Below are 115343 nucleotides of genomic sequence, written 5' to 3' on the forward strand. Positions count from 1 at the left end.
CTACACTTATTAAATGCAGAACCAGCAGAATTTGAAATGAGTCAATTTCCACTTCGGCAAAACTTCCTTTCACAGCTTTTCATCGAAACTCACTTTTCTCAAAGCTCTTACTGATAAGTTTTGCGCCTCTATCACTTTTTAATTATGTGATAAATGATTTAATTTTTTAAAATTATAACATAGCAAATTTTTTTTGACTATACTAACTTTCCAATCCCTCTTTCAAATTCTCCGCAATGTTTCGAGGAATCCCGATTTCTATAAATTCTTCTATTGTAGCTTCTTTCATTTTTTTGATTGAACCAAAATGTTTTAATAACTGTTTTTTCCTTTTTTCGCCAATACCCTGTATGTTATCAAGAGATGATTGAAAGGCTGATTTTCCCCTTAGTTGGCGATGAAATGTTATAGCAAACCGATGAACCTCATCCTGTATTCTTTGTAGGAGGTAAAATTCTTGGCTATTTCTTGCTAGTGGCACTACTTCCAAAGGGTTTCCGAATAATAACAGAGAGGTTTTATGCTTATCGTCCTTCGCAAGTCCTGCTACAGGAACCTCAAGGCCAAGTTCATTTTCCAGAACATCCTTGGCTGCATCAATTTGCCCTTTTCCACCATCAATAATAATTAAATCAGCTAGGGGTAGACCTTCCTTTAAAACCCTGCTATATCTCCTTCTTATTACTTCCCTCATGGATTCATAATCATCAGGACCCTTCACCGTTTTGATCTTATATTTTCGGTACTCCTTTTTTTCCGGTTTTCCGTCTATGAAAACAATCATAGCAGATACAGGATCCGTTCCTTGTATATTGGAATTATCGAATGCTTCTATCCGATGAGGTGTATATATTCCCATTTTTTCGCCAAGCGTATCGACCGCTTTAATCGTTCTCTCCTCATCCTTTTCAATTAAGGAAAATTTTTCTTTCAAGGCAATGCTGGCATTTTTTTCAGCAAGCTTGACTAAATCTTTTTTAGCACCGATTTTTGGCTGAACAATTTTCACTTCCAATAATTGCTCCGCCATTTCCTTGTCTACATCGAGTGGAATCAAGATTTCCTTTGGCTTAAAATGATTTGGCAGCAAATAAAACTGACCTAAATAGGTTAAAAATTCATCAATTGGCTCGTCATATATAGGGAACAGTGAAACATCTCTCTCCATGAGCTTTCCTTGGCGAATGAAGAAAACCTGCACACACATCCAGCCTTTATCTACGGAGTAACCAAATACATCACGATCGGTAAAATCGGTCATCGTTATTTTTTGCTTTTCCATCGTTGCTTCAATATGAGTTATTTGATCACGAAACTCCTTCGCTCTTTCAAATTCTAGATTCTCAGCAGCTTGCTCCATTTTTTTCGTCAAGTCCATCTTTATTTCCTTGTATCCGCCACCAAGAAATCTGCTAATATCATCCACCATCTTTTGGTAGGTCTCCTCCTGCACCTCGTTTACACATGGTGCCAGGCACTGTCCTAAGTGATAATATAAACAGACGCGGTCTGGAAGAGTGGAGCATTTTCGCAATGGGTAGATACGATCCAACAGCTTTTTCGTTTCATTTGCAGCTTGAACATTCGGATATGGACCAAAGTATTTGGCTTTGTCCTTTTTAACCTTTCTTGTTGTGATTAATCTTGGGTGCCGTTCATTTGTTAGTTTAATGTATGGATAGCTTTTATCATCTTTTAACATGACATTATATTTAGGATCATGTTTTTTAATTAAGTTCATTTCAAGAATTAGGGCTTCAATATTGGAGGAGGTTACAATATACTCAAAATCTTCAATCTCGCTTACAAGTCGCTGTGTTTTTCCATCATGTGTCCCCGTAAAATACGATCTAACCCGATTCTTTAAAATCTTTGCTTTTCCTACATATATGATAGTTCCTTGTCTGTCTTTCATTAAATAACAGCCTGGCTGATCCGGGAGGAGGGCAAGTTTATTTTTTATCATCTCATTCATGACTTTCACCTTTCAAAAAATCCGAGTCACATGACTCGGATTTCATTTTCCCATTATTCATTAAGCATGTTTATTAATAAATTCTACTAAAGCTTCTTTTGGCTGGTAGCCGATAACTTTATCAATTTCTTTTCCGTCTTTCATTAAAATAAGAGTCGGAATGCTCATTACGCCAAATTTGCTAGCAGTTTCTTGGTTTTCATCTACATCTAATTTAGTGATTTTTACTTTATCACTAAGCTCAGAATCAACTTCCTCCAAAACTGGTGCAATCATTTTACAAGGTCCGCACCATGTTGCCCAAAAATCTACTAATACTAAACCTTCGCCAGTTTCGGCAGAAAAGTTATCATCTGTAACATGAGTAATTGCCATAATTTACTTGCCTCCTAATAATAAGTTTAATGAAAGTATATCATCCTAAAGGAAATGATGCTAATGAAAAGTTTCAATATTAAAATTCCCCTGCAAATATGCCTTATTCACTTTACAGAAAAGTTATTATGTCTAAATCTTTTTTAAACGAAGAGAATTTAGCACAACGGAGATCGAGCTAAATGCCATTGCTGCACCCGCAAACCAAGGAGGCAATACTCCCATAGCCGCTAAAGGAATACAGACCAAGTTGTATATGAAAGCCCAAGATATATTTTGCTTAATATTGACCATAGTTTTTTTACTTATGACAATAGCATCAACCAGTCGATTTAAATCCCCATTCATAATCGTGACGTCACCAGATTCAACCGCTATATCTGTGCCAGTTCCGAGAGCCACCCCCACATCTGCAATCGATAATGCGGGGGCATCATTAATTCCATCCCCAACCATCATAATCCGTTTTCCTTGTTTCTGTGACGCCTTAATCCATTCTGCCTTATTTTGAGGTGACATTTCAGCCACATATAAATCAACCCCTACCTTGCTAGCGATGTTCTTTGTTGCGGATTGATTATCTCCGGATAGCATGGCGACCTCTAGTCCCATGCTTTTTAGGCGCAATACTGCTTTTTCCGATGACCTTTTTATTGCATCCCTTACGGCGATTATTCCATGTATCTGTTCATTAATTGCAACAATCATTACCGTTTTTCCTTGTTGCTCCAGCACTTTAGCTTCCTTTAGAACTGGAGTTAGATTAGTCAATATCGCTAATCTTTCAAAATATCTTACATTAGCAATAATGATTTTCTTGTCTTTTACTTCTCCTTCGACACCATAACCGGGGATTATTTTGATCATTTGTGCCAATGGAATAAGAGAGACTTTTTTTTCAATTGCCTCGTTAATGCAATTGCCAATCGGATGATTTGCTCCTCTTTCTACTGCACCAACCATTTGTAAAAATAAAGTTTCATCGATATTCCGTACTAACATATCCGTAACTTGTGGTTTTCCTTTTGTAATAGTCCCCGTCTTATCTAGTACAACAACATCATTTTTACTTAATAGCTCTATCATTTTCCCTTCTTTAAACAAAATACCTAGCCTTGCAGCTTGTCCACTTCCAACCATTATAGACATGGGGGTAGCTAACCCCAGGGCACACGGACAGGAAATTATCAGTACAGCAATCATTTTTTCTAATGCAGAGGATAAATCACTTGGAGCAATAAAATAGTACCATATAATAAATGTCAAAAACCCTAGTAATAAAACGATAGGAACAAAAATCGAAGTAAATCGATCGGCAATATTTTGAATAGGAGGCTTAGAAAGCTGCGCCTCCTCTACAATACCGATAATTTTTGATAGAACTGTTTCCTGATGATTAGTTGTTGCTTTTATCTGAATAACGCTATTTACATTCACGGTTCCTGCATACACCATTTCTCCGGCATTCTTCTCTATTGGGATACTTTCACCAGTTAGCATGGCTTCATTCATCATAGTGTTACCGTAAATAATTAACCCATCGATGGGGATTCTTTCCCCGGGTCTTGATAAAACAATATCTCCCGGTGATATATCTTTTATGGACTTATTGAATTGGAAGCCATTTTCTATAATAGTTACAGTATTTACTTTTAATTTATTTAAAGAATATATGGCATCTAATGTTTTTCTTTTTGTTTTTGCCTCCATCAACTTGCCAATCAACACAAATGTAATAATTAATACACTTGTTTCAAAATGTAAGTGAATGGGGGTCTTTTCGAGATCCATATGTAAAGATCGTACCGTTAAAAAATGACTGTAAAAATATGCAGAGGTTGTACTTATGACGACTAATACATCCATGGTTGCTCCGCGATTTTTTATAGAATTCCATGCGCCTTCATAAAAAGGAAAAGCAATGATAAATTGTATGGGAGTAGCTAATAGAAGCTGAAACCAAGGGCTGAAAAACAAACTTGGTAAATCGATATTCATCCAACCAGATTGTACAGCCATTGTCAGCACTAATGGAATGGCAAATAAAATAGAAAATATCACTTTCCAAGTTAATGAATAAATTTCTTCATCTTTCTTCTCTTCTGCTATTAGTGCTTTTGGATTAATAATACTTGGTGAATAGCCTAATTTTTTTATTCTTTCCAGAATTAATAACTTATTTGTATGAATAGAATCATAGACAATCCTGCCTTTTTCCGTAGCCATATTTATGTTCACATCAAATATTCCATCCATTTTTAAAACAGATTTTTCTATTCTTCCGGAGCAGGCACTACAATACATTCCTTTAATGTCAAGGTGTATAGTTTCAATCATATTTACTTCACCAGCTTTTTTGTCCATAATAAATGGCTCTTTTTTTAAATTAGTTGTTTTATTAGATGAAATCCTTAGTAATTACCCATTTTTTGTAAAGTATGAGTAATCTTTGTAAGAAAAGATGCCCCGAGCTGGGACTATATTAGAATTTAAATCTATTTAGGAAAAACACCTATCGATATGAAAACAGCTTGTTAATAATTAGTGTATTAATAGATTTTTCAGCTAGAACTGGTGAGTAAAAAATCAGAATTAATTCTGTTATAATCCGTGCGATTTTGCTGCGATTTTTGAAGTGACGGAAACACTTGCTTTATGCATGAGAAACATAAGAAAACCAGCAAACTGTTGATCAAAGCTTGTATTGAAGGGAAATGGAAGTAATTGTTCCATATAAGAGGGAGAAATACAAAGAGCTGACATTTGTGTGAAAAGTGGATTCATTTCCGGATTTAAAGGGAGTACGATTAATAATAAGCAAGCTGGAGTAATAATGATTGCTTGCAAACTGGTATATTTCATCTTCGTATATAGAAAATAATTGTTTCGTTTGTTCTGGAAGGAAAGCGGATACCACATAAAGATAGCTGAAATAAACATTATCCACAAGTAGACTTCATGAAGGATGGTATGACTCATTATATAAATGGCCGTTGTCGGTAAGTGATACAGAAAAAGTCCTAATCCAAATAGGGATAGGGAAAGTATACCGATATAGCGGTAATATAATTTGTTTATAATTGATTTTGGGATTCCAAGTAGGATTAATGGAGGTATATAAAAATAGATTATACTCATTTGCAGCATATGTGTGGTGTAAGAAAAATGGCTTAAGATTGTTAGTGGACTTCCTTTAAGCAAATAAAGCAGGGATAACCCGCTAAAAAAAAGAAAAGGCTGCGCTTTATGATCCATGCGATTTTTCTTCACCTTTATAAAATACCAATATACAAGGCTGCAAATAATCATAAAAGCAAAAAGCATTAGGCTCCACGTAAATCGATCTTTAAAAATGGAAAAAAGCATCGGAACACCACCATTTTTATAAAGTATCTACATTAGAAAAGCTCTTGCGTACAGATCAGTGAAAATTGAAGTGCATTTTCACCGAGTAAAATTGGCACTGCTAATTTCAACTGATGCTCTTATGAACAGTAGAAATCCGCTAGCTTATGGCTGCTTAAGCTAGACATGATTTTAACTTGTAAATTATTTGAATGATAATAAACTTATACTATCTTGAACTTTAATTAATGCGTTCTTTTAAAATAATATTCCGTTAAAAAATAAAGTGCGAAAGAAATTTGATTTCTTCCGCACTTGACCAAAAATTTTTTCAATTGTAATTATGATTGAGCTACTTTAAGCTTCTTGAATTCTTCTGTTAGCATCGGAACAACCTCGAATAAGTCGCCAACAATACCGTAATCTGCAACTTTAAAGATATTTGCTTCAGGATCCTTATTAATAGCTACAATTACCTTTGAATTGCTCATTCCGGCTAAGTGCTGAATAGCTCCTGAAATTCCACATGCAATATAAAGATCCGGTGTAACAACTTTACCAGTTTGCCCTATTTGCAATGAGTAGTCGCAATAGTCTGCATCACAAGCACCACGTGATGCACCTACAGCACCACCCAGTATTTCTGCCAATTCCTTAAGCGGTTCAAAACCTTCTGCGCTCTTTACTCCGCGTCCACCGGCGATAACTACCTTTGCCTCTGAAAGGTCTACACCTTCACTAGCCTTCCGTACTACCTCTTTAATAATGGTACGTAAATCTTTAATTTCCACTGTTACAGAGCTTACTTCTCCTGTTTTTGCTTCATCCTTTTGTAATGGGCTTATATTATTTGGTCTTACTGTTGCAAAAATAACCCCATCCGTTACAATTTTCTTTTCAAATGCTTTACCAGAATAGATTGGTCGAGTAAACACTAGATTTCCTCCAGCAACTTCCACACTAGTTGCATCTGAAATAAGACCTGTATTTAACTTGCTGGCAATTTTTGGTGATAGGTCTTTTCCTAAAGCAGTATGACCAAAAACAATGCCTTCTGGATTTTCGTTTTCAACAACCGCCATGAAAGCTTGAGAATATCCATCAGAGGAGTATTGGTTTAACTTTTCGTTCTCTACCACTACTACTCTATCTGCTCCATAGTGGATTAACTCATTTGCCAATCCTGATACAGAATCCCCTAATAACACACCAACAACTTCTCCACCTTCAGCAACTGTTTTTCCTGCTGCAATAGCTTCAAAGGAAACATTACGAAGTGAACCGTCACGTACCTCACCTAATACTAAAACTTTTCTTGCCATTCGAAATTACCTCCCTGTATGTTAAGAAATAAATCGTCCATTACAATTCGAATTCTTTCTATCTATCAAACTACCTTTGCTTCCTTATGAAGAAGATCAACTAATTCCTTCACTTGAGCTTCTAATTCACCTTCTAAGATTTTACCTGCTTCTTTCTTAGGCGGTAAATAAACTTCAATTGTTTTTGTTTTAGCTTCTACATCCTCTTCCTCTAGATCTAAATCATCCAGTTCAAGCTCATCAAGAGGCTTTTTCTTTGCTTTCATAATTCCTGGCAAGGAAGGATAACGCGGTTCATTTAAGCCTTGTTGTGCTGTAACTAGCAATGGAAGTGAGGTTTCAATTACTTCAGAATCACCTTCTACATCACGAACAACCGTTACCTTGTCACCTTCAATCGTTAATTTGGTAATAGTTGTGACATAAGGAATATTTAATAGATCCGCAACCCTTGGTCCAACTTGTCCAGTACCGCTATCGATAGCAACATTTCCTCCAATAATTAGGTCGGCATCCTTATCCTTTAAAAACTCTGCCAAAATTTTTGCAGTTGTAAATTGATCTCCATAATCCAAATCATCTTCTGTATTTATTAAAACAGCCTTATCAGCACCCATTGCAAGAGCAGTACGCAATTGTTTTTCTGTTTCTTCATTTCCTACCGAAACAACTGTTACTTCGCCGCCATGCTCATCGCGAACCTGAATTGCTTCTTCTACCGCATATTCATCATATGGATTAATAATAAATTCAGCGCCATCTTCATTGATTTGTCCATTGGAAAGAGTTATTTTTTCCTCTGTATCAAATGTTCTTTTTAAGAGTACAAAAATATTCATCGAAAGCCCTCCTAGATTTAATAAACATTTTGTCAGTTTTTAAGATTAAGATAATTTTATATAGTAAATGGCAACGGTTATTGATTGCCACTTATTATTCATTCTCCAGTAAAATGAGGCTCGCGCTTCTCCATGAATGCGGCGATTCCCTCTTGCCCATCTTTGGAGCGAAAAACCTTACCAAATAACTCGGATTCTCTTGTAACACCTTTATAAAAGCTTTCTGATTTTCCATATTTTAATAGCTCGATAGCAGCACTAATGGATACAGGGCTTTTCTTTGCAATTTTCAATGCAAGTTCCTTCGCCTTTGGCATTAATTCTTCCTCAGAATAGGCATGATTAGCCAGTCCCCATTGAACAGCTTCGACACCTGTTATTGGTTCACTTGTAAACAGCATTTCTGCTGCTTTTGCCATACCAACATATCGCGGTAATCGTTGGGATCCGGCAAATCCAGGTACTAAACCCAATTGTAATTCCGGCAATCCAAGCTTTGCTGTTTCGGTTACAAGTCTAATATGGCAAGACATTGCCAATTCAAGTCCTCCACCTAGCGCTGCACCGTGAATAGCGGCAATTACAGGTTTCGGAAAACTTTCGATTCTTTCAAAAAGATCTTGTCCTTTTTTGGCCAGCTTACCGAAATCCTCTTCTGTTTCGATTGTTGTAAATTCTTTTATATCTGCTCCGGCTGAGAAAAAGCGCCCTTCTCCATGAAGTAAAATAACACGTACATCATTACTTGTTTCTACCTCATCCAATAATTTTGAAAGCTCTTCCAAAAGTCCAGATGCAAGTGCGTTTGCGGGTGGTCTATGGATGGTTACATATGCTACATGGTTTTCTTTTGTTAATGTTAAAAATTCCATTCGCGCTTTCCTCCCTAAAAACTTTGATGACCATTTCAGCAGGGGAGTCCCCTACTAAAATTAAGCCACAATCCTGCCATATTAGCAATAACTTATACAGAAAATTGCTTTTATTATGGCTTTTTTCTTAAATCTATTACATGTAGAAGTCAAAAAACTCATACATTTTTCAATCAATAATAGATTAAGAAAAGATGCCCTAAACTAAACCATCTTCATAATGTAGAAAAGCAGTAATTTATTTTGAAATTGCCTTTCTCAATAATCGATGAACCTTTGGTGCCAATGCAACTAAATCATACTTTTCTTCGTTCATAACCCAGGTCGTAACGATTTCATCAATCGTTCCAAAGATCATTTGCCTGGACACACGAAAATCTAATTCAGGATCGAACTCACCTGTTTCCATTCCAAATTGAAGAATCTCATCCACCAACTGCAAATATCCTTTAAGGACATCATTAATTTTCATTCGCAGGTCCTTATTCGATTGCCGTAATTCCAACTGTGTAACAACAGCCATCTGGTGGTCTTCCGATAAAATTTGAAAATGACTTTCTACCATCACTAGTAGCTTTTCAGCAGCCGTTTCTTTTCCAGCGATCCCTTTTCTAATTTTTTCAATAAAAGAGCCCATCTTTTCCTGGAATAACGAAATTAATATATCTTCCTTATTTTTGAAATAAAGATAGATAGTGCCATCAGCAACCCCTGCTTGCTTTGCTATTTTGGATACCTGAGCCTGATGATAGCCATTCTCCGCTATAACAACAACAGCGGCATCTATAATTTGCATGTATTTTGGTTTATTACTTTTCAAAAGTATATGTTCCTCCATTCTTGAAGTGAGAGGTTCTTTGGCTGCATACAATAATATTTGCAATGTAAAAGTACCCTTTTAACCAACTAATTCTTCATAGTATCGTGCCACTTCATAAAAATGAATGATTATTCATTCATATTTCTATCTTAATTAGAAATCATTTTAATGTCAAGAATATTCCACGCAAAAATGAAGAGCCTTATTTGGGCTCTGAAATTACTTCCTACACTATTTCATCTTGGCCCTGCTGCTTATTTCTTTCTTCCTCCACTAATGTTCTTCTTAATATTTTTCCAACAGCGGTCTTCGGCAGCTCTTTTCTAAATTCATAAATTCTCGGAATTTTATACGCAGCTAAATACTTTCTTGTAAAGGTATTTAACTCATCTTCTGTCACGGTCGCATTTTCTTTTAAGACAACATATGCCTTAACTGTTTCTCCACGATATGGATCCGGTACACCGGCTACGACTGCCTCTTGTACATCCGGATGCTCATATAAGATCTCTTCAACTTCACGAGGGTAAATATTATATCCACCTGCAATAATCATATCCTTCTTACGATCCACCACATAGAAATATCCTTCCTCATCCATGTAGCCTAGATCACCGGTCAATAACCAGCCATCCTTCAATACTTGCTCCGTTTCCTCCGGACGATTCCAATATCCCTTCATTACCTGTGGTCCTTTTACCGCAATTTCTCCTATTTCACCAGGGGACAGTATATCACCAGTTTCCAATGATAAAATGGCAGAGTCTGTATCCGGCCACGGAACACCTATACTCCCCTTTACCCTTTTATCCCATACAAAATTTGCATGTGTTACTGGAGAGGATTCCGTTAATCCATATCCTTCGACGAGCTTCCCGCCTGTTACCTTCTCAAATCTTTGTTGAACATCAACCGGTAATGGAGCGGAACCGCTTATGCATGAATCAATGGATGATAAATCATATTTTTGGATATCAGGATGATTTAGCAACCCGATATAAATGGTTGGTGCACCAGGAAATAAGGTTGGGCGTTGTTTTTGAATAGTCTTCAACGTCGTTACTGTATCAAATTTGGGCAGCAGAACCATCTTATATCCTTGCATTACCGATAATATGAGAACCGCAGTCATCCCATAAACATGGAAAAATGGCAGCAATCCCAATACCACTTCGTCACCTTTCTTCGCTTTGTAAAGCCAAGCATCGCACATTGTCGCATTAGCAACTAAATTTTTATGCGTCAGCATAACGCCTTTTGGAAAACCTGTAGTACCACCAGTATATTGTAGTAAGGCAAGGTCATTCTCAAAATCGAATGCAGAATCCTTTTGTGCTGGTTCCAGTTCAGTCTCTGCTAATATTTTTTTCAATAAATGATGATTTCCATTATGTTCTACCTTCACTACTATACCAGTTTGTTTCTTTTGAATAAATGGATATACCATATTTTTCGGAAATGGTAAATAATCTTTGACAGCGGTTACAATTATATCGTTCAAGCTTGTTTTAGCAGCTACTTTCGTTACTCTTGGAAAAAGGATATCTAACGTAATGATGGCTTTTGCTCCAGAATCCTCCATTTGATATTCTAGCTCTCTTTCGGTGTAGAGCGGATTCGTTTGAACAACAATTGCTCCGGCATATAGAATTCCATAGTAACTGATAACGGATTGCGGTCCGTTAGGAAGCATAATAGCTACCCTATCACCTTTCGTTATGCCAATTTTCCGCAAATAGCTTGCTAATTTTAAAGATGATTCATACACCTCTTTATATGTTAATTCCTTCCCCATAAAATGTATTGCGGTTTTTTCTGCATAATTTCTTGCTGCTTCTGTTAAATAGGCATGTACTGGTTTTTCCTCTAGCTGCAATGTTTTTGGAATTTCAGGTGGATATTGAGACAACCATGGTTTCTTTTCCATTTAACCCCTCCTATAATGCAAACTAGGCGTCAAAATATTTAAACTTCTCTTACTATTATAGTCGATTGAAGAATGAGTTACAATTTGTAAAAATAAAAAATGAATGAATCTTCACTCTTTTTTCGACAAAAAATGAAAAGGATCGCACTCCGGCAATCCTTACTTCATAAATAAATATATAATTCCAAGCAAAATGAAGCATCCACATAATACGAATAAAACCTTCGCTAATTTTTCCATTACACTATCTCCTCTTACGAAATGCTGGCACCGATAACAAATGATAACCCGATTGAAATCATCATTGATATTAAACCAACCGCTCGATTATCATTCTCAATTTCGACATCTATTTTAAATTTAGGCGTTAAAAATTCAAAAATAAAATATCCAATTAACAATAAAATAAACCCATATACTCCCCACTTGACCATAACAAATAAAGAATCATGGTCAAGAATGGAGTATCGAAAAATATTAGCAATACCAAAGATTTTGCCTCCTGTTGCCATTGCAACAGCGATATTTCCCTTTTTTATTTCTTCCCAGTTTTTATATTTTGTGACGATTTCAAAGATAGTCAAAAAAACAATCATACATAAAATAACGACACTATAATAACCAGCCGTTTGTACAAAATGATTTTCCCAAAAATGATTCATGCAAAAATACTCCTTCATATTCAGATAAGGTGGGGTCTGAATAGGGGGAATGCAGGTTTGCTTTTCAAACTTGCATTCTATTATTGTATAGTTTCAAGCGCAATTGACAATTCAAATTTGACCAAGTGAAATTGACACTTCAAATTTATACAAGTGAAATTGGCACTTCAAATTTCAACAAGTGAAATTGACACTTCAAATTTATACAAGTGAAATTGGCACTTCAAATTTCAACAGTGGCCTATCCTCTAGTGAATTCTATGTCTTCCCCTTCAATAAGAGGGCAGCAGCTCGCTCCTCGCCGTGTTTCCAATATCAAGCGTCCAAGACTCCTAAGGTGAATTTTGAAGTACTCAATGAGCTAGGCACTTGTACTTTTCTTATTTAAACTCTACAACGGTAATTCCACTTCCGCCTTCTCCAGCCTCACCTAATCTTATACGTTTGACAGAGCGATGTTGTTTCAAATATTCTTGTACGCCAGTTCTTAATGCACCGGTTCCTTTCCCATGTATAATAGAAACTCTTGGATAACCGGCAAGTAGAGCATCATCTATATATTTTTCAACCTTCAGCAATGCATCTTCATATCTTTCACCACGCAGATCAAGCTCAAGTCCTACATGATAATCCTTTCCTTTAACAGTTGCTAGCGGCTTTGCCGCGACTTTCTTCTCGGATTGAATAAATTCCATATCCGATTCTTTTACTTTCATTTTCATAATTCCCATTTGAACCTGCCACTCATTCTCACCGATTTTTTCAAGTAGCTGTCCTTTCTGATTAAAGCTAAGAACCTTCACTTCATCTCCTGGAACTAGCGTGCGTTGATTTTTTTTCTGTTTAGAGAGAGCGGATTTTTCGATTGCTGGTACTGCTTGTTCCAATTTTTTGCGGGCTTCTATCAATTCGTGTTCTTTTATCTCTGTATGATAATTCAAACGCATTTTGCGTAAATCACGAATAACATCCTCAGCTTCTTCTTTTGCTTTTTCTACAATCTTAGCTGCCTTTATTTCCGCCTTTTCGTATAGTACATCCCGTTTATCATAGAAATCAATCATTTGTTTTTGCAAATCCTTATGAAGCATTTCTGATTGCTTTAAGAAATCTTGTGCCTCTTTTAACTCACGTTCTGCTTCGCGCTTGCTTTTTTCCAAAGCAGCTATCATATTTTCCACTTCTTTGCTATCTGTACCGATATGGGCACGAGCAGATTGGATGATATGATTGGTTAATCCAAGACGTTTGGAAATTTCAAATGCATTGCTTCGTCCTGGAACCCCAATTAATAATTTATAGGTTGGACTTAATGTTTCCACATCAAATTCTACACTTGCATTTATAACACCATCACGATTATATCCATATGCTTTTAATTCAGGATAATGAGTAGTAGCTACCACTTTCGCCCCTCTTTGATACACTTCATCTAAAATGGAGATGGCTAAAGCAGCACCTTCTTGCGGGTCTGTTCCCGCTCCAAGCTCATCAAATAATACAAGAGATTCATGATCGACATATTTTAATATATCAACAATATTCACCATATGAGATGAAAAGGTACTTAAACTTTGTTCAATGGATTGTTCATCCCCAATATCGGCAAACACCTCTCGGAAAACAGCAATTTCCGATCCATCTAGTGCGGGAATTTGCAATCCTGCCTGTGCCATAAGGGTGCAAATCCCAATCGTTTTTAATGTGATTGTTTTTCCTCCCGTGTTAGGACCTGTAATTACCATAGTGGAATATTCTTTTCCTAAGGTAATGTCATTAGCAACTGCTTCTTCAATCGGCAGTAGGGGATGTCTGGCTTTGAATAAATGAATAACCCCGTTATTATTTATTTTCGGTTTTGTCGCTTTAATAGTTTTCCCGAAACGAGCCTTTGCAAAAATAAAATCAAGATCGCCTAATACTTCTACAATAATGTTCAGCTCATTTGCTGCTTCAGCTACTTCCGCCGACAGTTCCATTAAAATCCGCTCAATTTCCTGCTGTTCCTTCATATGAATTTCTCTTAATTGATTGTTTAATTCTACAACAGATTGTGGTTCAATAAATAGGGTTTGTCCTGAAGATGATTGGTCATGAACAATTCCTCCATAATTTGCCCGGTATTCCTGCTTTACGGGAATAACATAACGATCATTACGTATCGTAATAATTGCATCAGACAACATTTTCGCTGCATTTCTCGAGCGAATCAACCCTTCTAGCTTTTCACGTATACGGCTTTCATTGGAACGAAGCTGCTGACGAATGTGTCTTAATGTTTCACTTGCAGAATCTAGTATATCGCCATTTTCATCAATGGCATGTTTGATTCTATGCTCAAGAGGTGTCAGAATCTCTATTTGTGCAGCTTTTTCTTCTAATATTGGGATTTCAACTTCATTCTCCATTAAGCCTTCAATAAATCTTTTCATATTTCTGGAAGCGAAAATAGTGCTTGCGGTTTGAACTAATTCAATTGGATTTAATACACCACCAATAACTGCTCTTTTTACATGGGCACGTATATCATAGATACCACTTAACGGTGCATGCCCACGTAAGCGCAGTGCATTCGCGGCCTCATCTGTTTCCGCTTGAATACGTGATACCTCCTCATAGGAAGAAGAAGGTTTTAATGCTTGTATCTTTTCTGCACCTAAAGAAGAGGTTGCATGGTCTCCAAGTAAATCTTTTATCTTATTAAATTCTAATGTCTTTAATATTTTATCTTGCATTCCTTCAGCCTCCTGCCTTAGCTGTCGTCACTATTTAGAAACGTTATCAGCTCTTCAGGCTCCAATGTATTCAGTACTGTGTTTTTTTGAATCCAGCCCTTTCTTGCTGTTCCAACACCTAAATCCATATATTTTAGGTTTTCCATATAGTGGGCATCCGTATTGATGACAATTTTCACACCTTGTTCTTGTGCTTTTTTTATATAAGCCGGCATTAGGTCCAACCTGTTTGGGTTGGCATTAAGCTCCAGAACAGTATTAGTTTCCTTAGCAAGTTCAATTAATAAATCGATATCCACATCATAGCCTAATCGTCTCCCGATTTTTCGTCCAGTCGGGTGGGCAATAATATCTACATGAGGATTCATTAATGCTGTTTTCAAGCGCTCCATAATTTTCGTTTTAGATTGTGTAAAGCTTGAATGAATAGATGCAATCACAATATCCATTTCTGCTAAAATTTCATCATCAAAATCAAGGGTCCCATCCGGTAAAATATCCATCTCGATTCCTGATAAAACTAAAATATCATCATATTTTTCATTTAAGCGTCTAATTTCTTCTTTTTGTTCTCGCAATCTTTCGACTGTTAGTCCATTCGCTACTTTTAAATATTGAGAATGATCCGTAATCGCCATATATTTATACCCTTTTTGGCGGCATGCCTCAATCATTTCCTCAATGGTAGCAGTACCATCGGACCATGTTGTATGCATATGGAGGTCACCTTTAATATCATTTAATGTAACAAGCTCGATATTGGAACGAAACTCTTTAACTTCCTTGCCGTCTTCGCGAATTTCAGGAGGAATGAATGGAAGTCCAAAATGATGGAAAAACTCCTCCTCCGTGTTAAAGGTTAACATCGCCCCTGTTTCCTGATTCTCCACACCGTATTCACTGATTTTCTCTCCCCGTTCTTTTGCAAGCTGACGCATTTTAACATTATGATTTTTCGAGCCAGTAAAATGATGAAGCGCTGTGGCGAATTGTTCGGGCTGTACAAGTCGAAAATCGATATTAATATCATAAGTATCTGAAATCGTTATGGATACTTTTGTATCACCGCTGGCGATTGCTTCTGATGCTTCATTTAATCGCAGCAATTGTTCCTTTACAAGCTTTGGTTGTGTTGTTGCGATCACATAATCTAAATCCTTCAAAGTTTCCTGCAATCTTCTTAAGCTTCCCGCTCTTGAATATTTGTCAATCCCCTTCATATGATTAAGAGCTGCTTCTATCATGTCAATGTATTTCAACATAAATGCAAGTGGAAAACGATCCGGCTTCGCCCCAATTGAATTGATTGCTTCTAAGATTTTTTCCTCCGTTTTTTTTCCAAAGCCTTTTAATGCCTGAACTTGACCGGATTCGCAAGCATCTCTCAAAGACTCTACATCTGTAACACCTAACTCCTGATAAAGTCTGGCAATCTTCTTTCCGCCTAGCCCTTGTAATTGCAGTAAAGGTATGAGACCTTTTGGAACTTCCTCTTGAAGCTCCTTCAGCATGTTGGAGCTCCCTGTTGAAATAAATTCTTCTATAACAGTGGCTGTTCCTTTCCCAATTCCATTTAAAGCTGTAAAATCATCAATTTCTGTTAGTATTCTTGGATCGGCTGTCAAAGAAGCCGCTGCTTTTCGGAAAGCAGATATTTTAAAGGAATTTTCTCCTTTTAATTCTAAATAAGTAGCGATCTGCTCTAATAATCGAATAACATCCTTTTTATCTACATTCATGTATAACACCGTCCCATCTTCATTACCGGTTATATAACTATACTATATACTAGCAAATCGAGGGTAAAAAGAAAAAACTCCTCCTTAAAGAGAAGTTTTACCCCACATACTCCAACCACCATTGCTTTAGCTGGTTAGATAAAATCGGAGTGTTCTTAATGATTCCCTCCGCTAAAAACGACTTGTCAATCCAATGCTGGATCGATTCAATTGGAATTAAGGCCCCGATATATAATACAATAAATACAAATAGGTAGACTTCAATAAAGCCTAAAATTCCTCCCGCCCAAACATTTAATTGCTTAATGACTGGGACTTTCGCAACAAAATCGAGCGTTGACCCAATAATATGCAAAATTATTTTCACAGCGAAAAAGATGATTGCAAAGGCAATTGCTCGGTAATAGGCTGCCTCCACATTCATACCATCAAAAATCATTTTAAAGGAAGCATTTTCGTGTAGGGAAGGGTATGGAATCCATAGTTTTAATTTATCCGCAAAATCGGGATAATACATATAAGCAACAATAAACGCAATAATAAAGCTTGCCATATGTATTAATTGAAGAATAAATCCTCTTCTTAACCCATTAAAAAAACCGATCACAAAGATTAATAGTATAATAATATCAACCATATCAGTTTCATTCCTTTTTGTGTTTTCAAACCATTTGCCATAATGACAAAACGCTATCTAATATGATACACGAATCGCAACTTTTTGGGAAGAATTGTCCGCATACTGTAAGAAGGAACATTTGCTAAATAAATAAGCTAAATATCTGGAGGCAAAAATGTCTAATATCATTATTCAAGCACCCCCTTCATTATTAGAAAATATGAAAGCACATTATAAAGGAGTACTAATCGATAAAATTCCTCAGGGCGGTGTATTTGTCGCAAAGATGAATAACTGTACCATTACCGCTTATAAATCCGGAAAGGTAATGTTTCAAGGGAAAAATAATGAAATAGAAGCTGGAAAGTGGGGAAATCCAGAAGCGAAAAAGCCGTCCACCGCCGCTAAAGCCAAAACATCTGGCCCTCCCCTTCCTAAGAGTATTGGGACAATGTCCTTAATTGGTTCTGATGAGGTTGGTACTGGAGATTACTTCGGCCCAATAACAGTCGTAAGTACATATGTGAAGACCGAACAAATCCCATTATTAAAAGAGCTCGGTGTAAAAGATTCAAAGGATTTATCGGATCCACAAATCTTGAAGATTGCTAAAGACTTATTACATGTAATTCCTTATAGTTCCCTCAAGCTTCCAAACGAAAAATACAATCAATTACAATCAACCGGAATGACGCAGGGGAAGATGAAGGCAATCTTACATAACCAGGCATTAATCCACTTATTAAATAAAATTTCTCCAGAGGAGCCTGAGGGTATTCTAATCGACCAGTTCGTGGAGGCAAATACTTATTTTCGTCATTTGAAGGATCAAAAGCAGATTTGCCGAAAGAATGTTTATTTTAGTACGAAGGGTGAGAGCGTTCATATTGCAGTCGCTGCCGCATCCATACTAGCCAGATATGCCTTCGTTAAGGCAATGGATGAATTAAGTGTAGAAGCAGGCTTCACATTGCCAAAAGGGGCTGGCCACCAAGTTGATCAGGCTGCCGCAAAACTAATAAAATTAAATGGGGAGAAATCCTTAGACCATTTTACAAAATTACATTTTGCAAATACGGAAAAAGCGAAAAAAATAACAAAAGGCAGGAGCTAAAACCCGCTCTTGCCTTCTATTACCCTTTCCGGATTGGAATAGATATTGAACTGATTATTTCGAATAAAACCAACTATCGTGATTCCTAAATCATTAGCTAGCTCAATAGCTAAGGTAGATGGCGCGGATTTGGAAAGAATGATGCCTATTCCTATTTTTGCCACCTTCAATAATACTTCCGATGAAACTCTCCCGCTGAACGCAATCACTTTGTCAGAACGTGACAGTTTTTCTTTTAGACAAATGCCATATATCTTATCAAGAGCATTATGCCTCCCAATATCCGTTTGGATATACAATAGATCCTCCACACTGCAAAGAGCTGCATTATGCACTCCACCGGTTTGTCTAAAATCAATCGATTCTTCCTGCAGTAGCTTCATCAGAAGAAAGCACTGCGAAACGGTTATCCTCGTTTTGCTCAGTACAGTTCTAGCTGTCCGGGCATCATTGTGAAAATAAAATTGTCTGCTTTTCCCACAGCAGGAACCTATAAATCGCTTTGCATAAAATTCTTTATTTATAGACTGCTTGACCTTCAGACTAATATAAGCCAAGCCCTTCCCTTCATCAAACGTCATTGATTCAATATCATCGTATAAACGTACTAAGCCTTCCGAAGCTAAAAAGCCAATCACTAACTCCTCGAGATTTATTGGAGAACAGACCATAGTAGCGAATTCTTCTCCATCTACATAAATCGTTAGCGGATATTCAACCGCCACCTCATCTTCTAATTCTACGAGAGTATTCCCATCATATTTGACAACCTGAATTTTATTCCTTATGCTACTGTTCATTGTTTTCCCTTCTTCTCATACTTCCTTCAAACAATATCAACCTCTAAATCTTCTATCCGTTTCTCCATGTATTTTGTATCTTTTTGAGCATGAAAGGTTTCGGCTTTTTCAACAATTACCGCTGTATTATATTCGGGAATCCCTGCATATTTTTCGTACACTCCCTTTGGAATAAGGACATTTCCTTCAGGCCAATACACAAGTATGTTTCCCCGTCTTGTTTCAGCAAATCTGGCACGTCCATGAAAATAACCGTGTTTATTGTAAATGACTATCGACTCACCCTCACGAATATTCAGATCTTTAGCATCCTCTTCATGCATTAAAACATCATAGCGATCCGCGTTATTAAACGGATCTGTCTCATTATAAATCATCGAATTAAACTGTTTCCCTCTTCTAGTAGTTACATAGAAATGCCCTTCCGGCTTTCTAAGCTCCGGAAGTTCAATAGGGATTAAATGGCCACGTCCATCCTCCGTTGGACAAATTCCATCCTCACAAAGCCAAGCACCCCCCCATTGAAATACATCACCCTGTTTCTTTAAGTGTTGGATTCCATTATAATTTGGGTTTGCTATAGCAATTTCCTCCCTGATTTGACTCGAATCGGTGAAATTCATCCATTGCTTTGCTTCCGGATTAATTCTAGATGCCAAATCTACATATATTTCCCATTCTGGGCGGGCTTCTTCTATTCTTGGTCCCTTTATTTCCGGTGAAAAATATACCATTCTTTCCGTAGAGGTTGAGGTGCCTCCACCTGGCTGTTCATAACGCGTCATAGCAGGTAATACGATGACTTCCTCTTTCGCATCTGCTAAGGTTGATGTATTGAAAATTATATCCTGATGTACCCTTAATTCAACATTTTCCAAGCATTGTTTTATAAAAGCAGGGTCCGGCATCGTTTCAAGAAAATTTCCTCCGGATGTATAGAATACCTTTAATTTTCGTTCATGTTCTTGTGGAAGCATTGCATTTTCTAGAGATACTCCAACAATATCCCCTTGCCATTTCGGGATATCGAATCCCCAAACCCTCTCCATTCTTTCAATGTTCTGCTCATCAAAATCGCCTCCAGGCAATACAAATGGATCCGCCCCCATCTCACCAGAGCCTTGGACGCCAGAATGACCGCGAATCGGCATAACACCGCAATGCTCCTTGCCTATAAAGCCTCTAAGCATAGCTAGATTGGCAACCTGTGAGATATTATCCGTTCCAAAGCGATGCTGTGTAAGCCCCATCGACCATACAAAAACAGCGCTTTTAGCATTTGCCAACGTTTCTGCAAACTGTCGCATTTGCTCCTTCGTTATACCTGAGGATTTTTCTAGGATGGTCCATTCTTGTTTTTCGACGTGCTCCTTTAAGCCTTCATACCCGGAAGTATGCTCTCTTACAAAGGAATGATTAATCGCGGAACCGATTTCCTTTTCCTCCATTTCGAACCAATGCTTCATGACTCCATTCATGAAGGCAATATCTCCGCCGATATTAACCTGGTAAAAATCATCGGCAAGTTTCGTTCCAAAAAGAGCTGAGTCAGGAATTGAAGGAACCCAATATCCATCCATAGCTGGCTCACGGTATGGGTTAATGCAAATAATCTTCGTTCCCTTTCTCTTCGCAGCATACATATATTTCGTCGAAACCGGCTGGTTATTCGCAGCAACAGAACCCCAAAATACTAGTACATCTGTACCTATCCAATCAAGATAGTTGCAGCTCGATGCCCCAATTCCAAGGGAACGCTTCAATGCTGTTTTACTTGGAGAATGACAGATACGTGATGCATTATCAATATTATTGGTGCCAAGAAAGCGTGCCAGTTTTCCTGCAGTGTAATATACCTCATTCGTTATTCCTCTAGATGTTAGGTAAAATGCAAGCTGCTTAGGATCAATTCCCTTTATTTTATTTGCAATACGATCCAACGCCTCATCCCAAGATATTCTAGAAAAGGTCGTTTCGCCTTTTTTCCTGGAAAGTGGATAGGGAATTCTCCCTAGCTTCCGTAAATCGGTGCTGTTCAGCTTCCGAAGCTCCTCGATATCGCTATGCAGTATCTCCGTTTTAATGGCAGGCATAGTATTCAGCCTAAGAACATTTAATCTTGTTGTACAAACATGCGGCCCTGTTAGGGTTTGATCATATAATCCTGAAACTCCAAGCGCACAGCCGTCACAAACTCCTTGTGTCAAAATCCTGGTTGCATATCCTAAATTGTCACGATTTTCCCAAGCGACCTTCAATGTGTCTCGAATATGTTTTGGTTTTACTTTTCCAAGTCCAAATGGAATCGGGCTTACCCATAGAGAGGGATCTGGCGTTTTCGGCAATTTAATCGGCCCTTGATGCTTTGTTTTCCCCATACTGACCACCTTTCCTAAAGGATATACGCAAAAAGCCACCGCATTCTCCCAATTTCATAGATTCAAAGAAGGTCGGTGGCAGTATCGTTGCTAGATTATCACTTATTTTATAAATATAATAACAGGTAAGCGCTTTCAATTCAAGGTACTGATTTACCCCATCATACTGCCACAATAAATTACCGATTCAGCTTGTATAATTTATATGGTAAAATGAATACACTGGTTAAAAAGGAGATGAGCTAAATATGTATGATGTTTATGCCAACACCAAAAAAAGGGACTTAATGGGATCCGTATTAAAAGCATTTGCCCTTTCACTTTGCATGGCAGTGATCGGGATGCTTATCGGAACAATGGTACCACCTGTCTTATTTATGCCATTAATGATTGTTGAGTTCATCATGATTCTTTCCGCCTTTCTATTAAGAAGGAAAAAAAGTGTCGGATATGGATTTTTATTCGCCTTTACCTTTATATCTGGAATTACCACCTATCCAATTATTGCACATTATTTAGCTACTTCAGGTGCTAAAGTTGTTCTTTCAGCCTTTACTGCTACTCTTGTTATTTTTTCTGTAATGGCTGTTATAGGGACACGGACCAAAAAAGATTTATCCTTCTTAAGCGGGGTTCTACTGACAGCTTTGCTTGCTTTAGTCGTAATTGGGTTAATTAACATCTTTTCACCGTTTTCGTCTACTGCATTGTTCGTAGCATCTATTATTGGAACCGTTGTGTTTTCTCTTTATGTAATGTATGACTTCAATCGGATGAAACGAATCGAATTTACAGAAGAGGCTGTGCCGCTCCTTGCACTTAACTTGTTTTTAGACTTTATTAACTTGTTCTTAGACTTGTTAAGACTAATCGGGTTTATTAGCAGGGATTAATTAAACAAGAGGATCCTTTAAGTAAGGATCCTCTTGTTTATTTTGTAAATAGCTTCTCTATATCTACAACAAAACCATTCAAAATGTTTGAATTCCACTACTCCTTTTTCTTTGAAAACATTCATTAAAATATACTAACCTTGCTGATTTAAACAATACACTTGCAATATATTCCGTAATGGAATCAGTATTTTCTTTTATTTCTTGAAATTTTTCCATAGATTCAAATTCATTATATTTCATATCCAAACCGAGAAATCCTTTCCACGGTCTATACTTTTCTAATTGTACCATGCTTAAGACAAAAAACCGCGAAGCCTTTGGGCTTTGCGGTTCTTTGCATTATCCTCTTAACTCTGCACCTGCTTGTTCTTTTACAGCTGCAAGTACTTTATCATGAGCTTTTACAACTTCTTCGTCTGTTAACGTTCTTTCTGGATCCATATACGTTAAGGAGAAAGCGATGGATTTTTTACCAGGTTCCATATGCTCCCCTTCATATAGATCAAAAATGGATACGTTTTTCAATAATGATCCGCCTGCATTTTTAATAATTTCTTTCAGTTCACCAGCATTCACACTACGATCCACCACTAAAGCGATATCACGTGTCATTGCTGGAAAACGAGGAATGGCCTTATATTGCAATGCAGGGACAACTTCTTCAAAGACTGGTTTCATATTGATTTCAAATACGTATGTTTCTTTTAAATCTAAGTCTTTTTGTACTTGTGGATGTACTTGGCCGATATATCCAATTACGTTTCCATGAAGGAATATTTCAGCTGTTCTGCCTGGATGCATTCCTTCCACAGCAGAAGCTTGATACGTGATAAGATCACCTACTTCAAGTTCTTCAAACAAACCTTCAAGAACACCCTTTGCTACATAGAAATCAACTGGCTTTTTCTCGCCTTGCCATGGATGATTTAACCAAAGACCTGTGATTGCTCCGGCTAAATGTTCATGCTCTTCCGGCTGGGCACTATCTGTCGTTTTTAGAAAAACAGATCCTATCTCATATAATGCAATAGATTCGTTCTTACGAGCATTATTATATGAAACCACTTCTAAAAGCTGTGGAACAATGCTTAATCGCAAATAGCTTCTTTCTTCACTCATTGGCATAGCAAGACGAATAGGCTCGCGCTTTTCAAGTGCAAATTGAGAAGATTTTTCTAAGCTTGTCAATGAATAAGTTACCGCTTGGTTTATTCCTGCACCTTCTAAAAATCTTTTTGTTGTGCGCCGTTTCCTTTGAACATCGTTCAATCCGCCAGGTGTTGCAGCACCTGTTGGCAAAGTTGTTGGTAGATTATCGTATCCGTACAGTCTTGCTACTTCTTCAATTAAATCTTCTTGAATGGTAATATCTCCACGTCGTGTCGGTACGGTTACCACAAATGTGTGATTGTCCATCTCTACCTCAAATTGTAAGCGATGGAAGATGTCCTTCACTTCCTCTAATGAAATAGATGTTCCTAAGAATGAATTAATCTTTTCGAGTGAAATAGAAACAACTGCAGGTTCGACCTTCAAATAATTAACCTCTACTGTTCCATCAAGGACTTCTCCGCCAGCATATTCAGCCATTAACTGAACAGCGCGCTCTGCCGCATCATGAACACGGTTGGGATCAATGCCTTTTTCATATCGTGCACTTGCTTCACTTCGTAACCCGTGATCTTTAGAGGCATTTCTAATTGTTTGTGCATCAAAATATGCCGATTCAAGCAAAACTGTCGTAGTATCTGAAGTAACCTCCGAATTCGCTCCACCCATTACACCAGCCATTGCAACCGGTTCTTTTCCGTTCGTAATAACAAGATGATTGGATTTCAACGTTCTTTCCGCATCATCAAGAGTGATTATTTTTTCCCCTTCGTGTGCTAAGCGAACAACGATTTCCTTAGAACCAAGCTGGTCATAATCAAATGCGTGTAATGGCTGACCATACTCTAAAAGGATAAAATTAGTAATATCTACCACGTTATTATGAGGGCGAATACCTGCAGACATTAATCTAGTTTGCATCCATAATGGGGATGGACCGATTTTTACATTTTTAATTACTTTTGCTGTATACAGTGGATTTGCTTCTTTTGCTTCTACCTTGACAGAAATATAATCGGAAGCTTTCTCAGAAGAATGCTCATGATGGATATTAGGAAGTTTTACTTCTTTTCCTAAAATCGCACCTGTTTCATAAGCAACACCAAGCATGCTTAAGCAATCAGAACGATTGGGTGTTAAACCTAACTCTAGAACTTCATCATCTAAATTTAATAAGGCAAGTGCATCAGAGCCAACTTCCACATCATTAGGAAAAACAAAAATTCCCTCTGAATATTCCTTTGCCACTAGTTTATTGTCTATACCCAACTCTTTGAGCGAACAAATCATTCCATTTGATTCTTCCCCGCGCAATTTTGAACGTTTAATTTTAAAGTTACCCGGTAGAACAGCGCCTACTTTTGCTACAGCAACCTTTTGCCCTTTTGCTACGTTAGGTGCTCCACAAACGATTTGTACTGGTTCTCCTTCTCCTAAATCAACCTGACAAACATTTAATTTATCAGCATTTGGATGCTTCTCACGTTCGAGTACATGCCCCACGACGACACCACTTACACCCTTGCTTTTTTGTTCTACACCTTCCACCTCGATACCGCTGCGTGTAATTTTTTCCCCAAGGTCGTGTGCGTTAACTCCTGTTAAGTCTACATATTCTTGCAGCCATTTATAAGATACTAACATCTATATCACTCCTACTATAATTTGACTAATCACCTAATTGTTGCTTTTCGTATTTTATTTAATATCCTAATAAGATTTCATCTTGGCGCATGTTTTCTTTCATAAGAAATCCATCTACCACTAGAATCAGAAACTTATCAGTTTTTCCCATAGCAACAAGATGAAAAAGAGCTTTTACTCAATAACAGCAAATTGCTTTAAGAAACGAATATCATTTGTATAGAAATGACGAATATCATCAACACCATACTTTAACATCGCAATACGCTCAGGTCCCATTCCGAAAGCAAATCCTGTATATTTTTTCGAGTCAAATCCGGCCATTTCAAGAACATTTGGATGAACCATTCCTGCTCCTAAAATTTCAATCCAGCCTGTTCCTTTACATACATTACAGCCCTCTCCACCGCATATTTTGCAGGTGATATCCATTTCAACAGATGGCTCTGTGAATGGGAAGAAGCTTGGGCGGAGGCGGATTTCACGATCTTCTCCAAACATTTTTTTCGCAAACACTTGAAGAGTTCCTTTTAAATCCCCCATCGTAATATTTTCATCGACCACTAAACCCTCAATTTGCATGAATTGATGGGAATGTGTCGCATCATCATTGTCACGGCGATATACTTTACCTGGGCAAATAATTTTCACTGGTCCTTTGCCTTCATGGTTTTCCATGGTCCTTGCCTGGACAGGTGATGTATGAGTGCGAAGTAACAGTTCTTCTGTAATGTAGAAGGAATCCTGCATATCACGAGCGGGATGACCTTTAGGTAAATTTAATGCTTCGAAGTTGTAATAATCCTTTTCAACCTCAGGACCTTCTGCAATTTGATAGCCCATTCCAATAAAAAGGTCTTCAATCTCTTCGATTACCTTTGTCAACGGATGATGATTTCCAACTTTTACTGGACGGCCAGGTAAAGTGATATCAATTGTCTCAGAAGCTAATTGCTTCTCAACAGCTGCCGTCTCCAATGCTTTTTGTTTTGCTTCCATTTTTTCACTGATTGCCTCTCTTACTTCGTTAGCAAGAGCTCCCATTTTCGGGCGTTCTTCAGCAGACAGCTGGCCCATTCCTCTTAATACTTCCGTGATTGGACCTTTTTTTCCTAAATACGCAACACGAATATCATTAAGCGCTTTTAAGTTTTCTGCAAGATCAATTTTTTGTAAGGCTTCTGCTTGAAGCTCTTTTAATTTTTGCTCCATGTTAATTCCTCCTATAAAAAAATAAAAAACCCCGTCTCCACAAAAGGGACGAGGTTATCATCGCGGTACCACCCTAATTAACATAATTCACTTTCATTATGTTCACTTATTACAAATAACGGCTCTTCACCGAAGCATCTTTACGTTTAACTAAACGGTCCCGATGCTGACTCGAGGGGTGAATTTCACTTCCTTCTCCATAAAAATGCTTCCAGTCTGCGACATTTTCTCCCTAAATGGATTACACAAAGCTACTTTTCCCTGTCATTGTCTTTAGACATCTATTCAATTGTTTCTATTATAGTATTTTGTGAAATGATTTTCAAATGGATTTTGATATTTTATGGCATTTTTTAAGAAGGGTGTCGACTAATTTTTAAAATAATACATCAAAATACCGGCTGCCACTGCCACATTTAAAGATTCACTCTTCCCAAAGATCGGGATATAAAGATTTTTATCTGTTAAAGCGAGCACTTCTTTTGACACACCATTTCCTTCATTTCCTAAAATCAGTCCAAAAGAAGAGGCGGGCTCTACTTCCTTATACGGAATACCATTTTCTAAAGCAGTTCCATAGACTGGAACGTTTGCTTCTTTTAGCTTTATAATCCATTCGTCCAACCTACCGGATAAAAAGGAAAGATGAAAATGACTCCCCTGTGCAGACCGAAGAACCTTTGGATTATATAGATCAGCAGTACCCATCCCTAAGATTACTGCATCTATTCCAGCGGCATCTGCAGTCCGAATCATCGTGCCTAAATTTCCTGGATCTTGAACCCCATCGAGCATCAAATATGCTTTTCCTGTTAATTCATTCATTACGGCTTTTCTAATTTTACAAATTGCAAATATCCCTTGTGTTGTTTCTGTATCAGAAATGCTTCGGCTTATTTCCGTTGTGACTCTGGTGATGGGGAGATTATCGACATTCCAGTTAGAGGGAAATTCTACTTCCTCACTTATAATGATTTCCAAAATCTCATCCTTATATTGCAATGCTTCTTCTACTAAATGAAAGCCTTCCAAAAGGTAAGTATGTGTTTTTTCACGTTCTTTTTTCGTTAATAGTTTTTTCCACTGTTTCACTTGTGGGTTCTTAACAGATTCTATGTATTTCACCAAAATTTCTCCTTCTTCATACTTGCTTTCCATTATAACGTATTTTTCATACATAGAAAATTTACGGTGTGAAATGATAAAAAGGATAAGAATAAAAAGGAGTGTGTCTACATGAATTTAAACCTGCGCAATGCCATTATTCATAATGTTTCCGGCAATACACAGGATCAATTAAAGGATACCATCGTGGATGCGATACAACGCGGTGAGGAAAAAATGCTTCCAGGCCTAGGAGTATTATTTGAAGTCATTTGGAATAACGCAGATGAAGGCGAGAAAAGTATGATGCTTGAAACATTGGAAAATGGATTAAAACATTAATCGATCTTTCACGTATACTGTATTTGGTACAAATTCTTGCTTTTTCGTAAATGATAATAAATCCTAATTTAGCGTTACGCATGGATAAATATATCCATGCGTTTTATTAGTATGGCTTGAATACTTTGGTGGACACTGGTTCATTTATTTTTAATAATTATGCCCTTGTGTAGATTTTTGCGGACACTCGTTCCATTAATCCGCAAAAATTTTACAAAAATGAAGCCTTTATAGCTGATTAGCGGATCATGTGTCCTCGAAAATCGCGAAATCACCCTTTTTGTCACAGATAACGGATCCAGTATCCTCTCAGGTCCCACATCCCAATCTATAATAAAAGCCTAAATCACATGATTTAGGCTTTTATCCAATATATCACTTAAAAGTATCTTGCTTTCTTATTCAAAAGTAAGCTTATTTACTGTGTCGCGATCCATGCGCTTAATCACTTCTGTAATAAGCTTTACTGCATTTTCGTAGTCATCACGATGTAGCATTGCAGCATGTGAATGAATGTAACGAGTTGCAATCGTAATCGCAAGCGACGGTACACCATTTGCAGTTAAATGAATAGAACCTGCATCTGTTCCTCCGCCAGGGATGGATTCATATTGGTATGGGATATTCAATTCTTCCGCTACACCAACAACAAAATCGCGTAGACCTTTATGTGAAACCATAGAAGCATCATAAAGAATTATTTGCGGACCTTCACCCATTTTACTCATTGCTTCTTTTTCAGAAAGTCCCGGAGTATCGCCAGCAATACCCACGTCCACGGCAATACCAATATCAGGGTTAATCACATGTGCTGCTGTTTTAGCACCGCGGAGTCCAACTTCCTCCTGAACATTTCCTACACCATACACAATGTTTGGATGCTTTTCATTTTTCAAGTTCTTCAATACATCAATAGCAATCGCACAACCAATGCGGTTATCCCACGCTTTAGCTAAGAGCATTTTTTCATTGTTCATGACAGTGAATTCAAAATATGGAACGACCATATCACCAGGAAGTACGCCCCATTCCATAGCTTCTTCTTTGCTGGATGCACCGATATCAATGAACATATCCTTAATTTCATATGGCTTTTTTCGTACTTCCGCAGATAATACGTGCGGAGGCTTGGAACCGATAATACCTGTGATATCCCCTTTTCTTGTTACAATCGTTACACGTTGGGCCAGCATAACCTGTGACCACCAGCCACCAACTGTTTGAAAACGGATGAAGCCTTTATCATCAATCTTTGTAACCATGAAGCCAACCTCATCTAAATGGCCAGCCACCATGATTTTTGGACCATTTTCGTCCCCAACCTTTTTGGCGATTAAGCTTCCTAAACCATCAGATGTTACTTCATCTGCATACGGCTCTATGTATTTTTTCATTACATCATGAACTTCACGTTCATTTCCTGGAATCCCTTTTGCATCTGTTAGGTCTTTCAGCATCGTTAATGTTTCGTCTAATTTTGCCAATTTCATGACCTCCATTAAATAATAGTATATGTACCAAATTAATTATAATAGAAAAAACTAAAATGCACAAAAATTCTGCTATTAATATCCTTGTTTTTGCCTTTTGTAGTTTATTTCATTTTTCGCTATATATGCTTGCTGGACATCTTCTATGGAAAAGCCCAAATTCATACCTAATTGAAAAAAATCCTGAAGAAGCATCGTAAAATCTTCTTCTGACTTTGTTCCTTTTAATTTAATAATTCGTTCGTATACTCGCAAAAACAAAGAATTTAAATCTTCCTTATTATTTTGTTTGTGGAGAAAGATATTTCGATTTTCAAATCCCAATTCAATACCTATGGATAAAATAAAATGCACGCCATCCACAAATTCTTCTAAAATAATATTTTGCTCGGATGGCCCTTTTTTACTCCAAAACTTAAAGCATCTTGTTTCATTAGCCAATTCTCCGATTTCTACCAGTAAAGCAAGCACTTTTCTATCAAATAAATCCTCGTTTTCGAGATGATTTTCCATCTCAATATATTGATCCAATTGCTTTTGCATTTGAAACCATTCCATTAATTCCATCGTTTCACCCTCTTCTAATATCATCATAATATTTCCTTACCTCTATATTTTATCAAAATAAAAAAACCCTTTAAGGGTTTTATGAAGTTTCCTGAAAAAATTCGCGCCACTTCATGACAATGACTTTTTCTCTTAATATATAAAACAATATGGAGAGTGCAAGTAAAATCATTACTATCATACCTGGTGTAAAACGGGAAATAAATTGTCCGAATACCGTATAGAAAAAGACTAGAGGAAGATTTGTAATAACGGAGCCTTTCATATAATCTTTAAAATTTCGAGTTCTTTCCAGCAAACAAACACTTAATAGCTGATAGTGGATAAATGGAATAAGGCGTAAGATAGCAATTTGACCAACAGTTAACTTAGCCCGATGACCAAACCATTTTTGCTTTAATTTGATAAGCTTTTCGTAAGTTTTCGGGATTTTTTTAAATAATACATAGCTGAGGGCAGATAACAACAATAATCCAATTAAAGAGTAAGCGATTCCGAGTAAGCTTCCAAACAAAATTCCTCCTGCCATACAAACAACCGCTACAGGGATAAATAAAAACTGCCTTAAGATATGAAATAAAATAAAGAGGAATGGGGCTAAAACGGCACTGCTTTCAACAAATGAAAACAAAATCACTAATTGATCGTTCACCTTTTCACCCGCCTTTGATGATTAAAGCATTTTCCTATACATTTTGCTTGTTTTCTCAAATTCTAAATTATTATCAACTATTACTAATCCATAATGACGTAAGCAAAACGGTATAAGAATTAAGCTTTTCTAAGATGATGAACCATATTTATAACATATTGAACAGTTTGTATGGTTATTACTCAAATATGTATTAGAAAATAGAAAATAACTAAATCGGCTATTGCCAAGAACGGAAAACCCCATTTGAAATTCAGATGCTGAGTTTTATGACGAAAGACACTCATTCCCAATGTCGTACCACATGCACCACCAATAATAGCTATTTTCCAAAGAGTCCTTTCAGGAATTCTCCATTTATGTTTTTTAGCATAGTTTTTATCTGTCCCCATAATGATGAATCCTATCATATTGATAAAGATAAAATATCCGATTATGATATTGTTAACATTTTCCCTCTCCTCTGATAAAAAAATATCCCAGTCTTCGTATAAATTGCTCCTACCATTGCAATAACGTGTAAGAATAGGCTGTATATAAAAAGCCATTCTCGTATCTTGAGAATGGCTTTTTCATCTAACTTATTTAGAGTATTGTGCTTTTGCTTGGTTTGCAAGTTCTGCAAATGCTTTTTCATCATGAATAGCAAGATCAGAAAGCATTTTACGGTTTACTTCAATACCAGCAAGCTTAAGACCGTGCATTAAACGGCTGTAAGAAAGACCGTTAATACGAGCAGCTGCGTTGATACGAGTAATCCATAGCTTACGGAAGTCGCGTTTTTTCTGACGACGGTCACGATAAGCATACATATAAGATTTCATTACTTGTTGATTAGCAACTTTAAATAATGTATGTTTTGAACCGAAATAACCTTTTGCTAGCTTAAGAACTTTTTTACGACGTCTGCGGGTAACTGTACCGCCTTTTACACGTGGCATAATATTTCCCTCCTATTTCAATTACGAACGATTAAATATTAGAAAGCATTTGACGAATGCGTCTGAAATCGCCTTTAGAAACAACTGTAGATTTACGAAGCTTACGTTTTTGTTTTGTCACTTTATTAGCGAATAAATGGCTTCTGTAAGCATGAGAACGTTTAAGTTTGCCAGAACCTGTTCTCTTGAAACGCTTTGCTGAGCCGCGGTGAGTTTTCATTTTTGGCATAGGATTTTCCTCCTCATAACATTACTTTTCAGTTTTTGGTGCTAGAACTAAAAACATACTGCGTCCGTCCATTTTGGGCTTTGATTCCACCGTACTTACCTCTGCACAAGCTTCGGCGAAACGATCAAGTACTCGTTGACCAATTTCTTTATGTGTGATGGCACGGCCTTTGAAACGAATGCTTGCTTTTACTTTATCTCCCTTTTCAAGAAACTTAAGGGCATTACGAAGCTTTGTATTAAAATCATGTTCTTCAATGGTAGGGCTCAAACGAACCTCTTTAATACTGATGACCTTTTGATTTTTACGTGCTTCTTTTTCTTTCTTTTGCTGTTCAAAACGATATTTACCGTAATCCATAATACGTGCTACTGGCGGTTTCGCATTTGGCGCAACCAGAACAAGGTCAAGGTTTACTCTTGAAGCAATTTCAATTGCCTCATTACGAGATTTGACACCTAGCTGTTCACCGTTTTGACCAATGAGACGCACTTCACGTGCACGAATGCCATCGTTAACCATCATATCTTTGCTAATAGTTAGCCACCTCCAAGGTTTTTACCTAAGCAATCAAATATCTGTTGATTACAATACAGTAACTGTAGCTCGTCTTTTGCTTCAAAGAAGCTAGGTTAAGCTGGAATAAATGGTTTGGGTTAAAAGAATTGCTCTCCACCTACTGAAGCCTCTTTATTGTCAAGTTTCTTAGAACAAATAAAAAGTGCGGGCTGAGATACCCGCACTTACATTCACGTATGAATAGTTTTGAATGTGATGAATTCGAAACCTGCCAACTGCTCATTAGCGTCAATCAGGCGAGAAGCGGGTTGCTCCTTCTTTTCCTCAAACTAATATTCAATTTACCTTAGATAATATAACATATTACTTTAGTAGATGTCAAATGGCTTTCTTTCATTTTCGTTTCATTAAAGCAACATCATCAATATTATCAAAATTAATTAATTGGTGCAATAGTTTTTTCCTATTACCTTTTAACTTCCGCTTTGATAGCTTCCATAAATTGCGCAAATGGTACGGTTTCTGATTTTTGTTCACCATATTTACGAACATTTACCGCATTTTCGGCCGCTTCATTGTCCCCTACCACTAGCATATAAGGGATTTTTTGCATTTGAGCCTCACGTATTTTATAACCCATTTTCTCGTCGCGCAAATCAAGTTCAACTCTTAATCCAGCTGCACGGAGCTGTTCCTTCACTTGTTTTGCATAATCCAAATGAGCTTCAGGAGATACAGGGATAACGGCTACTTGAACAGGAGCTAGCCAAGTTGGGAACGCCCCTTTATATTCCTCAATTAAGTAAGCTACAAAACGTTCCATAGTTGAAACGACACCACGGTGAATAACAACCGGACGATGTGGCTTACCGTCTTCTCCGATATAATTTAAATCAAAGCGCTCTGGAAGTAAAAAGTCTAGCTGTACAGTGGATAATGTTTCATCCTTTCCTAGTGCCGTACGAACTTGCACGTCAAGCTTCGGACCGTAAAAGGCTGCTTCCCCTTCCGCTTCAAAATAGTCAAGACCTAAATCGTCCATCGCATCCTTCAGCATGCTTTGGGCTTTATTCCACATTTCGTCATCATCGAAATATTTTTCTTTATCTTCCGGATCACGATAAGAAAGGCGGAAAGTGTAATCTGTAATATTGAAATCTTTATAGACATCAATAATTAATTCAACCACTCGTTTAAATTCATCTCTGATCTGATCAGGGCGAACAAAGATATGAGCATCATTCAAAGTCATACCGCGTACCCTTTGAAGTCCGGATAAAGCACCAGACATTTCATATCGGTGCATAGTACCGAGTTCGGCAATTCGAATTGGCAGTTCCCGGTAGCTATGAATACCGTTTTTAAATACCATCATATGATGTGGACAGTTCATAGGACGAAGAACAAGCTGTTCATTATCCATTTCCATTACCGGGAACATATCATCTTGGTAATGATCCCAGTGACCGCTTGTTTTATATAAATCTACACTTCCCATAATTGGTGTATAGACATGATCGTAACCTAAGCTTTCTTCCTTATCTACAATATATCGCTCTACTACACGGCGAATGGTAGCCCCTTTTGGCATCCATAATGGAAGACCTTGTCCAACTTTTTGGGATGTCATAAATAAATTTAATTCTTTCCCGATTTTGCGGTGATCACGTTCTTTTGCCTCTTCCAGTAAGCGTAAGTGCTCATCAAGGTCTTCCTTCTTGAAGAATGCTGTGCCGTATACACGCTGCAGCATTTTATTATCACTATTACCACGCCAGTAAGCACCAGCGATGCTTAATAGCTTAAACTCTTTTATTTTTCCTGTTGATGGAACATGTACACCACGACAAAGATCGATGAAATCGCCTTGTTCATATACTGTGACTTTTTCCCCTTCCGGAATGGCATCAATTAATTCTTGTTTATATTCATCACCGGCAAATAGTTGCTTTGCTTCCTCACGTGCCACTTCTTTGCGAACGATAGGTAAATTTTCATTTACAATTTTTTTCATTTCTTTTTCAATCTTTGGCAGATCCTCCGGAGTTATGGATACATCAATATCCATATCATAATAAAATCCGCCTTCAATAACAGGACCTACACCAAGCTTCACATTATCAAACAAACGTTTAATTGCCTGCGCCATTAGATGTGCTGTACTGTGGCGAAGTATTTCCAGTGCTTCGGGCTGATCAGGTGTAATGATCGCAATAGTGCCATCCTCATGGATTGGTGTGCGTAAATCTATTAACTTGTCACCCAGCTTACCCGCTAAAGCTTTTTTCTTTAATCCCGGGCTAATGGATGCCGCAATATCTTCTGTTGTTGATCCGCTGGCAAATTCCTTAACGGCGCCATCTGGAAAAGTAATTTTAATTTCAGACATGTTGTCCACTCCTTGTTTTAGTTTTGGAAAATAAAAAACTCGCCCCTGGAAAGGGACGAGTATAATATACACGTGGTTCCACCCTACTTTTCACCTCTAAAAAATAGAAATGACTTTAGGAATTTGATAACGGAATTTTCCCGTCAGCTACTACTTATCTCAAGCTTTATGTTCGCAGCCAAAGTTTAGAGGTGGTAAGTATTCATTTCGTGTTGGAAAGCTTTCACCATGTCTTTCCTCTCTGGAAACCGTAAAGAAATACTCTTGTCCTCATCATTACTTTTAGTATAATTCATTTCGTATGTACGTAATTATAGAAGTTTCTTCGAAGAAAATCAAGAGTATGAAATATTTTTCCTTGTTTATGACTCTTTTCTTAAATTAGGAATGCTTATGTAGCAGAATGCCTTAAATACAATCCTTATTTGGAGTAAATAACCTTTAAGAAAAGATCCGAAATAAAGTCTTCATTAAAAACTAGGTCCTATGTGTTTGCAAGCTTAGTAAAAAAAGTATTTCTTTCCTGCCAAAATTGTTCTTTATTTGCTAGCATAATTCTTTCTTCGAATATATTTTGAAGAGTACGAATTAAACCATTATCAAATGAATCTGCGTACAGATATATTTTCTTAGGTGCAATAGATAATAATGGAGCAATAGTTACGGAATCTATATAGATTGGATGATTAGTTAATAGTCTCCTATCTAACATATTCGCTATTTCACTCTTTGTCATTTCCTGAAATTGATCGTTATAGAAAATCCCATACTCCTCAAAATAGATTCTGACCACATCCAGCTTGGAAGGACGTTCCAACAAATAATCTCTCAACATTTGAATGAATACTTGATATTCTTGCTCCATCTTGTATTCATCAATGGCAATTTCCACATATACAATAATTTGTTCATAATATTCCTTTAATCGAAATTTAATCAATGAATCAAAAGATACTGTATCATACTGTTCTAATAAAGCGGAGACAGCATGACGAATCATTTTCGTTTCATTCATTTCGCTTATGATTGAGGTTAATTCAGGTCGATCACCATTAAACATATCAATAACTATTTCTAAAATATTATTTTGTTCTTCTTCCTCTTTAAAAAAGAAATATTCTCTTAAAATATCCTTTACCCAATCGTTTCTTTTCTTTTGAATGATAAATTGGCTGAATCCTGTTTCAACCTCCTCTAACGATATGGCTGAGAAATCTATAGTCAAAAAATATTGTTTTTGATTCTGAAAAATTGTTTCATGAAACCAAATTTCTTTGTCTCTTTGAATAAAATATTCATGCAGCCAGACTGCATCATCCATATATTTAAAAATAAAATCCAATATAAGCCCCCCTTGCAATGGAAATTCCATGTTTTATATATATGGGGGGCTTGGCTATTTTAGAAGTTCAGTCTAAAAAAAGAAGAACCAAATGCTCGATGCACTTAGGTTCTAAGATTTGGTCCTTCTACTAAAATTGGAGCAGAAAGATATTTTATTCTTTCCATTATTCTGGCCGCTTTCATACGTTCTTCTTCGCCTCGCTGAGAATAAGTAAGATGATGCTCTAAACCTTTATAATCAAAATTCGAAGTGAAGAAGGTTGGAAGGTTTTCCTGCATTCGGAATTGCAAGATAGAGCCAAGAATTTCATCTCGGGTCCAACTAGACATAACCTCGGCACCGATATCATCCAACATTAGAACTGGAGCTCTTTTGACGGTTTCCAGCTTCTCATTTAATGTATGATCTCCTAATGATTGCTTCATTTCCCGAAAAAATTCCGGAACATAGACGATCATAGAAGAAACCTGCTTATTCTCGGCTAAATGGTTTGCAATCGCTCCTAAAAGGTAAGATTTCCCCACCCCAAAGCTGCCATACAGGTATAGTCCTTTCATTTTTTTCCCTGGTTCATATTCTCTTACAAAGCGTTCGGCGAAATCGTATGCATTCAACCTGCCATCCGATTCCAACGAAAAATCAGCAAAGGATGCGTGCAAAATATCCTTTGGAACATAAATGCTTTGGATTAATTTTTCATTCTTCTTTCTCTCATCATCCATAAGCTTGCTTCGACAAGGGCGGTATTGTATATCAATCCCATTTTTTCGCAAAACAAGCTCCGGTTCATAGCCCTGCATCATGTTTACACAGTGTTCCAAACCAGAGCATTTCTGACAATCCCTTGTTTGTGAGATATATTCATACAATTTCATTAAGCTATTTTCAACCATAGAGGTGGTAATTTCACCGGGATATTGCCGAAGGAATTCTCTAATATCGGGATGATTCAATATTTCCTGTTTCATATCATTATAGGTTTGTTGAAAATTACTGCTTTTGGATAATTTCTTTAATGTATCATTGATCTTTTCCATCCCTGCCACCTCCTACTTCTTATATTTCTTTTGAATGGACTCCAGTCTTTTTCGCTTCTCCTCAAGCGTTTCCGCAGATGGAGACCCAGTATTCGGATTACTTTGCGTTTCATCTTTTTCCGTAAACCAGTCTGGAAGCTTTTCTGTTCGAATTGGATTTTTCTTTGTATTTTTTGGTTTATCTTTATTATCTGCCCATTGCTGATATTGCCGATGTTCGTTTTTAGCTAACTCCATTGCTTCTTTAACTGTTTTTACCTTTTTACGTGCCCAATGAGATGCGATTTTTTCCATATAATTTTTGGTAAGCTTCATATCTGTCTTCAGTAAAACATATTGAATCAATACATTTACCACTCCGGGAGAAAGCTTTTGCTGGAACATAATTTCTTCTATTGCCTGCAAATCTCCCTTGGAAGGGGATACCCCATCGGAAATATCGATTAAAAGCTGCCTTGGAGACGTCGTTTCTAAATAGTGAATAAGCTTATCTTCCCGTGAATCTCCATTGCCAATGCTTGTCCGGTCTTTTAAAGGCTGCAGTCGATCCATCAGTTTAGGTAAATCATTTCCATGCTCTAATTGATACCAATCTCTTGAAGCTTTCCTAAGGGCTTCTATGTCAATACTTTGCTCTGCATTCAAAGCACTTAGAAATATATTTTGCATTTCAATCGCATTAATTTGATATAAAAATGCAAGCTTATAAATAGCTTCCTTCACTTGAGCGGTTATTTCCTTTTGCGGATGAATGAAACCTTTTAATCCAGATAAAAACAATTCAAAATCGAAGTCTGCTTCTACAATTTTAATCTCTTCTGCAGTATTTCTATGATGAAATTGCATTTGCTCTTCGACTTTACTTGCCTCAAGCGCCTCATAATCAAGTAAGGAATACTCTCCACTTGATGAAAGAAATACATCTTGAAAAGAACGGGTAACTTCCTGAAACTCTTCTTTTTCAATGGCATTATCAGTAAATAGTTTCTTTAGCCTTAAAAAATGCTGCTTTCCAAGCTGTTTGTATAAAAAGACGTTTAATATTCCATCCGTAAAAAATTGCGCTGGGGAAAGGGGAGGCTGAAGTTCATATATAAAGATTCTATCGTCATTTTCATTTTTGACATATGTTTTCAGTAAGCCGATACCTTCCAATTTCAAGCGTGCCTCATAAATATCGCGTAAATTTAAAGATAAGAAATTCATCAGATGATAATGAGTCCATTCATCAGACCACAATTGATTCTCATTCATTTCATTCCATAGCGTCGTATACAGGCTAAAACAATGAACACCTATCAGTGGCTGATATAGCAATGAGATTACCTTACGATCATATTCATGCAGAATTCCATTGGATGTAACGAAATATCGGTCCACTGGCTGAATCTCATTCCAAAGTTGTTTCATGAAAGCCACATCCTTGCCAATAAAATCTCCGAAAAATATTGAAAAAGACTAGAACGAGAAATCTCTAGCCTTTTATTGCTCCTTTTTAATTAGTTCCTTTAATTCTTCCAAAAATACGTTCAAATCTTTAAATTGTCTATAAACGGAAGCAAATCGAACATACGCTACCTCATCTACCGATGCTAGCTTGTCCATAACGAGTTCACCGATTTTTTCCGACTGAACTTCAGAATAACCAAGATTTCGAAGCGTTTTTTCAATTTCCATTGAAATTTTTTCTAATTCCGCAAGCGAAACCGGTCTCTTTTCGCAAGCTTTTATTAGCCCACGTAAAATTTTCTCACGACTGAATTCCTCACGAATTCCTTCTTTTTTCACTACAATTAGCGGTGTTTCCTCGACTTTTTCAAAGGTCGTAAAGCGATAAAGGCAATCCTCACATTCACGCCTTCTCCTTATAGCACGTCCTTCATCAACGGGGCGAGAATCAATCACACGTGTCCCATTATTTTGACAAGACGGACATTTCATTTTATCAGCTCCGTTTACTTGTACATGATTACTTTCATCATATATAAAAGAAACTAAAATCACAAGAAAAAAATTCACTGCAAAGCTGGTTAAAAGTACAAAAAAAACGAGGAATAAAGCGCCTCGTTTTCCAATGTTATCAAATTATTAAAGTGCCTTAATATTGGTTTGTTTTACTTGAACAGAACCCATTCCACGAGGTAATTCTATTGTTTCGCGTGTTTCGGCTCCTAAGCTTTCAGCAATATAGTTAGCGGCAATATTTGGATCTAAGTTACCGCAAGTGTACACATCAATACTTGCATATCCATGTTCAGGGAAGCTGTGGATAGTTAAATGTGATTCAGAAATAATAACAACTCCGCTGACACCTTGTGGAGCAAATTTATGAAATGCTACCTCTCTGATTTCTGCTCCTGATTTTAATGCTGCATCAACAAAAGTTCTTTCAATAAACTCCATGTTATTTAGTTTTTCAAAATCGCAGCCCCATAATTCGGAAATTACATGACGACCCATTGTTTCCATTGATCGTTTCCCCCTTTTAAGAAATATTTTTGCGATATTCGAAAATTTCAACTGAAATTTTCATGCAACTACCACGGGGGAAAGTTAGTCCAGAGAGGTCCTAACCCTTTAAGTAGCTACAGAATTATTAAATTTTTTGTTTTTCCTAAATTAAACTTTCGTTTGTTTTAAGAAGTTCACGATTGATAGTATACTTTGTTAAATTCAATTTTGCAATATATGAATCAAAAATTTTATGACTAAAATTTTTTAATAATAGTATCAAGTATGTTATAGCTTATTCAAAAAGGCTAATTTACCATAAAAAAGCCTGCTGATTTAGTCAGCAGGCTTTCCAATTTATTTATCCAACCTTAGCATGTAAAGAAGCTGCTAATTCTTTCGCTACATATTTCAATAAATCTACTACCCGACAGGAATAGCCCCATTCATTGTCATACCATGCTAATACCTTCACTTTATTTGTCCCCATCACAATGGTGGAGAGACCATCTACAATAGCAGAGTGACTGTTCGTATTAAAATCAATCGAAACAAGGGGTTCTTCAGTAAAATCCAAAATTCCTTTCAATTCATTTTGGGAAGCGGAAAGGAATGCTTCATTTACGTCTTCAATTGTCACATCCTTCTGTAAATCCACGACCAAATCTACTAATGACACATTAGGTGTAGGAACACGAAGTGCCATTCCATGCAGCTTTCCTTTTAACTTTGGAAGCACTAATGCAAGCGCCTTTGCTGCACCTGTTGTAGTAGGGATAATCGATTGTCCGCATGCCCTTGCACGTCGCAAATCTTTATGAGGATTATCAATATTTTTTTGATCATTTGTATATGCATGAACGGTCGTCATTAATCCATTTTCAATTCCGAACTTATCGTCAAGTACTTTTGCCACGGGAGCCAAGCAATTTGTTGTACATGATGCATTGGAAATAATGTCATGCTCATTAATATTTAATGCGCTTTCATTTACACCCATAACAATCGTAACATCTTCATTTTTACCCGGTGCTGTTAAGATAACTTTTTTGGCACCCGCTTCAAGATGCAATGCTGCTTTTTCTCGTGCATTAAATTTACCTGTTGCCTCAATCACAATATCTATATTAAGTTCCTTCCAAGGAAGCTCAGCTGGATTACGATTATTTAATAATTGCACTCTTTGACCATTCACAACAATTGCTTGATCTTCTGCATATACATCGGCTTCAAATTTTCCATGATTCGTATCATATTTGATTAAATGTGCTAGTGTTTCAGCTGGATAGCTAGCATTAATGGCTATAATCTCGATATCTTGTTCTAGAATTGCTTTTCTAAATACCATGCGTCCTATACGACCAAAGCCGTTAATTGCCACTTTTGCCTTCATAAATGATGTCCTCCTGTATAAATGTTATACTCCATTTACAAACAGTATAACATATTGGTGGTAATATGTGATACTTTTTTCAATAAAAAAACCACCATTTTTCCAAAATGGCGGCTTAATTAGTTAAATTCCAGCTATTAATTAGTTTATTTAATTGTGTTTCTGTTTCTTCTAAATCACCGTTATTATATATTACTACATCAGCCAAGTCTATTTTGTTCTTCAACGGCAATTGTGCTGATATTCTAGCTTTTGCTTCTTCTTCTGTAAATCCGTTACGTTCCATCAATCTCATTAATTGGATATCAGCATCCACATAAATAAGTATAGTCCTGTCAACCATATACGTTAGCTTGCTCTCAAACAGAAGTGGTATATCTAAAATTACTGTTTTCTTTCCTTCCGCAATCGCTTTTTCCTTTTTATCATTCATGTACTCTCGGACGGCTGGATGAACAATACTATTGAGGAGAAGTCTTTTCTCCTCATTATGAAACACAATTGCTCCCAACTTTGCCCGATCTAACGATAAATCATCCAATAATATTTCTTTCCCAAATTCCTGTACGATTTTGTTATATGCATTCTCGCCAATATTTACAACTTCTCTTGCTGCAACATCCGCATCAATAACAGTAAATCCTTTTTCTCGAAACATACTTGAAACGGTGCTTTTCCCGCTTGCAATTCCACCCGTTAATCCTATAACAATTGCCATGTTTTTTGTATCCTTTCAAAATTTCAAAATTCCAATTAAGATTAGTAACACTCCGGGTAAAAAGGAGACCTTTTGCATCCAATTTAAATGTGAAAATACTTTCCCTAATTTTATTCCCGCTGAAACAAGTATTAAGCTCATTATTGCGACGATCAAACTTAAGCTTATTGGTGAATATCCTAGCATTGCAGCCCCAATTCCTGCCCCAAATGCATCGAGAGACAAAGCTAAACCAAGCATAAATGCCTCTATTCCTGTAATGACTCCCGATTTATCAAAGTCTGCACTTGTTGGCTTCTTCAAAATATGAATGACAAATCCTAAAGAACGAATTTCTAACTTTAAGACAACCTTTTCCTGTGGTTCACTTACTTCCTTTTCAGCTCGAAAAAACTGAAAAAGAACCCAGCCGCCAATAGCGATTAAAATGATACCGCCGATTCGGTTTCCAATTTCCGGTGACATGAATTTTTGAAGAATATTCCCAAATAGCATAGCTACAAACAATGATACCCCTGAACAGAGGGCAATAATCAGAATGGATTTGTTTGGAATGCGCAACTTCCTCAATCCATAGGTGAATCCTGTGCTGAAGTTATCTAAACTAACAGCAAATGCCAATAAAAAAAGTGATAACTGAAAGCCCATTGTAATGCCCCTTCCTGTTGTCACATCACTAAAATAGTATATGGAAGGGGCATGCCCATGGTTCTTACATTATTTTTTAAACTAGGCGCCATTTATAAGTCTTCTTTTAAAGAACGACAACTTATCTAAATGTTAAATATTCACTATGACACATTGATTCGTTTCCTTATAGTCTTTGACACTTCGGACAAAAATGCGTTCCTCTTCCAGCCGTAACACGTTTTTCAATCAGTGTACCGCATTTTTGACAAGGCTCGCCTTTTTTTCCATAAACAAAATGCTGCAGTTGAAACATGCCTATTTGTCCTTGTGTATTAACATAAGTTCGCACAGTACTGCCACCTTTTTCAACAGCTTCCTCTAATGTAGCAATAATTTCTTTACGAAGTATATTTATTTCTTTATACGTCAAGGTACGAGACTTTCGCTCCGGATGTATCTTCGCACGATAAAGTGCTTCATCCACATATATATTCCCTAAACCGGCAATAACAGTTTGGTCCAGAAGAACTGCTTTAATATTACGATCTGTTTTACTTAATTTTTCTTTTAAATAATCGTTTGTAAAAAGGTTTGAAAATGGCTCGGGACCGAGCTGCAATAACGGAAGGGAGGAAAATTCCTCTCCTTTTTTAAATAAGTGCATCGTCCCGAATTTACGCACATCCCTATATCGAAGCTCCGTACCATCTGTAAATTGAAAAATAATATGGGTATGCTTATCGATTGGCTCTGTATGTTGATATAGTCCGTATCGGCCTTCCATTCGCAAATGAGAGACAAGGGCAAAGTCGTCTGTGTAAAAGATTAGAAACTTCCCTTTCCTATCGATTCCTTCAAAGCTTTGTCCAGCTAAAGCATCGATAAACTGCTCTTTTTCATCTGGTTTTTTGATGATTTTGGGCCAATGAACAATTACGTTTTTTATCGTTCTACCTAAAACTAATTGAGTTAAGGTTCTTTTAATTGTCTCTACTTCCGGTAATTCAGGCATGCTGTTTCACCTCATTTCCTGCCAATCTTTCTATTTTGCATCAAACCATGTCGCTCCATATGAATAATCCACCTTTAAGGGAACATTCAGCTTAAGTGCATTTTCCATGACTTCCGGCACAATTCTTTCCAGTACTTCTAGTTCCTCTTTCGGAGCTTCAAAAATTAATTCATCATGAACCTGTATTAATAGTTTTGCTTTTAAATTTTCCTTTTTTAATCTAGCAGCCATATCAATCATTGCTTTTTTGATAATATCTGCTGCACTCCCCTGAATCGGTGTATTCATCGCAGTACGTTCAGCAAAACTGCGAATGTTAAAATTTCTGCTTGTAATTTCAGGAATATAGCGTCTTCGATTCAATAATGTCGTTACAAATCCTTTTTGTTTTGCCTCTTGAACAATATCTTCCATATAATGCTTTACACCTGGATAGCTTATGAAATAACGATCAATAAATTGACCTGCTTCTTTCCTAGTAATTCCAAGATTTTGAGAAAGACCATAGTCACTTATACCATATACAATACCAAAATTAACCGCTTTTGCTTGTCTACGCATATCAGATGTTACTTCTTCTTCAGAAACATGGAAAACATCCATTGCTGTTTTGGTATGAATATCCATGTCTTCATTAAAGGCTTCGATCAGCTTTTCATCACCGGCAATATGTGCTAATACTCGCAATTCGACTTGGGAATAGTCTGCTGAAAAAATAAACCAGCCATCCTCCGATGGTACAAATGCTTGCCTGATTTTTCTTCCTTCCTCTAACCGAATTGGAATGTTTTGAAGGTTCGGGTCAATAGAACTTAACCGTCCTGTTTGAGCCAATACCTGGTTAAAGCGAGTATGAACCTTTCCATTTTCATTAATAACCTTTAGCAACCCTTCAATATAGGTAGATTGCAGTTTCCCTAGCTGTCGATATCGTAGGATCTCCCTCACTATTTCATGGTCAGCTTCCAGCTTCTCTAATACATCTGCAGAAGTAGAATAACCCGTTTTCGTTTTTTTCAAAGGTGGCAATCCAAGCTTTTCAAATAAGATAACACCTAGTTGTTTCGGAGAATTGATGTTAAAATTTTCTCCAGCTAAATCATATATTTTATTTTCAATTTCGTGGAGCTGCTTTGTTATATCTTTCCCCATTTCCATGAGACGCTCTTTGTCGACCTTAATTCCAGTAGCTTCCATTTTCGCTAAAATAAATGAAAGTGGCAGTTCTAAATTCTCATAGAGGGACAACTGTTCGTTTTTTTCAAGTTGGTTCATGCATGGCTCTACTAATTCTGATATTCCTACACCTTTTCTGACTACATGCTCCGCCACAATCGCTTCTTCCGGGATTTTTCGCTTTGCACCTTTCCCATATACTTCTTCATCTGTCTGAACGTTTGTATATCCATGCAATTTTGCAACAGATGTAAAATCATCGACATTTTCCGACGGATTCAAAAGATAGGAGACAATTAATAAATCAAATTGGATGCCTTTCAGGTCGATTCCATGCTTTTTTAAAGCTACAATGGATTGCTTTCCATCATATACATTTTTTATTTTAGTTTCGTCTTCTGCCCACTTTTTAAATATATTGGAGTGCAATGCTATATCAGCAGGTATATAGTAGTTACCCTTTTCATTACTTAAGCCAAATCCTATAATGTCACCAGTATGATAGTTTTCTTCTATCATTTCTAAGTATAAGGAATTTTCCGAGGCAAAAATATCCTCCGTGATGGAGTCTACCAGCTCAAACGGAGTTTCTTTCATTGGTTCTGATGGACTGCTTGTCTGTTCCACATCCATCTTCTCTAACAAGGAGTTAAAGCCCAATTCTTTAAATAATCCAATAAGCTTTTCATTCGAAGTCTGATTATATTCGGTATCCTCAATGGAAACCGTAACAGGTGCTTCTCTAAAAATCGTCGCAAGCTCCTTACTCATTATTGCCTGCTCTTTATTTTCTTCGAGCTTTTCTTTCAATTTATTTCCGCTTACTTTATCAATAGAATCGAGCAATTTTTCTAATGTTTCAAATTCCTTCAATAATTTTATGGCCGTTTTTTCGCCAACACCTGGAACTCCAGGGATATTATCGGATGTATCTCCCATTAAACCTTTCATATCGATAATCTGAATAGGGGTCAAACCGTATTTTTCTTTAATATGCTCTGGAGTGTACGCTTCAATGTCCGTAATTCCTTTTTTGGTAATACAAACCGTTGTATTATCGGAGCTTAATTGTGTTAAATCTTTATCGCCAGAAATCACCTTAACCTCAAAGCCATCATTTTCAGCTGTTTTAGATAAAGTACCGATGATATCATCTGCTTCATAATTATCTAATTCATATCTCTTAATCCCATATGCATCTAATAACTCACGTATAAACGGAAACTGTTCTGATAACTCTGGCGGGGTTTTTTGGCGTGTTCCTTTATATTCTTTGAAGGTATTATGACGAAAGGTGGTTTTTCCCGCATCAAAAGCGACTAGCATATGGGTCGGCTTTTCCTCCTCTAATATCTTCATTAGCATAGTAGTAAACCCATATATAGCATTCGTATGTATTCCCTTATCATTATTTAGCAGCGGCAATGCAAAAAAAGCACGGTACGCAATACTATTTCCATCAATAAGAATTAATTTCTTATTCAAAATAATACCTCCTCAAAAAATACACTCTTTTCTTTTGTTTTTATTCTATCATGGACAAGTGTAAAGCGAAAATCTTAGGAATAACAACCATTAAAAAAGCCAGCGGAAGCGCTGACTGTATTTAAAGAAATAGTATTCCATTAAAAATTATCGAGGGCACTACCATTGAACATTTTCAGACGGTGAGGAGGGCAAACTGCTAGATCACCAGATATTACCTCCTCATCTTCTTCATTCCTAGCAGTAACTTGTATCGTTATCATATGTTGCTTGTGATTTACTTCAGTAATTTCAAAGATAAAATGAACGGTTGCATAATGATAGACAGGTTTCATAAACTTAATATTTTGAGCCATAATGTGGGAACCCGGTCCAGGTAAATATTTCGAAATAGCTGATGTAATAATGCCTGTTAACATTATGGATGGGACAATAGGCTTCTCAAAGGGGGTCTGTGATGCATAATCATGCTGTATATATAACGGGTTGGCATCATCTGTCAGTCCAAGATAAAGAAGCAGATCCTTATCCTCAATCTTTTCCGTTAAAGTTAATTTCTCCCCAACCGTAATTTCATCCAGTTTTCGTCCTTGTTTTCTTTTTTTTCCTAGTAACATAATAGACCTCCAATGCTGTAAACGGTTACAAAACACGCATAAAAAATATCAAAAAAATCAATATTATCTGTATTCCTTTATCATATCATTATTATTTTTTCTTCTCAATAAAAAGAGGTCAAACCTGGGAGTTGGTTTGACCTCGAAATATAGATTTTTAAATCACATTAAAACTTTCATAACATTACGCACAGACTCAGCTGATTTATCTAAGGCAGCCTTTTCTTCTGCTGTTAATTCCAATTCAATAACTTTTTCAATACCATCCGCGCCAAGAATAGTTGGCACTCCTAAATATATACCATCATATCCATATTCCCCCTCCAAATACGCGATAGAAGGTAAGACACGGCGCTGGTCTTTTACAATTGCTTCCACCATTTCTACTAGTGAAGCCGCGGGGGCATAGTACGCACTGCCATTCCCTAATAGGTTAACGATTTCCCCGCCGCCTTTTCTAGTTCGCTCCACAATAGCATCAAGTCGATCCTTTGGAATTAATGTTTCTAAAGGAATTCCGCCCGCATATGAATAGCGAACTAATGGAACCATGTCATCTCCATGACCTCCTAGAACAAAACCGGTGACATCTTTAACAGATAAGTTAAGCTCTTGTGCAACAAATGTACGGAAACGAGCAGTATCAAGGACACCTGATTGACCAATTACACGGTTTTTAGGGAAACCAGATTCTTTAAATACCGAATATGTCATGGCATCTACAGGATTTGTTAAGACAATGATGTAGCAGTTTGGAGAATTTTTTACAACCTCTTGTGTTACACTCTTCATTACTTTTTGATTGGTTTGAACTAAGTCGTCGCGACTCATACCTGGTTTACGAGCTATACCCGCTGTAATAACAACTACATCCGAATCTTTAGTATCTTCATAATTGGAAGTACCGATGATATTTGCATCGAAGCCTTGAACAGGGCTTGCTTCCAACATATCCAATGCTTTTCCTTTTGTTGGATTTTCTGCTTGAGGGATATCTACTAAAACGATATCGCCGAGCTCTTTTTGTGCTAATAAGAATGCTGTTGTAGCTCCAGTAAAACCTGCACCAATTACGGAAATCTTTTTTCTTTTCATTGTCATTTTACAAATCTCCTTTATGTGCGTAATAAGGAATGCGACAAGCGCCTTGCTCACCTCGGAGTACGGATGAGTAAAAATTGAAATCAGTGACGAAAGATTTAAGAAACACGGCTAGGGACGATCCGATGCCTCTTATCGTAGAGAGAGGACTTAGGCTTCCGCTAGTCGATAAGAACCAAGGGAATTTTTGAAGTTCCAATTTCACTTGGTGAAATTATCAGTTCCAATTTCACTTGGTGAAATTATCAGTTCCAATTTCACTTGGTGAAATTATCAGTTCCAATTTCACTTGGTGAAATTATCAGTTCCAATTTCACTTGGTACTAGACAGTGACAAAACTTAATCAGTATATATATGAAAATAATTTCTTCTTTCTTATAAATAGGAAAAGCCGGCTAGAGGAATTCGTCCCTACCAGCCGGCAATTTCTTTGTTGCCTGTGATCAGGCCGAACAATATTTGACTACTTAATTAGTCCATGTTTTTAATTAATTCTGTTCCGAACTCAGAACATTTAACTTCTTTTGCACCTTCCATTAGACGGGCAAAGTCATATGTTACAACCTTTGAAGCAATTGTTTTTTCCATAGAATTAGTAATTAGGTTAGCCGCTTCCGTCCATCCTAAATGTTCAAGTAAAAGAACACCAGAAAGAATTACAGAAGATGGGTTTACCTTATCTAGTCCAGCATATTTAGGTGCTGTTCCATGAGTTGCTTCAAAAATTGCATGTCCTGTTTCGTAGTTAATGTTCGCACCAGGAGCAATACCGATACCACCAACTTGTGCAGCAAGTGCATCAGAAATATAGTCACCATTAAGGTTCATTGTTGCAACGACATCAAATTCACGAGGACGAGTTAAAATTTGTTGTAGGAATATATCTGCAATAGAATCCTTTACAAGGATTTTTCCAGCTGCCAATGCATCATCTTGTGCTTTGTTTGCAGCATCTGTACCTTGCTCTTCTTTGATTCGATCATATTGTGCCCATGTAAATACTTTATCACCGAATTCTTTTTCTGCTAATTCATAGCCCCAGTTTTTGAACGCACCTTCAGTAAATTTCATGATATTACCTTTATGTACGAGTGTTAAAGACTTGCGGCCTTCTTTAATCGCATAATTGATAGCAGCACGTACAAGGCGTTCTGTACCTTCTTTAGAAACAGGCTTAATTCCGATACCAGAAGTTTCAGGGAAACGGATTTTCTTAACTCCCATTTCATTTTGTAAGAATTCAATTACTTTTTTCACTTCGGCTGAGCCTTCTTGGTATTCAATACCTGCATAGATATCTTCTGTATTTTCACGGAAAATTACCATGTCCGTATCTTCAGGACGTTTTACCGGAGAAGGAACACCTTCGAAATAACGTACTGGACGTAAACATACAAAAAGATCTAATTCTTGGCGTAATGCTACGTTTAAAGAACGAATACCGCCACCAACTGGTGTAGTCAATGGACCTTTAATAGCGATTAAATATTCGTTAATAGTATCAAGTGTTTCAGATGGTAACCATTCACCAGTTTGGTTGAATGCTTTTTCCCCAGCAAGTACTTCTTTCCATACAATTTTGCGTTCGCCTTTATACGCTTTTTCAACTGCAGCATCTAGAACTCTTTGTGATGCTGCCCAAATATCAGGACCGGTACCGTCTCCTTCGATAAATGGGATAATTGGATTATTAGGTGTTTTTAGAACACCATTTTCTACTGTGATTTTTTCACCTTGTGACATGTCTTTCCCTCCAATTCAGTATCAAAGGTTAGAAGTCATTGCTTCTAACCCATTATCTCCAATGTTTATTACACCAATTTTTCATCTATTTGTAAATAAAAATGGCTCTTTTCTTGAACTTCCTTTCCTTATTTATCGAAAGGTCAGGCAAACTTTCTTTTACAACTTTTGAAAGGAAAAATGCCTCTGAACTAAACCATTATAAAGATTTAGAGAAAAGTTGGAAAAGCGATAAATTTTCGTAACAGCCAGATTTAATTTTGTTAACGATTTTCAATTGGTACGTAAGTTTGCATACCAGGACCGGTATACTCTGCGCGTGGGCGAATTAAGCGGTTATTAGAATATTGCTCTAAAATATGTGCTAGCCAACCGGATACACGACTTACAGCAAAGATAGGAGTGAATAAGTCATGATCAATTCCTAGACTGTGATAAACGGACGCAGAATAGAAATCAACATTTGGCGGTAAGTGTTTTTCAGATGTAACGATGTCTTCAATTTTAGTAGACATTTCATAATATTGTGGTTCGCCTGTAAGTTTGGTTAATTTTTCTGACATTGCTTTTAAATGCTTAGCGCGTGGATCTCCTTGACGATATACACGATGTCCGAAGCCCATGATTTTTTCTTTATTCGCAAGTTTTCCATGGATATAGGAATCTACGTTATCAACGGAACCAATTTCAGTAAGCATCTTCATTACTTGCTCATTTGCTCCACCATGTAAAGGCCCTTTTAACGCACCGATTGCTGCCGTTACACCAGAGTATACATCAGATAATGTTGCCACACATACGCGTGCAGTAAATGTAGAAGCATTTAATTCATGGTCAGCATGCAATACAAGTGCTTTATTAAAAGCTTCGATAGCAATTTCTTCTGGCTCGTTGCCTGTTAACATATAAAGGAAATTTGCAGCGAATCCTAAGTCTTTACGAGGAGATACTGGCTCTAATCCTTTTCGTACGCGGGCAAAAGCTGCAACCAATGCTGGCATTTTAGCTTGGAGGCGAATCGCTTTACGATAGTTTGAAGCCTCTTCCATCACATCTGCCTCTTCATCATACAGTCCTAGAGATGATACAGCTGTTCTTAATGCTGCCATTGGATGTACAGATTGAATAGGATATGTTTTAAAACTTGCCAATACTTCTTGAGGAAGTTCCATGTTATCAGCTAGTTGTTGTTTCAATTCAGCTAATTCAGCTTTGTTTGGCAGCTTAAGATGCCACAATAAATAAATTACTTCTTCAAAGCTTGCATTTTCAGCAAGGTCATCGATGTTATATCCAACATAAGTTAGTGTGTCATCGATAATTGAGCTGATAGATGATGTTGTTGCAACAACACCTTCAAGTCCACGGGTAGTTGTCATGACTTTCTCTCCTTTTACAGATATTCTTTCCCAATATATTTGAGCAATAAATAGAAAATAAAGTAAATATTGTGCCGAATATCGGCCACTAAGCTTTCGCCTGTATGTAATAGATGCACGCGGTCACATACCTATTATAATATAATATCGAAACTTGTCTATTTTTTTTAGCTCAAACTTATTTGTTCACTCCTTTATTATAAACAATTATCTGATTTTTGTGAATGAAAATGGATACAATTTGGCAATGAATGTTTTTTTAGAAAAATAAGATTCCATCTTAAAGTAATAATTTTTTATACATTTCTATATATCTCTTTTTTTTGCTCTTTCTGCCATGTAAAATAATAGTAATACATAACTGGGAGGGGCTAAGCTTGAATCCTGAATATATATACAGAACAATACGATTTTTAATTGTTATAGGAATAGTAATTGGAGCTCTCATTGCCTTCGTTTTTATTTCGAAAGTTACATATCCATTTCTAATTGGCCTTGTTATCGCTCTTTTCATCAATCCACTAGTTAATTTCCTTGAGAAAAGACTCAAGCTTCCTAGATCAATCGCAGTTATTATATCCATTTTATTAATAATTAGTGTATTTATCGGTTTAATCACTTTATTAATTACCGAAATTGTTGCTGGGGCAAATTATTTAGCAGATGTTTTGCCTGATCATGTACAAACATTAGTCAATTATATTGAAAATTTTATTGCTTCCCAGGTAATCCCTCTATATGACCAAGCCACAAGCTTGTTCAAAAGTCTTAATGCGGGACAACAGGATACTATTATGCATAATATTCAATCCGCTGGCCAAAAAATCGCTTCCAATGCAGGTGACTTTTTGCAAAACTTTTTCCAAAGATTGCCTAGTATTATTTCTTGGATTCCTAATGCGGCAACTGTTTTGATTTTTTCCCTTCTAGCAACCTTTTTTATAAGTAAGGATTGGGAACGTTTATCGAAAATCGGCGGAAAATTTATACCTGAAAAAGCACGAAAAAGTGGAAAAACGGTCTTTAGTGATTTAAAGAAAGCACTTATCGGTTTTATCAGAGCACAGCTTACCTTAATTTCCATTACCTTGGTAATTGTTTTGATTGGACTTTTGATATTGAGGGTTGATTACGCTATCACCATTGCATTAGTTAGTGGAATTGTTGATTTATTGCCGTATTTAGGTACTGGTGTGGTATTCATTCCTTGGATTATTTATGAGGCTATTACTGGAAATGTATATCTTGCCGTCGGTCTTGGAGTTCTGTATACAGTGGTAATTGTACAAAGACAATTTATGGAGCCTAAGATACTTTCCTCTAGTATCGGATTGAATCCCTTGGCAACATTAATTGCTTTATTTGTGGGTTTTAAATTAGTTGGTTTTTTAGGTTTAATTCTAGGACCAGTTACATTGGTGATCATCACTACACTTAACAAAGCAAATGTTTTCCGCGATATATGGAATTTTATTATGGGTAAGCCAAACATCAATATAAAAGAATAAGAAAAGCTCGTGGCACCTTGCTCATCGTGTATGGATGAGTGTAATTTTGCAGTTCCATTTCATTTGGAGTCTTCGGACGCAAGATTTTGGAAACAAGACGAGGAACAGGTCGATGCCCCCTTATCCTAGAAAGAAGACATAAAAATCCGTTAGCCGAGATCTGATAGCACTAGATAAAAAAATATGTTTCATAATATAATAAATGAATTACCTTTTCTATCTAATAAAAAAACCAAGGGGAAATTCCCTTGGTTTTCTCTATATTATAATACACTAGCATGACCGTTGTAGATTACACCCCGGTTTGCATCCACAGTGATTTCTTGTCCATCTTTTATTTTGTCCGTTGCATTATCGACACCTACAATAACAGGCAAGCCAAGATTTATTCCTACCACTGCAGCATGGCTAGTTAAACCGCCTTCTTCTACAATTAATGCACTGCATTTTTCCAGAACCTGGACCATCTCACGATCTGTTCCAAGTGTTACTAATACCGAACCTTCTTTTACTTTCTCCTTTGCTTCTTGTGCATTCCTAGCAATTACAGCTTTTCCATAGCCTGACTTTCTCCCGATACCCTGCCCCTTGGCAAGGATATCTCCCACTACATGGACCTTCATTAGATTTGTAGTTCCTGCTTCGCCAACTGGTACCCCTGCAGTAATAACTACTAAATCACCATGCTTCACTAAGCTTGTATTTAAGCTTTCTTGGACTGCTAATTCCAACATTTCATCCGTAGAAGTAACCTTTTTACCGTATTGCGGATATACTCCCCATACTAATGAAAGTCTGCGAACAACAGATTCATTAGAAGTTACCGCTACAATCGGAGCTTTTGGGCGATATTTAGAAATCATTCTAGCTGTATATCCGCTCTCTGTAGGTGTTATGATCGCTTTTAAATCGAGATTAAGTGCTGTATGAGCAACAGATTGGCAAATGGCATCTGTCATATTATGATCGCTGTTCTTGCTGCGATACGATAATATATCACGATGGTCTAAGGCTTCCTCTGCATGAATAGCAATTTTGTACATTGTTTTTACTGCTTCTACCGGATATAATCCTGCAGCAGTTTCCCCTGAAAGCATAATGGCATCTGTTCCATCAAAAATGGCATTCGCTACATCACTAGCTTCTGCTCTTGTTGGTCTAGGGTTTCTTTGCATAGAATCAAGCATTTGTGTAGCTGTTATAACAGGTTTTCCTAATTCATTGCATTTTTTAATTAATTCTTTTTGAACTAGCGGAACAGCCTCGGTAGGGATTTCTACCCCTAAATCTCCCCGCGCTACCATTAATCCATCCGATACGTCTAAAATTTCATCAATTTTATCGACGCCTTCTTGATTTTCTATTTTCGGGATAATTTGAATATGTATAGCATTGTTTTCCTCTAATAGCTTTCGAATTTCCAAAACATCTGATGCTCTTCTTACAAAAGATGCAGCAATAAAATCTAATCCCTGTTCAATTCCAAAAAGAATATCCTTGGCGTCCTTTTCAGTAATTCCCGGTAAATTCACGGAAACACCTGGAACGTTCACTCCTTTTTTATTTTTAAGGATCCCGCTATTTAGTACCTTAGTAGTAAGTTCTTTATTGTTATGATCAATACTTGTTACTTCTAGTTCAATAAGTCCATCATCTAAAAGGATTCTAGAACCAACCTCGACATCATCAATTAAGCCTGCGTAGGTAATGGAAAATTTCTTCGGAGTTCCAAGGACTTCCGTCATTGAGATGATTGTTTCGGTTCCCTCCTTTAATTCAATGGAACCATTTTCCATATCATTTGTTCTAATTTCCGGACCTTTTGTATCTAATAAAATGGCTACATTTTTCTTTGTATTTGCTGCTGCCGTTCGGATATTTTGTATTCTTTTACCATGCTCCTCATGGTCACCATGCGAGAAATTTAATCGGGCAACGTTCATCCCTGATTCCATTAATTTTTCCAGCATTTCCACACTTTCGCTGGCTGGACCAATTGTACAGACTATCTTCGTTTTTTTCATTTTATTCCCTCCGAGATTTAAATAGATAGCTCCTTTGATAATTTATACATATCAAAGTTAAGTTCATGTTTTTTACTCAATGCCTCAATTATATCATAATCGACTAGCTGGTTTCTTTCGATTCCTACTGCTCTTCCGCCTTTTTCTTCCATAAGAAGCTCTACGGCTCTTGCGCCGAGGCGGCTTGCTAGCACCCTGTCAGAAGCGGTTGGAGAACCTCCTCGTTGAATATGACCAAGAACTGATACTCGAGTTTCAATATTCGATGCTGCTTTTAATTCTTCTGCAAATTTATTACCCGTTGTTACACCTTCCGCAACAATGATAATACTATGCTTTTTGCCGCGTTCATTCCCTTTTCGTAGCCTATCCACAATATCTTTCATATCGTATTTTTCTTCTGGGATTAGAATCGTTTCTGCTCCGCCTGCAAGTCCTGACCAAAGAGCAATATCTCCTGCATCTCTCCCCATTACCTCTATAACAAATGTTCGTTCATGTGATGATGCAGTATCCCTTATCTTATCAATGGCATCCAAAACAGTATTTAATGCTGTATCAAAACCAATAGTATATTCTGTCCCTGGAATGTCATTATCAATGGTGCCTGGCACCCCAATACATGGGAAACCGTGCATGGTTAGTGCTTTAGCGCCTTGATATGACCCGTCACCGCCGATAACTACAAGGCCATCTATACCATACTTTTTCAGCTGCTCTATTCCTTTTTGTTGGCCCTCTTTCGTTTTGAATTCCTCGCAACGGGCTGAGTGTAGCATTGTCCCTCCGCGATGAATAATATCCCCTACTGAGCCAAGCTCTAGCTTTTCTATTTTCCCGTTAATTAAGCCACTATATCCATTATAGATACCCATAACTTCGATATTATGGTATATGCCTTTTCTTACAACAGCTCGAATAGCTGCATTCATTCCTGGTGCGTCTCCTCCGCTTGTTAATACGCCGATTCTTTTCATTTTTAACACCTCAATTTAATCCGTAATGATGTAAGGCTCTTTTCGTAAACTTTGTTGCTTTTGGACCTTTATTAGGGGCAAATACTTAAGTTTCTAGGCAAATTCCGCACGAAACATTTAGTTATACGGGTTGATGATCTTATACGAAAGCAACAAGTTAAAATCGTTTTTTGGATTTTAAACAATCTATGCGAAAATAGCCTTTTGTAATAAACATTTTTAGCTTGTTAAAAGAAAATAATTTCTATCCAAATGATCAACAGTATTCATGAATATTATTAAAATACCACTAATTATCGGTATTCACAATTGATTTGATAATTAAAAGCTCAAATCCGAAATAATAGCAAAATTGAAAGCGTTAACGACAAAGAAGCAATCGGAACCGTGAACCGATTGCTTCAGACTAAGTACCATCCGAATAATTATTCTTTTAGTCATTTCGAATTGACATACTCATTAAACTCCGTAAATTCACCCATTTTTCTATACTTATCAAAACGGTCTTGAATTAACTCTTCTGGGCTTAAAGCAAGTAATTGTCTCAATGAGTTTCCCAACACTTTATCGATTGCTTCTGCTTGAGCAAGGATATCCTTATGTGCTCCGCCTTTTACCTCAGATATTAATTCGTCAATTACGCGAAGCTCCTTCAAATCTGGAGCAGTAATTTTCATTATATTTGCAGCCTTTTTAGCTTGTCCTGCATCCTTCCAAAGTAATGCAGCAGCACTTTCTGGTGCAATAACGGAGAACCAGGAATTCTCTAAAATATGGATGTGATTGCCTACTCCAATTCCTAAAGCACCACCACTTGCACCTTCACCAATAACGATACAAATGATTGGTACCCGAAAACCTGCCATTTCAAATAAATTTTTGGCAATCGATTCGGCAATTCCGCGTTCTTCAGCAGCCTTTCCCGGATATGCTCCTTTTGTATCAATAAATGTAATGATAGGGCGTCCAAATTTGTCAGCCTGTTTCATTAATCTCAATGCTTTGCGATATCCTTCAGGATGCGGCATACCAAAATTCCGTCGAATATTTTCCTTTGTATCTTTACCGCGTTGCTGCCCAATAATAGTAACTGGGAGCCCTTTATATTTTGCAATTCCGCCTACGATAGCTTCATCATCACCGAACAGCCGATCACCATGCAATTCTATAAAATCGGTAAAAAGATGTGGAATATAATCCAATGTAGTTGGTCTATTAGGATGTCGGGCAATTTGAACACGATCCCAAGGCTGTATATTTTCATATATATCATTTTCCAGCTTACTTAAGCGTGACTCTAATTTTTCAATTTCAGATGATAAATCCACATCAGAGTTTTGAGTAAACTCTTTTAACTCACTTATTTTTTTACGTAATTCAATAAGCGGCTTTTCAAACTCGAGTTCATTTACCATTGCAACTCACCTACCTGCTGATGAATTTCGAGGACGGTTGTAATTTTTTCCTTTAATTCCAATCGTGATATCACGGCGTCCAACTGACCATGCTTTACTAAGAACTCTGCTGTTTGAAATTCTGCAGGGAGTTCTTCCCGAATAGTTTGTTCAATAATTCTGCGTCCGGCGAAACCAATCAATGCGCCAGGCTCAGAAAAATTATAATCACCAAGAGATGCAAAACTAGCCGTCACACCGCCTGTGGTTGGGTGAGTCATAATGGTAATAAATAATCCGCCATTATCACTGAACTTTTTCAAGGCTGCACTTGTTTTTGCCATTTGCATTAATGAAAGGACGCCTTCCTGCATCCTTGCACCGCCAGAAGCAGTAAAAATAATAAAAGGAAGATGTCTTTTATCTGCCTCTTCAATAGCACGTGTTATTTTTTCTCCTACAACTGATCCCATACTTCCCATACGGAAAGAGGCATCCATGATGGCAAGAACAATTTCATGGTCATTAACCTTACCTGTTCCGGTTAAAACCGCCTCATTCATTTTGGTTTTTTGGCGATCCTTCTCAAGCTTGTCTAAATACCCAGGAAAGCCAAGTGGGTTCTCAGAGATCAATTCGCTATCCATTTCTAAGAATGTACCTTCATCAATAAAACTCTCAACACGTTCATAAGCATTCATTTGTAGATGATATCCACAGTGCAAACAAACTTTCAGGTTTTTCTCTAATTCCTTCGTATACAAGATCTTACGACAATTCGGGCATTTGGACATAATCCCTTCAGGGACATCGTGTTTTGCCGCTTCTGAAGGAATGGTTGCATACTTTTTCTTTTTAGGTTTTGTAAAAAAATCTTTCAGCAAAATTAATCCTCCTTTTCAATACTGGGAAGCAGCTTATAAATAGGCAGTTTTCTTAGATTGTTGCTTTTTTATATTGTTATAAATCCTAATGTAGGCTTTGTTTCGGGAATCTTTTCTTGAAAAGATTATTCATTTTCAACCCAGATAATTATTTTTATAAAGTTTTTAGTCTACAAAAGCAACATAGTTTTAAGAAAAGAGCCTTATATTAATTAATCTTTTACAATTTAGCTTATTTTCGTAAAAAATTATGTTAAAATTGGTCGAAATTTTTTCGACACTTTTCACATTGTATCATAGATTGTGATAGCTTGTTCTACATTACATTCCATAATTGAGGCAATTAAGAAATGATATTTATTTTTATTTATTATTTTCTCTTTCCCAGAGACTAATTGTGACGAATATTCATTAATTATTTGCCAAATTTTTAATAACAACCTATTTTCGGTTATGAGGATTAGTTGATAATAAAAACAATCCTCCGAAATCATTTCATCTGTTTCCAGTTGTTTTTTGATCTTATTTATTTTATCCATATATTGTTTATCCGCAACAAGCCTTATCACATCTTTTTCAATAAGTGCTTTTGTTTCTAATACATCCTGCCTTACTTGCGAATCTTGTAAGATAAATGTACTTAGCAGTTCCACTAAATGATGATTTGTAAAATCACGAAGAAACGTCCCTTCCCCTCGGCGAGTTTCAATTAAGCCTAATAATTCCAAAGCTCTAAAAGCTTCTCTAACAGAAGAGCGTCCTACATTAAGACGCTCTGATAATTCTCTTTCTGAAGGTAGCTTATCACCTGGTGAAAGCTGATCCTTTGTAATCATTTCGCGAATCTGGTGAACAATTTCAATGTATAGCTTTGTTTTGTTAATACTTGTGCTCACTAATCCAATCACTCGCTTTTTCCAATTGCAGAAAGTCTCATCGTTTTAGACCTAACTTCTTCAGGATCGACCTTTATTCTGGCAACCCCCGTTTCCATCGCGGCACGTGCTACCGCTGCTGCAACGGCTGGAGCCACCCTTGGATCAAATGGTCTTGGGATAACATAGTCAGAATGAAGTTCATTTTCCTCAATCAGACTTGCAATTGCCTCGACCGCCGCTTGCTTCATTTTTTCATTAATATGAGTAGCGCGCACATCCAATGCTCCACGGAAAATTCCTGGAAAGGCAAGAACATTGTTTACTTGGTTTGGAAAATCAGATCTGCCGGTTCCGATTACAGAAGCACCTGCTGCTTTTGCATCCTCGGGCATAATTTCCGGATCCGGATTTGCCATAGCAAAAATTATTGGATCTGGATTCATGGATGTAACCATTTCTTTTGTCAAGGCACCTGCAACGGATACCCCAATAAATACATCGGCACCTTTAATAACATCAGCTAAAGTACCTTCTTCTTTATTGCGGTTTGTGTATTTAGCAACCTCTGCCTTGATGCTATTCATTCCGTAAGAACGTCCTTCAAAAATAGCACCCTTTGAGTCGCACATAACGATATCGCGGACACCGTAATGATAAAGTAATTTAATAATAGCAATTCCTGCAGCGCCTGCACCGCTTGCGACTACTTTTATTTCAGACATTTTCTTACCGACAATTTTAAGAGCATTCACTAATCCTGCAACGGTAACAATTGCAGTTCCATGCTGGTCATCATGAAAAACAGGAATATTTACTTCCTTTTTCAATCTTTCTTCGACTTCAAAACAATGTGGAGCGGAAATATCTTCTAAATTGACACCGCCAAAAGTTGGCTCCAGCAATTTTACTGTTTCTACGATTTTATCTACTTCTGTTGAATTTAAACAGATTGGAAAAGCATCAACACCCGCAAAGCTTTTAAATAACACTGCTTTCCCTTCCATTACAGGAAGTGCAGCCTCCGGCCCGATATTCCCTAAGCCTAAAACAGCTGTACCATCTGTTACAACAGCTACCATATTCCCTTTCATGGTATATTCATAAACGGTTTCGGGTTTGTCATAAATCATTTTACATGGTTCAGCTACACCCGGTGAATATGCAAGGCTTAAATCCTTTGCATTCTTCACCTCTACTTTAGACTTGGATTCAAGCTTCCCTTTATTTATACGGTGCATATGTAATGCTTCTTCTCGTAAAGACATGATTTCACTCCTTCATTCGCTAAAGCTGTTTGCTCATAGTTAGTTAAAATCCAAAAACCGGTTTTAACTTGTTGCTTTTAGTATATTGTTGTCCATTCTAATATAGGCTTCGTTTCAGGGCACTTTTTCTTAAAAGCAATACTCGTTAACAAAAAATTTAGGATGTTAATAAGGTTTTCATCTGTAAAAGCAACATGTTTAAGAAAACACCCTACCTAGAAACCACTCTATTTCATTTTCGAAGTGGTCTGACCACACATGTCTATTAAATAATATAACATATTGATCTGGCAAGTAAAAAATATTATTGTAAAATCACATTACCGTCTCCTAGTAGCTCTTTTAAAAGGAGTAAGCATTCTTCCGAGCCATTTACCCATTCTTTTTTAGTCAACTGTACCGTTCTGTTATTTGTTTCGTAATATACAACAACAGGTGTCTCTCCCGGAAATTCGCTTATAATCTTTTTGACATTTTTTATAACAGTCGTAGAGTTGATATCATTGGAAAATCGCAAATATAATTTTTCCTTTTTATATTGATAATTTTTAACAATCTCATCAATATCTTTGATTTTCTGCACAATAATTTGCAGCTTGCCATTTCTTTCTTCTACATCACCTTCCAAAACAGCAATTTGTCCTTGTTTGCATACATTGCTATATTTTCGATATACATTTGGGAAGATAACAGCATCTAATTCTTCTGTCGCATCACTTATTTCTAAGAATCCCATTACTTCCCCTTTTTTGGTGCGAATTGATTTAAATTCATGGATATACACTGCAAACTTGCTATGTTTTTGTCCTTTTTTTACATCTACTAGATAGGTGACACCTATATTCTCTAGCATTTCTCTGTATGGGCTAACAGGATGATCAGATAAATATAATCCTAATACTTGTTTTTCAAATAACAGCTTATCCATAATCTTCATTTCTTCAACTTCCATATATTTTGGTTTAAGCTGAAAAATTTCATCCTCCGAAAACAGGTCATAACCTTGTATTTCCGGTTTTACTAGTGCTGCATGATCAATCGCAATGTCCAAGCTTGCCAATAAAGTTGCACGATCCTCACGGAAATCATCCAATGCTCCAGCAAAGACCAGGGATTCCAACACTTTACGATTCAATGCCTTCCCTGAGACTCGAATACATAAATCAAATAGATCAGCAAAAATCTTGGCTTGCCTTGCTTCCATTATTTCCTTTAATGATGCCATGCCTACTCCTTTAATTGCCGCCAAACTATAACGTATACAACCCTTTTCGACCACAAATGGATAGTAGCTATGGTTGATGGAAGGAGGTAGGATTCTTATCCCCATTTGCCTTGCTTCTCTAATATATTGCGAGATTTTATCCTCATTTCCAATCGCAGACGTTAGTAGAGCTGACATAAAATAGAGCGGGTAATGGGCTTTGAGATAGGCAAGCTGATATGCAATATAGCTATATGCTACTGCATGGCTGCGGTTAAATCCATAGTTGGCAAAACGGACTATTAAATCGTATAGTTCATTTGCCGTTCGACTATCATATCCCTTTGCTATCGCACCTTTTACAAAATGAGCTCTTTCCGTATCCAATACTTCCTTTTTCTTTTTGGAAACGGCTCTGCGCAACAAATCTGCCTCACCTAAAGAAAAACCAGCCATTATAGAGGCAATTTGCATGATCTGCTCCTGATAGACAATAACACCATATGTTTTTTTCAAAATAGGTTCTAAATCTGGGTGAGGATATTGGATTGGTTCTTCCCCATGTTTACGTTTTATATATGTTGGGATATTTTCCATTGGACCTGGCCTATATAAGGCATTAACTGCAACAATATCCTCAAAATTTGATGGTTTTAACCTTTCCAGAACGCTTCTCATTCCGTCTGACTCAAGCTGAAAGATACCTGTTGTATTGCCTTTGCTTAGCAATTCAAATGTTTTTTCATCAGAAAGTGGCAGCTTCTTTATATCTATTTTCGTTCCTATTCCTTTATTGATGCTGGTTACAATTCTTTCAATGAGAGATAAATTTCTTAGACCTAAAAAGTCCATTTTCAATAAACCGATTTCTTCTAAAATATCCATTGGGAATTGGGTCAAATGAACACCATCATGGCCTTCCTGAATAGGTATTATATTAATTAAAGGCTTATCGCTTATAACTACCCCTGCTGCATGTGTAGAAGTATGTCTAGGCAAGCCCTCGAGCTTTAATGCAGTTGAAAAAAGCTTCTTATGCTGCTCTGATTGCTGGACAAAGCTTCTTAGTTTTTCCGATTGCTGATAAGCACCATTTAACGTTGTACCTGGTTTGGATGGGATGAGCCTCGAGAGCTGTTCTAATTCTTTCGTATTGAAACCAAAGACACGTGCTACATCTCTTACTGCTGCCTTCGCAGCAAGAGTTCCAAATGTAAGAATTTGCGCAACATGCAGTTTTCCGTACTTTTCCGCCACATAGCGAATGACTTCATCACGGCGATGGTCCGGAAAATCAATATCAATGTCTGGCATGGTAATTCTTTCCGGATTTAAAAACCTTTCAAATAGCAATTCATGCTCTATTGGGTCTACATCCGTAATATTTAGAGTATACGCAACTAATGAACCGGCAGCAGAGCCCCGTCCTGGCCCTGTTAAAATATCATTTTGACGAGCAAACCTCATAAAATCCCATACAATTAGAAAATAATCATTGAATTGCATTCTACCTATTATTTTTAATTCGTAATTTAATCTTTCGAGGTATGTAGAGTTAATGTTGACGATTCGCTCTTTCAGTCCATGCAAACAAAGTTCCCGAAGCAAGTCATCTGTTGTTTGATTTTCCTCTAGCGGAAACTTGGGCAATAGCCTCTGTTCCATTTTAATTTCCAGCTTACAGGATTCCGCTAATCTAATCGTATTCTCCAAAGAATCAACTTCATCAGCAAATAGCTGAACCATTTCTTCTTTTGACTTGAAATAATATTCTTCTGACCTTAAAGTGGTTCGCGTTTCATCACTTAATTTCAAGCCTTCGCCAATGGCAAGCAAACACTCATGGCTGAACGCATCTTCCTTCTCTATATATTTCACATTATTGGATACAATTGTTTGAATACCGAGCTCTCTCCCAATCTCTTTAAGCTTTTGATTGATTAGTTGATTCTCGGGAAGCAAATGATTTTGCAAGGATAAAAAAAAGGAATTGGCTTCGAATAGCTGTTGATAAAATTTCGCTGTTTCCAATGCTTTTTCCGTATCGTTTTCCAATAATAAGGCTTCAATTTCCCCTTCTATTCCTGGAGAAAAAGCAAATAATCCTTCTCTATAGCCCCTTAGCCATTTGGGTGGGATTCCTGTAGGAGATACCGTTTGTATGGCACTGGAAATTTTCATTAAATTCTCATATCCCTTTTCGTTCTTGGCTAATAGAACCATAGGAAAGGATTTAATTTCCTTTGTTTCACTCAAAACATCAGCAGTTAATCCAATAATTGGTTTTATTCCATTTTGAACGCACTCTTTATAAAAAGGAATTACTCCATACAAAACATTTCGATCTGTTATGGCAAGTGTTTGATATTTATACTTTACTGCCTGCTCCACCAATTTTTTTATCGAAACAGTGCTCGTTAATAAACTAAATGCTGTGGATATTTGAAGGTGTATAAAAGACATCGTATTCCCACCTTTTTTAACTTCTTTTTTTTATTATAAATCGCATAACCAAAAAAGGAAAATACGTTCTCATTTGCTTGGACCATTTTTTATAATTCGTTTCATATCCGTTCATGCTGTCCCATATAGTGTAGTAAGGGAAAATAACATGACGGAGTTGGTATTAGTGAATGAAGCATTTTTTCCAGCATTCTTTAATAGTTTTTTTATTGGTTTTGGTGTCATGATCGGAGGTACATTAATAGGCGGACTCGCCTCTTTCATTACAGGACAACCCCTTCTAACGGAAATTACTAGAATTTCCAGCGGATTAAGAATTTGGGCTATTATTGCTGCTATTGGAGGTACATTCGATACTGTTTACAGCTTTGAAAAAGGGTTTTTGGATGGGGCAACAAAGGATATTGTAAAACAATTTCTACTTATTTTATCGGCCATGGGAGGAGCTAATACCGCTGCATTAATTATCTCCTGGCTAACTCAGGAGCATGTATAATGAGAGTCCCAACCTTGCATCGAAAACCGGTTTGGCAGAGATTTTTTGCAGGTGTAGTAATTGGTGGATGTATAAGCTGGATGGTATTTCTATTCATGTACGGTACCTTGCAAGAAAAACAAACGAAGGAAATTGAAAAGCAAAATTCCATTATTAAAGATTTAAGACAGGAAAAAAGCATATGGCAGGATGAATGGAATAAGCTGACAAAAAAAAATGCTGATATGCTCATCATCCAAAATGTAAATGTAAAGATAAAAGGATACGAAAAGTATAATATTAAAGATTCACACAGTATATTTGAAAAAGAAGAGGAGATAAAAGAAGACCTTCGCTCCTTGGTTGCAAAAGATATCAATACTGTTTATCAAAATAAAGAACTAATCTTTAAAACCATTGAAAATAAAACAATAAAAATCAATAATCGGCGATACAAGTTTGTTATTAAGGATATATTCTTTTTCTCTACTATCAACATAAATTTGGAATTGAGACTAGCGGATTGATATAAGAGTAAAGCCTCATATAGAGGCTTTACTTACATCCAATAAATCCTTTATAACATTTTCTGCTTCATCCCATGAATAGATGGAGGCTCCAGCTGCCAGCGGATGTCCGCCACCATTATATTTGCGTGCAATCTGATTAATGATCGGTCCTTTAGAGCGTAGCCTTACCCTGATTTGATCTTCCTCTTCAATAAAAAAGCACCATGCTTGTATTCCTTTGATATTTCCAAGCATACTAACAAGCTGTGATGCCTCTGAAGGAACTACATTATGTTCACGAAGCATTTCTTTTTTCAACTTCACCACAGCTGCACCATAATCAAGAACCTCAAAATTCTGCAGGACAAAGCCTTGCAACTTTACCACCTTTGGCTCTAATTCATACATTTTATTGTATAGCTCATTTCGGTCAAACGTATATCGAATTAGCTGTCCGGCATAATCAAAAGTTCGTTGAGTTGTACTTGGATATAAAAATCGTCCTGTATCTCCAACAATTCCACCATATATTAAGCGTGCTGCTTCATCAGTTATTTTTAACCCCTTATCCTTCCCAGACAAATAAAATTCATAAATCATTTCACTCACAGACGAAGCGTTTGTATCTACCCATAACAAATCCCCATATGGGTCCTCATTTGGATGATGATCAATTTTTATCAGCTTATCCCCAAGCATATACCGGCTGTCACATATTCTCTCCTTATTGGCGGTATCACAAACAATGACCAATGCACCTTTATAGGTATCGTCCTGAATGACATCGAGAGTACGTAAAAATTCTAATGTCGGCTCTGGCTTTCCAACGGCATAGATATTTTTTTCAGGAAAAGAGGCTTTTAAAATTTCCGCTAAACCTCCTTGTGAGCCATATGCATCTGGGTCAGGACGAACATGACGATGAATAATTATGGTTTCATATTGTTTAATCGTTTCGAGTATTTTCTCTTTCATTTTTGCTCTCCCTTACTAATTTGTCATGAAATTCTAAGATAGTTTGTAGATATTTTAGGCAATTATCGTTACAATATAGTTTGTATGAAATTGCATCGATTCTTGATTTCGGAGGATAATATATGTATTTATTAGTATTTCTAATCGTCATGTCTCTTTCCTTTTATGTATACTATAAAATTAAATATGTACGCAGCAGACTGCAAATGGAAAGAAAATATTTATCTGGTAAATCCAGCATTGCTTTAGGGCTATTTGTCGGTTTCTTTGGTATTAACCAACTATTTCTTTATCATACGACAACCACTTATATAGTTGCAGCCATCTTTATTATCATCGGGTTCCTAAGCGCATGGTTTGGTTTTAAAGCATTTAAATACTATAGACCATATGCCCTTAAAGAAATAAAAGAATGGAATAATTAATGTATGCCGCTTTCCAGAAGAAAGCGGCTTTTATCATTATTTAAAAAATATCACTTTAAATAAAAAATATCACTTTTCGATATAATGTCTACGTCCAGTACAATGAACTAGTTAGCGGATCTCTATATTATTCCCCAATGATTAGCGGGTATCGACTCGTTCCTTATCGAGTTTCCTTATCCCAGTAGAATAAAATATAATTACACTTCAAATTTCACTCATCCGTACGCCGATGGCCAAGCCCCTTGTGCTTTTGTTGTTTTATCTATCAATTAATTGACATGTCAATAATGCTTTTCCCACTATAATTCCCTCATGATAGACTTCTACGTCCACTTTACCGAACTTTCTCCCGATTTCCAAAACCTTAGGAACAATTTCAATCATACTCTCTATTTGAACAGGCTTAATAAAATAGACAGTCATATTTTCAATTATAATGTCCTCTCTTTTTTGCTGTCTTAATTTTCTATTAGCGGCTTCATACACAAGAGTTGTAAAAACACCATAAGATATCGTCCCAAGACGATTAGTCATCTGCGGAGAAACCTCAAATAAGTAGCTTTCCCCATCTTGATTTTTAATGGAAGAGGAATCGAGTCGGGTAGTAATGATATCATCTATGGTCTCTCCTACCTGGGGTTGGCGCTGCGTCATTTGCAATGCTTTTAAAATATCCTGTCTGCTGATAATTCCTTGCAACCGTTGATAATCATCAACAACAGGAATTAGTTCAATTCCTTCCCAAATCATCATATGACTTGCCGATGTCAGGCTTGTTTTGGGACTAACCGTTATTGGGTTTTTTGTCATTACTTTTTCAACAGGTATGGAAGGTTTCTGTTCGATTATGTCTTTTGCAGTTACCATTCCCTGCACTCTCATTTGGGAATCAACAACCGGAAATCTGCTATGAGAGGTATGTCGTTTTTGTTCATACCAGCTTTCGATCTTTTCATCTATTTTCAAGTATATTGTCTCTTCTAATGGAGTTAGAATATCCTCTACTAATATAATTTCTTTTTTAATAAGCTGATCGTAAATTGCTCGGTTTATCATCGTAGCTACTGTAAACGTATCAAAGCTTGTGGAGAGTATTGGCAATTCTAATTGATCGGCCAGTTTCTTCACATGCTCCTCCGTATCAAAGCCACCGGTTATGAGAACCGCCGCTCCTGCACGCAATGCTAATTCATGAGCATTGGTACGATTACCGACTATCAACAGGCTGCCTGCATCTGTATATTTCATCATTGCTTCTAATTTCATAGCTCCGATGACAAATTTATTTAATGTTTTATGAAGCCCAGTTTTTCCGCCAAGAACCTGTCCATCGATTATGTTCACAACCTCGGCAAACGTAAGCTTTTCAATATTTTCCTTCTTCTTTCTTTCAATCCGGATGGTACCTACACGTTCAATGGTGCTGACATAGCCTTTGTTCTCAGCATCCTTAATTGCTCTGTAAGCCGTTCCTTCACTTACATTCAAAGCCTTTGCAATTTGCCGCACCGATATTTTTTCCCCAACCGGCAATGTATCTATGTACTGTATTATTTGTTCATGTTTCGTTGCCAAGCTTTTCACCCTTTTTTTGCCTGCATACTTTAGGTTCATTATAAAGTGAAAAGCTTGGCAATTCAATTATTATAGGGCTTTGACAAAAATGAAGCTTTAATGAGATCTAATTCGTTTCCCTATTGGTACATCACTTCTACTATAAGATTTTTTCTTTGGGGAATATAAAAGTGCTGAAAGATTCCCGGCAATGACTAATAGAGCAAAGCCAGCCCAAACAAATGCAAATACTCCATTTTGACTAGAAGCCGTAAAATGCAATTGCGGAATGGCATAATAAAGGAGCGCTGCAGCAAGTAAAATACATAATAAATATCTGCTTCTTTTCAATTCTATACCTCCATTATTTAAGGCTTGTTCTATTCTATGCTGCTATTGGATAAAAGTGCACAAAAACATATAGCGATAAGACAAACGACTTATATCAAAGGGAAGATTTATATTTATCAGGGTACCTCGCTTCTTTTCTTTTTGTTATACTTCTTATTAATAAAATATTTATTCCTTCAAAGGAGGCCCAGAAGATGACGTGGTCAAAAAGCGAACATATTTTGTGGAATGAAATTGAGCGCTGGATGAATTCCTTTCCTTCACAGGAAGAAACCGATTTTCAAAATCTATATGGAAAATGGGTAGATAAAGCTTTTTCCGCAATACCTGTAAGCTTGGCTGAACCCTTTTTTGAAAAATTAGATTCATGGATGCTGCATCTTCATTCGCTGGTGCAGGGTTTGCAAATACAAGATGAGGCACGAGAAAGAATCCTAAAGTCAGCAAGAGCGTTTGATCCATCCGTTTACTCGATGGAAGATATGCGAAAGTTAACGATTGATCAATTATCATACATAGCAGATAGGCATATTTCCCGTCATAAACTCTATTCATTAGTACAGGGAGGTATGACTGGCTCAGGGAAATCAGTTTTCTTAACTTCCGATTTTTTGACATTAACTTTCATTAATTTGCGATCTGTTCAATTAACGGCCAGCACATATGGATATGATATACGGCAGCCATTTGAAATGATCACTTCCTTGAAAGTATTTCATGCGGCTTCTCTTCCAGCTAGGCTACGAGCATATGCGTGGAACGAATTAACAGACGAGATCGAGAACCGCAATTCTAAATATTTCTATGAGGGTATCGAACAGATTTTAGATTATCGCTGGCTGGAGGAGCCTTTTAAACAGTTATTGAAGGTTTTTTTCATCAGGCTCATTCATAATAAAAATACTGCAAAAAAATCCTCTCTTTCTATTGCCCTGAGCGCATGCATAAATTATCAATTTTCACGAAAGGTCAATCAATTTGCTGAAAAGTTTTATCAATATCGATTCTTAGTCGATAAACAAAAGGACGAATAAAATGAGTGTAGGTGAACATAAAAAACAAGCTCCTCATCAAGTTAAATGCGCTGTAATTACTGTCAGCGACACAAGAAGCGAGGAAACTGATAAAAGCGGGAAATTAATGAAAGAGATGCTGATGGCAAAAGGGCATTCAGTGGAGTTCTATCAAATTGTGAAGGACGAAGGAAATCAAATCATTCATTCCATTCATACCATTTTGGAAAACAGCACTATTAAGGTCATCCTCTTAAATGGCGGAACCGGTATTGCCAAACGGGATATTACGATTGAAACGGTTTCAAGCTTATTTGAAAAAGAGATTGTCGGATTCGGTGAACTTTTTCGTTTTCTAAGCTATACAGAAGATATTGGACCAGCCGCGATGCTGTCTAGAGCTGCAGCCGGAACATATCGTAATCGGGTCATTTTTTCAACACCAGGCTCTACAGGTGCAGTTAAATTAGCAATGGAGAAGCTTATCCTACCGGAGTTAACTCACATTGTTCGGGAGCTTGATAAAGATCAATAACCCTTCAATTTATTTCCTTCCCTATTTTCGGATATTTTATGAAAATTATCGAAAAATAGAAGGGAGTTAAATTCGAAGGGGTGTTTGTATGAAGAAGCGAAATAATGACGAAAACCTATCCTATGATGAACAAGCAATTGAAGAAACAACTAATCAAATTATGGATGCCTATGCGAGCGGCGTAGTAGATCAGACGGACGGACAATTTTATTTTTATGATCGAAATGAAGATTAATGAGTATACAGTAAGGACCGCCATTAGGCGGTTTTTCTATTTAATTTTCCTAGTAGAAGAGAAATTAATAGGAAAATCCTATTATTTTTGTTAAAATGAAAGTGCTTTCTTGAATTATTTTTTTAAAATATTATACATGAAAGTAATAAAGGAGGTTTTTTCCTATGCGTATTGGGGTACCTAAGGAAATAAAAAATAATGAAAATCGTGTGGCTATGACTCCTGCAGGCGTCGTAACATTAACAAACGCTGGGCATGAAGTTTTTATTGAAACAGGTGCTGGATTAGGTTCCGGTTTCATGGATGGAGATTATGCACAGGCAGGTGCAAAAATTGTTCAATCAGCTGAAGAAGCATGGTCCATGGAAATGGTCATGAAGGTGAAGGAACCATTACAAAGCGAATATAAATATTTTAGAGAAGGTCTCATTCTATTTACATATTTGCATTTAGCAGCTGAGCCTGAATTAACAAAAGCATTACTGGAAAGCAAAGTGGTTGGCATTGCATACGAAACCGTTCAGCTTCCAAATCGTTCATTGCCTTTATTAACGCCAATGAGTGAAGTGGCAGGTAGAATGGCTCCGCAAATTGGTGCTCAATTCTTAGAGAAAAACCATGGCGGTAAAGGGATTCTTTTATCTGGAGTGCCAGGGGTGCAAAGAGGAAAAGTGACCATTATCGGCGGTGGTGTAGCTGGTACAAATGCGGCAAAAATGGCTGTAGGTTTAGGAGCAGAGGTTACAGTAATCGACTTGAACCCTGATCGTCTTCGCCAGCTTGATGATATCTTCGGCAGCGAAATTACAACCTTAATGTCCAATCCGTATAATATTGCTGAATCTGTAAAAGATGCTGATTTAGTTATTGGTGCTGTATTAATTCCAGGAGCCAAAGCTCCGAAATTAGTAACAGAGGAAATGATCTCAACGATGAAACCTGGTTCTGTTGTAGTGGATATTGCAATTGACCAAGGTGGTATCTTCGAAACAAGCGATCGTATTACAACACATGATAATCCTACTTATGAAAAACATGGTGTGGTTCATTATGCAGTCGCGAATATGCCTGGTGCTGTTCCGCGTACTTCCACCATCGCTTTAACTAATGTTACCGTTCCTTATGCCTTACAAATTGCAAACAAGGGCTACAAACAAGCATGCTTGGATAGTGAACCATTATTCAAAGGCTTGAATACATTAGATGGTCAATGTACTTATAAAGCTGTTGCTGACGACCTTCAGCTTGATTATGTTGATGCAAAATCATTAATTGGATAACAGAAAAAAGAATCCACCAAAACAGGTGGATTCTTTTTTTGCTTCTGCCTATTTAACAATTTGCAGGGATTTATCAAAAGATGTTAGTATTTCCACTCCATCCTTCGTAACAAAAACATCATCTTCAATTCGAACTCCGGCAACGCCTGGAACATAAATACCCGGTTCAATCGTAAAGACCATTCCTTCTTTCAACACTAGTTCATTCGTATTGGTGACAGAAGGATATTCATGTACCCCAATACCTAATCCATGTCCTAAACGATGGGTGAAATATTCTCCATATCCTGCTTCCGTAATTATATCACGCGCAAGCTGGTCAAGTTCTTTTGCTTTTACACCAGGCTTAACTGCTTTAACCGCTTCTTCCTCCGCTTTAAGAACAGTATGATAGATTTTGTGCTGTTCATCATTGATGTGGTCATATACAACAGTACGAGTTATATCAGAGCAATATCCTTCATATATAACCCCTAAATCAAATAATACAAGATCCCCTTTTTTAACTTTGGTTAATCCTGGATTACCATGTGGAGAAGCTGCATTATTCCCTGTTAACACCATAGTGTCAAATGACATTTTGGAAATGCCTTTTTTCTTTAATTCATATTCAATTGCAGCGATAATATCCAGCTCTGTTTTACCTTCCGCAATTTCATTAATACCGACCTGTACTGCGAAGTCCGCATATTCGGCGGCCTTTTTTAATATACTTTTTTCTTTTTCATCTTTAACAAGGCGAAGTTCACGGAGCTTTTCTTCTGCTGCTACAAAAGAAACACTAGTGAATCTTTTCATTATTTCTTCATATCGTTCAATATTTACATTCTCCTTTTCAAGCGCTAACACTTGGATGTTTGGAACTCTATCCTTCATATTTTTCGCAAGAATATCCCATGCATTATCCGTATCGGAGCAGCCGATGACTTCATATTCCCAACCAGATTGTTTTGCATCATGCACGTCCAATGATGGGCATATTAAGAAAGGCTCTTTTTCTTGAAATACTGCTACACCAAGTAAACGTTCATGAGGATTACTATTAAAGCCGCTTAAGTAAAAAACATTCTCGGAAGAAGTGATGAATGCTGCATCAATATTTTGAGTCTTTAACCATTCCGTTAAACTTTGTAATCGTTGGTTCATAACGGTCATCTCCTTAAATAAGTTCTACTTTAGAATATCAAAATTTCATGAGTTATTCTATTATTTAAGCGAGATAGAAGGAATAATTCAAGCGTTTCCCGAAGTAGTATGTGATGAAAAAATAGAAGGAGTGAAGATAATGAAAGTATCATATCATGGGCATTCCGTCATTAAAGTTGAAACAAATGGAAAAACCATTTTATTTGATCCGTTTATTAAAGGGAATTCATTAACAGACTTAAAAGCTGAAAATGAAAGCCCTGATGTCATTATCCTAACGCATGGACATAACGATCATGTCGGGGATACCGTAGAAATCGCCAAGCGAAGCAACGCCTTAATTATAGCAAATGATGAGATTGCAACCTATATGGAATGGCAAGGTTTAAAAACACATCCATTACATATTGGCGGTGCATGTGAATTTGATTTTGGTAAAGTAAAATTAACCCAAGCATTCCACGGTTCCTCCTATTATACAGAGGATAAAGAAATCATTTATTTAGGAGAGCCTGCAGGTGTATTGCTGATGGTGGAAGGAAAAACAATATATCATGCCGGAGATACCGGATTATTTTCTGATATGAAGCTTATCGGGGAAAGACACCCAATTGATGTAGCATTCCTGCCAATTGGTGATAATTTTACGATGGGTCCAGAGGATGCGGCGTATGCAGCCACTTTATTAAACGCGAAAATCGTTGTACCAATCCATTACAATACATTCCCTCCAATTAAGCAAGATCCTGAGCGTTTCCTACAAATGCTGGAGCATAAAAATGGGAAGATAATGAATGCAGGGGATATGTTAGAGTTATAATGAGGAAATTATTATGATTTAATCTATTTGTTTTCCTTCATTCATATGTATTAATAACCCCACACTTAGATGGGGTTATTTATTTGCCAAAATACATGAAAGAAAATGTTTTCTTACATCTCATCTTGGCGTTTTTCAATGTAGTATACCTTAAGAGTACGTTTAAAGGGAATAGAGGGAAGTAAATTTAAAAAGGGGTGTTGGCTTATTGGTTGGGTAATAATAGTTGTTATTGCTTATTTGCCAATAATGTATAGGATTCATAGACGTCTTGATAGATTAGAAAAGGAGATAAAGATATTAAAAGATGAAAGGGATGGTTTTTATTTAGAATAGTATTTTTTATACAAAGAAATGTTAAATTACAAGCTAAATATCAAAAAACAACCCTCTAATCTGAAGGTTGTTTTTTTTCATTATTCTAGCCCTGAAATTCGTATAACATCTCTCGCTATCATCACTTCTTCATTCGTCGGTATGACCATTACTTTTACTGGTGAGTGAGGATAACTGATAAATGCTTCTTGCCCGCGGATTTTATTTAAGGCAGGGTCCCAGTATACACCCATAAATTCAAGACCTCTAAGAACCTTTGCCCGGATGACATCGCTATTTTCACCAATACCAGCCGTGAAAATAATCGCGTCGACACCTGACATTTTGGCTGCATAAGTTCCAATATATTTATGGATCCGATTCGCAAAAATTTCCAATGCCAAATCAGCACGTTCATTTCCTTGTGATGCTTCCAATTCAATATCACGAAGATCGCTAGAGAATCCTGAAACGCCTAATAAACCTGATTCCTTATTAAGGACCTGTAATACTTCATCAACTGTTTTCCCCGTCTTCTCCATAATAAATGGAATAAGTGCCGGGTCGAGATTTCCCGAGCGTGTACCCATTGCAACCCCTGCTAATGGTGTAAATCCCATAGATGTGTCAATGGATTTACCGCCTTCAATGGCCGTTATGCTGGCACCATTTCCAAGATGGCAGGAAATGAAACGTAATTGCTCAATTGGGCGTCCTAACAATTCCGAAGCACGCTGTGATACATATTTATGTGATGTACCATGGAAACCATACTTACGTATACCATACTTATTATAATATTCATAAGGTAAGCTATATAAGAATGAACTTTCCGGCATCGTTTGATGAAATGCCGTATCAAATACTGCCACTGCCGGAACATCTGGCAAAGCGTTTTTAAAAGTTATTATGCCAGTAATATTAGCTGGATTATGAAGAGGAGCCAATTCGGAAAGATCCTCTAACTGTCTAATTACTTCATCATTAATTAATTCAGAATCATTATATACTTCTCCACCGTGAACAACACGATGACCTACACCGTTAATTTCATTTAAAGATGTAATAATTCCTAACGAAGTCAGCTTGTCTAGAAGCAATTTAACCGCTACTTTGTGATTAGGAATATCGAGAATTTCTGTTTGCTTTTTACCGTTTACCGTTATATTAAAAATCGAATCATTTAAACCAATTCGTTCAATAAGTCCCTTTGTTATTACTTTTTCCTCTGGCATTTCAAATAATTGAAACTTTAAAGAAGAACTTCCGGCATTGATTGCAATTATTTTTGACATATTGTACCGTCCCTTCTAAACTAAAGTTCATCTAAATATTTAATCCATAAGATTCATTTAAACATGCATATCAATGTTTATCAAGCATGAAACTTTAGTGGAATCGGTTCCAACTCAAAGTAAATATATTCGAATATCTTCAAAAATTGCGCCGGCTTTCATCCCCAGTATTATCAGCTCTTATTTTCTCTAAACCACTCTTCTATTTTCAAAAGTATCTTTTCCATAGCTTGTGGATTGGAAAGTGTCGGTAGAGTTGCTATAAGGACTTGCTTTGGAGCTTTTAATCCAATAGCTTTTTTCTGCAAGATAAAAATGCTTTTAGCTGCCTTCTCATTTTTGAACATTGTTAAAGGAAGCTGAATAATTCCTTGAATATTAGCTTGTTCTTGTAAAAACTGGTGGAGCTTCGGAGCTTCTTTCGATTCAAATAAATCATTCGGAATAAGGAAAAATAAGTAGCCCCCAGGTTTCGTATGTTTAATGCTCTGCTCTATAAATAGGTGATGGGCATATGAATGGCCCTCCTCCGCTTTTAACTCGTAATTTTGCGCTCCCATATCATTAGGATAATAACCTACGGGAAGATCGCAAACAACCGCATCTGCCGGGTCCACAAATAAGGATTGTAGAGAATCCTGGTGAAAGAATTGAACTGGATGACTTTGTAAATTTGCTCCAACATATGCAAGCTTAAGGAGAAGATCATCTACATCCACTGCAAATGCCTCAACTTCCTTTGGTTGCAAGTGATTTAGAATAGTTGTTAGAAGATTTCCTGTGCCAACAGCTGGGTCCAGCAAAGAAAAGGCCTGGACATTTTCAAAGAATTTTTTTATCAAATATCCCATAAAAAGACCAATCGAATCAGGCGTCATTTGATGATTGGGCTGAACACTATCCTTCATCCCCTTTAAAATCGCCAATTGAAAGGCTTTGCGAATTTGTTCGTTCTCAAATCGTTCTATATGTAATTCACTGTACATTTTCGTCAGTCTCTTTTTCGTAATCTCACTGAGCTCCTCCTGCAGAATATCATCATGGAACAAATTTTCACCGGTTTCCGCGATTGCTTCTAAATAGGTACAGGATAACTCCTCTTGTAAAACCTCTGCGGTTTCATTCATTACATTAAAAATTGCTTCCATGCTCTCCAACTTCATTAAAAAGCCTCCCACAAGGTACTTTTCACTTTGTTTGAACCATCAACGTTGAAAAGATACCTGAACTAAAAACTTATTGATCTTAATAGGCTGTTTTCGTATAAATTGTTAAAATCCAATAGTGTATTCTAACTTTTTGCTTTTCGTACATGATTCTCCATCCTAATAAAGACTTGGTTTCTAATCATCTTTTCTAAAGATGATTAATTTATTCATTACCAGAATAAGGATGGATATAAGGTTCTCGTCACCAAAAGCAACAAATTTTAAGAAAAGTGCCTAATAAAAATACATTAATAGACCCCGATATTATATCGGGGTACATATTGTTTATTATTTTGCTTGCTTCGCTGCCTCGATAGCTTTTTCGTAATCAGGGTGATGAGTTCCCTCGCTTACGTATTCCACATATGTAACCGTATCATTGCTGTCAACAACAAACACAGCACGTGCCAATAATCTTAATTCCTTCATCACAACCCCATATGCCTCACCAAAGGCTAGGTCACGGTGGTCGGATAATGTGACAACATTATCAAGTCCGCTTGCTGCACACCAGCGTGCCTGGGCGAACGGTAAATCAACAGATATAGTCAAAACCTTCACATTGTCCAATTTTGTCGCTTCTTCATTAAAACGACGTGTTTGTGCATCACATACACCTGTATCAATAGAAGGTACAACACTGATGAGACGAACATTTCCTTTGGTACTATCCAACGTCACTTCCGAAAGATCATTTGCCAACACTGTGAAATTTGGAGCTTTGTCTCCAACCTTCACTTCATTACCGACAAGGGTTACATTTGTACCTTTAAATGTCACGGATGCCATTCCTTATTACCTCCTTAAGAATATGTTTCTTTATATATTCTTATCATACTGGACAATTCGTTATTTTTCCAATTAAAAACCTCGCCGAAAACGGCGAGAGTGGATAAAGGCTGTTTTATGCAGATAATAATATTAGAAATCAAAATCTTGTTTTTGCTGTGTAGGCTGGTGTGTCTTCCATCCGTTTGAATTTTGGTTATTTTGATTGTTCTTTTTTATCATCGATTGGATTTTATCCACTACAGTAGGTGCAACATCTAAAATTTTCTCAATGAGATGGGTGCTTTCATCAAGGTGGAGCATTTTTACTCCGGAGGAATTGACTATTAAGAAAGCAATAGGTGTGATGGATACCCCCCCGCCACTACCTCCGCCAAATGGAAGATTGGACCCACCGCCTTGCTGTCCATGATTTTGATCACCTGAACTAGAATTCCCCCCATTTGTATTAAATTGACTTCCACCTGCTGCAAATCCGAACCCTACCTTAGATACGGTTAAGATAACACTTCCATCGGGTGTTTCAACTGGATCGCCAATGATAGTGTTAACATCAATCATTTCCTTTAAATTTTCCATCGCTGCTGTCATTAAGCCTTCAATTGGATGTCCACTCATTTTGACTCCTCCTTTTTATTAAATGGAATGATTATTTTCATCTTTTGACATTGCGTTTAAAGGCTTTGTCTTAAATGAACCTTTTCCGCCTCTCCAAAACTTTAATATTTTTAATCCTGCTAAAATAGCATTCCCGATTCGGATTTTAAACATACATTTTATCTTTGTTTGAGATACAGGAATTTGAAATGATGGCTGCACAGAAATAACGGGATTTGTCTTAAGCCGCATATATTTACTTAATAAACCTATAATGACTCCTTTTATAGACCAAACAACACCTGTTAATACCCCTGTTTGCGCCGCATCCTTTAGGCCGACGTAAGAATGCCACTCCAGTTTTTTTACCTTTACGGTTTTTAAAAACTTTTGAATAACTGCATTTAAATCGAAAACATGCTGCATTAGCTCTTTATAATCGGAAAATCGATTTTTAATTTCATGAGGAGTAATTTTATTGGTTTCATGTTCCCCAGCCTTATTTTTCTTTTTATATATGATATGAGGCTCTTCCTTATCTATTTTCACTACAGGTACCTCAATCGTATGACGTATAAATTTCCAGGCGGATAGTTTAATGTTGAAATGATCATCATCCTGCATATGCGAATAGTCAATGACAATAGTGATCGTCGTAAACCAAATAATAAAAAATAAGACTATAAAAAAAACAATAATAATAGCGGTAACGATCATTTTGGCACACAACCTTTCAGCCTACCATTTTCTCCAGAAAGCCAAAAAATAAACCTGCTCTTAATGAGCAGGCTGTAATTGTTTTTTTAGATTTTCATGAACGACAATTGTGTCGGCAAACAGATCATGCAATCCTTGTTTTTTGGGAGTAAAGGCTACAATTAAATATAGAATCAAGATGGTTGTTGATATGTAGCGCCCGATCCCTTCACGGAACAATATTGTTCCCCATGATGGTTTCGGCTCTTTCATAGAAATTACTTTTAAACCAAATACCATCTTTCCAATGGTTTGCCCCGTTAATTTTGTCATTAATACAAAATATAAATAAAAGGTAATCGCGGCGGCAATTGCCATCGGTGAAAACATTCTTGAATCCTGAAGCGAAATATCGAGAATTTTAAAAATCGGTTTTACAATTAAACGATCAATACTTCCAATCACTATTAAGTCCAGCAGATATGCCCAAAATCGCATCCAAAATCCAGCTACATAATAATCCCTTTCCAGGTTTTCCTTAACAACCGTCTCACCAATATCGTTTTGTTCCAATACCATTTCATCATATTGATTAAATTCACTCATCATCATTCCCCCTGTCATCTAGAATACATATACATTAATCTTGGGGCATTTGGTTGAGCTAATAATTGCAGTAAACCTGACATCTCTGCTTCTTTGCCCATCATCTTTTGCGCAGTCATGGAAAACAATGAACCTAATCCAAAATCAGAGCTATACTGAACTACCTGTGCTCCCTGTAATTGATGATCCTTTTTTAATTGGTTAATCACATCTTCGAAATATCCAAAATCATCTATTAGATGTAACTTTTTCGCTTGTCTACCATCATAGACGCGTCCATCCGCTAATTCACGGACACGCTTTTCGGGTATATTTCTTCCTTCTGAAATGACTTTTACAAACCCATCATAAGAATCATTCACCATATTTTGAATGATTTTCTTCTCACTATCCGTCATCGGTCGGGAGGGACTCATTATATCCTTGTATGGGCCGCTTTTGATTGTCATAAAATTAACACCATATTTTTTGGCCAGTTCTCCGTAATTAATGCCTTCCATAATAACACCTAATGATCCTGTTAACGTTTCCGGACTTGCAAATATTTTATCTGCCGGGGTGGAAATGTAGTACCCCCCAGATGCTGCAGTAGCTCCCATTGAAACGTATACTGGTTTCTTGGTTTCCTTTTTAATTTGAACAATTTTATCGTGAATTTCCGCAGACTCAACAACTCCTCCACCTGGAGAATTAACGCGGATAATAATGGCTTTTACATTTTTATCATCTTTTGCAAAGTTAAGCTGATCCATAAAATCTTGAAAGTTAAAGCCTCCGCTGCTTAACAAAGAAGTTGGAGTTCCTGTATCCTGGATAACCCCATCCACATTTAAAACAGCAATTTTCTTTGTGGTGCTGCCTTCCTTCACTATATCTTCCGTAAAGTTTTGTTCTGGCGTTGTAAACGCCTTATCAAAAAGCTTGGTAAAATCCGTTGTAAAAGCAGTGATAGCAAAATTAACAATAATAGATACTACAAATAAAGACACGGCAATTCCAAGTGCCGCCCATCTTTTTTTATTCATTTTTCCATCCTCCTAAGTATGCACTGATGAAATATTTCTTTAACAGGTAATAATTTGTTACACTAACATAAAAACGGTAAAAGGAATAAATAGCATCGTGAAGTTTTTTAGCGTTACTAATTATGCCTTTGAAAAATAACGAAATGAGGGATTATCATGACAGAACGCAATAATATATATTTTTTTCATAACCAGGTATCCAATGTAAAAATTTCGTCCTTATTAGAGTTAACAAAAAGGTATGGCTTTCAAATCGTGCATAATCCTAAAGAAGCGAATATCATTATCAGTATTGGCGGTGACGGCACTTTTCTTCAGGCTGTTAGGAAAACAAACTTTCGCCAAGATTGTCTCTATGCTGGTATATCAACTGAAAATGAATTAGGTTTATATTGTGATTTTCATCTTGACCAAGTATCAGAAATGATAGATGCCATTACGAAAGAAAACATAGAGGTGCGCAAATATCCAATTCTCTTTGCAAATATTGATGAACAAGGTTCTTTTTATTGTTTAAACGAATTCAGTATTCGATCCGGCATTATTAAAACATTTGTGATGGATGTGTTCATCGATGAGCTTCATTTTGAAACATTCCGAGGTGATGGAATGTTAATTGCAACACCAACTGGTAGTACAGCTTACAACAAATCCGTAGGCGGTGCGATTGTCGATCCAATGCTGCCATGTTTACAAGTTAGTGAGCTTGCCTCTTTAAATAATAATCGATATCGAACATTAGGCTCCTCTTTTATTCTTGACGGAAGCCGTAAATTAACATTGAAGATTACTAAGGACGGCAATGAATATCCTCTAATGGGCATGGATAACGAGGCTTTAAGCATCCGTCATGTTGAAAAAGTTGAAATTAGTTTAAGCGACAAAAGGATTAAAACCGTGAAACTAAAAACGAATTCATTCTGGGAAAAGGTCAGAAGAACCTTTTTATAGCGCCTATGTATTGGAAGCAATCGGAATATCCGATTGCTTTTGTTGTACGTATTACTCCCATGAAGGCTTCATTCATTTATCTTTCGATGAATTCCATTAGTACTTGTTAAGCACTAAGGCTATTGGGCTTTTTCCATTTACTGCTTTTATAAACATTGGAAACAGATAATATTATTATAGCTGTCCAAATACAAATAAATGCCCACATATGTGCGGTAGTGAAATGCTCACTGTAAAAAAAGACGCCAAGAATCAGCATAATAGTCGGAGCGATATATTGCAAAAATCCTAATACATACATAGGAATTGCCTGTGCCCCTTTCGCAAAGAACAATAGCGGAGTTGCTGTAACAATACCAGCTCCGATTAATAATAAATCTGTTCCAACTCCACTTGAAAACAGAGTTAGATCCCCTTTCATCAATAAATACACAAGGAAAATAATAGCAAAAGGTGTTACTGTCATGGTTTCTAATGCGAGTCCAACGGAGGAATCTACTTTAATAACCTTTTTCACTAAACCATAAATCCCGAAGGTTGTAGCTAAGCTAAAAGCAATCCACGGAAAATGCCCGTATGACAAGGTAAGAATGATGACTCCTATGGCAGCCACAAAAAATGAGATTAATTGAATGATAGTTAACTTTTCTTTTAAAACAAATATTCCAAGCAAAATACTTATAAGGGGATTAATATAATACCCTAGGCTTGCCTCCACGATGTGGTCCGTGTTAACCGCCCAAATATAAATGAACCAATTTGCTGTAATTAAAATAGAAGCCATAATGAGTGAGAGAATCACTTTTCGATTCGTCTTTATATTTTTTAATGTATGCACATATGATTTCCACTTTCGTGTAACAATGAGCAGAACTACCATGAAAATAAATGACCAAAATATGCGATTAGCTAAAATCTCTTCTGGTGATACTTCATTCAGCCACTTCCAATATATCGGCAATACTCCCCAGAATATGTATGAAAAGGCGGCGTAAAGGATCCCTTTCTTTTCGTCTTGTTTCACTCTCTCTCCTTCTTTCTTCTGCTGTCTTTTACCTAAAAAAGTCAATTATAAAAATCATGTATCCTTTATTGTAAACGAAACAAAGGCAGACAGTCTACCTGAAACCGTCCACCTTTTTATAATTTTTTTCTAGTTAACTCTTTCTAATTCATGGTTCCGCAGTTCTATTCGGCGAATTTTCCCCGAAGTAGTTTTCGGAAGTTCGTCAATAAATTCGATTTGACGAGGATATTTATATGGTGCCGTTAATTCCTTCACATGTTCTTGTAATGTTTTGACCAAATCAGGATGATCCGGTGCGATGCCATCCTGCAGAACAACAAATGCCTTAACGATATTTCCACGGATTTCATCGGGACTCGCCACTACTGCACATTCCTTAACGAATGGATGTTTGACTAGTGCATCCTCCACTTCAAATGGCCCTATAGTATAGCCCGAACTAATGATGATGTCATCTCCCCTGCCCTCAAACCAAAAATAGCCATCCTCATCTTTCTTTGCTTTATCCCCTGTCACATAATAGTCTCCTCTAAACTGCATTGCAGTTCTTTCTGGGTCCTTATAATAATTTTTAAATAATGCAGGAGTTTCTACATGAACGGCAATATCTCCTACCTGTCCAGCCTCACATGGCACTCCATTTTCGTCTATGATTTCAACCGTATTTCCCGGTGTTGGTTTGCCCATTGAGCCAGGTTTAACTGCCATATCCTTTGTAACTCCAACAAGTAAGGTATTTTCCGTTTGTCCATAGCCATCTCTAACGGTGACATTAAAATATTTCTCGAATGTATTAATTACTTCCCGATTGAGCGGCTCTCCTGCGGAGACGGCACTATGCAAATGCTCCAGCTTATATTCATTTAGATTATCTACTTTTGCCATTAATCGATATTCCGTTGGAGTACAGCATAGAACATTGACTCTGTATTTCTCTAATAGACTTAAATAGGTTTTGGGCTCAAATTTTCCATTATAGACAAATCCAGTCGCACCGGAACCTAAAACGGATAAGAAGGGGCTCCAAATCCATTTTTGCCATCCAGGTCCAGCCGTTGCCCAAACCACATCATTCTCTTCAATACATAACCAATTAGGTGCAGCTGTCCGCAAATGGGCATACCCCCACCCATGCGTATGTACAACACCTTTGGGATTTCCAGTAGTACCTGATGTATAGGATAGAAACGCCATATCATTTTTGGATGTATTTGCCATGTCCAGACTCTCAGATGCATTCCTCATTAATTCCTGTAAAGGCTGCCATCCATCAGCCTTTTCTCCCACTACGAATTTCAAAATATTATTTGCTTCCACTACATCCGCAAATTGCTGAACATACGGATGATACGCTACAATTCCTTTCACATCGGCATGCTGGATGCGATATTGCAGGTCTTTCGTCTTTAACATTTCAGAGCTTGGAATCACAACGATACCGGTTTTTAATGCGGCAAGGTAAATTTCATATGCTTCAATTAATCTCGGTATCATTACTAAAATAATGTCACCTTTTTGAAGACCTTCATTTAAGAAAACATTACCAATTCGATTTACATTTTGTATTAATTGTGAATATGTAATTTCTTTTGTTTCATCTTGGTCATTTTCCCATTTAATCGCCATTTTGGAAGGATCTTGAGCAAACTTTTCAACCTCTTCGACTATATTATATTTCTCCGGTGCTAATAAATCCTCACGTTTCATCCAAACTCCCCCTCAAAATTATTCTTCTATATCATTATACATAATTATCATAAAATTTAAAATATACAGGAACCTAAAAAGAGAGCAGGCATTTGTCCGCTCTCTTATCCATATCCTATTTAATTAACGAAGTTGACCGCCTAGTTGTTGTTCAGCCATAGAAACAAGGCGTTTTGTAATTTCACCACCAACAGAACCGTTAGCACGTGATGTTGTTTCTGCACCTAGATTTACACCAAATTCATTGGCGATTTCATATTTCATTTGATCTAGTGCTTGCTCAGCACCATTTACTAATAATTGATTATTGTTTGGCATGTGTTTTCACCTCCTTGTGAGTATAGATTCTGCAAAAACACATGCCTTCATTCAATGAAACCGCTGGTAATTGTTCCTTAAAAACTTAATATTTGCTACATTACTTTTTCTCTATCGATATTTTCATATTAAAAAAAGGAATCTACAGCAAATCGAAGAATTGCTCATCCTTAATTGGATCCTCATTGCTAACAACGATTGTTTCGACATTATTTACAGCTTCCTCAATTAACATATCAAAGTCAACATTGCTTTCATAATATTGGATTTTTGAAAGCTTCGGTCTTGTTTTGGGAGAAGGCGGCGTAAAAATCGTACAGCAATCCTCAAATGGCAAGCTTGAAATATCAAATGTATCAATTTTTTTCGCAATATCGATAATTTCGAGCTTATCCATTGAAATCAATGGGCGTAAAATAGGTGTTGATGTGACATCGTTAATAGCAAGCATACTTTCTAATGTTTGACTTGCCACTTGTCCTAAGCTTTCACCGGTAACAATTGCCAATCCATCATTTTTTCGCCTAATTTCATCTGTAATACGGAGCATCATCCTTCTGGTCGCTGTCATCGAATAGCCTTCTGGGATATGCTTATGAATCGTTTCTTGGATTTTTGTAAAAGGCACAAAATGCATTTTTACATTCCCGCTATATGCGGAGATTTTCTTCGCTAAATCAATTGTTTTTTGTTTTGCTCTTTCACTTGTAAAAGGCGGGCTTTGAAAATGAACAGCTTCCACCTGAACTCCACGCTTCATCGTTAAATAACCGGCGACAGGGCTGTCAATACCACCTGATAGCATAAGCATTGCTTTTCCCGACGATCCTACAGGAAGACCACCAGCTCCCTGAATAACACCACAGGATAAATAGATAGCATCTGGTCTTACATCGACAAGCAGATTAATATCCGGATTTTTCACATCGACCTTAATATTTTCTATATTTTTTAAAATATGTCCACCAACAGCATGGTTTATGTCATTCGTATCGTATTCAAAGGTTTTATCCCCTCTTCTTGTTGTCACTTTAAAAGTGTTGCCGGGCTTAAAAATTTGCTCCACTAACGATAACCCTACTTGTTGGATTTGCTGAATATCTCTGTCAGTTCGAACAGCTAAACTAAAGGATTGTATTCCAAAAATAGATGATAATTTCTCCATAATTGGTTCGCTGTCTTCCCCATTTAATAAGATGTACATACGATCATGTCCACCTTGAATATGAATGTTCGTTAAATCCTTTAAAGATTCGCGAATGTTTCTTTTCAAATGAGTTATAAAATGCTTTCTATTTCTACCTTTTGTCGATAATTCTCCGTATCGAATTAATATGCGGTCATATTTCACTTTGTATCCCTCATTACCATATTTAATTTTTGCAAGACTTGCTGTAGGCTTTGGATAAACATCTTAGCTTCTTCCAAATTATTTTCATATGACAAGCTAATTCTTACCGCACCCTCTGCAATTTTCTCAGGAATCCCTGCAGATAATAATGTTCTGCTTAATTTTTTTTGCTTCGATGAACAAGCACTTGTGGTAGACACATATACTTTTTCTTTTTCAAGTGCATGAACAATCACTTCCCCACGCAAGCCTTCCGCAGAAAAATTAATAATATGCGGTGCAGATACGGATGGATTAGTATGAATGTGTACTTGTGGAATTTGCTGTAGATTATTTATTAAATAATCCCGTATTTTCTGAAGTACTTGTCCCTTTTCCTTCCTTTTTTCCTCTACCATCCTCATAGCTTTTGCCATTGTTACGATGCCTGCTGTGTTCTCTGTACCGCTCCTAAGCTTTCCTTCTTGACTACCACCGGTCAAAAGCGGAGATATTGTAACACCTTCACGTTTGTATAAGAGTCCATTTCCTTTAAGTCCATGAAATTTATGTGCTGAAATGGTACACAAATCGACATTAGCCTTATATAAATCCAAGGGAACTTTACCAAATCCTTGAACATGATCCACATGGAATAATATTTTCGGATATTTTTTTAGAATAGCACCAATCTCTGTTATTGGTTGAATCGTTCCCATTTCATTATTTACATGCATAATAGAAACAAGAATTGTTTCATTTGTAATCGCTGCCTCTAACTCCCCAGGATTTACTTGTCCATATTGATCAACAGGCAAATAAGTAATAGTAAAACCAAGTGATTTTAATTGCTCGCATGTTTCATATACAGACGCATGTTCAATATTAGAAGCAATAATATGTTTTCCTCGTCCTGAATATTGTATTGCTGTCCCTTTTATTGCTAGGTTATTTCCTTCTGTTCCACCGGAAGTGAAAAAAATCTCATTCGCTTTCACTTGTAAAATATGAGCAATTTGATTCCTTGCTTGCTTTACAAGTTCCTCCACCTTACCGCCAAGATCATGTAAAGAGGAAGGATTAGCAAAGAATTGTGTTGATATTTTGACAAAAGCATCAATCACTTCTTCGTATGGTTTTGTTGTCGCACTATTATCAAAATATATCATAAAAAAAACACCTTCATTATTTGAATATTATCTAATTATATTTATACCAACAATCATAAATCTTATCATAAGTTGCAACACTTGAAAATGAAAAGCTTCAGCTATAAAGAAAAGACAAAAGCATATTTGCTTTTGTCTTTATTATTCCTCACTTAACATTTTTTCAATTTCTTTGAGAGCACCCGGTTCCACTGCCTCTACTGCTGTAGCTGCTTCTTCCAGTGCTAAACGATAATCAAAGCTTCTAAATGCTTCTTCCGCCTGTTGCAATCCAATCGCGACTTTTTGATATCGGGCACGATAACGATTTCCATATTGGATTACCTTTTCCGCTAAAAGAACACTTTCAATAAGATCTTCAGTTTTACCACTTAAATGCTCTACTGTATCCACTGCGTTATTTAAATGATTTTGGACAGATGCCATATTCAAAGGTTTTTCATTAAGACTTTTGAATACATCCTGAATATACTCTAGCGCCTGATCAAAGACGGATTGATAGTCAAATGGCAAGCCAGGAACATTGCTTTTGGAAATTAATCTTTTCATTTCTGCAATTTTTCTTCTAAGCTCTTGCACCTTTTCTCGTGCTTCTAATTCATCTTTTCGCAATGTTTGAAGGTGTTCCGTAAATTCCTGCTGTTCCTTTCCAATCTTTTCAATCAATTGCTTAACTTCCTTCAATTCCTCACTGAGTATAGTATATGCGGAGTTATCCTCCATTATCTTTGTTTCAAGAATGCTGTATCTCTTAATAAGCTGGGACAATTCCTTCTCAAAATTATGAGGGATTTGCTGTTCACCATCCAATAGCTGATAACTTTCTTGAACAATTTCTGTCTCCGTTTTTATTTCTTCATTTGTTTTCTTTAGTTCTTCAAAAAGACCGGAAATTTCACCATGATGCTTTTGAAGATAATGCTTTGCATGAACTTCTTTTTCAAGCAGATCATATAATATTTCTATTTTTTCTTTTATTTCCTGTATTCCATTTTCAACTTCTGTTATTTCTGCTTTTTCTAAGAAATCACTGTAAGTTCCAAGTGCTTTTTGAAGATGCTGTGTTTCTTTTTCAAGCTGCAGGTGTTCTAAAATAAATCCTTTATCAAGCATTTCTTTTTTACCTTCTTCAATTTCCTTTAATTGAGAAGGTAGGACAGTTTCAATTTCCGTTATTAATTCAGGAAGTTTCTCGATTTTTTCCTCCAACCCTGCTATATTTGCAGTTAATCCAATAACAATCTCCCGGGCCTCTAAGTAATCTCCATTAGCTGTTAAATTGTCGAACTCCCCGAAACTTTCCGCAATTGCATTTAGGTCCGTTTCCAATTGTTTTATTGAATCCCCATAATTATGCCGATGAATCAATAAATGCTTTTTCATTGATTTATATTTTTTTTGCAGATGCTCTATTTCAACTTTATTTTTTTCTTCACTGCCTATTAATTCACTTAATTCGGAAAGAATGGTTTCAATAGTAGCTTCAATTTCTTGCAATACTTTTTCGAGTTTTTCCTGTTCGCTTTTCGCACGTTTAAAACGATATTTATCTGTATATTCCTCGATATCAAATAAATAATCCTCTGCATCAGGAAGCCGAACCGTTACAATTTCATCCCACGACCGTCTCCAGCGTTCGAATTTCTCTTCTGTTTGACCTGTCATGTTTAACTGCTTAACCTTTCCAAGCTCATCTAATACTGGGCGATTCATAATATCGATTTTCCAAGCCTCAAGCCTGTCTATTTGTTTATAATATTTTTTTCGTATAATGAATCCGACCACTAATAATATAAGTATTAGTACAATAATACTAATGATGCCGTACACCATCATATGACCATAAGCCTCCTGTTTATCCGAGATACATCTATGTTAACGAGTTTTGTAATATTATGTATGATGTAAATATGATACCATGTAACGACAATTTTTGACTATTAAATTCGCTATTTTTTGCAAAAATACAAGGATTTTTACAAGGAAAGCAAATAACTGGGAAAAAATCCCGTTTTTAAATAGGAAAAACGCAAAAAATACACCGTTTAAAACGGTGCATTGATTAGCTTTGTATCATCTACTTTATCTGACAGCATTTGGTCAATCCATTCTTCTAAAACCTGAAAATATTTATCGATAAAATATTTCTCTTGCGGAAACATATGCAATACTTCCCGTAAATATTGGCTGTTTAAAAATGGCATAGTTATCATACTTTTCAACTGAATAATTTTCATATTTATGAAGGTCTGATGGCTATCATCCTCCTCCAATAAACACTTAAATAAGTATCGTTCCTTCATTAAATAGGAAGAAATAACTTCCCTTATAACCTGTGAATCAATAGAAATTTCTCTCCATACAAATCTCGTTAATAAATGATTTTTCCCTTGAAATATTAAGATTTTCTGGATTGCTCTTTTTAAACATTTTATTCTATCTTCATACTGAATAGCATTTGCTTCTTCTTCCAGAAATGAAATGTAATTCTCAAAAAAATATATAAGGCATGCTTCCAGCAGTCCCTGTTTATTATGAAAATAGTAAGCAATATTTGCCGGATTTACCCTTGCTTTATTGGATATATCCCTAATGGATGTTCCATCATATCCTTTTGTATTAAATAATAATATAGCTGAATCCATAATCATTTCTTTAGTAGATATTGCTGACTTGACCATAGAATCCCTCATTTCATTCTTTTTCCTTGTACATTCGTCTGAAATATGCTATTCCTTAAGAAGATAAAAAATTAATTGTTCTAATTATAGACTTCTATCTAATAATCATTATTCCTATAAAAATATATCGACACTTTTCATAGGATTTGACAAGTACTGCTGAATTTTTCAAAAAATTTGTTGAGAATAGGGTGAGATTCATGTTTCATGCACAATCATATCAAGGCACTAAAGAGGAAAAATACCAGCTCGTCATAAAGCAATTAAAAGCACTTATTGAAGATGAGCCTAATCGAATAGCTAATCTAAGCAATGCCTCTGCCCTTTTAAATCAGTTTTTAGATAACATTAATTGGGTTGGATTTTATTTGGTGGAAAAAGATCAATTAGTTCTTGGACCATTCCAAGGACTGCCAGCATGTGTACGAATTCCATTTGGAAGAGGTGTATGTGGTACTGCCATTGCAGAAAAAAGAACGCTTCGAGTAGAGGATGTAAATCAATTTCCAGGACATATCGCATGTGATGCTGCTTCGCAATCAGAAATAGTTGTGCCAATCATAAAAAATGAGGAATTAATTGGTGTACTAGATATCGACAGCCCGATTAAAAATCGTTTTGATGAAATAGATGAAATCCAATTAAAACAGTTTGTAGAAATGCTCGTTAAATATTTGTAAGTAAAAAAAGCCATCTATGGATGGCTTTTTCACATTAACTGTTGTTCTTCTTTTATGACAACTTGATTTTTGCCAAGACTTTTTGCACTGTAAAGTCCCAAATCAGCACGGTTAAATAAATTCTTCGCTTCATCTTTTCTGCTCTTATTCCAATAGGAAACCCCGCATGAGACGGTAATCTTGGGAGATGTATTTTCCTGCACCGCTTTTACTAAACGTTTCGCAATATACGCTCCCGTCTCCAGTGATACACCAGGAAGATAGATTGCCAGCTCTTCTCCACCCCAGCGTGCCCCAATATCCGTTCCTCTAATATTTTCTAAAATCAAATCAGCCACTTGGACAAGGACATCGTCTCCGACTTGATGGCCGTAAGTATCATTGACTTCTTTAAAATTATCGATATCCAATAAAATAAATGTACCTTCCTCATCCAAATTCATTGATTTCTTAATTTGATTATTCAGATAGCTTTTCACGAACAATTGTGTTAATTGATCGGTAATCACCATTTTCTCTAACTTTTCTCGTAAAATAGAATTCGTTATGGCGAGAGTTGAATGGTGAATCAAGGATTGAAATAGTTTATACATGTCGAAGGTGAAAAAGTATGGTTTCTCATGCAAAAGAATACTAAATCCTTTTAATGAGTCCCTTTGGATCATGGGAACAGCCATCATAGATAAATATGGCAATGGCTGAGCGGAAAGCTTTCCACTTACATCACTTATAAAGATAGAATCCTTCTGTTTTTGAAAGGAATCAAAAACATATTGAATATATTCCTTACCTTTGGAGGTCGAGAAAAATTCACTGCTGCCATTTAGTATTGAATTCGTTCCATCGTCTCCGACAAGTATGAAGGCCATTGTGTCCACACGGAATGCCTTCGATATTTGTGCCTTAAGAAAATCTATCGTTTCATCTAAACGTGAACTGCCGTTTAAAACATGAGTTGTTTCATTAATCAATTGCAGATCTTCAATAAGTCTTCGGGACTGTTGATATAATTGTGCATTTTCTATTGCACTTCCGGCAGTATTAGCTAACAAACGAATAAATTCAATTTCATTTGGCTGAAACATAAAAGAAGCGTAAGTAACTACTTCAAGCACTCCATAGACGCCCTGTTTTCCATGTAATGGGGTATATAGCCTGGTCAATCTAGTATCGCAGGCTGTATCAATGTGTATAGTTCCACTGACAAATGACTTCATAGCACTTTCATCTGTACTATCGAATTGTAATGGCTTGACAGGCAAATCCTGATTGTAGTGATTATCGTTAGATATCATCAAACTATACTCAAAATTAGGAAAAACGCGTTTGAGAGTATTAATAATTTCAGACAGAACAGTTTCTACATTCATAGATGAATGGAATTTCTCTGTCACTCTAAATAATTCCTTATACAAATATTCATTATTAAAGTCCATCTACAATCACCTAACAGATCTAATCCGATTATAATTAAACTAATACTAGTCATTTTATTCCATATAGTACTATTATACTATTAAATTTTTCAATTTGCATAGAGATGATTAAAAGTTTAAAAAAGATTTTCAATAATAAAACTCAATAACGAGGACATAATATGATTTTCCCTTGACTTTATTCATATTCGTGCATATAATGGAGTTTGTGTAAAATAATGCAGCCTGTGCGGACAACTTTATGAGCGTATTTTGTTCCCAGTCTAGAGGCTATCTCTAGAATGTGGTGTATCGTGTAACCCTTAGCTGCTAGGGCGATGGTACATGAAAACATCATACACATAATGGATGTTCACATCTGTTTTTATTTTACAACAAAATAAAAACAAAGAGGAGGAGTCATTCATGGCTCGCTATACTGGTCCAAGTTGGAAATTATCACGCCGCCTTGGTATTTCACTAAGCGGTACTGGTAAAGAATTAGAAAAACGCCCTTACGCTCCAGGACAACACGGTCCTAACCAACGTAAGAAACTTTCAGAATATGGTTTGCAATTGCAAGAAAAGCAAAAGCTTCGCCATATGTATGGAGTGAATGAACGTCAATTCCATAACACTTTCGTGAAAGCTGGCAAAATGCCTGGTAAGCACGGTGAAAACTTTATGATTCTTCTTGAATCACGTTTAGATAACCTTGTTTATCGTCTTGGTTTAGCTCGTACACGTCGTCAAGCTCGTCAGCTTGTAAACCATGGTCATGTCCTAGTAGACGGAAAGCGCGTTGATATCCCATCTTATCGCGTATTACCTGGTCAAACAGTTGGTGTACGTGAAAAATCACGCAACCTATCTATCATCAAAGAAGCTATCGAAGTTACAAACTATGTTCCTGACTATGTAACTTTTGATGCTGATAAATTAGAAGGTACATTCACTCGTTTACCAGAACGTTCTGAATTACCAGCTGAAATTAACGAATCATTCATCGTTGAGTTCTACTCTCGTTAATATTGGCATGAAGCATATTAATGCTAATAAGACCCTTGAAATGTTGTTAAATCAACGCTTCAGGGGTTTTTTTATTTTGCAAAATAAAGCAATAACTTCAAGAAATATTCAGCATGAGAGTTCTATTAAACATTGGAGTTTTTCAAGGTGGCTTATATACATATTAACTTAAAGTAAGTATCCGCCGGTAGAACCGGTGGTTTTAATTTCGCCCTACTAGGGAACTTTACCAACAACCCCCCTAAAGGGACCACTAAATTGACCGTCAACCGTTTACTATCTTTGAAAGGATCAATATATTCTCGTTTGCTCATGTTGCCTCGCAGACAATCCTCTACTTCTTGCTCTGGAATATATTTTGCTATTGTCTCTTCGTTTATGCCAACCGTACTTACATAATAGCCTTTTGCCTAAAATGTACGATTGCCTTGATTATATTTTAAGTTTGTATGTTTATCGTGAATAATTAAAGAGCTTTTACCTTTTAAATATCCCATAAAATACGATACCGACATTTTGGGGTGTATTTTAACTCACTGTGTATATAGTCTGGCATTGTATACGCTTCGATAATTTCTACATCCTTTATATCACATAACCTACCTTCTTAATATGGCACCTATATCTCCTCTTAATTTCCCGTACACAATCTTCCTTGTTGGAATAAATACAATACTTAGCTTTATCCAGTTAAAAAAGCAGATTCTATCATCTTCCATTAAAGGATCCTTTGTTGATCCATTTGAAAAAGCTAGATTTAATAACTAAAAAACTATATTATTATTATTATTGAGATAATTATAATAACTCAAATGTGGGAAGGAGAGTTATACATGACACAAGATGCAAGTCATAATTATTATAAAGAATTAATTGACTTTCAAGATGTAGAAGGGTTCGAAGCTCAAATTCGAAGTTTACTTGATGCACCTATTGAATCCGTATCTGACCTTGAAAAGTGGTTAAAAGATGAAAAGGATTTAATGAATAAAATCTCGGAGGTGTTGACAGGTCACGAAGTCGACTTCTACCGAAATACAGAGGATGCGCTCGTCAAGTCAACTTATCTACACGATCAGCAAGTCATCCAACCACTTTTAATGAAATATGAAGCAAAACTGAATGAGAAGTGTTGTGATTCTCCTTTTTTACATCAATTAGATGAAAACCGTTACGGCTTAATGCGACGCGTTCGTGAGTCCAAAGTTAAACTGTTCAGAGAAGAGAATATTCCATTATTTGTAAAAGAACAAGAGCTCTGTACTAAGTATAGTGAGATTATGGGGGGGCTAACAGTTGAATGGGAGGGGGAGGAAAAGCCTTTTCCGTTTATCCAATCCCAACTCGATCATTTAGACAGATCCGTACGAGAAAAAGCATATTACGCAATGATGTCCGCCCATCGTCAAATTAAGCCCGATATGGACGCGATCATGGACGAGCTTATTCAACTACGACATCAAATTGCTTTAAATGCAGGCTTTGAAAATTATCGTGATTATATGTTCGTGGCCAAAAATCGTGAGTATAGTATCCAAGATTGTTATGACTTTCATGAAAATGTAGAGAAACATATAATTCCAGCTTGGAATCGACTCGCAGATGTCTTTAAGACGAAGCTTGGAGTCGATACCTATCGCCCTTGGGATAACACCGCCAAATTGATGAAAAACTCACCATATTCCGAAGTGTCTACTCTTATGGATGGCGTTTCTGAGATGTTAGGAAAGACTGATCCATATTTTGCAGACCGTTTCAATTACATGAGAGAGCATGGGTTACTAGATCTTGGAGATCGGAAAGGAAAAAGCCCAGGTGGTTTCTGTACCTCCTTACCAGTTTCAGGGGATACCTTTGTTTTTGCGAACTTTAGTCCATCCTTTTTCTCTCTTATCGCATTAATTCATGAAATGGGCCATGCGGTGAATGGGTACCTCGAGTTTTCCGAGCACGGTCCTATTGAAAGTTACCAACGCCGAATGGAAGTTGGTGAACTGTATTCTCATGGGATGGAATTGCTCTTATTGGACAAGCTAGATCGTTTTTATCCAGAAGAAGAAGATTTTAAGAGCGCACAGCGTGAAGAGTTAAGGCGGGCATTTACCATGTTATTTGGCCCATTGTCAGGGGACCTCTTCCAGCATTGGATGTATACGAATCCTCAACACACTGCCAAAGAGCGTGATGAAAAATTCTTTGAAATCTCAAAACGCTATGGCTTAAATCCTGTCGATACTTCTGGGCTTGAGGATGAAATTGGGATGAGCTGGGCAGGCACCCTTCATTATTTCCAAGTACCATTCTATAATATTGAATACTCCATTTCGATGCTTGGCGCTCTACAAATACTTGAAAATTATCGGAACAACCCAGAGCAAGCAGTCGAATCCTTTAAAAAAGGTGCAGGTGCAGACTACAATCAATCCATCGCAGCTATTTATAAAGAAACTGGGGTCCATTTTGATTTTTCAGAGCCGACCGTTAAGCGAATGGGTGAATTTCTAGAAAAAGTCATTCAAGACATTTAGTAACAGAGTGGAAGCACGGTGACAGTTCTTAGTAGAGGACAATCGGAAGTTTTCCGTGCAAAAAGGTACAACTAGTGAGTTTTTCCAGTTGTGCCTTTTTCTTTACAGTCAAAAGATCTGCCACGATATTTTCGATTGCCCTAGAAGAATGAAGTCGCGGCCTAGCCTATGGAGTTTCAATATTTTGATCTTCCATGTTTTTTTCTTTTGTTTTTGCTTTCACTTCTTCCATAAATAGTCTTAAATTTCGTAGGAAAAACACATTCGGTTCAACTTCCCCTCCTCATTGAATTGGCTTTTTTAGTTATAATGTTTGATATAGTCAAGGAATTGTCTTCTGTAACTGGTCCTCTTGGTAGCTGATCAATTTCATTTTTTTCCAAATGTTTTTGATGAAGTACAATGACTCTCACACAGATAACTATTTTTGATCAGTTTTCCGTCTTCAACGTAATATCTGAGTAAGTTACTCCACAATCGTGGGCCCGATAGTTAAACAAAAATTCAGGTGAGTAATCATTTGCTTCTATTACCAAACATAAAAAGAGTTCATCAATGAACTCCCTTTGTGTGAATTTTGCTATTATTTTTTCAGTCCTAACTTCGAGACACAATCCACGTGTGCAGAGTGTATGTGGCAACAAAAGGTGTTGGTGGATTTAATTATATATAGGCACGATTTCTATTTTAATGGAATCATGCCTATTTTTTCTATTTATCTTCGAATGTTAGCTTATTCAATTAGAGCACATTTATCTTTTATTTTGCCTCAAGTATTTTTTCAACATCCCATTCTCCAGTGCACTCCAATACGGAATAAGTAATCTTTTAACTCACGAATCTATTTAATAATTACTGTAAATAATTATTCAGAAGACTATTGATTGAGTGATTTATTTCATTTATGTTAGGATTTCCTACTTTCGTATCGTTAATGCTATAGTTCCTTTTTAGTTGAATTATTCTTTCTATACTTTCATTTAATCTTTGTTCGGAGATTTCTCCATTTTGAACAGCAGTTTTTAAAGAGGAGATAATCTTTACAACATTATTATAGTCATGCCCTACTAAAATAATATCGCTTCCTGCCTTTACTGATTCTACCGATGCTTTACCAATATCAAAATGTTGTGTGATGGCTCCCATTGTCATATCGTCCGTTATGATTACTCCTGTATAACCAAGTTGTTTTCTAAGAACATCCGTCATGACAGCTTTTGACATGGTCCCTGGATTCGTTTTATCTAATTGAGGCAATAAGATATGAGCGACCATCACAACATCTGCACCTTGATTAATCGCACGTTCAAACGGTATTAACTCTAGTTCTTTAAGTTCCTTAAGGCTTTTATTTACAATTGGAAGGTCCAGATGGGAATCAACCGATGTATCTCCGTGACCAGGAAAATGCTTAATTGTCGTGATAACGTTCTGAGACTGTATCCCTTTCATCGTTTGAACCCCAAGTTTACTTACTATTTCCGCATTGTTCCCAAATGATCGATCCCCTATTACTGGGTTATTCGGATTGCTGTTAATATCAAGAACAGGTGCAAAATCGAGATTTAAACCATATTCTTTTAATTCTCGACCTAAAAGTGTACCGACTTTATAAGAAAAATCGGGATTATTTACCTGGCCAATCTTTTTATTTGGTGGAAAGTTAACAAGTCCGCCTGGCAATCTTGTCACACGTCCACCCTCTTGGTCAGCACCTAGTAAAAGCGGTAAACTGGAACTATTTCCAGCTTTCAGTTGATTCACAAGTTGAATCACTTGTGCAGGGGTTTCAAAATTATATTTGTAAAAAATAATTCCCCCAACATGGAATTGGCCAATTAATTGTTTTGCGTTTGCATCCATTGTAGTCCCGGAAATTCCAGCAAGAATCATCTGGCCAATTTTATCTTCTAAGCTCATTTTAGAAATGACCTCTGAAATGGATTGATTTCCTTGTTGATTTGGTTTTTCAACTTGTGTTTGTTGATTTGGTTCCTTTTCAATCTGTGTAAAGAGTGAGATATGGTCAACTTTAGGATTTGGCTCTTGCTCTGTTTTTACCGGTAAAACCCATAATAAATCAGTAGTAGCCGTTGAATGATAGACTAGTATCATTTGGTCAACAGTTGAATTTTTATAGTATCGAATAGCATCGGGTTGTCCACCAGTTTTCTCAATTTCATTTAACGAGATTTTTTGTAGTTCCGAATCATACGATCGTATATCATTTACAGTCTGATGGGCATATCCGATTGTAGCATGATGACTTGCGTATTCCTCATATCTGCCTTTAGTAGTTTCCGAAATATGGTCTGATTTTCCCCATTCTTTGTTTACTTCCTTCCATTCTGTTTTACCGGAAACAAAGGGAATATTCGGAACCTTCCTTTCCTTAGATAAGGAAAAAGTTTCTTCTACTAATTTCTCAAGACTTGAAATCTGATCCTTCTTCGAATCCACTATTTTTTTACCGGAAGGATTAGTAATAATTGGGCTCTCTTTAGCTGGCGACTGTTCGCTATGATTTAGTTTGATTGCATAATAAACGCCAATGATTAAGGCTAAAATTATAAGTGGAATCGTAAAAATAAGTAGTTTATTTCGTGATTTCCTATGTCTTTTCATACTCCAATTCCCCTTTCTAACTTTTCATTTTTAGCTTTTATGACGTTTTTTCACACTTTTTCGAGTTCATCTTCCGATTGTTATTGCTATTGTTTAATCTATTAAAGAAAATCTTTAACTTACAAGAGGAGGAAACCATGATCCTTTCATCCTATCTTTAAGTTGTTTAACGGAGCTCGTTAGGAGTCGTTACTTTTTTGTCTCATATATTATTACCATTGTCTTCCCGGATCGTTTGACATATTATTAACGGTCCCCCTAGGGTAAAACACGGAGTAGTGGTCCATTACCGGGTCAGGATTGCTATTTGAAGGCTTAGGAAATACTAACAAAATGTTGTATTCCGAATTTGCAACATAACCAATAATCTCCTCACTGTTACTTTTCGCATCATATGCCGGAGTTCCAAATACTTTCTTTACCATAGAAAGTGATAATTCATTTAATTTTTTATCAAAGGATCTCGCCTCAAAAATCTGTGACCCTTTGTTGAAACCAAATACCAAATTGTATTTTGAAAATACAGCATAATTTCCTTTAGCATTAGGCACCCAATCAACCTTCTCCGGATTTCCTAGTTTTCTCTCTACGTCTTCTATAACAGTAGTTTTAACTGGAAACTCTGAGTTGATGATTTTACCCTGCTTTGCCAATTGCATGATACTTGAAAGAAGTTCTCTCTGAGTATCCACATTAGATGATGAAGCAGAGCTATTGTTACTCGATACTGACGAATTGTTTGTTTTGTCTTGTGTTGTATTGCTTTGTGATGCTTGATTTATATTGCCTTGCTTTGTATTGCTTTGTGATGCTTGATTTATATTGCCTTGCTTTGTATTGCTTTGTGATGCTTGATTTATATTGCCTTGCTTTGTATTGCTTTGTGATGCTTGATTTTGAGATGTTTTTTCCAATGCCAGAGTAGAACTATTGGTATCACTGGTTTCATTTGGGCTAACATCTGAACTGCCAGGTTTAAGGGCGCTTGAACAGCCTACCATAACTGTAAGAGATAAAGCCAATACTGCACATATTGCCGAACTTTTTTTAAATTGTGTAATCATAACAATTCTCCGTTTATTGTATTTACTTGCATATCCTAATGTCCCAGTAGTACTCCTTTTTTCTGAGAATAGTCTAAGCATATTGATTATTGTCTGACCGTATTTTTTGACTTCTTCTGTCTTTAAAGTGCTGATGACAGACGCATCACAAGCCACTTCACAGTCTTGTTTTACCTGATTAAGTGAATACCAGATTAAGGGGTTGAACCAATAGATTGCTTTAACAATCATAAGTAAGGTGTTTACCACTAAATCCTTGTTCTTAATATGAGTTAATTCATGGCTTAACACAAACCCAAACTCTTCCGGGGTTAATTTGTCTATAAGCTCCTCTGGAATAATAATTTTAGGATGGATTATCCCGTAAACTGCAGGCGATTTCGAGTAATTACTATAAATAATTTTTATCCTAGAATTAACTTTAAGCTTTGATCTTTCTGCTTCTAAAATTTCAATTAAGTCTTCTCTTTCACAGACTGAACACTTTTTCAGTTTAGCCCTCATCAAGATATTTACGCATAAAATATATAGTAAAATTGATGAAACACCTATTATCCACAGCACCGCTGCAGTATCATAACTAAAAATAGCACCAATAATTCCTGGATCAGCTAATGCATTACTTTCTTCTATAGACGGTGTATTTTCGGTTGTGGTAGTACTGTTTGGTATTATGTTAGGAACATATTGTTCTGCTATAAAATGAGGATCAAGTTCCTTTTGTTCAATTGGAATAAAGTTCATAAAGCTTATATGACTTTGAATGTCTAATGGCACTATTAGCCTAAGTACAAGCAAAATCCAAATATAATAATGAAGCTTTGCACTTAGCCTTTGTCTAAAAATCGCCTTTACGGCAAGTATCCCCAATGCTAGAATACTACCCATAAGTGACAGTAATAATACTTCTTTAAATACTGCAGATAAAACCATACACCATTACCTGCCTTTTAATCGTTATTTTTTTTATTAAGCAATCTTTCCAGTTCTTCTATTTCCTTCTCGGAAATCTTCTCTTCTTTTATAAAATTGGCGAGCATAAGGTGGATAGAACCATCGTATACCTTTTGAAGAAATGACCTTGTTTCTTCCAGTACACAGTCTCTTTTATCTACCAAAGGATAATACTCATAAAGAGGCATCTCCTTATTTACACCTAAAGCACCTTTCTTTACCAGTCTACTTATTAATGAATGAATTGTTTTCGGACTCCAATTCTTATTAGAACTTACTGCCTCTACTATCTTCGCAGAAGTTAATGGAGATGGTGCTTCTTCCCATAGCACCTTCATTACAATCCACTCTGCATCAGATATATTGCAATCTGTTTTCTTCATCTTTCTCCTCCATCCTACAAGTGTAATCCACAATAAAGACTACACTTGTAGGACGGAGTTGTCAACGTCCTTTTTTTACTCATCATAAAAATTAAACGAACCTTCCAACTTAGCAATTTTATTTTTGCCTTTAACACTACTCAGCACGCACACTTTTAGATTTAAAAGAAGAAACGGTTCAGTTATTCTCCGAAAGATTAAGTGGGGCCAGTTCTGAATATTATCGGTTTAAACGTTGATATATCAAGGGTTGATAGATTTATCGAGCTCTACTCACGTTAATGACCGGATAATAAAAACCCTAGAATCATTGTTAATCAATGGTTCTAGGGTTTTTATTATTTCTGTTTTTTTTGGTAACCATATCCTACCTATTTCAGGAGTTTTGTGAAAAGATTTGAATGAAATCCAGTAGATAGATACTGATATTATTTACACCTATGTGGTATCAAAAAAGCAAAAAACAAGCATGGTTCTGCTCTATCCAATGGGTGGAAAATTTCATTACTTCCATCCCTATTTACAAAAAAAAAGCATCTTTGTTTAGATGATCATAGAATAGATATTAAAATTAAGTAAAATTCTCTTTTTTAATTTCCTTGATAAAAAAATCAAGATTCCTTTTAAAGTAATGATAGTTAATTGCAACTACTATAGATAGAATAAAAATTCCAGTAAATAAAATTGTAGTTCCTATAGAGTAATCATAAATGACAAATAAAATAATTAAAGTTAATAGAGACAACATAAGACTGGTTAATAATGCACGTAAAGCATGAACTTGCCCTAGTCTATAACTGTATATGCGTTGTATTTCTTTCCCTTTCTCATTTCGCATTATTAATTGATCAATTTTATATTCCCCAATAAAGTATTTCTTCCAATTTGTAATTAATACAAAACCAAAATGAATACTAAGTTGATGAATAAGATGACCAATGATGACACCCGATCCTGTCAATAATGCAGTTATACCTACAAATGAGATATCAAATTCTTTGAGTAAATCAGTTACTACTTGTTTTTCATCTATCAGAAAATAAGAAAAAACTATGGTAATATAAACCCAACCCGGAATACCCCATCTAATTAAATGCTTAGCTTCAAAATTCATATATTTTGTCCTCCTATTTAATATTTCGCCGCATAAACAGGATTTCCTTTTTCTTAATTAAACTTTCCAAATTAAGAATGATAGTTAACTGATAACTATCCTACACATTTGCTAATCGCATTTACCCTGTTAAGAGTTTATACTCCTACAAAATCGTTTCCTTTTTATTTTGTCTTTCATCTCCCTTATGAAGGACATTTTTCCTTCGTTTCCGAAGCATTTTGTCTTTCATCCCCCTTATGAAAGACATTTTCCTTCGTTTCCTTTGTATTTTGTCTTTCATCCCCCTTATGAAGGACATTTTTCCTTGGTTTCCTTTGTATTTTGTCTTTCATCTCCCTTATGAAGGACATTTTTCCTTGGTTTCCTTTGTATTTTGTCTTTCATCCCTCTTATGAAGGACATTTTCATTTCGTCTTCGAAGCATTTTGTCTTTCATCTCCCTTATGAAAGACATTTTCCCTTCGTTTCCGAAGTATTTTGTCTTTCATCCCCCTATGAAGGACATTTTTCCTTGGTTTCCTTTGCATTTTGTCTTTCATTTCCCTTATGAAGGACATTTTCCCTTCGTTTTCGAAGCATTTTGTCTTTCATCTCCCTTATGAAGGACATTTTCCCTTCGTTTTCGAAGTATTTTGTCTTTCATCTCCCTTATGAAAGACATTTTTCCTTCGTTTCCGAAGCATTTTGTCTTTCATCTCCCTTATGAAGGACATTTTTCCTTGGTTTCCTTTGCATTTTGTCTTTCATTTCCATTATGAAGGACATTTTCCCTTCGTTTTCGAAGCATTTTGTCTTTCATTCCCCTTATGAAAGACATTTTCCTTCGTTTCCTTTGTATTTTGTCTTTCATCCCCCTTATGAAGGACATTTTCCTTCGTTTCCGAAGCATTTTGTCTTTCATTTCCCTTATGAAAGACATTTTCCCTTGGTTTCCTTTGTATTTTGTCTTTCATCCCCCTTATGAAGGACATTTTTCCTTGGTTTCCTTTACATTTTGTCTTTCATCTCCCTTATGAAAGACATTTTCCCTTCGTTTTCGAAGCATTTTGTCTTTCATCTCCCTTATGAAAGACATTTTTCCTTGGTTTCCTTTGCATTTTGTCTTTCATTTCCATTATGAAGGACATTTTCCCTTCGTTTTCGAAGCATTTTGTCTTTCATCCCCCTTATGAAAGACATTTTTCCTTCGTTTCCGAAGCATTTTGTCTTTCATCCCCCTTATGAAAGACATTTTTCCTTCGTTTCCTTTATATTTTGTCTTTCATCTCCCTTATGAAAGACATTTTTCCTTCGTTTCCGAAGCATTTTGTCTTTCATCCCCCTTATGAAAGACATTTTTCCTTCGTTTCCTTTATATTTTGTCTTTCATCTCCCTTATGAAAGACATTTTCCCTTCGTTTCCGAAGCATTTTGTCTTTCATTTCCCTTATGAAAGACATTTTCATTTCGTTTCTGAAGCATATTGTCTTTCATCCCTTTCATGAAAGACGTTTTCATCCAATAAAATAGCGTGATCCCGCTCATTCTCGAGATCACGCTATACAAGAAATTGTATAAATCAAACAAAATTAATTAGAAAATACTTCTTCTTCCCTTTACGGATAACGGTAAATTCTCCTTCGATACGGTCACTTTCTGCTAATACGTACTCGACATCTGAATTACGTTCCCCATTTATATAAATGGCACCATTTTGAATATCTTCACGTGCTTGGCGTTTGGATGAAACAATTTTTGCCTCCACCAGTAAATCTACAAGATTTAAATTGCTATCCTTAGAAAGCTCAAAGGATGGTACATCTTTAAAGCCTTGTTTAATTTCGGATGCGCTTAAGTTTTTGATATCTCCGCTAAATAGTGCATCAGTAATCTTTAATGCTTGTTCTAGCGCAGCGTCACCGTGAATTAAGCGTGTCATTTCTTCTGCTAATGCTTTTTGAGCCTTACGTAGATGCGGCTCCTCTTCCACTGATTTTGCTAATGCATCGATTTCTTCATGCGATAGGAATGTGAAGTATTTTAAATATTTGACTACATCCGCATCCGCCGTATTAATCCAAAATTGGTAGAATTCGTATGGACTCGTTTTCTCAGCATCTAACCATACAGTACCACTTTCTGTCTTACCGAATTTTGTACCATCTGCTTTCGTTACAAGTGGAATCGTTAAACCGTATGCTTTTGCCCCTTCTTCCTCTACTTTACGAATTAGCTCCAAACCAGTTGTGATATTGCCCCATTGATCGCTTCCGCCAATTTGCAATTTACAATCATGATTTTGGTATAAGTGCAAAAAGTCAATTGCCTGTAAAATCGTATACGTAAACTCTGTAAAGGAGATTCCCGTTTCTAATCTGGATGCAATGGTATCCTTTGCCAGCATGTAGTTTACGCCAATGTATTTCCCGTAATCTCTTAGGAAAGTTACTAAATCCATGGAACCTGCCCAATCATAGTTATTTGTCATGATTGCGGCATTTTCACCATCAAATGTAAAGATTTGTTTCAGCTGTTTCTTAATGCCTTCCACATTTTCCTGAACACTTTCAATAGTAAGCAGTTTTCTTTCTTCTTTTTTACCACTTGGATCCCCGATTAATCCTGTTGCTCCACCAACTAACACAATCGGACGATGCCCTGCCTGTTGAAAACGGCGCAATGTCAAAAAGGGTAGCAAATGTCCAATATGCATACTATCTGCAGTTGGATCAATTCCACAGTATAGAGAAATTTTATTTTCATCTAATGTTTTCTGCAGACCTTCTTCATCCGTTTGCTGATATATTATTCCCCGCCATTGTAAATCTTCTAACAAGTTCATCGTATCATCACTCCTTATAAAAATAAAAAGCCCCTTCGTTATATTAACGAAGGGACGAAATTATCCGTGGTACCACCCAACTTGAGAATAAAGCATTCTCCACTCACAAAATTGTTAACGAAATTCATCCGTTTGCTGCTACTAGCTTTCACAGCAAAAGCTCCAGAATGTAATTCATCCATTCTATATGTATCGGTTCACACCTGCCACCGACTCTCTAAAAACAGGGATAGAAAGACTACTTTATTCCTTCAAGGCCATATATTTGTTATAAAACTTAATACATTTTAAACATACCTCTGACATAATGTCAAATATTTTTTCGAGAAAAATTTGAAATTTTTTGAAATAAAATGAAACCAAATCCGACTTATTAATGAATGTTTTTTTATCCGATTCAGGATGTAACATGGGAATGAAATCTTCCATGAATGAAATCATTTATATAATATATCATCGCGATATATACCATTTTGATGCCTGCAATCATGAAATAAAAGCTCTAAACAAAAAGAGGTAAATTTTCATACGATATCAATCAATTACTATCCGAAAATCCAAATTATGAAAGCATACATAAAACCATTTTATCTAATACATATGAATCAAAAGCATGCGCCGAGACTTTTATATTTAAAAACAAATGAAATAATTAATTATTATAAAAACGTTGATTTTTCTACACTGAAAATTATTAAGTTTATAAGAAGTAAAGCAGAGCCTTCTTGTCCAATAACTTTTAAATTTACTAAATAGTGGATAATAAACTTGCAACCATAGATCATAGTGTTTTGCTTAATATAAATGATGAAATTTAAACTACTATTTATAACCATGGATGTACGGGTGAATTTTGGTTTTACAATGACAAATAAATATGCAAGAAGAAGATAAAATAGGTAAATCTAAGGATATCAATTAAATTACGAAAAATCCGCAATTTCCAGTCCATTCTTATGCTATAATGAATGTGATTTTGGGGGGATATGGATGAAAGAAACGATAAATAAAATGAAAGAGCTTTATGATAAAGTTTTTTCATTTTTTCAAAATGATAAGCTGCAAAAACGAACCCGGATTACTTACGGAGTTTTCTGGAACTTATTGTTGCTTTTTATCATTGTTGCGATCATCGGTCTGTCCTTTGCCGGTGGAATAGGTGCCGGATATTTTGCATCTTTAGTGAAGGATGAACCAATCCGCACCTATGCTGAGATGAAAAAGGATATATATGATGAAAATCAAACTTCAAAGCTATACTTTGCCAATAATGTGTATTTAGGTAAGATGCGTACTGAATTAGAAAGGGAAGAGGTTTCTGTTGGACAGGTTTCGGATTATTTAAAAAACGGACTCATTGCAACGGAAGATGAATATTTTTATGAGCATCACGGGATTGTGCCAAAAGCATTATTTCGCGCTATTTTTCAAGAAATGACCAATTCTTCCACTCAATCTGGCGGAAGTACCTTGACACAACAAGTTATTAAAAATCAAATTTTGACCAATGAAGTTTCCTTTGACCGCAAAGCAAAGGAAGTGTTACTTGCCCTTCGTTTGGAGAAATTTTTTACTAAGGATCAAATATTGGACGCATATTTAAACGATACGTCCTTTGGCCGTAATTCATCAGGACGGAATATCGCAGGTGTACAAACCGCAGCGAAAGGAATTTTCGGTGTAAGTGCGAAGGATTTAAATCTACCGCAATCAGCCTTCATTGCCGGCTTGCCGCAAAGTCCATTTGGTTATACACCGTTTACAAATCAAGGAACATTAAAGAAAAATCTTGAACCTGGAATTAATCGTATGAAAACCGTTTTAAAACGGATGCGGGACAACGGTTATATAAATGATAAAGAATATCAAGATGCACTTCATTACGATATTAAAAAAGATTTTATAACCGCACAAAAAAGTCCAAGTGAAAAATACCCTTGGCTGGTAGATGAAATTGAAAAGCGTTCTCAAGAAATTATCGCATCGATGTTGGCGAAAAAAGATGGCTATTCTGAAGAAGCTTTACAAAAGAACAAAGCATTATACGAAAAATATCAAACACTCGCCAATCGCAATATTCGTCAAAATGGTTATAAGATTCATACTACTGTCGTAAAAGCTATATATGATAAAATGCAAAAAGCCAAGAATGAATTCCAAGGTTATGGTCCTATTCGTACATTAACTTACACGGATCCAAAAACCGGGAAAGAAAAAAAGAGAATTGAACCTGTTCAAATTGGGGCAATGCTGATAGAAAATAAAACCGGCAAAATATTAAGCTTCGTCGGAGGCCGTGATTTCAAGTTGGAGCAATTAAACCATGCTACCCAAGGGAAGCGGCCAAATGGCTCAACAATGAAGCCGCTTTTAGTATATGGACCGTCCCTGGAACTAGGGAAAATATCTCCAGGAAGTATGATTGCTGATACGAAGTTTTCCATACAGGCAGGCGGAAAAGAATGGAGCCCGGAGAACTATACTATCGGGAGAGAATATGGGCTTGTAACTGCAAGACAAGCTTTAGCTAATTCCTATAATATTTCAGCAGCGAAAACCTATTTAAATATTATCAACCAGCGACCTGCAGATTATTTAAAGAAAATGGGCATTACAAGCTTAACCGATGGCGATTATTATAACCCATCATTATCCCTGGGTGGAATTACTAATGGTGTTACAGTTGAGGAAAATGTGAATGCATATGCTACATTCGCTAATGGAGGACAATTTGTCGATGCCTATTTAATCGATCGAATTGTCGATAAGAATGGAAAAACGATTTACCAGCATGAGTCGAAGCCTGTTCCGGTTTTCAGTCCACAAACGTCCTATTTAGCCCTTGATATGATGCGAGATGTCTTAGGCTATGGAACCGCCGCTTCGGTAAGATCAATGCTAAAGTTTTCAGCAGATTGGGCAGGAAAAACAGGAACGACACAGGATTGGAAGGATGCATGGTTTGTAGCGACCAATCCAAATGTCACCTTTGGAACTTGGATTGGTTATGATACACCTAGTGATTTAAGAGCGGCAAATTATCCAAACTATAGCATTCGAAATTTGCAAATCTGGAGTAAATTAATGAATGCTGCATATGATGCTGATCCGAAAATGGTTGCTCCGAAAGATCACTTTACAATGCCTGGTGGTATTGTAAGAAAATCATATTGTGCTATATCCGGAGATCTTCCATCCAAAGCATGCTCGGTTGCCGGCCTTGTTAAATCCGATTTATTTAATGCTAAATATGCTCCTACAAAAGAGGATGATAGCCTAATTGATGGAAAGTATGTGACCATTAATGGCAAAAATTATTTGGCATTGGATTCAACCCCATCGGAGTTTGCCCATACAGGATTTTTATTAAATCCAGATTTTATCAAAAACATTGGAGCCGATAAAGAGAAGGATTTAAGCAAGTTGATTCCAAATAATCCGATTTGGAGTAAAGTGCTTGTTCCAGATGCAAAGATTACAGATGATGGAAAACCTCCATTGCCTGTTAAGGTAACAAAAGTAGGTAACCTAATAAAATGGACGGAATCCCCAAGTCCTGATGTAGTAGGATATCGTGTCTACAGAAAAGATGGCAAGAAGCTGGCAGCTGTCAGAAGTGGTGATAAATTAGTGTATCCATTTAGCAGTTCAGATATATATGTTGTAGCTGTAGATGTTGCAGGCAATGAATCTTCGCATTCCAATGTTGTTCAAATTGATATAGAGCCACCTAATGATGGAAGCAAAGATGATAAAGTGCCGGATGATAAAAAGGAAAATGATGACAATTTAGATATTATTAATGGCTTAAACCATTAATAGGAAGTCAAAAACCCCACACATTAAATGTGTGGGGTTTTTTAGTAAGGATGTCAATATAGATTGTGACTTTTCATTATTAATCTTCCATTGTAGATAAATCCCCAACTGGCAAATCAAGCTCCCACGCCTTTAACACTCGGCGCATAATTTTACCGCTTCTTGTTTTCGGCAGCTTATCACGGAACTCTATTTCTCTTGGAGCGGCATGGGCAGCGAAGCCTTTTTTAACAAATTGACGAATATCCTCTTTTAGTTCCTCTGATTCTTCATATCCATCCATTAATGCTACAAAAGCCTTAATGATTTCACCGCGAACAGGATCCGGCTTGCCAATAACGCCTGCTTCTGCAACAGCTGGATGCTCTAATAATTTGCTTTCCACTTCGAATGGACCTACACGTTCACCTGCTGTCATAATGACATCATCAACACGGCCCTGGAACCAGAAGTAACCTTCTTCATCCATATAAGCGGAATCTCCTGAAACATACCAACCATTCGGGAAGAAATAAGAATCATATTTCGCTTGATTGTTCCAAATAGCATGCATCATAGATGGCCAACCGCGTTTAATTGCAAGATTCCCCATACGATTAGGTGGCAGCACATTTCCTTGGTCGTCCACTATTGCTGCTTCTACACCAGGAATAGGTTTTCCCATGGATCCTGGTTTAATTTCCATACTTGGGTAGTTGCATATTAAATGGGCACCTGTTTCTGTCATCCACCATGTATCATGAATACGGTGGTTGAATACCTTTATTCCCCAGCGGATAACCTCTGGATTAAGTGGTTCACCGACACTTAGAATATGGCGAAGAGAGGAAAGATCATACTTTTTAACTAGCTCATCACCCGCGCCCATTAGCATTCGGAACGAAGTAGGTGCACTGTACCAGACAGTTACGCCAAATTCTTCAATTGTCTTATACCATGCATCAGGGCTGAAGCGTCCTCCGATAATGACATTGGATGTACCTGTCAGCCACGGACCAAACATACCATAAGAGGTTCCTGTTACCCATCCTGGATCGGCAGTACACCAATAAATGTCTTCTTCTTTCAAATCCAGAACCCATTTGGCAGTTTGATACTGTTGAATCATGGCATTATGGACATGAAGCACGCCTTTAGGTTTACCAGTAGAGCCTGATGTATAGTGAAGAATTAGCCCGTCATGTCTGTCAACCCATTCCATTTCCAAGCTTGTAGATGCACCTTCTAAATGTTTTAGAAAGTCTATATATTTTCCATCTTCCTGAACATCTGATCCAACGATAAAGATTGTTTTTAAAGCAGGCAGTTGATCAACTGGAACCCGACTTAATAATTCAGGCGTTGTCACTAATACTTTCGCTTCACTATCCTCCAAACGATCCTTAACGGCGCCTTCCATGAAGGCTTCAAATAAAGGACCTACAATAGCTCCAAGTTTAATAGCCCCAAGTGCTGCAAAATAAAATTCCGGAGATCTTGGCATAAAAATAAAAACGCGATCCCCTTTTTCTACATCACCATATGATTTTAAAACGTTTCCTGCTTTATTTGTAAATTCTTTTAATTCCTTGAATGTGTACTTTTCTTTTCTTGAATCGCTGCGGTAATATAGAGCGACCTTATTTTTGCGGAATGATTCTGCGTGGCGATCTACCGCTTCGTATGCTATATTTACCTTACCCGTTTCAGACCATGAAAAAGACTTTTCAGTTTCCTTCCAATCAAAGGTTTTGTATGCTTCTTCATAGTCTTGAAGATTATAAGATCCTTTAATTGCTGGTAACGCTTCCACTTTCATGATTACAACCCCTTTTCCAAGATAAGAAAGTTTAATATCCAAGGTTATTTCTAACTAAGACATATATTATTCATCATTGCCTTGAACATTTTCGGAAATTATTCACATATTTAGTATAGTATAAAGTTTCAAAAATCTCAATTTTTTTAGGCTTTTACAAGTTTGTAAACATGATATAATATATAAGATTCAATAGGAATGTAAGCGCTTCATTTTATATGGAAGATACATAATCTTTTATATTGCATTAGTCCATTATGTATAATATTAAATAACTATTTATCAGGCGGGTGACTAGATGGAGCACAAAAAAACGTACAATGCTATGGAACTTAAAACTGCACATGGAAATGTAATAATTGAAGGACCCATTACTTCCAAACAACTTGCCGGATTAGAATTCCATAAAGATTTAATAGCTTTTCGCCCCTCTGCACTCCAACACAAGGCATTAATTGAAATAGCAGACTTGCCTGAAGGAAGAATCATTATTGCCAGAGATCAAGAAACGGTTGTAGGCTATGTTACCTTCCTTTACCCGGACCCGTTAGAACGATGGAGCGAAGGGAAAATCAGCAATTTAATAGAATTAGGAGCAATTGAGGTAATACCAAAATATAGAGGGGCATCCGTTGGTAAAAGCTTATTAAAGGTTTCCATGATGGATAGCTTTATGGAAAATTATATAACGATTACAACGGAATATTATTGGCATTGGGATTTAAAAGGAACAGGATTAAATGTTTGGGAATATCGAAAAGTAATGGAAAAAATGATGAGCGCCGGTGGTTTGGAGTGGTTTGCGACAGATGATCCGGAAATTTGCTCCCATCCTGCTAATTGCTTAATGGTGAAGATAGGAAAAAATGTAGACCAGGAATCGGTTCAGCAATTTGATCGCCTAAGATTTAAAAATCGATTTATGTACTAATATTTTTACCCTTTATTTCTTGAAAAATATGCAGCTATTAAGGGAATCGATTATTAAAAATTCCTCTGGCACATTCTACCTTTTACATAAGGAGTTGAATCATGATGATTGTGGAAGAAATTATGAAAACGGATGTTATAACATTATCTCCAAACGATTCTCTAAAATCTGCCATCACCCTAATGCGGGATAAAAAAATTCGCCATATTCCTATAACGAATGAAAGAAATGAATTATTAGGTTTAATAACTGAACGAGATTTTAAAGATATCCCTCACACTTTGTATTTAAATGATGAAGAGGACAAGCGGTTTCGTTTAAGTGACTTTATGAAGACATCTATTATTACCGGCCATCCACTAGATTTTGTAGAGGAGGTTGCTGCCCTTTTTTACGAGCACCGAATCGGTTGTCTACCTATTTTAAGAGATAAAAAACTGGTTGGAATCATAACTAGCACTGATTTGCTCCATACAATGGTGCAATTAACTGGTGCAAACCAGCCTGGTTCACAAATCGAGGTCAAAGTACCGAACCGGAAAGGAATCCTTTACGAGGTTACAGGTATTTTTCGAATGCATAATGTAAATATTCACAGTGTTCTTGTATATCCCGATAAGAAAGATTTAACTTCCAAAATCATTGTTTTCCGAATCGGGACAATGAATCCGATTGCTATTATTGAAAGCTTAAAAGAAAATGGCCACCAAGTTCTATGGCCAAACCTACCGGGAGTTTAACAATGTCTAAAGATGCAGTATTTATTTATTCAGAAGAACTTCTTTCATATCGTTTTTCCAATCAACACCCTTTCAACCAGATACGCATCAAATTAACGTTAGATTTGTTAAGAAAAATGAATGCTATAACAGATGCAGATATAGTTGCTCCAAGAATGGCAACAGATGCAGAGATAGCCTTAAATCATGATCCATCCTATATAAGTGCAGTGAAAAATGCAGGCAGTAATCAACTATCAGCTGAAAGAGCAGAAAGCTTTGGTTTAGGTACAGAGGATACTCCAATATTTCCTAATATGCATGAAGCGAGCGCACTTGCGGTTGGAGGGACTTTAACTGCGGTAGATGAAGTAATGTCGGGTAGATTTTCTCATGCCTTGCATTTAGGTGGCGGGTTGCACCATGGCTTCCGCGGAAAAGCATCTGGATTTTGTGTTTATAACGACTGTTCGGTTGCTCTCAAATATTTGCAAGAAAAATATAATGCAAGAGTACTATACATAGATACAGACGCACATCACGGCGATGGAGTGCAATGGTCCTTCTATGACGATGAAAATATTTGTACTGTTTCCATACATGAAACTGGCCGTTATTTATTTCCCGGAACAGGGAATGTGAACGAATGGGGAACTGGGAAAGGCTACGGATATTCTTTTAATATCCCCTTGGACGCATTTACAGAAGATGAATCTTGGTTGGAATGCTACTCTACTTCGGTTAAAAAAATTGCGGAGTATTTTAAGCCAGATATTATTCTTACCCAAAATGGTGCAGATGCACACTATTATGATCCGCTTACCCATCTATCGGCAACGATGAAAATTTACCGGGAGATTCCAAAGCTTGCCCATGAACTCGCACATCAATATTGCGGAGGGAAATGGATTGCAGTTGGAGGTGGCGGCTACGATATTTGGCGGGTAGTGCCACGAGCTTGGTCTTTATTATGGCATGAAATGACGAATAATGATATTAAGGACTCTACACTTCCAGCATCCTGGCTGGAATATTGGCAGCCAAAGGCGCCATTTTCGTTAGTACCAACTTGGGAAGACCCCATGAATATGTATAAACCAATCCCCAGAAAAAAAGAAATTACAGAGAAAAATAAACAAACGCTGGAGAGAGCGATACATATGATTAAATAAGAAAAACAAGACCTATCAGGTCTTGTTTTATTATAGTGTTATTTAAAAATATCTATTTCATTTAATGGCCAGAAGCGGATTTTCACTTTACCGATGACAGAGCTCTGTCGAATGAAACCAAACATTCGGCTATCCTTACTTATTTCTCTATTATCTCCTAAAACAAAAAAGTATCCTTTTGGAACAGTCTTTGAATTCGTTGGCGAATCTTGTAGCGAGAAGTCACCTGTTAGCTTTTGCATCGGCGGCAATGCCTTTTTATATTGATTTAAATATGGTTCGTCATATGCTTTTCCATTAATGTATAATATATCATTTTTCATTTCAACCGTATCACCCGGAAGCCCAATGACACGTTTCACATAATCTTCATTTGCATCAGGTGCATGGAATACAATTTCATCGAATCGCTTGATCTTGCTTAACTTACTTACAATAATCCGGTTTCCATCCTGCAGATTAGGCATCATCGACTGCCCTACTACAATAGATGGAACAAATATAAAATATCTGCAAACAAATACAATTATTGCAGCAAATACGATAGATTTAATCCATGAAAATATTTCCTTTTTTTTGTTTTTCTCCATATTTATTTACCGTCCTTTTAGAATTCATCCATGTATAAAGAAATTTGTTTGATAGTAACTAAATATACGATATGTATACTCATATAATTACAGGTTAACAGAAATAAGCCTGTGTATCAAATGGTAAAAAAATATGGCTGTTTCATGTATAGTTACAAATCCCTATAATAACCTTAGTTTCGAAACGTCTTTTTATTTGAATGTTAGCATAATCAATACGAAGAAAGTTGTAATGGTTTTCGATCTGTTAAATAAAATACGAAACTTAAGAACAGAGCCAGTAAGAAAAAAAGGGTAACCATCGTATGTCTATACTAATGGGAACCCCTAGAAAAACTATTCTGTAGTGGAGCTGCGATGCTCAATTCTATGCGGCAGAATAACAATATTTTCTGTTACCTTTTCCTTATTCATATATTTTGTTAAAAGCCTCATTGCTACGGCGCCAATATCATATAAAGGCTGTACAACGGACGTCAGCTGTGGGCGAACCATAAGGGCAAGTCGGGTATTGTCAGAAGTAATCACTTCCAATTGTTCTGGAATGACAACTCCATCATCCTGTGCTCCATGGACAACCCCAAGTGCCATTTCATCATTTCCAGCAAAGATGGCAGTTGGCTTTACAGTTTGTTCACGTAACTTTTCCCATGCCTCAATACCGGAGTCATAAGTATAATCTCCTTCCAATACAAGCTCTTCATTAAATGGAATTCCCGCTTTTTGAAGCGCTTCTTTATAGCCTTCAAGCTTTAATTCCCTATTGATTGGATCATGAAGCGGTCCGATTAGGATGGCGATTTGTTTATGTCCCTTTTCGATGAACTCGCTTATTGCATCATAAGCTGCTTGCTTATAGTCAATATTAACCGAAGGAATTTTGTTAAAAGGCTCGATGGAACCAGCCAAAACAATTGGGACAGGGGAACGTTTAAATTCCTGAACATGTTCCTCCGTGATATTACCACCCATAAAAACAATACCATCCACTTGTTTTCCAAGCATCGTATTCAGTAAGTGTAGTTCTTTTTCCTTATTTTGGTCAGAATTGCTAAGAATTATATTATATTTATACATGGTTGCAATATCTTCAATACCGCGGGCTAATTCAGCAAAGAAAATATTCGATATATCCGGAATAATAACTCCTACTGTTGTTGTTTTCTTGCTTGCAAGCCCTCTTGCCACAGCATTCGGACGATAGCCCAGTCTCTCTATTACCTCTAAAACCTTTTTCCTAGTTGCTGGTTTTACATTTGGATTGCCATTCACTACCCTAGAAACAGTTGCCATAGATACATTTGCTTCTCTAGCAACATCGTATATGGTAATATTCATTTCACTCACTCCATTTTACAAACTCTATGTAATATTATTTAGTATTTTCTATTCTGCTTTATTTTACAAGGATCTTTTCGTAAACTTTGTTGCTTTTTATACGAATCTTTAATATGAAACGGATGTTAATAGTAGGCTTTAGAAGATTTCGCGAAAAAATACCTGATTTCTGTATCCCATAAGGAATATGGAAGCTATTCGAAACTCCTTTACAAATTAATCCTTAGAATAATCATACGATACATAGTATATTCCTGCAACGAAATCCACCATTTTGAAAGGCTCTTTTCTTAAGCTTTGTTCCTTTTTTAGACGAAAATCTCAATAAAGCCATGATCTTATTTTATGAATGAATTACTTTCTTAAGAAAATATACCCCGAACTAAAGCTATAAAGGGCTTGTAGCAATATTCAAGAAAACAACAATCTAAACTAAAACAGTATTTGACATGAATCTATTACTATTTTCTATATTATTTTGGATTCGATTCATCAAAAAAAAGAAAAACCCTCTAGTATGGAGGGCTAGACTCTTGCTGGCTGTGATGCCATTATTTCTTTGTAGAAGGAATCAAACTGTGCCAAATCCATTTGCTGGGCAGCATCAGATAATGCAACTGCAGGATCTGGATGCACTTCTGCCATAACTCCATCGGCACCAATAGCAAGTGCAGCTTTGGCTGCCGGTAGTAGCAAATCTCTTCTTCCTGTAGAGTGTGTAACATCAACAAATACAGGAAGATGTGTTTCCTGTTTTAAAATTGGTACTGCCGTAATATCTAATGTATTTCTTGTTGCTCTTTCATAAGTACGGATGCCACGTTCACAAAGGATAATCTGACCATTTCCCTGTGACATAATATATTCTGCGGCATTAATGAATTCATCGATAGTTGCCGCAAGTCCTCTTTTCAATAACACTGGTTTATTAATCGATCCTGCAGCCTTAAGTAATTCGAAGTTTTGCATATTTCGTGCACCGATTTGAATAACATCAATATAATCGACTGCCTTCTCAATATCAGCAGGAGTGACGATTTCACTTATGACTGCCAAGTCAAATTCATCTGCAATTTGCTTTAATATTTTTAGACCTTCCAGTCCTAACCCTTGAAAATCATATGGGGAAGTTCTCGGTTTATAAGCTCCACCTCTTAATAGCTTTAGCCCTTTTGCTTTGACAGCTTTCGCTACCTCTGCAACTTGTTCATAAGACTCTACCGCACAAGGACCGAAAACAAAATGCGCTTTTCCATCACCGATGGATTCTCCTTTTAAAGTTACGATTGTATTTTCAGGCTGCTTCTTACGTGAAACTAGCAATGCTTTTTGATGATTTTCTTGCTGCAAATCTAAGGCAGCCTTAAAGATTTCTTTAAAAATATGCTCGATTGTTGCAGTATCAAACGGCCCGTCATTATATTCTTTGATAATATTTAGCATTTTTCGTTCGCGGACTGGATCATAGCGATTTACGCCTTGAGTTTCTTTAACTCGTCCAATTTCTTGGACCAAGCGTCCTCTCTCGTTGATTAATGCTAATAATTTCAAATTTATATCTTCCACTTGCTTACGTAAATCATTAAGCTCTTGATTCCCCATTTCCAACATCCTTTCTATACACTCATTAAGCAAATTTACAAACGGAAGTCAGGACGGACTCCAATTTTGTTTAAAAATTTTTATCCATGTGTTACATTTTAAATAGAAAATTAATTAATTCATCTTATATATTAGGAATCATTATAATCCATTGAAATAAAAATGTCACTAAAAATATCTTTAATAATTAAACGCTTTTAAGTATTAAAGTATTTTATGAATATCAAAATAAGAAGGTGTATCATTTTGCAAGAAAAAAACAAAATATTTGCCTTAGACATTGGTACACGTTCAGTGGTCGGTATTATTTTAGAAGAGGAAAATAAACATTTCCATGTCGCGGATATATTTGTAAAAGAACATACAGAAAGAGCTATGCTAGATGGGCAGATTCATGATGTTGTTTCTGTTTCTAAGATAA

The 115343-nt window shown here is 36.6% G+C and carries 98 protein-coding genes, 1 pseudogene, 1 riboswitch and 4 other annotated features (2 of these 104 running past the window's edge); of the genes and pseudogenes, 21 read left to right on the forward strand and 78 right to left on the reverse strand.

What is annotated here, in order from left to right; translation table 11 throughout:
- Positions 1-139, reverse strand: a riboswitch (Lysine riboswitch) (it extends 43 nt beyond the left edge of the window).
- Positions 140-202: 63 nt separating this feature from the next.
- The 13 genes from uvrC to KHA87_RS10735 all read right to left on the reverse strand — a co-directional run bounded on the left by uvrC (position 203) and on the right by KHA87_RS10735 (position 17248).
- Positions 203-1975, reverse strand: a complete 1773-nt coding sequence (gene uvrC, locus KHA87_RS10675; RefSeq protein ID WP_213094033.1) for an excinuclease ABC subunit UvrC — start codon at positions 1973-1975, stop codon at positions 203-205.
- A 60-nt stretch (positions 1976-2035) separates the two neighbouring features.
- Complete coding sequence (trxA, locus tag KHA87_RS10680) at positions 2036-2350, reverse strand: thioredoxin (RefSeq protein ID WP_213094034.1); 315 nt, start codon at positions 2348-2350, stop codon at positions 2036-2038.
- Between the two features lie 132 nt (positions 2351-2482).
- Complete coding sequence (locus tag KHA87_RS10685) at positions 2483-4714, reverse strand: heavy metal translocating P-type ATPase (RefSeq protein WP_249310258.1); 2232 nt, start codon at positions 4712-4714, stop codon at positions 2483-2485.
- A gap of 237 nt (positions 4715-4951) precedes the next feature.
- Positions 4952-5716, reverse strand: coding sequence for a cytochrome c oxidase assembly protein (locus tag KHA87_RS10690; protein ID WP_213094035.1), 765 nt, complete (start codon positions 5714-5716; stop codon positions 4952-4954).
- Between the two features lie 320 nt (positions 5717-6036).
- A complete protein-coding gene (locus tag KHA87_RS10695) occupies positions 6037-7017 on the reverse strand; it encodes an electron transfer flavoprotein subunit alpha/FixB family protein (protein ID WP_213094036.1) in 981 nt (326 codons plus the stop codon).
- 65 nt (positions 7018-7082) lie between these two features.
- On the reverse strand, positions 7083-7856 hold the full coding sequence (locus tag KHA87_RS10700) for an electron transfer flavoprotein subunit beta/FixA family protein (protein ID WP_213094037.1): 774 nt from the start codon (positions 7854-7856) through the stop codon (positions 7083-7085).
- Positions 7857-7954: 98 nt separating this feature from the next.
- A complete protein-coding gene (locus KHA87_RS10705) occupies positions 7955-8728 on the reverse strand; it encodes an enoyl-CoA hydratase (RefSeq protein WP_213094038.1) in 774 nt (257 codons plus the stop codon).
- 238 nt (positions 8729-8966) lie between these two features.
- Positions 8967-9548 carry a TetR/AcrR family transcriptional regulator gene (locus KHA87_RS10710; RefSeq protein ID WP_213094039.1) on the reverse strand — a complete coding sequence of 194 codons (582 nt, stop codon included), beginning with the start codon at positions 9546-9548 and terminating at the stop codon, positions 8967-8969.
- 226 nt (positions 9549-9774) lie between these two features.
- Entirely contained in the window at positions 9775-11475 is a 1701-nt protein-coding gene (locus tag KHA87_RS10715; protein WP_213094040.1) for a long-chain-fatty-acid--CoA ligase, read from the reverse strand.
- 254 nt (positions 11476-11729) lie between these two features.
- A complete protein-coding gene (locus KHA87_RS10720) occupies positions 11730-12137 on the reverse strand; it encodes a DUF350 domain-containing protein (RefSeq protein WP_213094041.1) in 408 nt (135 codons plus the stop codon).
- Positions 12138-12517: 380 nt separating this feature from the next.
- Positions 12518-14872 (reverse strand): endonuclease MutS2, encoded by a 2355-nt coding sequence (locus KHA87_RS10725; protein WP_213094042.1) that lies wholly within the window; start codon positions 14870-14872, stop codon positions 12518-12520.
- Positions 14873-14889: 17 nt separating this feature from the next.
- The gene (gene polX / locus KHA87_RS10730; protein ID WP_213094043.1) at positions 14890-16611 is read right to left on the reverse strand and encodes a DNA polymerase/3'-5' exonuclease PolX; all 1722 of its coding nucleotides are present in this window, start codon (positions 16609-16611) and stop codon (positions 14890-14892) included.
- A gap of 97 nt (positions 16612-16708) precedes the next feature.
- A complete protein-coding gene (locus KHA87_RS10735; protein ID WP_213094044.1) occupies positions 16709-17248 on the reverse strand; it encodes a CvpA family protein in 540 nt (179 codons plus the stop codon).
- A 157-nt stretch (positions 17249-17405) separates the two neighbouring features.
- On the opposite strand from KHA87_RS10735, the gene rnhC reads away from it, so the two are divergent.
- Positions 17406-18344 carry a ribonuclease HIII gene (gene rnhC / locus KHA87_RS10740; RefSeq protein WP_213094045.1) on the forward strand — a complete coding sequence of 313 codons (939 nt, stop codon included), beginning with the start codon at positions 17406-17408 and terminating at the stop codon, positions 18342-18344.
- On the opposite strand, the gene fdhD is transcribed toward rnhC, so the two are convergent.
- Both fdhD and KHA87_RS10750 read right to left on the reverse strand, forming a co-directional pair.
- The gene (gene fdhD / locus KHA87_RS10745; protein ID WP_213094046.1) at positions 18341-19144 is read right to left on the reverse strand and encodes a formate dehydrogenase accessory sulfurtransferase FdhD; all 804 of its coding nucleotides are present in this window, start codon (positions 19142-19144) and stop codon (positions 18341-18343) included. The two genes, rnhC and fdhD, sit on opposite strands and share 4 nt — an antisense overlap.
- A 26-nt stretch (positions 19145-19170) precedes the next feature.
- A complete protein-coding gene (locus KHA87_RS10750; protein WP_213094047.1) occupies positions 19171-21522 on the reverse strand; it encodes an FdhF/YdeP family oxidoreductase in 2352 nt (783 codons plus the stop codon).
- 248 nt (positions 21523-21770) lie between these two features.
- Between KHA87_RS10750 and KHA87_RS10755 the strand changes: the two genes are divergently transcribed.
- Entirely contained in the window at positions 21771-22415 is a 645-nt protein-coding gene (locus tag KHA87_RS10755; protein WP_213094048.1) for a Bax inhibitor-1/YccA family protein, read from the forward strand.
- A 342-nt stretch (positions 22416-22757) separates the two neighbouring features.
- Here the strand turns inward: KHA87_RS10755 and pheT are convergent, their stop codons facing one another.
- The 3 genes from pheT to KHA87_RS10770 all read right to left on the reverse strand — a co-directional run bounded on the left by pheT (position 22758) and on the right by KHA87_RS10770 (position 27509).
- Positions 22758-25172 (reverse strand): phenylalanine--tRNA ligase subunit beta, encoded by a 2415-nt coding sequence (gene pheT / locus KHA87_RS10760; protein ID WP_213094049.1) that lies wholly within the window; start codon positions 25170-25172, stop codon positions 22758-22760.
- 174 nt (positions 25173-25346) lie between these two features.
- On the reverse strand, positions 25347-26384 hold the full coding sequence (gene pheS, locus KHA87_RS10765) for a phenylalanine--tRNA ligase subunit alpha (RefSeq protein WP_213094050.1): 1038 nt from the start codon (positions 26382-26384) through the stop codon (positions 25347-25349).
- 41 nt (positions 26385-26425) lie between these two features.
- Positions 26426-26661: a binding site (T-box leader), on the reverse strand.
- Between the two features lie 92 nt (positions 26662-26753).
- A complete protein-coding gene (locus tag KHA87_RS10770; RefSeq protein ID WP_213094051.1) occupies positions 26754-27509 on the reverse strand; it encodes a TrmH family RNA methyltransferase in 756 nt (251 codons plus the stop codon).
- A gap of 111 nt (positions 27510-27620) precedes the next feature.
- Between KHA87_RS10770 and sspI the strand changes: the two genes are divergently transcribed.
- A complete protein-coding gene (gene sspI, locus KHA87_RS10775; protein ID WP_213094052.1) occupies positions 27621-27830 on the forward strand; it encodes a small acid-soluble spore protein SspI in 210 nt (69 codons plus the stop codon).
- Positions 27831-28228: 398 nt separating this feature from the next.
- On the opposite strand, the gene KHA87_RS10780 is transcribed toward sspI, so the two are convergent.
- From KHA87_RS10780 to citZ, 22 genes are all read right to left on the reverse strand, one after another.
- A complete protein-coding gene (locus tag KHA87_RS10780; RefSeq protein ID WP_213094053.1) occupies positions 28229-29314 on the reverse strand; it encodes a M42 family metallopeptidase in 1086 nt (361 codons plus the stop codon).
- A gap of 81 nt (positions 29315-29395) precedes the next feature.
- Entirely contained in the window at positions 29396-29911 is a 516-nt protein-coding gene (locus KHA87_RS10785) for a dUTP diphosphatase (protein WP_249310260.1), read from the reverse strand.
- Positions 29912-29966: 55 nt separating this feature from the next.
- Positions 29967-30539, reverse strand: a complete 573-nt coding sequence (locus KHA87_RS10790; RefSeq protein ID WP_213094054.1) for a TVP38/TMEM64 family protein — start codon at positions 30537-30539, stop codon at positions 29967-29969.
- A gap of 182 nt (positions 30540-30721) precedes the next feature.
- Positions 30722-31087, reverse strand: coding sequence for a DUF1294 domain-containing protein (locus KHA87_RS22515; protein ID WP_213094055.1), 366 nt, complete (start codon positions 31085-31087; stop codon positions 30722-30724).
- Between the two features lie 33 nt (positions 31088-31120).
- Positions 31121-31480: a 50S ribosomal protein L20 gene (gene rplT, locus KHA87_RS10800; protein WP_213094056.1), complete on the reverse strand. Its 360-nt coding sequence runs from the start codon at positions 31478-31480 to the stop codon at positions 31121-31123.
- A 31-nt stretch (positions 31481-31511) separates the two neighbouring features.
- Complete coding sequence (rpmI, locus tag KHA87_RS10805) at positions 31512-31709, reverse strand: 50S ribosomal protein L35 (RefSeq protein ID WP_101354900.1); 198 nt, start codon at positions 31707-31709, stop codon at positions 31512-31514.
- A 21-nt stretch (positions 31710-31730) separates the two neighbouring features.
- The gene (gene infC / locus KHA87_RS10810; protein WP_126647797.1) at positions 31731-32234 is read right to left on the reverse strand and encodes a translation initiation factor IF-3; all 504 of its coding nucleotides are present in this window, start codon (positions 32232-32234) and stop codon (positions 31731-31733) included.
- Positions 32235-32418: 184 nt separating this feature from the next.
- Positions 32419-32554, reverse strand: a sequence feature (ribosomal protein L20 leader region).
- A gap of 140 nt (positions 32555-32694) precedes the next feature.
- Positions 32695-34617, reverse strand: a complete 1923-nt coding sequence (gene thrS, locus KHA87_RS10815) for a threonine--tRNA ligase (RefSeq protein WP_213094057.1) — start codon at positions 34615-34617, stop codon at positions 32695-32697.
- Positions 34618-34665: 48 nt separating this feature from the next.
- Positions 34666-34903 (reverse strand) — a binding site (T-box leader).
- A 198-nt stretch (positions 34904-35101) separates the two neighbouring features.
- The gene (locus KHA87_RS10820; protein ID WP_213094058.1) at positions 35102-35959 is read right to left on the reverse strand and encodes a putative sporulation protein YtxC; all 858 of its coding nucleotides are present in this window, start codon (positions 35957-35959) and stop codon (positions 35102-35104) included.
- Positions 35960-36063: 104 nt separating this feature from the next.
- The gene (dnaI, locus tag KHA87_RS10825) at positions 36064-36999 is read right to left on the reverse strand and encodes a primosomal protein DnaI (protein ID WP_213094059.1); all 936 of its coding nucleotides are present in this window, start codon (positions 36997-36999) and stop codon (positions 36064-36066) included.
- A 12-nt stretch (positions 37000-37011) separates the two neighbouring features.
- On the reverse strand, positions 37012-38409 hold the full coding sequence (locus KHA87_RS10830) for a replication initiation and membrane attachment family protein (protein WP_213094060.1): 1398 nt from the start codon (positions 38407-38409) through the stop codon (positions 37012-37014).
- Positions 38410-38481: 72 nt separating this feature from the next.
- Positions 38482-38940 (reverse strand): transcriptional regulator NrdR, encoded by a 459-nt coding sequence (gene nrdR, locus KHA87_RS10835; RefSeq protein WP_213094061.1) that lies wholly within the window; start codon positions 38938-38940, stop codon positions 38482-38484.
- A gap of 147 nt (positions 38941-39087) precedes the next feature.
- Entirely contained in the window at positions 39088-39468 is a 381-nt protein-coding gene (speD, locus tag KHA87_RS10840; RefSeq protein ID WP_213094062.1) for an adenosylmethionine decarboxylase, read from the reverse strand.
- Between the two features lie 343 nt (positions 39469-39811).
- Positions 39812-40843, reverse strand: coding sequence for a glyceraldehyde-3-phosphate dehydrogenase (locus KHA87_RS10845; RefSeq protein WP_213094063.1), 1032 nt, complete (start codon positions 40841-40843; stop codon positions 39812-39814).
- 115 nt (positions 40844-40958) lie between these two features.
- Entirely contained in the window at positions 40959-41561 is a 603-nt protein-coding gene (coaE, locus tag KHA87_RS10850) for a dephospho-CoA kinase (RefSeq protein ID WP_213094064.1), read from the reverse strand.
- Between the two features lie 15 nt (positions 41562-41576).
- A complete protein-coding gene (ytaF, locus tag KHA87_RS10855; RefSeq protein WP_213094065.1) occupies positions 41577-42209 on the reverse strand; it encodes a sporulation membrane protein YtaF in 633 nt (210 codons plus the stop codon).
- Between the two features lie 166 nt (positions 42210-42375).
- Complete coding sequence (gene mutM / locus KHA87_RS10860; RefSeq protein WP_213094066.1) at positions 42376-43203, reverse strand: DNA-formamidopyrimidine glycosylase; 828 nt, start codon at positions 43201-43203, stop codon at positions 42376-42378.
- A gap of 30 nt (positions 43204-43233) precedes the next feature.
- Positions 43234-45864: a DNA polymerase I gene (polA, locus tag KHA87_RS10865; RefSeq protein WP_213094067.1), complete on the reverse strand. Its 2631-nt coding sequence runs from the start codon at positions 45862-45864 to the stop codon at positions 43234-43236.
- Between the two features lie 140 nt (positions 45865-46004).
- Positions 46005-46481 carry a MaoC/PaaZ C-terminal domain-containing protein gene (locus KHA87_RS10870; protein WP_213094068.1) on the reverse strand — a complete coding sequence of 159 codons (477 nt, stop codon included), beginning with the start codon at positions 46479-46481 and terminating at the stop codon, positions 46005-46007.
- Between the two features lie 162 nt (positions 46482-46643).
- Positions 46644-47582, reverse strand: coding sequence for a malate dehydrogenase (gene mdh, locus KHA87_RS10875; RefSeq protein ID WP_213094069.1), 939 nt, complete (start codon positions 47580-47582; stop codon positions 46644-46646).
- 472 nt (positions 47583-48054) lie between these two features.
- A complete protein-coding gene (icd, locus tag KHA87_RS10880) occupies positions 48055-49326 on the reverse strand; it encodes an NADP-dependent isocitrate dehydrogenase (protein ID WP_213094070.1) in 1272 nt (423 codons plus the stop codon).
- 263 nt (positions 49327-49589) lie between these two features.
- The gene (citZ, locus tag KHA87_RS10885; protein ID WP_213094071.1) at positions 49590-50705 is read right to left on the reverse strand and encodes a citrate synthase; all 1116 of its coding nucleotides are present in this window, start codon (positions 50703-50705) and stop codon (positions 49590-49592) included.
- A gap of 377 nt (positions 50706-51082) precedes the next feature.
- On the opposite strand from citZ, the gene ytvI reads away from it, so the two are divergent.
- Positions 51083-52213, forward strand: a complete 1131-nt coding sequence (ytvI, locus tag KHA87_RS10890) for a sporulation integral membrane protein YtvI (protein WP_213094072.1) — start codon at positions 51083-51085, stop codon at positions 52211-52213.
- Positions 52214-52476: 263 nt separating this feature from the next.
- On the opposite strand, the gene pyk is transcribed toward ytvI, so the two are convergent.
- From pyk to dnaE, 7 genes are all read right to left on the reverse strand, one after another.
- Positions 52477-54237 (reverse strand): pyruvate kinase, encoded by a 1761-nt coding sequence (pyk, locus tag KHA87_RS10895; RefSeq protein ID WP_213094073.1) that lies wholly within the window; start codon positions 54235-54237, stop codon positions 52477-52479.
- Between the two features lie 17 nt (positions 54238-54254).
- Positions 54255-55214: a 6-phosphofructokinase gene (gene pfkA / locus KHA87_RS10900; protein WP_213094074.1), complete on the reverse strand. Its 960-nt coding sequence runs from the start codon at positions 55212-55214 to the stop codon at positions 54255-54257.
- A gap of 437 nt (positions 55215-55651) precedes the next feature.
- Positions 55652-56629 (reverse strand): acetyl-CoA carboxylase carboxyl transferase subunit alpha, encoded by a 978-nt coding sequence (gene accA, locus KHA87_RS10905; protein ID WP_213094075.1) that lies wholly within the window; start codon positions 56627-56629, stop codon positions 55652-55654.
- A complete protein-coding gene (accD, locus tag KHA87_RS10910; protein WP_213094076.1) occupies positions 56623-57492 on the reverse strand; it encodes an acetyl-CoA carboxylase, carboxyltransferase subunit beta in 870 nt (289 codons plus the stop codon). Before accD ends, accA begins: the two co-directional genes overlap by 7 nt.
- 284 nt (positions 57493-57776) lie before the next feature.
- The gene (locus KHA87_RS10915; protein ID WP_349305569.1) at positions 57777-58400 is read right to left on the reverse strand and encodes a FadR/GntR family transcriptional regulator; all 624 of its coding nucleotides are present in this window, start codon (positions 58398-58400) and stop codon (positions 57777-57779) included.
- The gene (gene ystJ, locus KHA87_RS10920) at positions 58397-59635 is read right to left on the reverse strand and encodes an NADP-dependent malic enzyme (protein WP_213094077.1); all 1239 of its coding nucleotides are present in this window, start codon (positions 59633-59635) and stop codon (positions 58397-58399) included. The genes KHA87_RS10915 and ystJ overlap by 4 nt, the downstream gene beginning before the upstream one ends.
- 304 nt (positions 59636-59939) lie before the next feature.
- Positions 59940-63302, reverse strand: coding sequence for a DNA polymerase III subunit alpha (gene dnaE, locus KHA87_RS10925; protein ID WP_213094078.1), 3363 nt, complete (start codon positions 63300-63302; stop codon positions 59940-59942).
- 166 nt (positions 63303-63468) lie between these two features.
- Here dnaE and ytrH point away from each other — a divergent pair, with 166 nt between their 5' ends.
- Together ytrH and ytrI are read left to right on the forward strand one after the other, a co-directional pair.
- Entirely contained in the window at positions 63469-63798 is a 330-nt protein-coding gene (gene ytrH / locus KHA87_RS10930) for a sporulation membrane protein YtrH (protein ID WP_349305581.1), read from the forward strand.
- Positions 63798-64304 carry a sporulation membrane protein YtrI gene (gene ytrI, locus KHA87_RS10935; RefSeq protein ID WP_213094080.1) on the forward strand — a complete coding sequence of 169 codons (507 nt, stop codon included), beginning with the start codon at positions 63798-63800 and terminating at the stop codon, positions 64302-64304. Before ytrH ends, ytrI begins: the two co-directional genes overlap by 1 nt.
- A gap of 15 nt (positions 64305-64319) precedes the next feature.
- Here ytrI and KHA87_RS10940 read toward each other — a convergent pair whose 3' ends face one another.
- Positions 64320-65261, reverse strand: a complete 942-nt coding sequence (locus tag KHA87_RS10940) for a DHH family phosphoesterase (protein WP_213094081.1) — start codon at positions 65259-65261, stop codon at positions 64320-64322.
- 122 nt (positions 65262-65383) lie between these two features.
- On the opposite strand from KHA87_RS10940, the gene KHA87_RS10945 reads away from it, so the two are divergent.
- Positions 65384-65686: a YtpI family protein gene (locus KHA87_RS10945; protein WP_213094082.1), complete on the forward strand. Its 303-nt coding sequence runs from the start codon at positions 65384-65386 to the stop codon at positions 65684-65686.
- 261 nt (positions 65687-65947) lie between these two features.
- Here KHA87_RS10945 and KHA87_RS10950 read toward each other — a convergent pair whose 3' ends face one another.
- The gene (locus KHA87_RS10950; RefSeq protein ID WP_213094083.1) at positions 65948-67264 is read right to left on the reverse strand and encodes a CBS domain-containing protein; all 1317 of its coding nucleotides are present in this window, start codon (positions 67262-67264) and stop codon (positions 65948-65950) included.
- 96 nt (positions 67265-67360) lie between these two features.
- Positions 67361-67594 carry a hypothetical protein gene (locus tag KHA87_RS10955; protein WP_213094084.1) on the reverse strand — a complete coding sequence of 78 codons (234 nt, stop codon included), beginning with the start codon at positions 67592-67594 and terminating at the stop codon, positions 67361-67363.
- A gap of 194 nt (positions 67595-67788) precedes the next feature.
- Here KHA87_RS10955 and KHA87_RS10960 point away from each other — a divergent pair, with 194 nt between their 5' ends.
- From KHA87_RS10960 to ald, 4 genes are all read left to right on the forward strand, one after another.
- The gene (locus KHA87_RS10960; protein WP_213094085.1) at positions 67789-68628 is read left to right on the forward strand and encodes an EcsC family protein; all 840 of its coding nucleotides are present in this window, start codon (positions 67789-67791) and stop codon (positions 68626-68628) included.
- Between the two features lies 1 nt (position 68629).
- Positions 68630-69142: a MogA/MoaB family molybdenum cofactor biosynthesis protein gene (locus KHA87_RS10965; protein ID WP_213094086.1), complete on the forward strand. Its 513-nt coding sequence runs from the start codon at positions 68630-68632 to the stop codon at positions 69140-69142.
- Positions 69143-69230: 88 nt separating this feature from the next.
- Entirely contained in the window at positions 69231-69377 is a 147-nt protein-coding gene (locus KHA87_RS10970) for a hypothetical protein (protein WP_213094087.1), read from the forward strand.
- Positions 69378-69541: 164 nt separating this feature from the next.
- Positions 69542-70657 (forward strand): alanine dehydrogenase, encoded by a 1116-nt coding sequence (gene ald, locus KHA87_RS10975; RefSeq protein ID WP_213094088.1) that lies wholly within the window; start codon positions 69542-69544, stop codon positions 70655-70657.
- 48 nt (positions 70658-70705) lie between these two features.
- Here the strand turns inward: ald and KHA87_RS10980 are convergent, their stop codons facing one another.
- Entirely contained in the window at positions 70706-71803 is a 1098-nt protein-coding gene (locus KHA87_RS10980) for a M24 family metallopeptidase (protein WP_213094089.1), read from the reverse strand.
- A 139-nt stretch (positions 71804-71942) separates the two neighbouring features.
- Between KHA87_RS10980 and KHA87_RS10985 the strand changes: the two genes are divergently transcribed.
- Entirely contained in the window at positions 71943-72623 is a 681-nt protein-coding gene (locus KHA87_RS10985) for a metal-dependent hydrolase (protein ID WP_213094090.1), read from the forward strand.
- 416 nt (positions 72624-73039) lie between these two features.
- Here KHA87_RS10985 and KHA87_RS10990 read toward each other — a convergent pair whose 3' ends face one another.
- The 7 genes from KHA87_RS10990 to sppA form a co-directional block, all read right to left on the reverse strand.
- Positions 73040-74233, reverse strand: coding sequence for an acetate kinase (locus tag KHA87_RS10990; protein ID WP_213094091.1), 1194 nt, complete (start codon positions 74231-74233; stop codon positions 73040-73042).
- A gap of 173 nt (positions 74234-74406) precedes the next feature.
- Positions 74407-75396: a class I SAM-dependent methyltransferase gene (locus KHA87_RS10995; protein WP_213094092.1), complete on the reverse strand. Its 990-nt coding sequence runs from the start codon at positions 75394-75396 to the stop codon at positions 74407-74409.
- A 333-nt stretch (positions 75397-75729) separates the two neighbouring features.
- Positions 75730-76230 (reverse strand): thiol peroxidase, encoded by a 501-nt coding sequence (gene tpx, locus KHA87_RS11000; RefSeq protein ID WP_213094093.1) that lies wholly within the window; start codon positions 76228-76230, stop codon positions 75730-75732.
- 132 nt (positions 76231-76362) lie between these two features.
- Positions 76363-76848, reverse strand: coding sequence for a GerW family sporulation protein (gene ytfJ / locus KHA87_RS11005; RefSeq protein ID WP_213094094.1), 486 nt, complete (start codon positions 76846-76848; stop codon positions 76363-76365).
- Positions 76849-76866: 18 nt separating this feature from the next.
- The gene (locus KHA87_RS11010; RefSeq protein WP_213094095.1) at positions 76867-77556 is read right to left on the reverse strand and encodes a DUF2953 domain-containing protein; all 690 of its coding nucleotides are present in this window, start codon (positions 77554-77556) and stop codon (positions 76867-76869) included.
- 48 nt (positions 77557-77604) lie between these two features.
- On the reverse strand, positions 77605-78132 hold the full coding sequence (locus KHA87_RS11015; protein ID WP_481748344.1) for an RDD family protein: 528 nt from the start codon (positions 78130-78132) through the stop codon (positions 77605-77607).
- Between the two features lie 11 nt (positions 78133-78143).
- Positions 78144-79154, reverse strand: coding sequence for a signal peptide peptidase SppA (gene sppA, locus KHA87_RS11020; RefSeq protein ID WP_213094097.1), 1011 nt, complete (start codon positions 79152-79154; stop codon positions 78144-78146).
- A 156-nt stretch (positions 79155-79310) separates the two neighbouring features.
- On the opposite strand from sppA, the gene KHA87_RS11025 reads away from it, so the two are divergent.
- Entirely contained in the window at positions 79311-80105 is a 795-nt protein-coding gene (locus tag KHA87_RS11025) for an NAD kinase (protein ID WP_213094098.1), read from the forward strand.
- A gap of 106 nt (positions 80106-80211) precedes the next feature.
- Here the strand turns inward: KHA87_RS11025 and rarD are convergent, their stop codons facing one another.
- From rarD to refZ, 7 genes are all read right to left on the reverse strand, one after another.
- Complete coding sequence (rarD, locus tag KHA87_RS11030; RefSeq protein ID WP_213094099.1) at positions 80212-81129, reverse strand: EamA family transporter RarD; 918 nt, start codon at positions 81127-81129, stop codon at positions 80212-80214.
- A gap of 129 nt (positions 81130-81258) precedes the next feature.
- Positions 81259-82839 carry an acyl-CoA synthetase MbcS gene (gene mbcS, locus KHA87_RS11035; RefSeq protein WP_213094100.1) on the reverse strand — a complete coding sequence of 527 codons (1581 nt, stop codon included), beginning with the start codon at positions 82837-82839 and terminating at the stop codon, positions 81259-81261.
- Between the two features lie 123 nt (positions 82840-82962).
- The gene (locus KHA87_RS11040; RefSeq protein ID WP_213094101.1) at positions 82963-83157 is read right to left on the reverse strand and encodes an alpha/beta-type small acid-soluble spore protein; all 195 of its coding nucleotides are present in this window, start codon (positions 83155-83157) and stop codon (positions 82963-82965) included.
- Positions 83158-83299: 142 nt separating this feature from the next.
- Complete coding sequence (gene thiI / locus KHA87_RS11045; protein ID WP_213094102.1) at positions 83300-84508, reverse strand: tRNA uracil 4-sulfurtransferase ThiI; 1209 nt, start codon at positions 84506-84508, stop codon at positions 83300-83302.
- Positions 84505-85656 carry a cysteine desulfurase family protein gene (locus KHA87_RS11050; RefSeq protein ID WP_213094103.1) on the reverse strand — a complete coding sequence of 384 codons (1152 nt, stop codon included), beginning with the start codon at positions 85654-85656 and terminating at the stop codon, positions 84505-84507. Before KHA87_RS11050 ends, thiI begins: the two co-directional genes overlap by 4 nt.
- A gap of 141 nt (positions 85657-85797) precedes the next feature.
- Positions 85798-87492 carry a septation ring formation regulator EzrA gene (gene ezrA / locus KHA87_RS11055; RefSeq protein WP_349305570.1) on the reverse strand — a complete coding sequence of 565 codons (1695 nt, stop codon included), beginning with the start codon at positions 87490-87492 and terminating at the stop codon, positions 85798-85800.
- Between the two features lie 209 nt (positions 87493-87701).
- A complete protein-coding gene (refZ, locus tag KHA87_RS11060) occupies positions 87702-88337 on the reverse strand; it encodes a forespore capture DNA-binding protein RefZ (protein WP_213094104.1) in 636 nt (211 codons plus the stop codon).
- Positions 88338-88537: 200 nt separating this feature from the next.
- Between refZ and KHA87_RS11065 the strand changes: the two genes are divergently transcribed.
- Positions 88538-89017 carry a GAF domain-containing protein gene (locus tag KHA87_RS11065; RefSeq protein WP_213094105.1) on the forward strand — a complete coding sequence of 160 codons (480 nt, stop codon included), beginning with the start codon at positions 88538-88540 and terminating at the stop codon, positions 89015-89017.
- Positions 89018-89046: 29 nt separating this feature from the next.
- Here KHA87_RS11065 and KHA87_RS11070 read toward each other — a convergent pair whose 3' ends face one another.
- The gene (locus tag KHA87_RS11070) at positions 89047-90453 is read right to left on the reverse strand and encodes a sensor domain-containing diguanylate cyclase (RefSeq protein WP_213094106.1); all 1407 of its coding nucleotides are present in this window, start codon (positions 90451-90453) and stop codon (positions 89047-89049) included.
- A 405-nt stretch (positions 90454-90858) separates the two neighbouring features.
- On the opposite strand from KHA87_RS11070, the gene rpsD reads away from it, so the two are divergent.
- Positions 90859-91461 (forward strand): 30S ribosomal protein S4, encoded by a 603-nt coding sequence (rpsD, locus tag KHA87_RS11075; RefSeq protein ID WP_213094107.1) that lies wholly within the window; start codon positions 90859-90861, stop codon positions 91459-91461.
- A 281-nt stretch (positions 91462-91742) separates the two neighbouring features.
- On the opposite strand, the pseudogene tnpA reads toward rpsD, so the two are convergent.
- Positions 91743-92180: pseudogene (tnpA, locus tag KHA87_RS11080) on the reverse strand (IS200/IS605 family transposase); the annotation flags it as partial.
- A 114-nt stretch (positions 92181-92294) separates the two neighbouring features.
- Here tnpA and KHA87_RS11085 point away from each other — a divergent pair.
- Complete coding sequence (locus tag KHA87_RS11085; RefSeq protein ID WP_213094108.1) at positions 92295-93989, forward strand: M3 family oligoendopeptidase; 1695 nt, start codon at positions 92295-92297, stop codon at positions 93987-93989.
- Positions 93990-94841: 852 nt separating this feature from the next.
- Here KHA87_RS11085 and nagZ read toward each other — a convergent pair.
- The 7 genes from nagZ to tyrS all read right to left on the reverse strand — a co-directional run bounded on the left by nagZ (position 94842) and on the right by tyrS (position 102953).
- Complete coding sequence (nagZ, locus tag KHA87_RS11090) at positions 94842-96614, reverse strand: beta-N-acetylhexosaminidase (RefSeq protein ID WP_213094109.1); 1773 nt, start codon at positions 96612-96614, stop codon at positions 94842-94844.
- Between the two features lie 212 nt (positions 96615-96826).
- Complete coding sequence (locus KHA87_RS11095; RefSeq protein WP_213094110.1) at positions 96827-98611, reverse strand: M56 family metallopeptidase; 1785 nt, start codon at positions 98609-98611, stop codon at positions 96827-96829.
- Between the two features lie 17 nt (positions 98612-98628).
- The gene (locus KHA87_RS11100; RefSeq protein ID WP_213094111.1) at positions 98629-99015 is read right to left on the reverse strand and encodes a BlaI/MecI/CopY family transcriptional regulator; all 387 of its coding nucleotides are present in this window, start codon (positions 99013-99015) and stop codon (positions 98629-98631) included.
- A gap of 571 nt (positions 99016-99586) precedes the next feature.
- Complete coding sequence (locus KHA87_RS11105) at positions 99587-100129, reverse strand: BA5345 family protein (protein ID WP_213094112.1); 543 nt, start codon at positions 100127-100129, stop codon at positions 99587-99589.
- A 185-nt stretch (positions 100130-100314) separates the two neighbouring features.
- Positions 100315-100464, reverse strand: coding sequence for a hypothetical protein (locus KHA87_RS11110; protein ID WP_213094113.1), 150 nt, complete (start codon positions 100462-100464; stop codon positions 100315-100317).
- Between the two features lie 420 nt (positions 100465-100884).
- Positions 100885-101085: a hypothetical protein gene (locus KHA87_RS11115; protein ID WP_213094114.1), complete on the reverse strand. Its 201-nt coding sequence runs from the start codon at positions 101083-101085 to the stop codon at positions 100885-100887.
- Positions 101086-101690: 605 nt separating this feature from the next.
- The gene (tyrS, locus tag KHA87_RS11120; protein ID WP_213094115.1) at positions 101691-102953 is read right to left on the reverse strand and encodes a tyrosine--tRNA ligase; all 1263 of its coding nucleotides are present in this window, start codon (positions 102951-102953) and stop codon (positions 101691-101693) included.
- Positions 102954-103000: 47 nt separating this feature from the next.
- Positions 103001-103217, reverse strand: a binding site (T-box leader).
- 726 nt (positions 103218-103943) lie between these two features.
- On the opposite strand from tyrS, the gene KHA87_RS11125 reads away from it, so the two are divergent.
- Positions 103944-106772 (forward strand): transglycosylase domain-containing protein, encoded by a 2829-nt coding sequence (locus KHA87_RS11125; protein ID WP_213094116.1) that lies wholly within the window; start codon positions 103944-103946, stop codon positions 106770-106772.
- Positions 106773-106851: 79 nt separating this feature from the next.
- Here KHA87_RS11125 and acsA read toward each other — a convergent pair whose 3' ends face one another.
- On the reverse strand, positions 106852-108570 hold the full coding sequence (acsA, locus tag KHA87_RS11130; RefSeq protein ID WP_213094117.1) for an acetate--CoA ligase: 1719 nt from the start codon (positions 108568-108570) through the stop codon (positions 106852-106854).
- Between the two features lie 298 nt (positions 108571-108868).
- Between acsA and KHA87_RS11135 the strand changes: the two genes are divergently transcribed.
- From KHA87_RS11135 to KHA87_RS11145, 3 genes are all read left to right on the forward strand, one after another.
- Positions 108869-109501, forward strand: coding sequence for a GNAT family N-acetyltransferase (locus KHA87_RS11135; protein WP_213094118.1), 633 nt, complete (start codon positions 108869-108871; stop codon positions 109499-109501).
- Between the two features lie 104 nt (positions 109502-109605).
- The gene (locus tag KHA87_RS11140; RefSeq protein WP_213094325.1) at positions 109606-110241 is read left to right on the forward strand and encodes an acetoin utilization AcuB family protein; all 636 of its coding nucleotides are present in this window, start codon (positions 109606-109608) and stop codon (positions 110239-110241) included.
- A gap of 2 nt (positions 110242-110243) precedes the next feature.
- Positions 110244-111392: an acetoin utilization protein AcuC gene (locus KHA87_RS11145; RefSeq protein WP_213094119.1), complete on the forward strand. Its 1149-nt coding sequence runs from the start codon at positions 110244-110246 to the stop codon at positions 111390-111392.
- Positions 111393-111430: 38 nt separating this feature from the next.
- On the opposite strand, the gene lepB is transcribed toward KHA87_RS11145, so the two are convergent.
- From lepB to KHA87_RS11160, 3 genes are all read right to left on the reverse strand, one after another.
- The gene (gene lepB, locus KHA87_RS11150) at positions 111431-111982 is read right to left on the reverse strand and encodes a signal peptidase I (RefSeq protein ID WP_213094120.1); all 552 of its coding nucleotides are present in this window, start codon (positions 111980-111982) and stop codon (positions 111431-111433) included.
- 336 nt (positions 111983-112318) lie between these two features.
- Positions 112319-113320, reverse strand: coding sequence for a catabolite control protein A (gene ccpA, locus KHA87_RS11155; RefSeq protein ID WP_213094121.1), 1002 nt, complete (start codon positions 113318-113320; stop codon positions 112319-112321).
- A gap of 525 nt (positions 113321-113845) precedes the next feature.
- Positions 113846-114922 (reverse strand): bifunctional 3-deoxy-7-phosphoheptulonate synthase/chorismate mutase, encoded by a 1077-nt coding sequence (locus KHA87_RS11160; protein ID WP_213094122.1) that lies wholly within the window; start codon positions 114920-114922, stop codon positions 113846-113848.
- A gap of 246 nt (positions 114923-115168) precedes the next feature.
- Here KHA87_RS11160 and KHA87_RS11165 point away from each other — a divergent pair, with 246 nt between their 5' ends.
- Positions 115169-115343, forward strand: partial view of a cell division FtsA domain-containing protein gene (locus KHA87_RS11165; protein WP_249310261.1) — the beginning only. Its footprint extends 1982 nt past the window's final position; the window shows 175 of its 2157 coding nt (coding positions 1-175); its start codon is at positions 115169-115171; the stop codon falls past the right edge of the window.

This window comes from Bacillus sp. FJAT-49736, assembly GCF_018343615.1.
Classification (GTDB): Bacteria; Bacillota; Bacilli; order Bacillales; family Bacillaceae_C; genus Margalitia.

Coding starts and splice junctions, on each gene's coding strand:
- uvrC (WP_213094033.1), bottom strand. CDS start 1,975: ATGAATGAGATGATAAAAAATAAACTTGCCCTCCTCCCGGATCAGCCA.
- trxA (WP_213094034.1), bottom strand. CDS start 2,350: ATGGCAATTACTCATGTTACAGATGATAACTTTTCTGCCGAAACTGGC.
- KHA87_RS10685 (WP_249310258.1), bottom strand. CDS start 4,714: ATGGACAAAAAAGCTGGTGAAGTAAATATGATTGAAACTATACACCTT.
- KHA87_RS10690 (WP_213094035.1), bottom strand. CDS start 5,716: ATGCTTTTTTCCATTTTTAAAGATCGATTTACGTGGAGCCTAATGCTT.
- KHA87_RS10695 (WP_213094036.1), bottom strand. CDS start 7,017: ATGGCAAGAAAAGTTTTAGTATTAGGTGAGGTACGTGACGGTTCACTT.
- KHA87_RS10700 (WP_213094037.1), bottom strand. CDS start 7,856: ATGAATATTTTTGTACTCTTAAAAAGAACATTTGATACAGAGGAAAAA.
- KHA87_RS10705 (WP_213094038.1), bottom strand. CDS start 8,728: ATGGAATTTTTAACATTAACAAAAGAAAACCATGTAGCATATGTAACC.
- KHA87_RS10715 (WP_213094040.1), bottom strand. CDS start 11,475: ATGGAAAAGAAACCATGGTTGTCTCAATATCCACCTGAAATTCCAAAA.
- KHA87_RS10720 (WP_213094041.1), bottom strand. CDS start 12,137: ATGAATCATTTTTGGGAAAATCATTTTGTACAAACGGCTGGTTATTAT.
- KHA87_RS10725 (WP_213094042.1), bottom strand. CDS start 14,872: ATGCAAGATAAAATATTAAAGACATTAGAATTTAATAAGATAAAAGAT.
- polX (WP_213094043.1), bottom strand. CDS start 16,611: ATGAATGTAGATAAAAAGGATGTTATTCGATTATTAGAGCAGATCGCT.
- KHA87_RS10735 (WP_213094044.1), bottom strand. CDS start 17,248: ATGGTTGATATTATTATACTATTAATCTTTGTGATCGGTTTTTTTAAT.
- rnhC (WP_213094045.1), top strand. CDS start 17,406: ATGTCTAATATCATTATTCAAGCACCCCCTTCATTATTAGAAAATATG.
- fdhD (WP_213094046.1), bottom strand. CDS start 19,144: ATGAACAGTAGCATAAGGAATAAAATTCAGGTTGTCAAATATGATGGG.
- KHA87_RS10750 (WP_213094047.1), bottom strand. CDS start 21,522: ATGGGGAAAACAAAGCATCAAGGGCCGATTAAATTGCCGAAAACGCCA.
- KHA87_RS10755 (WP_213094048.1), top strand. CDS start 21,771: ATGTATGATGTTTATGCCAACACCAAAAAAAGGGACTTAATGGGATCC.
- pheT (WP_213094049.1), bottom strand. CDS start 25,172: ATGTTAGTATCTTATAAATGGCTGCAAGAATATGTAGACTTAACAGGA.
- pheS (WP_213094050.1), bottom strand. CDS start 26,384: ATGGAGCAAAAATTAAAAGAGCTTCAAGCAGAAGCCTTACAAAAAATT.
- sspI (WP_213094052.1), top strand. CDS start 27,621: ATGAATTTAAACCTGCGCAATGCCATTATTCATAATGTTTCCGGCAAT.
- KHA87_RS10785 (WP_249310260.1), bottom strand. CDS start 29,911: ATGATATTAGAAGAGGGTGAAACGATGGAATTAATGGAATGGTTTCAA.
- KHA87_RS22515 (WP_213094055.1), bottom strand. CDS start 31,087: ATGGCTTTTTATATACAGCCTATTCTTACACGTTATTGCAATGGTAGG.
- rplT (WP_213094056.1), bottom strand. CDS start 31,480: ATGCCACGTGTAAAAGGCGGTACAGTTACCCGCAGACGTCGTAAAAAA.
- rpmI (WP_101354900.1), bottom strand. CDS start 31,709: ATGCCAAAAATGAAAACTCACCGCGGCTCAGCAAAGCGTTTCAAGAGA.
- infC (WP_126647797.1), bottom strand. CDS start 32,234: ATGATGGTTAACGATGGCATTCGTGCACGTGAAGTGCGTCTCATTGGT.
- thrS (WP_213094057.1), bottom strand. CDS start 34,617: ATGTCTGAAATTAAAATTACTTTTCCAGATGGCGCCGTTAAGGAATTT.
- dnaI (WP_213094059.1), bottom strand. CDS start 36,999: ATGGAAAAGATCAATGATACATTAAAGAAATTATCCAAAAGCAGTAAT.
- KHA87_RS10830 (WP_213094060.1), bottom strand. CDS start 38,409: ATGAAACAACTTTGGAATGAGATTCAGCCAGTGGACCGATATTTCGTT.
- nrdR (WP_213094061.1), bottom strand. CDS start 38,940: ATGAAATGTCCGTCTTGTCAAAATAATGGGACACGTGTGATTGATTCT.
- speD (WP_213094062.1), bottom strand. CDS start 39,468: ATGGAAACAATGGGTCGTCATGTAATTTCCGAATTATGGGGCTGCGAT.
- KHA87_RS10845 (WP_213094063.1), bottom strand. CDS start 40,843: ATGAAGGCAAAAGTGGCAATTAACGGCTTTGGTCGTATAGGACGCATG.
- coaE (WP_213094064.1), bottom strand. CDS start 41,561: ATGGCAATTGTTATAGGATTAACGGGTGGAATTGCAAGCGGGAAAAGC.
- ytaF (WP_213094065.1), bottom strand. CDS start 42,209: ATGGGCTTTCAGTTATCACTTTTTTTATTGGCATTTGCTGTTAGTTTA.
- mutM (WP_213094066.1), bottom strand. CDS start 43,203: ATGCCTGAATTACCGGAAGTAGAGACAATTAAAAGAACCTTAACTCAA.
- KHA87_RS10870 (WP_213094068.1), bottom strand. CDS start 46,481: ATGTTACTAGGAAAAAAAAGAAAACAAGGACGAAAACTGGATGAAATT.
- mdh (WP_213094069.1), bottom strand. CDS start 47,582: ATGACAATGAAAAGAAAAAAGATTTCCGTAATTGGTGCAGGTTTTACT.
- icd (WP_213094070.1), bottom strand. CDS start 49,326: ATGTCACAAGGTGAAAAAATCACAGTAGAAAATGGTGTTCTAAAAACA.
- citZ (WP_213094071.1), bottom strand. CDS start 50,705: ATGACAACTACCCGTGGACTTGAAGGTGTTGTTGCAACAACATCATCT.
- pyk (WP_213094073.1), bottom strand. CDS start 54,237: ATGAAAAAAACGAAGATAGTCTGTACAATTGGTCCAGCCAGCGAAAGT.
- pfkA (WP_213094074.1), bottom strand. CDS start 55,214: ATGAAAAGAATCGGCGTATTAACAAGCGGAGGAGACGCACCAGGAATG.
- accA (WP_213094075.1), bottom strand. CDS start 56,629: ATGGTAAATGAACTCGAGTTTGAAAAGCCGCTTATTGAATTACGTAAA.
- ystJ (WP_213094077.1), bottom strand. CDS start 59,635: ATGTCTTTACGAGAAGAAGCATTACATATGCACCGTATAAATAAAGGG.
- dnaE (WP_213094078.1), bottom strand. CDS start 63,302: ATGTCTTTTATACACCTTCAAATATCCACAGCATTTAGTTTATTAACG.
- ytrI (WP_213094080.1), top strand. CDS start 63,798: ATGAGAGTCCCAACCTTGCATCGAAAACCGGTTTGGCAGAGATTTTTT.
- KHA87_RS10940 (WP_213094081.1), bottom strand. CDS start 65,261: ATGAAAGAGAAAATACTCGAAACGATTAAACAATATGAAACCATAATT.
- KHA87_RS10945 (WP_213094082.1), top strand. CDS start 65,384: ATGTATTTATTAGTATTTCTAATCGTCATGTCTCTTTCCTTTTATGTA.
- KHA87_RS10960 (WP_213094085.1), top strand. CDS start 67,789: ATGACGTGGTCAAAAAGCGAACATATTTTGTGGAATGAAATTGAGCGC.
- KHA87_RS10965 (WP_213094086.1), top strand. CDS start 68,630: ATGAGTGTAGGTGAACATAAAAAACAAGCTCCTCATCAAGTTAAATGC.
- KHA87_RS10970 (WP_213094087.1), top strand. CDS start 69,231: ATGAAGAAGCGAAATAATGACGAAAACCTATCCTATGATGAACAAGCA.
- ald (WP_213094088.1), top strand. CDS start 69,542: ATGCGTATTGGGGTACCTAAGGAAATAAAAAATAATGAAAATCGTGTG.
- KHA87_RS10980 (WP_213094089.1), bottom strand. CDS start 71,803: ATGAACCAACGATTACAAAGTTTAACGGAATGGTTAAAGACTCAAAAT.
- KHA87_RS10985 (WP_213094090.1), top strand. CDS start 71,943: ATGAAAGTATCATATCATGGGCATTCCGTCATTAAAGTTGAAACAAAT.
- KHA87_RS10990 (WP_213094091.1), bottom strand. CDS start 74,233: ATGTCAAAAATAATTGCAATCAATGCCGGAAGTTCTTCTTTAAAGTTT.
- KHA87_RS10995 (WP_213094092.1), bottom strand. CDS start 75,396: ATGAAGTTGGAGAGCATGGAAGCAATTTTTAATGTAATGAATGAAACC.
- tpx (WP_213094093.1), bottom strand. CDS start 76,230: ATGGCATCCGTGACATTTAAAGGTACAAATGTAACCCTTGTCGGTAAT.
- ytfJ (WP_213094094.1), bottom strand. CDS start 76,848: ATGAGTGGACATCCAATTGAAGGCTTAATGACAGCAGCGATGGAAAAT.
- KHA87_RS11015 (WP_481748344.1), bottom strand. CDS start 78,132: ATGATGAGTGAATTTAATCAATATGATGAAATGGTATTGGAACAAAAC.
- sppA (WP_213094097.1), bottom strand. CDS start 79,154: ATGAATAAAAAAAGATGGGCGGCACTTGGAATTGCCGTGTCTTTATTT.
- KHA87_RS11025 (WP_213094098.1), top strand. CDS start 79,311: ATGACAGAACGCAATAATATATATTTTTTTCATAACCAGGTATCCAAT.
- mbcS (WP_213094100.1), bottom strand. CDS start 82,839: ATGAAACGTGAGGATTTATTAGCACCGGAGAAATATAATATAGTCGAA.
- KHA87_RS11040 (WP_213094101.1), bottom strand. CDS start 83,157: ATGCCAAACAATAATCAATTATTAGTAAATGGTGCTGAGCAAGCACTA.
- KHA87_RS11050 (WP_213094103.1), bottom strand. CDS start 85,656: ATGATATATTTTGATAATAGTGCGACAACAAAACCATACGAAGAAGTG.
- ezrA (WP_349305570.1), bottom strand. CDS start 87,492: ATGATGGTGTACGGCATCATTAGTATTATTGTACTAATACTTATATTA.
- refZ (WP_213094104.1), bottom strand. CDS start 88,337: ATGGTCAAGTCAGCAATATCTACTAAAGAAATGATTATGGATTCAGCT.
- KHA87_RS11065 (WP_213094105.1), top strand. CDS start 88,538: ATGTTTCATGCACAATCATATCAAGGCACTAAAGAGGAAAAATACCAG.
- KHA87_RS11070 (WP_213094106.1), bottom strand. CDS start 90,453: ATGGACTTTAATAATGAATATTTGTATAAGGAATTATTTAGAGTGACA.
- rpsD (WP_213094107.1), top strand. CDS start 90,859: ATGGCTCGCTATACTGGTCCAAGTTGGAAATTATCACGCCGCCTTGGT.
- KHA87_RS11085 (WP_213094108.1), top strand. CDS start 92,295: ATGACACAAGATGCAAGTCATAATTATTATAAAGAATTAATTGACTTT.
- nagZ (WP_213094109.1), bottom strand. CDS start 96,614: ATGAAAAGACATAGGAAATCACGAAATAAACTACTTATTTTTACGATT.
- KHA87_RS11095 (WP_213094110.1), bottom strand. CDS start 98,611: ATGGTTTTATCTGCAGTATTTAAAGAAGTATTATTACTGTCACTTATG.
- KHA87_RS11100 (WP_213094111.1), bottom strand. CDS start 99,015: ATGAAGAAAACAGATTGCAATATATCTGATGCAGAGTGGATTGTAATG.
- KHA87_RS11105 (WP_213094112.1), bottom strand. CDS start 100,129: ATGAATTTTGAAGCTAAGCATTTAATTAGATGGGGTATTCCGGGTTGG.
- KHA87_RS11110 (WP_213094113.1), bottom strand. CDS start 100,464: ATGAAAGACAAAATACAAAGGAAACCAAGGAAAAATGTCCTTCATAAG.
- KHA87_RS11115 (WP_213094114.1), bottom strand. CDS start 101,085: ATGAAAGACAAAATACAAAGGAAACCAAGGGAAAATGTCTTTCATAAG.
- tyrS (WP_213094115.1), bottom strand. CDS start 102,953: ATGAACTTGTTAGAAGATTTACAATGGCGGGGAATAATATATCAGCAA.
- KHA87_RS11125 (WP_213094116.1), top strand. CDS start 103,944: ATGAAAGAAACGATAAATAAAATGAAAGAGCTTTATGATAAAGTTTTT.
- acsA (WP_213094117.1), bottom strand. CDS start 108,570: ATGAAAGTGGAAGCGTTACCAGCAATTAAAGGATCTTATAATCTTCAA.
- KHA87_RS11135 (WP_213094118.1), top strand. CDS start 108,869: ATGGAGCACAAAAAAACGTACAATGCTATGGAACTTAAAACTGCACAT.
- KHA87_RS11140 (WP_213094325.1), top strand. CDS start 109,606: ATGATTGTGGAAGAAATTATGAAAACGGATGTTATAACATTATCTCCA.
- KHA87_RS11145 (WP_213094119.1), top strand. CDS start 110,244: ATGTCTAAAGATGCAGTATTTATTTATTCAGAAGAACTTCTTTCATAT.
- lepB (WP_213094120.1), bottom strand. CDS start 111,982: ATGGAGAAAAACAAAAAAAAGGAAATATTTTCATGGATTAAATCTATC.
- ccpA (WP_213094121.1), bottom strand. CDS start 113,320: ATGAATATTACCATATACGATGTTGCTAGAGAAGCAAATGTATCTATG.
- KHA87_RS11160 (WP_213094122.1), bottom strand. CDS start 114,922: ATGGGGAATCAAGAGCTTAATGATTTACGTAAGCAAGTGGAAGATATA.